This window comes from Pelomonas sp. Root405, assembly GCF_001425165.1.
GTDB lineage: Bacteria > Pseudomonadota > Gammaproteobacteria > Burkholderiales > Burkholderiaceae_C > Pelomonas.
This window is the reverse complement of record NZ_LMDU01000011.1, coordinates 1-111853: the sequence shown is the minus strand read 5'-3', so window position 1 is coordinate 111853 and position 111853 is coordinate 1. Positions and strand designations below refer to the sequence as shown.

Genomic DNA, 111853 nt, shown 5'->3' with positions numbered 1-111853 from the left:
TGCGGCCGCCCAGCACCTTTTCCTGCACGTAGTCCTCGAAGACGGTCATCTCGACCGCCTCGTTGGCGATGTCATCGGCGATATGCGCCGGGATGACGATGACACCCTCGGCATCGCCGACGACGATGTCGCCGGGGAACACCGGGGCGTCGCCGCAGCCGATGGGCTCGTTGATCGCGATGGCCTGGTGCAGCGTCAGGTTGGTCGGTGCACTCGGGCGCGAGTGGTAGGCGGGGAAGGGGTATTTGGCGATGTCCGGGCTGTCGCGGAAGCCGCCGTCGGTGACGACGCCCGCCGCGCCGCGCACCATCAGCCTCGCCACCAGGATGCCGCCGGCCGAAGCGGCGCGCGCGTCCTTGCGGCTGTCGATGACGAGCACGGCGCCTGCGGGAATCTCCTCGACGGCCTTGCGCTGCGGGTGCTCGCGGTTCTTGAAAACCTCGATGCCGTTCAGGTCCTCGCGCGCCGGCATGTAGCGCAGCGTGTAGGCCGGACCCACCATGTTGGGCAGGCCGGCATTCAGCGGCCTGACGTCCTGAATGAACTGTCCGCGCAGGCCACGCTTGAACAGGGCGGTGCACAGTGTGGCGGTGCTGACGCCCATCAGCTTCTTGCGGGTATCGGGGCTCATGGCTAGTAGATGACGGGTTCGGGCACAGGCGCGCCGAACTGGGTTTCGAGGAAGTCGAAGTCGCAGCCCTCGTGGGCCTGCAGGATGTGGCGGCCGAACATCCAGCCATAGCCGCGCTCGTAGCGGGCGGGCGGCGGCGTCCAGGCTTTGCTTCGAGCGGCGAGTTCCTCGTCGCTGACTTCGAGGCGGATGCTGCGGGCCGGCACGTCGACGGTGATCCGGTCGCCCGTTTTCACCAGCGCCAGCGGCCCGCCGACATAAGCCTCGGGGCTGCAGTGCAGCAGGCAACCGCCGTAGCTGGTGCCGCTCATGCGCGCGTCTGACAGGCGCAGCATGTCGGTCACGCCGGCCTTCAGCAGCTTGGTCGGGATGGGCAGCATGCCCCACTCGGGCATGCCCGCGCCTTTGGGGCCGGCGTTGCGCAGCACCAGGATGTCGTCGCCCGTCACGTCCAGGTCGGGGTCGTCGACGGCGGCCTTCAGGCTCGGGTAGTCGTCGAAGACGAGCGCGCGGCCGGTGTGCTGCAGCAGGTGCGGCGCCACGGCGCTGGGCTTGATGACGACGCCGTCGGGTGCGAGGTTGCCGCGCAGCACGGCCAGCGCGCCCTCGGCGTAGATCGGGTTGTCGAGCGGGCGGATGACGTCGGCGTTGAAGACCTCGGCGCCGGCGATGTTCTCGCCCACGCTGCGGCCGTTGACGGTCAGCGCGCTCAGGTCGAGCTTCGCCGCCATGACCTTCATCAACGCGGGCAGGCCACCGGCGTAGAAAAAGTCCTCCATCAGGTAGGCATCACCGCTGGGCCGGATGTTGGCGATGACGCCGACATGGCGGCTGGCCGCGTCGAAGTCGTCCAGCGTGACGGGCAGCCCGGCGCGGCGGCTGATGGCGACGAGGTGGATGATGGCGTTGGTGCTGCAGCCCATGGCCATCGCCACCGCGATGCCGTTGGCGAAGCTGCCGGCGCTGAGCATCTTGGCGGGTGTCCGGTCGTCCCACACCATCTGCACGATGCGGCGCCCGCATTCGGCCGACATGCGCGTGTGGTTAGCATCTGGCGCCGGGATGCTGCTGGCGCCGGGCAGCGTGAAGCCGATCGCTTCGGCAATGCCCATCATCGTGGCCGCCGTGCCCATCGTCATGCAGGTGCCATGGCTGCGCGCGATGCCGGCTTCCATCTCGGCCCAGGCCTGGTCACTCAGGCGCCCGGCGCGGCGCTCGTCCCAGTACTTGAAGGCGTCCGACCCCGAACCCAGCACCTGGCCGCGCCAGTTGCCGCGCAGCATCGGGCCGGCGGGCAGGTAGATGCAGGGCAGGCCCATGCTGAGCGCGCCCATCAGCAGGCCGGGTGTCGTCTTGTCGCAGCCGCCCATCAGGACGGCGCCGTCGACCGGGTGGCTGCGCAGCAGCTCCTCGGTCTCCATCGCCAGGAAGTTGCGATAGAGCATGGAGGTCGGCTTGACCATGCTTTCGCTTAACGAGATGGCCGGCAGTTCCAGCGGCCAGCCGCCGGCCTGCAAGATGCCGCGCTTGACGTCCTCCACCCGCTGCTTGAAGTGGGTGTGGCACTGGTTGGCATCGCTCCAGGTGTTGACGATGGCAATAACGGGCTTGTTGATGAAGTCCTCGGGCCCGTAGCCCATCTGCAGCACGCGGCTGCGGTGGCCAAAGCTGCGGAAATCGTCCTTGGCGAACCAGCGCGCACTGCGCAGGTCTTCAACCCTCTTCATCGCCGCTCCCGCTCGTGAACTCCAGCCGCATCATGCGGCTAAGCGGCTCGCCCGGGCGCACGATGCAGCCCTGCTCGCGCCATGCCGGGTGATTCGGCGCGTCGGGGAAGAACTGCGGCTCCAACGCAATGCCGGCATGGCGGGCGAAGGGCAGCCCGTCGCGGCCGCGCGAGTTCTGCACGTAGTTGCCGCTGCAGATCTGCAGGCCGGGGTAGTCGGTGAATAGGCGCATGGCCAGGCGGCCGTCGGTCGACGTCAACTCGGCGGCGGGCTGCTCGCCGCGCGCGGCCGCGTCGTCCAGGACCAGGCAATGGTCGTAGCCGCTGCCCAGGCGCTGCTGTTCGCCCTGGCCCAGACCGTCGCCGATGCGGCGGGCCTGGCGCAGGTCGAACGGCGTGCCGTCCACGGGCAGCACATCGCCGGTCGGGATCATGTCGGGCCGCACCGGCAGCATGTGGCTGGCGGTGACCTGCAGGCGATGGTCGACGACGGGCTGCGTGCCGCCGTCGAGATTGAAGTACGGATGGCTGGTCAGGCTGACGGGGCAGGGCGCCGAACTGCGCGCTCCGAAATGCAACGTGACCGTGGCCCGCACGGGGTCAACGCGGTACTCGACCTCGACGCCCACCTCACCTGGGTAGCCCTGGTCGCCATCCGGCGAATGCAGGGCCAGGCGCAGGTGCAGCGGGCCGTGGTCGACGACGGTCCAGCTGCGGCGGTCGAAGCCGTCGGGCCCGCCGTGCAGCTGATTGACGCCCTCGTTGGCAATCAGCCGATGCTCGCGCCCATCCAGCGTGAAGGCGGCGCCGCCGATGCGGTTGGCGAAACGCCCGACGATGGCGCCGAAGAAGCCCGGTTCGAGCTGGTGATCGGCTGGCGTCGCGTGGCCGAGCACCACTTCGCGCCGGCTACCGTCGGGCATCGGCACCCGACAGGACAGCCAGCGGGCACCGAAGTCGCTGACCTGGATCTGCAGCCCCTCGGCCGCGCCCAGCGTGAAGACCTGTGGTGTCATCGCGGCGTGTAGTCGAAGTGGTCGAAGTCGGCCGTGCGCGCCGCGCCGCTGGTGTCGAAGGCCAGCATGCCGATGAAGGCGCCCGTGAAGGAGCCATGCTCGCCGCGACCGCCCTCGTCGGAGATGACGCTGGCGTCCAGCACCGGACCGACCCGCTGCCAGCCCTGGCCGCAGTCGGCAAGGAACTGCAGCGCTGCACCGTCGACATCGGCGGCGAGCTGCACCGGGCCGTCTGCAGGCAGCGCGATGGGCTCCGTCAGCGGGAACTGCAGCCGGTTGTCCGGCCAGTCGCCCGGGCAGGACAGCAGGCTCAACACGCGACCCACGCCGTCCTGCCAGGTGACGACCAGGGCGTGGAACTTGTGGCGGTTGTAGTAGTGCGTCAGGCCGGCGGCCTGCTGGTAGCTGTCGGGCGAGAAGTGCGTGATCGCCGTCTCGGCCCGGAAGCTCGCGTCCTCCTGCCGCCGCGCCACCAGGCTCTGCTCGAACCAGCTGCCGACCGACTCACGGCCGGTCAGCCGAAGCGCGCTGCCGGTCAGCGTGAACAGGCGGTCAGGCTGGGGTGTGCGCAGCCACTGGAACTCCGGCGGCAGGGCCGGGCAGTCGATGAAGCTGCGCTGGACAGCCCCGCGCGCCTTGAGTTCTGTGCCAGCGAACGGCGCCTGCACATCCAGCGCCGGCACCATGCCGCCGTGCGCAAGGTAGGGCCAGTCGTCGTCGCCCCAGACGCAGCGCTGGATGGCGGTCTCGCGACCGCGCGGTGAGCGGCGCGTGCCGGGCAGGGGCCGGCCGCAGAGGTGGGCCAGGTAGGTGCTGCCATTCGCCAGTTCGATCAGCTGGCCATGGCCGGCTCGCTGCAGCGGCGCGTCGGGCGCGTCCTTGCTGCTGACGACATGTTGCTGGGGATGCGTCTCATACGGCCCGAGCAGCGCGCGCGAGCGCGCCAGCGTCACGGCATGGCTGTAGCCGGTGCCGCCCTCGGCCGTCATCAAGTAGTACCAGCCGTTGCGCTTGAACAGGTGCGGGCCTTCGACCAAGCCCAGCGCGGTGCCGCGGTAGATGTTGGTCACCGGTCCGACGAGCTGGCGGCGCTCCGCATCCCACTCCTGCAGCAGGATGCCGTCGAAGGCCGGCGCCTTCGGCTGGCCGCCGATGGAACCGGTGCGGTGGTTCCAAAGCATGTTGAGGAACCACTTGCGGCCGTCGTCATCATGGAAAAGCGAGGGGTCGAAGCCGGACGAGTTGACGTAGACCGGGTCGCTCCATGGCCCTTCGATGGACGGCGCCGTCACGATGTAGTTGTGTGCGTCCTTGAAGTTGCCTTCGAAGCGCTTGACGTCGGTGTAGACCAGCCAGAACAGGCCGTCGGCATGCGACAGGCAGGGCGCCCAGACACCGCAGGAGTCGGGGTTGCCGCGCAGGTCGAGCTGGCTGGCGCGGCTGAGCGGCCGCGTCACCAGCGTCCAGTTGACGAGGTCGCGCGAGTGGTGGATCTGCACGCCCGGGTACCACTCAAAGGTCGAGGTCGCGATGTAGAAATCGTCGCCAACGCGGCAGAACGAGGGGTCCGGGTTGAAGCCGGGCAGCACGGGGTTGCGGATCATGGACGCGGCGCTGAGGAGCGGGTCAACCCCTGCAGCCAGACAAAAAGATTGCGCTACCATAAAGCAAAACAAGACGTTTCGCACTCAGGGCAAACCTTCCTGATTGCGTAACCATTCAATCGACAAGAAGGCGCCGTCGGCGCCGGACCGGAGACATTCGGACATGAACTTCCGATGCATGGCTTGGCTGGCCGCGGTGCTGTTTGCGGCGCTCGGCGCCATGCCGGCGGCCGCTTGCGAAGCGCCCGTTTCAACCTGCGCTCGCGATCCGGGCCGGGGGCTGGCACTGGTGAAGGCCGGCCAACCGGCGGCGGTGTTCATCGACGCCGGCGCCGACGCGGCGCTCAAGCACGCCAGTCGCAATTTCGCCGCCGACCTGGAACGCGTGTCCGGTCGTCCGGCTGTGCTGTTGAGCCGCATCGGCGACGCCAGGGCCGATGTCGTCGTGATTGGCGTGGCAGGCCAGAGCGCCGTCATCGACGACCTGGTCGCCCGGCGCAAGCTCAAACTGGACGACCTCAAGGGCCAGTGGGAGGCGTACGCCCAGGTCGTCATCGACCAGCCCTGGCCGGGCGTCGCCCGCGCCCTGGTCATCGCAGGCTCGGACCGGCGCGGCGCGGTCTTCGGCACCTACGACCTGTCGGCCCGCATGGGCGTGAGCCCCTGGGTGTGGTGGGCCGATGTGCCGGTCGACAGGCAGCACGATGTCTACCTGACGGCTGGCGCTCGCCGCGACCAGCCCCACGTCAAGTACCGCGGCATCTTCATCAACGACGAAGCCCCTGCGCTGAGCACCTGGGCGGAGAAGAAGTTCGGCGGTGCGAATTCGAAGATGTACGCGCATGTCTTCGAGCTGCTGCTGCGCCTGAAGGGCAACTACCTTTGGCCGGCGATGTGGCCGCCGCGCGCCTTCAACGCGGACGACCCACGGAACATGGTGTTGGCCGACGAGATGGGCATCGTCATGGGCACGTCCCACCACGAGCCGATGACGCGGGCGCACGACGAGTGGCAGCGCTTCAAGGGCGGCCACTGGGACTACGCCAAGAACGCGTCGCAGCTGCGCCAGTTCTGGCGCGGCGGCATCGAGCGGATGATGGGCCGGCCCGACGGCAAGCCCTTCGACACGCTCGTGACGGTGGGCATGCGCGGCGACGGCGACGAGCCGATGAGCGAGGAGACGGCGACGACGCTGCTGGAAACCGTCGTCAAGGACCAGCGCAAGATCATTGCCGACGTGACGAAGCAGCCTGCCGAGAAGACGCCGCAGATGTGGGCGCTCTATAAGGAGGTGCAGGACTACTACGACGCCGGGCTCAAGGTGCCCGACGACGTGCTGCTGCTGTTTGCCGATGACAACTGGGGGCAGATCCGCCGGTTGCCCGAGCCAGGCGCAAAGCGTGTGGGCGGCTACGGCGTGTACTACCACTTCGACTACGTCGGCGGGCCGCGCAACTACAAGTGGCTCAACACCAACCAGATCGAGAAGACCTGGCAGCAGATGGACCTGGCACGCGAGCACGGCGCCGACGCGTTGTGGATCGTCAACGTGGGCGACATCAAGCCGGTCGAGTTCCCCATCCACTTCTTCCTCAACATGGCCTGGGCGCCCCAGCGCATGACGGCGGACGCGCTGAAGGCCTACCCGAAGGACTGGGCGGCAGCCACTTTCGGCGCTGCGCATGCCGCCGAGATCGGCGAGTTGGTGACGCGCTACAGCCAGTACGCGGCGCGCCGCAAGCCAGAGCTGGTCGATGCGAACAGCTTCCGCCTCGGCATCGTCGGGCCCGACGCGCTGGATGGCGGCGACTTCGGCCGCCGCATCGCCGAGTGGGATGCGCTGGAGGCGCGCGTCGCCAAGGTCAAGGCCGCGTTGCGGCCCGACCAGCTGGATGCGTACTTCCAGCTCGTCGAGCATCCGGTGCAGGCGCTGGCCAACCTCTACCGCCTTTATTACGCGGTGGCCTGGAACCGCACGCTGGCCGCGAAGAACGACCCGCGCGCCAACGTCTTCGCCGACCAGGCGGAGGCCGCCTTCGCGCGTGACCAGGCCATCAGCGACCAGTACCACGCCATCGCGGGCGGCAAGTGGGCCGGCATGATGCTGCAGGTCCACATCGGCTACTCGAACTGGCAGCAGCCGGAGAAGAACATCATGCCGGCGGTCAAGCGCGTGGCCGGCACGGCGGACGCCGCTGCCGTGCTGCAGCAGCTGAAGCCGTCCGCGCAAACCGGGCCGTTCGAGTCGCTCGTCATCGAGGCGACGCAGTTCTCCCATTCCCACAGCGCCAAGGGCCTGGCGTGGACCGCCATTCCCAACCTCGGCCAGCACCAGGGTGCCGTCATGGCGCTGCCGCAGGGCCGCGCGGCCACCACGCTGGCCGACGATGTGCGGCTGGAATACGACGTGGACATGCCCCAGCGCGGCAATTGGGCATTGCTGCTGCACATGGCGCCCACCATCGACGTGCGCAAGGCCGGCGGCATCCGTATCGCCGTGGCCATCAATGACGCCAAGCCGCAGACCCTGACGCTGAACCTCATCCCCACCGCAGGCGCGGCCGACACGCAGCCTCAAAAGGACTGGTCCCGCGCCGTCATCAACAACAATTTCGTGCTCCGCACCGAAGCTGTCTCGCTGCCGGCCGGCAAGCACACCATCCGCGTCTGGCGCCTGGACGACAACGCCGTGCTGCAGCGCCTGGAACTGGAGCCCGTCGTCCTGGCGACGACGCCGTTGGTGAAGGGTTCGGCCCAAAGCGGCAAGTACCGCAACCTGCTGCGCGAGCTGCGGCCCGACATCACCGAGGCCGACATCACCGCCAAGCTGGACACGTACTGGCAATCGCTTTTCGAGGGCAGCCCCGAGCAGCGCATCGTCTTTCCCGCCGCCGCCACGCCGGACGGACCGGCGTCCTATGTGCTGGACGTGGGCAACGCCGACGTGCGCAGCGAGGGCATGTCTTACGGGATGATGATTGCCGTGCAGATGGGCCGCAAGGCCGAGTTCGACGCCATGTGGAACTGGACCTGGACGCACATGCGCTACCGCTCGGGCCCACGCCAGAGTTATTTCCGCTGGCAGTGCCAGCCGAAAGGATGCGACAAGGACGCCGTGCCCGCCTCCGACGGCGAGGAGTACATGGCCACCGCGCTGCTGATGGCGGCCGCGCGCTGGGGCAACGGCCAGGGCATTTACGACTACAACGCCCAGGCGCAGGAAATCCTGACCGCCATGCTGCACAAGGAGACGATGAACGGCGGCGTCAAGGACGGTGCGCGTTCCATGTTCTCGCCCCAGCACGGCCAAGTGGTCTTCGTGCCGGTGGGCGACGCGGCCGACTTCAGCGACCCGTCCTATCACCTGCCGGCCTTCTACGAGATCTGGGCCCGCCGCGCCGCCAAGCCCGAGGACCGCAAACGCTGGAGCGAGATCGCCGACATCAGCCGCGCCTACTTCAGCAAGGCCGCCCACCCGAAGACCGGCCTGACGCCCGATTACGCCCATTTCGACGGCCGCCCCAAGGTGCTGGAAGGGCACGAGGACTTTCGCTACGACGCCTTCCGCACGGCGGTGAACTGGAGCGTCGACCAGGCCTGGTGGGGCAAGAACCCGGCAGCCACCGGCCTCAGCCACAAGCTGCTGAACTTCTTCTCGTCGCAGAAGCAGCCTTACACCCACCTCTACACCGTCGACGGCAAGCCACTGAACGACGAACCGTCCAAGGGACTGATCTCCTGCAATGCCGTGGCTGCGCTGCTGGTGGATGAGGCGCAGGCCGCGCCCTTCGTCAACGCGTTCTGGGCGCTGGACCCGCCCAGCGGCAAATGGCGCTACTACGACGGCCTGCTGCAGTTCATGAACATGCTGCACATCACCGGGCGCTTCAAGGCCTGGTGAACTTGTCGGTGAGCTTTACATCCTTGCCGCGGCTGCCTCGCAAGTGCTTGCTTGCAAAGGGTGGCGTAGGTATTGCTTTATGACGCGAGTCATTCCACAGGAGGATTCCGATGACTCATGCTCGCCGTCTTGCCACTGCCTTGACCGTGGTCGCAGCCACAGCCGCTTCGCTGCTGCCCCTCGCCGCGGAAGCCGGTCCGGTGACGCGCCAGTTCGAGTTCAGCTCGACGGCCGGTGCCTTGCAGTTCGGGCCGCAGATCGGTTCATTTACCTATGACGACGCCGTGGCGCCAGTCGGCGGCGGCTATGTCAGCGCACTGGGCTTGTTCGCGAACCTGGATGTCTCCTTCGGCGGCTTCAGCTTCGACGAAACCACGGCGAACAGCGGATGGCTCAGGTTTGATCCCGCTGGCGTCCTGCTGGATGCGCATTTCGGCAACAACTGCAATGCCGGCAGCTGCACCATCAGCGGCGGTGCGTCCCAATGGTGGATTCGAGTCGGCCAAGTGGGCAATTCGGTCAACGACTTTTCGTACTCGGGCTTCAACGGCGAGGCGGGCTTCCGCAGCACCAACCTCAATGCATTGCTGCCGAATGCCACCGTGCCTGAGCCGGCCTCCATCGCGCTGGCCGCACTGGCCCTTGTCGCAGCAGGCGCCACGCGGCGCCGCCAACGCTGACCTGCGCGCTGGCGCCAGCACGCGCGTCGTGCGCGGCGTGGCGCTGGCACGCGAACAGCAGGTAAGCAGCGCCTAGTCCTACAGCGCTGCAAAACCGTCCGTCGCATGGTTGAGGCTTTCCAACTTGTGGAGACCACCATGCCACGAGGTGACAAGTCGTCGTACACCGACAAGCAGAAGCGCCAGGCGGCGCACATCGAAGCCGGCTATGAAGAGCGCGGCGTGCCCGAGAAAGAAGCCGAAGCCCGCGCCTGGGCCACCGTCAACAAGGAGACCGGCGGCGGCAAGAAGTCAGGCGCGGGGCGCGGCAAGGCCGAGAACCATGAGCCGTCGCGCAAGGGCGGCCACCTCGGCGGCAAGGCCGCGGCCAGCCGCACGGCGGCAGAGCGTTCGGCATCGGCGAAGAAGGGCGCCGAGACGCGCAAGCGCAACGCGGCCGCCCGCGCTCGCACGCATCACTGAATGGCCGGCGTTGACGCCCGTGACGCGCGGCGCCGCGCCAATGCACCCAGCAGCGCCAGGCCAGCGCCGCTGAGCGCCCAGGTCGAGGGTTCGGGCACCACGGCGATGAGGCTGAAGTTGTCGAAGCCGTTGATCTCGACGATGTCGTTGTTGGACTCCAGCGTCACCGTCAGCGACGTCACGCCGGCCAGCGCGCCCGCGAGATTGCCGTTCCAGTCGGCAGCATCCAGCGGCGCCTCAAAGTGCGTCCAGCCCGCGCCGGGCGCCGGCTGGCCCGTGCCAGCGCCAGTCAAGACCCGCGACGCGCTGCCGCCAGCGCCGCTGATGGTGACGGTGCCGAACACCGGCCCGGAGATCAGGTCGGCCGCAACGCCGTTGAGGTTGATCGCATCGAACGACACCGTGCCACCGAGGTAGGCGGACAGGTCGCCAAGGTAGCCTGCCGGGGCCGTGACGCTCATCCACGTGGCCTGGGTGTCCTGCTGCCTCAGGTAGCCGCCGGCGATGTGCGTGACCGTACCGCCCTGGCCTGTCCAACCCTCAAGGCCGGCGGCGAAGCTGCTGCTGATGTCGGCGTGCGCCGAGACGCAAACTGCCACCGTGCTGAGCAGCGCCGCTGCACGGATGCTGGGAATGGAACGCATGGCGGTCTCCTGGTGTGGGTGCTGGGTCAAACTGGCGTGCACGCTAGGAGAGGGCGCGGACCGAGTCCATCCCCAGGTGGCCGTCGTCCACCGATCTGCGGGGGGGTTGATGCCTACGGTCGTGGCGTTGACCGCCCCCTAGTTCGGATACCGCTTGCCGGCCGTCTCCATTGGCCAGTCGTCGCTGCGCAGCGGTGCGGCGGGCAGGCCGTCGTTCCCGACGAGGTTGGACTCGCTCGGGTTGTCGACCCATGCATAGCGGGCCGCCTGCGGTGCCTTGACCGCCGGGCTGCTCAGCACGACGGCATCGCCTTCGATGCGCGCCGTGGCCGGCACGAAGCGGCGGTCGGCGCCAGCGAGCGCAAAGCCGCGCAGCGCCTCGGCGGCTTTGGTCGTGCGCAGACCACCGGCCGTGTGCTTGAAGCGCAGCCACATCTGGTCGCCGCGCACCTCGGCCTTCAGCAACTGCGGGCCGGTGGCCGGCTGGGCGCGCAGGCCCAGGTCGTGCAGCGCCAGTTGCGACAGCCGATCACCCAGCGCGCGCTTGTTGCGCGGGTGGATGTCAGCGGCGTCGCCCACGTCGATGGCCACCGCCATGCCGGTGTGCGGCAGCTTCAGCGCCTGGCCCTGAGCGTCGCGCAGTTCTGCCCAGCCGCCGTGGCCCGGGCGGTTTTGCTGCAGCGGCAGGTAAGACGCCAGCTGCACGAAGAAGAAGGGCAGCTTGGGCTGGCCGAACTGGGCGCGCCAATCGGTGATCAGCTTCTGGAAGTCGCCTGCATAGGCGGCCGCGCGGCCCGTGTTGCTCTCGCCCTGGTACCAAAGCACGCCGCGCAAGCGCAGCCCGTTCAGCGGTGCGATCAGGCCGTTGTGTGCCAGCGTGGGAGCGTCATTGGCCGTGGGGCTGTTGGCCACGCGGGCCTGCTCGACGCGGGCGCGCCAGGGGCCGGCGAGGCTGACCGTGCCGGCCGAGGTGTCCAGCCGCATCGCGGCCGCATCGCCGTGGAAGCCGCCACCGCCGCCGGTGTCGGTCACGCGCACGGCGATCCAGTTGGCGCCAGCGCGCAGCAGGTTGGCGGGCACGTCATAACGGCGCGGTTGATCGTAGGCGCATTGGCCGCCGAGCTTCTGGCCGTTGAGCCAGACCTCGTCGCAATCGTCGACCTTCGCCAGGTGCAGCTGGGCGCCTCCGGCAGCCTGGGCCGCGCTCAGTTCGACCTTGCGGCGCAGCCAGACGACGCCGTCCACGTCCGCCAGGCCCTGGCCTTCCCAGGTGCCGGGCGTCGTCAGCGTGGGCCAGTCGGAGTCGATGTCGGCTGCGGCGCTCCAGCCACGCGTGTCCACCCCCTCCCAGGCCAGGCCGGGCTGCCAGGCCTTGACGCGGCCTTCGACCAGCTCGCGGCGCTGGCGCACGAAGTCCTCGGCGCTGGCGGGCAGCGCCTTCAGCGCGGCGGCCAGGGCGGGGTCGCGCTCGGCCAGCTCGCGGCGCATCCAGGTCTCCAGGTGCGAGCCGCCCCAGGCGGTGTTGACCAGGCCGATCGGCACGCCCTGCACGGCCTGCATCTGGCGCGCGAAGTGATAGCCGATGGCGCTGAAGTCGGCCACGGTGCCGGCCTCGGCGACGACCCAGGGCGCGGGCGCGATGTCGACCTCGGGCTGGAAGCTCGCGCGCAGCGGCACGCGCAGATGACGCAGTTGCGCGTTTTGCGGCGACGCGACCTCCTGCGCGCCGGTGTCGGTCTGCGACAGCGGCCATTCCATGTTGGACTGCCCGCCAAGCAGCCAGACGTCGCCAATCAGCACGTCCTTCAGCGCGATGCGCTGGTCCCCGTCGACCGTCAGCTCATGCGGGCCGCCGGCCTTCAGCGCCGGCAGCGTCACAGCCCAGCGGCCGTCGGCGCCGACCTTGGCCTTGGCCTTCTGGCCGGCAAGTTGCACGGCCAGCGTCTGGCCCGGGGTGGCGCTGCCCCACAGGCGGATGGGTTGCTCGCGCTGCAGCACCATGTGCTCGCCAAACACGGTCGCCAGACGCACCTCGGCCTGGGCGGTAGCGGCCAGCAGGCCCAACAACAAGGGGAGCAGGGTCTTCATGCTTGGGAGGCGTGGATGAGCTGTTCGAGTGTCTCGGTGTCGGCGATGAATTGCGCGATGCCCTCGGCGAGCTTGTCGCGCGCCATCGCGTCGGCGGCCAGCGCGGCCTCGAAGGCCGCCTGCGTCAGCGGCGGTGGTGGCGGCGTCACCTCGCCAGCGGGCGGCGTCAGCCGGCAGGTAACCGGCGTGGTCGCCTGGGCCAGCTCGCCGAGAAGCGCCGGGCTGATGGTCATCAGGTCGCAGCCGGCCAGGGCCACGATCTGGCCGCTGTTGCGGAAGCTGGCGGCCATCACCTCGGTGCGGATGCCGTGGCGCTTGTAGTGGCGGTAGATTTCCTCCACCGAGCGCACGCCGGGGTCGTTGGGCCCGGCCATCGCGGCTTCGTCCCAGCTGCCGCCGGCGGTCTTCTTGAACCAGTCGTAGATGCGGCCGACAAAAGGCGAGATCAGCTGCACGCCCGCGTCGGCGCAGGCGCGTGCCTGGGCCAGGCAGAACAGCAGCGTCAGGTTGGTGTGGATGCCCTGCGCCTCCAGTTCGCGCGCGGCCTGGATGCCCTGCCAGGTGGACGCCAGCTTGATCAGCACGCGCGCCCGCGGCACGCCGGCGGCGGCATACAGCGCGATGAGGCGCCGGGCGGTGGCAACCGACACGGCCGTGTCATGCGACAGGCGCGGATCGATCTCGGTCGACACCCGGCCGGGCACGAGCTTGAGGATCTCCACGCCAAAGGCCACGAGCAGGTGCTCGGCCACGGTCGATGCGGGCGCGCCCCGGTGGGCCGCGACGGCCTGCTCCAGCAGCGGCCGGTAGCGCGGCTGCTGCACGGCCTTCAGCACGAGGGATGGGTTGGTCGTCGCGTCCTGCGGGCTGAAGCGCGCGAGCTGGTCGAAGTCGCCGGTGTCGGCAACGACGGTGCTGTGTTGGCGGAGCTGGTCGAGGCTGTTCATGGGGTCGGGCTGAACTCGCTGCGCAGGGCCGTGTACAGGCGCTGGAAGCGGGCGTGGCGGGGTTGCAGTTCGGCGGCGAGCTGGGCGTCGGGTTCAGCGACCCGGGCGGTCTCCGGCGTGCGGCAGACCTCGTCGACGTTGCCGCCGCAGGCCAGCCAGGCCAGGCGCGCCGCGCCGAGCGCGCCGCCGGCCTCGGCGCCGACGCCGACGAGCAGGCGGGTGTTCAGCAGCGAGGCGAGCAGGCGCGCCCACCATGCGCTGCGCGCGCCGCCGCCGACGAGCCACAGCGACTCGGCCGTGCCGCCACCCGCTTGCAGGGCCTGCCAGCCGTCCAACAGGCCGAAGCCGACGCCTTCGAGCACGGCATAGCCGAGCGCCGCGGCGTCGTGCTCATGCGTGAGGCCGAAGAACACGCCCTGGGCATTGGCGTCGTTGTGCGGCGTGCGTTCACCGCTGAGGTAGGGCAGGAAGATCGGCGCCCGGTCGCGCTGGGCCGGTGTCAGTGCGGCGACCTTCTCGATGAGGGCCGCCTCGCTGGGCTCGCCCAGCAGCTGCGTGACCCAGCGCAGCGCGCTCGCCGCGCTGAGCATGACGCTCATCTGGTGCCAGGTGCCCGGCAGTGCATGGCAGAAGGCGTGCACGGCGCGGGCGGGGTTGGGGCTGAACGCGGGGTTGCACAGGAAGATCACGCCCGAGGTGCCGAGCGACAGGAAGCCTTGGCCGGGCAGCACGACGCCCATGCCGACGGCGCTGGCCGCGTTGTCACCGCCACCGCCTGCGATGGGGATGCCGGCTTGCAGGCCCCAGCGCGCGGCAAGCTCTTGCTTGAGACCGGCACTCGGTTCGCTGCCTTCGACCAGGCGCGGCATGTGGCTCTCGTTCAGCCCCGTCAGCGCCAGCGCCTCGGGCGACCAGCGGCGCCGGGCCACGTCCAGCCACAGCGTGCCGGCGGCGTCGCTCATCTCGCTGACGTGCTCGCCGCTGAGCTGCAGACGCAGCCAGTCCTTGGGCAGCAGCACCTTGGCCACGCGGCCGAACAGCTCGGGCTCGTGCTGGCGCATCCACGCCAGCTTGGGCGCCGTGAAGCCCGGCATTGCCAGGTTGCCGGTGATGGCCGGCAACTCGGGGCAGGCGGCCATCATCTCCGCGCACTGCGCGGCGCTGCGGCCGTCGTTCCACAGGATGGCCGGCCGCAAGACGCGGTCGGCGGCATCCAGCGTGACGGCGCCATGCATCTGGCCGGACAGGCCGATGCCGCGCACCTGCGCAAGTGCGGCGCCGTGCTCGGCTTTCAGCTTGGCCATGCCGGTATCGAGCGCGGCCCACCAGGCGGCGGGATCTTGCTCGCTCCACAGCGGCTGCGGGCGCTGCACGGTGAGCGCAACACCGGTGGTGGCGACGATGTGGTGCTGCTCGTCGAGGAGCAACAGCTTCAGCTCGGACGTGCCGAGGTCGATGCCGAGGAACATGTCAGTGGCCCAAAACGAATGCAGAAATGCAACCACAGAGGCACAGAGACACAGAGGCAGGTGCTCTGTGTTTCCTCTGTGCCTCTGTGGCTCTGTGGTTGCCTTTGAGTTTCAGACGAACGCGTTGACGACGTTTTCCAGGCGCTCCTGGCGACCGGAACGCGGCTGCGGCGAGATGCCTTGCGCGTGCACGAGCGTGGCCAGGTCGTCCAGGCTGGCGCCGCCGTGGATCTTCTGGCCCAGCTCACCGTTCCAGCCGGCATAACGCTCGCTGACGGCCTTCTCCAGCTGGCCGCTCTCGAACAGTGCCGCCGCGCTGAGGAAGGCGCGGGCCATCGTGTCCATGCCGCCGATGTGGCCTTCCAGCTGGTCGGTCGGGTCGATGGATTGGCGGCGCACCTTGGCGTCGAAGTTGGTGCCGCCGGTCGTGAAGCCGCCGGCGCGGATGATCTCCAGCATGGCCGGCACCAGGGCTGCGTGGTTGTTGGGGAACTGGTCGGTGTCCCAGCCCAGCTGCTCGTCGCCGCGGTTGGCGTCGATGGAGCCGAAGATGCCCAGGGCGCAGGCGGTAGCGACTTCATGCTCGAAGCTGTGGCCGGCCAGCGTGGCGTGGTTGACCTCGAGGTTGACCTTGACCTCGTTCTCCAGGCCATAGGTCTTCAGGAAGCCGTGGACCGTGGCGCTGTCGTAGTCGTACTGGTGCTTGGTGGGTTCCTGCGGCTTGGGCTCGATGAGGATGGTGCCCTTGAAGCCGATCTTGTGCTTGTGCTCGACGACGGCGGAGAGGAAGCGGCCGTACTGGGCCAGCTCGCGCTTGAGGTCGGTGTTCAGCAGCGTCTCGTAGCCTTCACGGCCGCCCCACAGCACGTAGTTCTGGCCGTCCAGGCGGTTCGTCCACTCCAGCGCGTGCTTGACCTGCGCGGCGGCGTAGGCGAAGACCTCGGGGTCGGGGTTGGTGGCCGCACCGCTCATGAAACGCGGGTTGGAGAACAGGTTGGCCGTGCCCCACAGCAGGCCGATCTTCTGGTCCTGCATCTTCTTGGCGGCGGCTTCGAGCAGGCCGTCGAGGATGCGGTTGGACTCGGCGAGGTTGGCGCCTTCAGGGGCCACATCGCGGTCGTGGAAGCACCAGTACGGCAGGCCGAGCTTGCCGAAGAAGTCGAACGCGGCGTCGAGCTTGCCGTAGGCGCCCTTGACCGGGTCGGTCTCGGAGAACCAGCTGCGTGCGTGGGCGGTGGCGCCGAGGCCGAAGACGTCCTCGCCCTTCCAGCAGAAGTTGTGCCAGTAGCAGACGGCCGGGCGCAGGTGTTCGGCCAGCGTCTTGCCCATCACGACGCGCTTGGCGTCGTACCAGCGGTAGGCCAGCGGGTTGGTGGAGGTGGGGCCTTCGTAGGCCACGTTGGGGAGGTCGGAATAGGCGGTGCTCATGGCGGGGTCCTTACAGCGGTATCAGTTGGGTGTGGATGGGAGTCAGGCGGTGGCAGGCACCGCGGTGGCGGCGCCGGCGTCGTCATCGGGGTTGACGCCGGCCTTGCGGCGGCGCTCGGCAAGCTCGTCGGCCATCTGCAGCGTGGTCTGCTTGTTCAGCTTGTTGAAGAGCATGCAGACGGCGCAGGCGGCGAACAGCGCGCCGACGAAGATGCTGGACATGAAGCGGTAGCCCTCGATGGCATTGGGCGCCGAGGGCGCCTGCGTGTCGTAGCCGAACAGGCCGGCCAGGATCCACAGCAGGGCCGCAGAGCCGATGGCCAGACCCGTCTTCAGCGAGAAGCCGATGGTGGCGAACACCATGCCGGTGAAGCGGCGGCCGGTCTGCCATTCGGAGTAGTCGGCGGCGTCGGCATACATGGCCCACATGACGGCGCAGGTCGGCGCGTAGACGATGGCGCCGAGGATCTGCAGGCCCAGCATGGCCCACACGGCGGAAGGCGGCAGCAGATAGAGGGCGCAGGCGGTCAGCGTGGACAGCGCAAAGCAGGTGATGGCCACCGTGCGCTTGCCGAACCGCGCCGACAGGCCCATGGACAGCATGATCACGATGATGGTCGTCAGCGTGCCGGCCATGTTGATGATGCTGTTGAACACATCGGCCACGTTGGAACTGGCCAGCTGCTCGCGCGTGCCGTGCACGATGTAGCCGAGGCTGTCGGCCAGGCTGCCGGTGCTTTGCAGGTCGGGCGTCGTCAGGCCGACCGCGGCCAGGAAGTCGAACATCGCGGCCTTGTCGGCGTAGTGGTGGTAGTAGTTGTAGTGGGCGCCGCCGCGAAGGGCCAGCATCGCGAAGTGGAAGAGGGTGTAGGCCACCAGCGCGATCCACGGGCCGTTCTTCAGCAGGTCACTGAAGTCCTGCTTGGGCGAGCTGTGGGTCTCGGCAATGGGCTTGATGCGCTCCTTGGTGGAGAAGAAAGTGACCAGGAACAGCACCAGGCAAGCCACGGCCCAGATCGTCATCGTGACCTGCCAGCCGTGCGCACGATCGGCGCCTTGCGCGAACTTGGCCACCAGCGGCAGCGTCAGGCCGCCGACCGCGAACTGCGCGACGTTGACCGACACGAAACGGTAGGAGTTGAGCTTGGTGCGCTCGTTGAGGTCCGCCGTCATGACCCCACCCAGCGCGGAGTACGGCATGTTGTTCATCGAGTACAGCGTCATCAGCAGCGTGTTGGTGATGCCGGCGTAGGCCACCACCATGCCGGTGCTCCAGCCCCAGCTCGGGTCCGGCGACGTGTAGGCCAGCACCATGACGACGGCCCAGGGCACCGACGTCCACAACACCCACGGCCGGAACTTGCCCCAGCGGGTGTTGGTGCGGTCGGCCAGCACGCCCATGACGGGGTCGAACACGGCATCCCACAGCCGCGGCCACAGCAGGATCGCCGCGGCCGTGCTGGCGGACAGGCCGAACACGTCCGTGTAGAAGTTCAGCTGGAACAGGATCATGGACATGAAGACCAGGTTCGCAGCCGCGTCGCCGCAGCTGTAACCGGCCTTCTCCGTGAACGACAAAGGTTGGTGAGGGGTGGCCATGCTTGTCTCGTTAGCTTCTTGTGATTGCGGTCTGGCGCCGCTCAGGGTTTCGCTGTGTAGCTGAAGTGATCGAAGTCCGCCACGAGCCGCTGACCCGACAGATCCTGGCAGGCGATGCCGATGAAGTTGCCGGTGAAGCCGAAGCTGCGCGCGAAGCCGTTGACGAATTGCGTCGCGAACTCGTCGCTGAGCATGGCCGCATCCAGCGCCGGGCCGAACGCGGTCCAGGCCTTGCCATCTTGCGCGTAGTGGAACTGGTAGGTGGCGTGGCTGAACTCGACGGCCAGGTCCACCGGGCCGTCGGCCAGCTCGACGGCGGCGGCCGGCTCGCTCAGCGCTGCGTCGCGATTGACGGTCAGGCGCAGCACGCGCTGGCCTGAGTCGATATGACGGCTGACGTGCAGGTAGGCGTGGTTGCTGGTGTTGTAGTAAGCAACGAGGCCGGCCATCTGCTGGAACAGCTCGGGCGCGAACTCCAGGCGCGTCTCGACGCGGCAGTTGAAGTGCTGCTGGCGGCGTGCGACCAGGCTCTGGTCGAACAGGCTCATCAGCGACTCGCGGCCCTTCAGGCGCAGGAAGCCGGGGCGCTCGGTCAGCGAGATCCAGCGCTCGTCGAAAGGTACGCGCAGCGAATTCAGGTGGGGGTTGAGCGTCGTGCCGTCGAAGTCGTCGCGCGCGGCTTCGGCCGGGAACACATGCTCTGGCAGGCCCGGCTCGGCCACCTGCAGCCGCGGCGCATTGCCGCCGCCTTCGATCTCGGGCCAGTCGTCGTCACGCCAGTGGATGCGCTGGATGCCGGTCTCGCGGCCCAGCGGGCAGTGCAGGTTCTCGTAGACGCCGTTCTGCTTGTCGGCATTCGGGCCGCTCCACTCCAGCGGCCGGCCACACAGGTGGGCCAGGTACCAATCGCCGTGCTGCGTCTGCACCAGGCTGGCATGGCCGCTGCGCTGCAGGCCGTCGGTGGGTTGCTGCCAGGCGGTCAGCAGCGGGTTGCCGGGCAGGGTCTCGTACGGTCCGTCGATGCTGCGAGAGCGGGCCAGTGTCACGGCGTGTTCGTAGAAAGTGCCGCCCTCGGCCGTCAGCAGGTAGTACCAGCCGTTGCGGCGGTAGAGGTGCGGGCCCTCGACGACGCCGAGCTGGGTGCCGGCATAGATGTTCTTCACCGGGCCGACCAGGCGCCTGGCTTCGTGGTCGTATTCCTGCAGCAGGATGCCGTTGAAGTGGTTCTTGCCTGGCACATGCGTCCACTGCTGGTTGAGCAGCCAGTGACGGACGCTGCCGTTCTCATCCGTGTCGTGGAACAGGCTGGGGTCGAAGCCCGAGCTGTTCAGGTAGATGGGTTCGCTCCACGGCCCGTCGATGCTGGGCGCGGTGATCAGGTAGTTGTGCGTGTCCTTGAAGGCGCCGATGGTCGAGCGCACATCGGTGTAGATCAGCCAGAACTGGCCACCCGAGTAGCTCAGGCAGGGTGCCCAGACGCCGGCCGAGTCGGGGTGACCGGTCAGGTCGAGCTGGCTCTTGCGCGTGCAGGCGTAGCTGTGGTGGCGCCAGTGCTTCAGATCGCGCGAATGGTGGATGCGCACGCCCGGCCACCACTCGAAGGTGGAGGTGGCGATGTAGTAGTCGTCGCCAACGCGGCAGATCGAAGGGTCGGCGTGGAAGCCCGGCAGGATGGGATTGGTGATCATGGATGGCGGGTCAGGAATCAGGCAGCCGCGGCCAGGCGGCTGGCGGCGATCAAGGGGCGGGTGAGTCGGTAGCGCGCCAGCGCGGCGGCACCCACGGCCACCGCATCAGTGCCGAAGCGCGACAGGGTGACCAGTGGCGGCGCCAGGCCCGCGGCGGCGGCGTTGCTTTCCAGCGTGCGGAAGGCGTGTTCGAGAAAGGGGGCGCCGATTTCGACCGCAGCGCCGCCGAGCACGATGCGCGCGGGGTCGTAGGCGGCGCACAGGTTGCCGAGCAGCATGCCGAGATGCCGGCCCGCGCTGGCGACGGCCTCGACGCTGTCGGCCTGCTTGGCGCGGAGCCGGCGCTGCACCTCGGCCAGGCCGCCAGCTTCATCGGCGGTGCCCAGCATGGCCCGAAAGCCGATCATGGCTTCGGCACAGCCGCGGCGGCCGCAGCTGCAGCGCGGGCCGTCGATCTCCAGCGTCATGTGGCCGACCTCGCCGGCCAGGCCACGGGCGCCGGTCAGCAGCCGGTCCTCGACAACGAGGCCGGCGCCGACACCCAGGCCGAGGCTGAGGTAGATCAGCGGGTCGGACCGGCTGTCGGTGCCGAACTCCAGCTCGCCCAGCGCTGCCGCGTCGGCATCGTTCTGCACGAACAGCGGCAGGCCTTGCAGCGGCGTGCCGCGCAGATGCTCGGCCAGCAGCTGGCCGACCGGCAGGTCACGCCAGCCGAGGTTGTGGGCGAAGTGCAGATGGCCGCTTTGCTCATCCACGCCGCCGGGCAGGCCGATGCCGATGCCGATGACCTGCTGGGCCGGCGTGTCCAGGCGCGCATGCATCTGCTGCAGCAGCTTGGCTGCGCGCACCAGGGCCAGGTGGGGGTCGCGGCTGGCGTCCAGCGGCGAGCGCGCGCGCGCCAGCACATCGCCGGTCAACGAGGTGGCAACGACCTGCACGCCGTCCACGCCCAGCTCGGCGCCCAGCAGCGCCAGCCGCCCCGGGTGCACGAACAGCGGCGTGGGCCGGCGGCCCAGCTCGCCGGTGGCGACCACCTCGCGCTCCAGCAGCCAACCTTCGTGAATCAGCTCCTTCACGAGCGCGCTGACGGTGGATTTCGTCAACTGCAGCGACTCGGCCAGCGCCGCGCGCGACTGCCCGGGCGCGGCACTCAGCTGCCGCACGATGGCCATGCGGTTGAGGTCCTTGAGCAGATGCTGGTCGGCGGTGAACTGCATGGTCAAGCCGCCTGTCGTACGGCGTCGGCGCGGGGTCGGCCGGCGTGCAGCAGGGCCAGGCCGATCAAGCCCACGCCGATGGCGGCCGTCAGCGCTTGCGCCGCGCCCGAGAACTTGGCCGCGGCGACGCAGGCTTCCCAGTTGGCCGCGATGACCCAGGCCAGAAGCGCGCCTGCCGTCGTCAGCAGGCCGCCGGCGATCAGCAGCGGCCGATGGGCCAGGCGCATGTCCATGCCGGCATCCACGTCCACGCGCTCGAAGCGGCCACGGAACCACAGCCAGAACAGGCCCAGGCTGGTCAGGTGCATCAGCCCGGCGAACACGAACACCCATTGCTGCGTGCCCGTCCACTGCACGGCCAGCGCGGCCAGCAGCGCGATGAACATGCCGCCGATGCCGCCCGCCGTGGCGCCCAGGCCGATGACGGCGCCGGAGACCTTGGTCGGGAACAGGTCGGTGGCGGATGTCAGCAAGTTGGCCGACCAGGCCTGGTGGCAGGCGGTGGCCAGCGTGATCAGGCCGACGCAGAGCGCAAAGCTGTCGCTGTAGTAGGCCAGGATGGCGCCCGGCATGCAGGCCGCAGCCAGCCCCATGGCCGTCATGCGCGCGCGGCCGACCGGCCAGCCGCGCTTGAGCAGCGTGCTGGACAGCCAGCCGCCGAAGATGGAGCCGACGCTGGAGCCCAGGTAGATCAGCGCGACCAGGCCGGCGCTCTTGAGCGGGTTCTGGCCGCGCTCGCGCTCCAGGTAGGACGGCAGCCAGAACAGGAAGAACCACCAGACCGGGTCGGTCAGCAGCTTGCCAATGAGGAAAGGCCAGATCGCGCGGAAGCGCAGCAGGGCCGTCCAAGGGAGCTTGATGGCTTGCTCCTGCGGCGCCTGGCCCGTCTGGATGTGGGCCAGCTCAGCGCCGGACACGTGCGGGTGGCGTTCGGGGGCGTGGTAGCCGCGCTGCCAGAAGATCAGCCACACCAGGCCGGCGGCGCCGATGGCGACGAAGGCGAACTGCCAGCCGAAGCTCAGCGCCAGCCACACGGTGATGGGCGAGGCAATGATGCCCAGCGCCGTGCCGGAATTGAAGATGCCTGTGGCCAGCGCGCGCTCCTGCTGCGGGAACCACGTCGCCACGGCCTTGATGGCCGCCGGGAAGTGGGCGGCTTCGGCCATGCCGAGCAGGAAGCGCACGACGATCAGGCCCAGCACCGAGGCCACCAGCCCGTGCGCCGCCGCCGCCGCTGACCACATCAACAAGGCCACGGCCAGGCTGCGCTTGACGCCGAAGCGGTCGATGGCGATGCCGATCAGCGGCGGGAAGGCGGCATACGCGGCCGTGAAGGCGAAGGTGATCCAGCCGTAGTCGGCATCGGTCAGCGCCAGGCCGCCCGCTTCGAGGGGCAGCTGCAGGCTGGTCTTCAGGACCGACAGCGCATTGCGGTCGATGTAGTTGATGGTCGTCGCGACGAAGAGCAGGGCGCAGATGACCCAGCGCTGCCGGCCCACCGGCATGGCGATGGAAGTCGGCATCACGCCACCCTGAGCGAAGCCGCCATGAGCGCAATGGCGCGGGCGGTTGTCGCGGGAGCCGGGGCGGCGTGGTCAGCGTTCAATGTGCGGTCTCCGGGACGTGGCGCTCGGCGGCGCCTCTTGGGAAAGGCTTGGGAAAAGCTTGCTATGGGCTCAAATGTAGCGCTACCATTTTGCTTTGCGCAAGCGAGAAATCTCTAACATTCCCGCGAGTCCGGGGTGGCGACACCCCGTGGGACCCATCTCAGGAGACCGAATGAAGACATGGGCCCAAGCCCTCGCCGGCGCGCTGCTGGCCGCGGTGCTGCACCCCGCCTGGAGCGCGACGGTGGAAGACGGCTACGAACTCTGGCTGCGCTACCGGACGCTGCCCGCCGCCAGCCAGGCCGCGCTGCCCCGCAGCGTCGTGCATGCGCAGCCGGCGTCGCCGACGCTGCAGGTCGCCGTTGCCGAACTCAAGCGCGGCGTGGCTGGCTTGGGCGGCCGCCCGCTGCCATCGGCAAGCAAGCCCGCGAACGGCGCCTTGGTGTTGGCGACACCGGCCAACGCACCGGCCGGCCTGACCCTGCCCTGGGTCGAGCTGGGCCGTGAGGGCTATCTGCTGCGCAGCGTCAAGCTGCAGGGCCGGCCGGTGACGCTGATCGCGGCGAACACCGACCTCGGCCTGCTTTATGGCAGCCATGCCTGGCTGCGGGCAGCGCAGACTGGTGCCAACCTCGCCAAGCTGGATGTGCGCGCCGCGCCCCGCTTGAGCCTGCGCCTGCTCAACCACTGGGACAACCTGGATCGCACGGTGGAGCGCGGCTACGCGGGTGCGTCGATCTGGGACTGGTGGAAGCTGCCCGACATCCGCGATGCGCGCTATGTCGACTACGCCCGCGCGAACGCGTCGCTGGGCATCAATGGCACGGTGCTGAACAACGTCAACGCCAAGGCCGACTCGCTGACCGCGCCCTTCCTGGCCAAGGCGGCCGCGCTGGCTGACGTGTTCAGGCCGCATGGCATCCGCGTCTATCTGTCGGCGCGCTTTTCGTCGCCGGCGGAACTGGGCGGCCTGAAGACCTCCGACCCGCTGGACCCGGCCGTGCGCGCCTGGTGGAAGGCCAAGGCGGCCGAGATCTACAAGGCGATTCCCGACTTCGGCGGCTTTCTCGTCAAGGCCAACTCCGAAGGCCAGCCGGGCCCGCAGGACTACGGCCGCAACCACGCGGACGGCGCCAACATGCTGGCCGAGGCCTTGGCGCCGCACGGCGGCGTGGTGCTGTGGCGCGCCTTTGTCTACTCGCCCGACGCGAGCGACCGCGCGGCCCAGGGCTATGCCGAGTTCAAACCGCTGGACGGCAAGTTCGCGCCCAACGTCATCGTGCAGGTCAAGAACGGCGCCATCGACTTCCAGCCGCGCGAGCCTTTCCATCCGTTGTTCGGCGCCATGCCCGCCACGCCGCTGGCGCTGGAACTGCAGATCACCAAGGAATACCTCGGCTTCTCGACGCACCTCGTCTACATGGGGCCACTGTTCGAGGAGGTGCTGAAGGCCGACACCCGCGTCAAGCCACAGGGCGCGACGGTGGCCGCCCAGGTGACCGCGATGGCCGGCGTGGCCAACATCGGCACGGACCGCAACTGGAGCGGCTCGCACTTCGACCAGGCGAATTGGTATGCCTTCGGGCGCCTGGCCTGGGACCAGGATCTCGCCGCGGGCGCCGTGGCGCGCGAGTGGGTGCAGCAGACCTTCACGACGAGGCCGCACGCCGTCGACGCCATCGTGGCCATGATGCTGGCCTCGCGCGAGGCGGTGGTCGACTACATGACGCCGCTCGGCCTGCACCACCTGATGGGCACCGGCCACCACCACGGCCCCGCGCCCTGGGTGGACAACCTGGAGCGCGCCGACTGGAACCCGGTCTATTTCCACCGCGCTGCGCGTGACGGCATCGGCTTCGACCGCTCGCCGCGCGGCAGCAATGCGGTGGCCCAGTACGCGCCCGAGCTGGCGCAGCGCTTTGCCAACCCGGCGACGACGCCCGAGAACCTTCTGCTGTGGTTCCACCGTCTGCCCTGGGAACACCGCATGGCTTCGGGCCGCACGCTGTGGGCCGAGCTGGTGTCGCGGTACGACCGCGGCGTGACAACGGTGGGTGACCTGCGCCAGCGCTGGGCTGCGCTGCAGGCCGACATCGACCCGAAGCGGCATGCCGAAGTCGCCGCCTACCTGGCCGTGCAGGAGGCCGAAGCGCGTTGGTGGCGCGATGCCTGCATCGCCTACTTCCAGTCGGTCTCGGGTCTGCCATTGCCGGCCGGCACGCGGCCGCCGGAGCGCTCGCTCGAGGAGTACAAAGCGCTGCAATTCAACTTTGCGCCCGGCCGCGGCGGCTGAGACTGCAGAGCCCAAATATGATTGCGCAAACAACCCCACCCTCGTTCGAAGGACCCCTTTGAAGCCAACCGCTCGCTCCGGGCGCAGTCCCAAGGTCGCCACCATCGCCGATGTCGCCCAGCTCGCAGGGGTGTCGCCGATGACGGTGTCGCGGGTCATCAATGGCGAGCAGAACGTGCGCCCCGGCACGCGCGAGAAGGTGCAGGCCGCCGTCGCCGAGCTGAACTACCTGCCCAACCAGGCAGCGCGTCATCTGGCCGGGTCGGAGCCCATCCGCATCGGCATGCTCTACATCGACCCGACGGCCGGCTACCTCAACGAGTTCCTCATCGGCCTGCTCAACAAGGCCACGCTGCGCCATGTGCAGCTGGTCGTGCAGCGCTGCGAAGCGGCGCGTGACGGCGAGGAAAAGCCAGTCTCCGAGATGATCGCCAACGGCATCGACGGCCTGATCCTGCCGCCGCCCTTCTGCGACTCTCAGCCGCTGCTGAAGCTGGTGGCCGAGACCGACACGCCGGCCGTCGTCGTCTCCGCGGGCCAGCCGCCCGCCGATGTCTGCGCCGTCGGCATCGACGACTACCAGGCCGCCTACGAGATGACGCGGCACCTGCTGAACCTGGGCCACCACCGGCTGGGCTTCATCATCGGCGACCCTTACCAGAGCAGCAGCTCGCGCCGGCTGGCGGGCTTTCATGCCGCGATGACCGACGCGGGGTTGAACATCGCCGAGGAAGAGGTCGTCGCCCAGGGCATGTTCACCTACCGCTCGGGCCTGGATGCGGCCGAGTTCCTGCTGTCGCAGGAGCAGCGGCCGACGGCCATCTTCGCCAGCAACGACGACATGGCCGCGGCCACCGTTGCCATCGCCCACCGCATGGGCCTGGACGTGCCCAGTGACCTGACCGTCGTCGGTTTCGACGATGCGCCACTGGCCACCACCATCTGGCCCGAGCTGACCACGGTGCGCCAGCCCATCATGGAAATGGCCGGCGCCGCCGTCGACCTGCTGGTGCGCCACATCCGCGCGCGCCGCAGCGGCGAGCCGCTGCCCTGCGAGCATGAGCTGATGGCCTTCGAGCTGGTGCGCCGCCAGTCCGACGCCGCACCGCGCCTGCGTCCCCCTCTGCGCAAGGCATGACGCCCGACTCCGGGCCCCGTGCGGGCCGCTTTTGCATGACCCCACTCTCCGCCCCGCGCTTCAAGCGCCTGCTGCTGACCGGCGCCGCCGGCAACCTGGGCCGCGTGCTGCGGCCGCGCATGAAGCACTACTGCGACGTGCTGCGTCTGTCAGACCTCGCGGCCATGGACCCCGCCGGCGAGGGCGAGGAGGTCGTGCAGGCGCCGCTCGAAGACCTGGCCGCCATGCAGTCGCTGTTGAAGAACGTGGACGCCGTGCTGCACTTCGGCGGCGTGTCCATCGAGAAGCCCTTCGACGTCGTGCTGCCGGCCAACATCGTGGGCGCCTACAACGTCTACGAGGCAGCGCGCCAGCGCGCCGTCAAGCGCATCGTCTTCGCCAGCTCCAACCACGTGACCGGCTTCTACAGCCAGGGCGAGACGATCACACCGCAGGCGGCGCCGCGCCCGGACAGCTACTACGGCCTGTCCAAGGCCTTTGGCGAGAACCTGGCGCAGTTCTACTTCGACCGCTACGGCCTGGAGACGGTCTCCCTGCGCATCGGCTCCAGCTGGCCGGTGCCGACCGACCGCCGCATGCTGTCAAGCTGGCTGAGCTTCGATGACCTGGAGCGCCTCATCGTCGCTGCGCTCAGCGCGCCGGTCGTCGGCCACAGCGTCCTCTACGGCATGAGCGACAACCGATCGACCTGGTGGGACAACAGCAAGTCCAACCACATCGGCTTCAAGCCCGAGGACAGCTCCGAACCCTGGCGCGCCGAGGTCGAGGCGGCCCAGCCCCATGTGGACCCCAGCCGCCCCGAGGTGCGCTGCCAGGGCGGCGGCTTCGTCATCCTCGGCCCGTTCGAGAAGGCGCCCCAGGAATGAAGATCGCTTTCGCCCCCAACCCGCGCCGGCCCGACCCGGCCATCGAGGTGCTGGACGAGGCCTTTCTGCCGCTGCGCCTCTTTCCTGCCGGTGTCGAGCAGCTTGCCACCGGCCTGGCCTGGGCCGAGGGGCCGGTGTGGTTCGGCGACGGCCGCTACCTGCTGATTTCCGACATCCCGAACAACCGCATCCTGCGCTGGGACGAAACGACCGGCGCCGTCAGCGAGTTCCGCAACCCGAGCAACAACGCCAACGGTCATGTGCGCGACCGGCAAGGCCGCCTGGTCAGCTGCGAGCACCTGACGCGCCGCATCACGCGCACCGAGTACGACGGCCGCGTCACCGTGCTGGCGGACCGTTATGCGGGCAAGCGGCTGAACTCGCCCAACGACATCACCTGCCATGCCGATGGCAGCCTCTGGTTCACGGACCCGCTGTTCGGGATCCTGAGCGACTTCGAGGGCGAGAAGGCCGAGCCCGAGCTGGCCCAGGGCGTCTACCGCATCGACGGCGCGACGGGCGAACTGCGCCTGCAGCTCGACGACCTGAACGGCCCCAATGGCCTGGCCTTCAGCCCCGATGGCAAGACCCTCTACGTCATCGAGAGCCGCGCCAAGCCGCATCGCTGCATCTGGGCCTATGACGTGGACGGCGCGTCGCTGGGCAACAAGCGCCTCTTCATCGACGCCGGCGGCCCGGGCGCCTTCGACGGCATGGCCATCGACGTGCAGGGCAACCTCTGGTGCGGTTTCGGCAGTGACGGCAGCATGCAGGCCGATGCCGCGCGGCTCGATGGCGTGAAGGTCTACGACGCCACGGGCAAGGCGCTGGCGCACATCCACCTGCCCGAGCGCTGCGCCAACCTGTGCTTTGGCGGCGCCAAGGGCAACCGGCTTTTCATGGCGAGCACGCATTCGCTGTATGCGCTGTACGTGAACACGCGCGGCGCGGTCGCCTGACGCGCCATCACAGGCCCACCCGCCGAAGCCACGCCTCCGATTCCACGGGCTCGATGGCGCCTGCCGCCTTGAGCTGCTGCAGCACGCGGTAGCGGCTTTCTATGCCCACCAGCATCAGCACGCGCTTGCCCGGGTGGGCGCGCACCGCCTCGCGCAGCCGCTGTGCGTGGTGCTCGTCCCACTGCTGCTGCACGCGCGTGACGTTCTCGCCGACCAGGCCTTCCTCGATCTCGCGCAGCGCGGCCACGAGGCGGTCGGTCTTCTCGCTGTTCACGTCCGCCGCTGACGTCCACTGCGTGGCGAGGGCCTGGTAAATGGACTGCTTCAGGGTCTCCAGCGCCTTGGCGCCCGCCGGGTTTCGTTCGTTGAAGTCCTTGTAGGTCTGGCCCACCGACCCGGTGAGCTGCTTGAACAGTGCCTCGTCCGGCTCGGATGCGTAGGCGAGGATGCCGGTGGCGTCGAGGTAGGGAAAGATGACGTCGATGTACTCCACCTTGCCGGGCCAGACCTTGCGGGTGCGCAGCTCGGTCGGCGTCACATCCAGCACGAGTACATCGGGCTTGACGCCGTCGATCACGCGCCGCAACGCGGCAAGGTCATAGGCCGGGACGTGCTTGTGCCGGGCGTACAGCGTCGAGATGACGAAGACCTCGTTGCGGGCCGCTGCCAGCGCCGGCGGCGGTACTGCCGCGGCGAGAGCCAGCATGCCGAGCATGAACCGTCGCGACCTGTCGCCATGCATCTTGTTCATGAGCATTCCACGTGCGTTGAAAGCCGTGAAATCTAGGAGTTATGGCGGCCAGCGTCAGTGGCGTGCGACGAAACCTGCCCGGTGGCGACGAGCGCGTTCGGGCGCTCGACGAGATCGGCTGGCTAATGGTTGTGACGGGGTGGCGTGTCCACGAGACCGCGATACGGCACGGCGAGTTCCAGGCAGGCGCCGGTGGACAACTGGCCGACCGTCGAGCGGTAGATGGCCTGCCACGGTGTCTGGCTGGCCGGCACGGCGGGCGGTGACTCGGCGCGGCGGCCGGCCAGCGCCTCGTCGCTGAGCAGCACATCGCAGCGCCCGGCGCCAAGGTCGATGCGGATGACATCGCCCGTGCGCAGCCAGGCCAGGCCGCCGCCCACCGCGCTTTCGGGCGAGGCGTGCACGATGGACGGGCTGTCCGACGTGCCCGACTGGCGGCCGTCGCCCAGCGTCGGCAGGCTCATGACGCCGCGGCGGATCAGCGCGTCGGGTGGCTGCATGTTGACCACCTCGGCCGAGCCGGGCCAGCCCACCGGGCCGGCGCCGCGCATGACGAGGATGCAGCCTTCGTCGATGTTGAGGGCCGGGTCGTTGATGCGGGCGTGATAGTCGTCCGCGCCGTCGAAGACGATGGCGCGCGCCTCGAAGGCGCCGTCCTTCAAGTAGCGCTCGCGAAAGGCCGGCGAGATGACGCTGGCCTTCAGGATGGCGAAGTCGAACAGGTTGCCGCTCAGCACGACAAAGCCGGCCTCGGGCTTCAGCGGCGCATCGACGGTGAAGACGATTTCTCGGTCCTGCGTCTGGCGACCCTGGAGGTTGTCGGTCATGGTCCGCCCCGTCACCGTCGGCCGCGCGGTGCGCAGCAGGCCGGCGCGCTGCAGCTCCCACATGACGGCCGGCACGCCGCCGGCGCGGTGGAAACGCTCGCCGAGGAATTGCCCGGCCGGCTGCATGTTCAGCAGCAGCGGCACGCGCTGGCCGACCTCGGCCCAGTCCGCCGCCGTCAGCGCCACGCCGGCATGCCGGGCCATCGCCATCAGGTGCGGCTGGGCATTGGTCGAGCCGCCGATGGCCGCGTTGACGACGATGGCGTCGAGGAAGGCCTCGCGGCTCAGGATGTGCGATGGCCGCAGGTCCTCGCGCGCCATGTCGACGATGCGTTTGCCGGTCTCGTAAGCCATCTGCCCGCGCTCGCGGTAGGGCGCGGGGATGGCGGAGCAGCCGGTCAGCGACAGGCCGAGCGCCTCGGCCAGCGCATTCATCGTCGAGGCCGTGCCCATGGTGTTGCAGTGACCGGCGGACGGCGCCGATGCGGCGGCGATGTCGATGAAGGTCTGCTCGTCGATCTCGCCGGCCGCCAGGCGCCGCCGGCCGGCCCAGATGGCGGCGCCCGAGCCGACGAGCTGGCCCTCGAACCAGCCGTCCAGCATCGGCCCGCCGGACAGCACGATGGCCGGGATGTCGACGGTGGATGCCGCCATCACCTGGGCCGGCGTCGTCTTGTCGCAGCCGGTCGTCAGCACCACGGCATCGAGCGGGTAGCCGTGCAGGATCTCGACAAGGCCCAGGTAGGCCAGGTTGCGGTCCAGCGCCGCAGTCGGGCGGCGGCAGTTCTCGAAGATGGGATGCAGCGGGAACTCCATCGCGATGCCACCGGCGTCGCGGATGCCGTCGCGCACACGCCGGGCCAGCTCAAGATGGATGCGGTTGCAGGGGCTCAGGTCGCTGCCGCTCTGCGCGATGCCGATGATGGGCCGGCCCGAGCGCAGCTCCTGCGCGGTGAGGCCATAGTTCATGAAGCGCTCCAGATAGAGCGCCGTCATGTCGACATGGTCCGGGTTGTCGAACCAGTCCTGTGAACGCAGGCGCTTCATCGCGCGCGGCTCCGCAGGTGCTTCATCAACGCGCCGACGCCATAGGTCCACGGTGGTATCGCGTCGCTGCGCTGCACGGTGTTGACGAGGGTGCCGAGGGACGGGCTGGCAATGGTCACGCGGTCGCCAAGCCGGTGTGTGAAGCCGGCGCCCGCCGCACCGCGGTCCTGGATGGGCGAGAACATCGTGCCGAGGAAGAGCATGAAGCCGTCCGGGTATTGGTGATGCGGGCCGCAGGCATGGCCCACCAGTTCGAGCGGGTCGCGGCTGATCTCCTGCATGCGGCTGACGCCCTCCAGCAGGAAGCCGTCGTCAGCGCCTTCGATGCACAGGCTGACCTCGGCGACGCGCACGGTGTCGAGCGTGAAGTGTTCGTCGAACAGGCGGATGAAGGGACCGATGGCGCAGGCGCCGTTGTTGTCCTTGGCCTTGCCGAGCAGCAGGGCGCTGCGGCCCTCGATGTCGCGCAGGTTGACGTCGTTGCCCAGCGTCGCGCCGACCACCTCGGCGCGGCCGTTGACGGCCAGCACGACCTCGGGCTCCGGGTTGTTCCATTGCGAGTCCGGGTGCAGCCCGACCGCCGCGCCAAAGCCGACCGAGGACATCGGCTGGGCCTTGGTGAAGACTTCGGCATCCGGGCCGAGGCCGACTTCCAGATAGGGCGACCAGGCGCCGCGTGCGACAAAGTCTTCTTTCAGGCGCTGCGCCGCCGCCGAACCGGGCCGGATGCTGGACAGGTCGCCGCCCAGCGTCTCATTCAGCTGCGCGCGCAGCGCGCGGGCGCGCGCCGCGTCGCCGCCGGCCTGGGCCTCGATGACGCGCTCCAGCAGGCTGACCGCAAAGGTCACGCCGCAGGCCTTGACCGCCTGCAGATCGCAGGGGGCCAGCAGCCGGGGCAGCGCGGGGTCGGGCCGCGCCCGCAGCTCGTTGGCCAGCACCGCTTGGACAGGGCCCAGCGTCACGCCCGGCGCGAGGCGGGCGAGCTGCCGCAGTTCACGGTGGTCGAGCAGCTCGGCCATGGTGGGCGCATGGGCGGAAAGGTCCACCAGCGCACCGTCGCGCACGGTCACCAGGGCGGGGCCGCCCATATCGTGGCGCCACACGCGGCCAAGCAAAAGGGCGCGGTCGGCGTCCGCGGGGAGCAGGGTGTCGAGGGTCGGGGTCATGGCGGGTCGGCAGGTGCGAGCCCAAATTGTGAGCGCTACCTGCGGTGCCGCCAAGCCAAAGCCCGCTGTGTCCGGGCGCCGGCTCAGGAAATGATCAGGTACTCGGGATAGCGCTGCTGGATCTCGTCGACCGAGGCCAGGGTGCCTGACAGGTGGTCTCGCACCGCATGCTGCGCGGCCTCGATGTCACGCGCCTCGATGGCGTCAAGGATGGCCTGGTGCGCACCCATGATCGACTCGGTCTTGCCCACCGTGGGGATGTGCAGCAGGCGCAGGCGGTCGACATGGCCCGACATGCGCACGACCACCGACCAGAGCCGCGGCAGCCCGGCTGCCACATACATCAGCCGGTGGAATTCCTTGTCCGCCGCGATGAAGCCGAGGAAATCCTTCTTCGCAGCCAGCTCCTCCTGGCGTGACAGCTGGCCGCGCAGCTCGTCGATCACCACGCGGTCATGCGACAGGGCGAGCAGGCGGGCGATCTCGATCTCGATGGAGCGGCGCAGGAAATGCGCTTCGCGGGCGGCCGGCACGTCGATCCGGGTGACCTGCGTCGTGTACTGCGCCCGGATCAGGACCAGCCCTTCCTCGGCAAGCCGGATCAGGGCGTCACGCACGGGCGTCTGGCTGACCCCGAACCGCTGCGCCAGCTCAGCACGGTCGAGCGAGCTGCCGGGCGCCAACTCCAGCGAAATGATGGCGGCACGCAGCGCTTCGACAACCTGCGGCGCCGCATGGCGGGTGGGATCTAGCGTGAAGTTCATCTCGGGTCGAAGGTCGTAGCCGCGGCATTGTCATCTTGGCCGCAACGCCCCCGGCACGGGCATGGGTGTCAACGCCGGCAAGTGATGTCTGAGAGCGCTATCGAAACAGCGGGCAACTGGCAATACCCAGCTCACTTTGATTTCGATCAGCCACTAATACATTAGTACACACCCTCGTTGACGAGGGGTTGCTCCGGCCGTAAATTCAAAATGTGCGCGCTACCATTTTTGTGGGAGTGCACTGCTTTGCCTACCGGTTCAACGCCGGATCACAGAACCATACGGAGACCCCATGAGCAAATCCTTCATGCGACCGACGCGCCGCGCCTCTCAGCGCCTGGCCGTCGGCACGACCCTGTTGGCGGGCCTGATCGCCCAGGCCTATGCGCAGACCGCGGCGCCCACGGCGCCCACGGCGGACCAACAGAAGCTCGATACCGTCGTCGTGACCGGCATCCGCGCCTCGCTGGAAAGCTCGGTCAATGCCAAGAAGAACGCCATCGGCTTCACCGACTCGATCAGCGCCGAGGACATGGGCAAGTTCCCCGACAGCAACATCGCCGAATCCATCTCGCGCATCCCCGGCGTGACGATGACGCGCGAGATCACCGGTGAAGGCCTGCAGATCCAGATCCGCGGCCTGGGCACCAATTTCACCCGCATCCTGCTCAACGGCGCGCCCGTCGCTTCCGCCTCCACGGGCCGCACCGACACCGGCAGCGCCAACCGTGAAGTCGACATGGACTTCCTGCCCGGCGAACTGTTCAGCCGCGTCAGCGTCATCAAGAGCCCGACGGCCTCGCTGCTGGAAGGCGGCGCGGCCGGCATCGTCGACATGCGCAGCGCCCGCCCGTTCGACCGCAAGGGCTTCCGCACGGCCTTCACGCTGACCGGTACCAAGAACGAGCAAGCCGACAAGTACGGCAACCGCGGCTCACTGCTGGTCAGCAACACCTGGGACAACACCTTCGGCGTGCTGGCCGGCGTGGCCTGGTCGACCAACAAGGTCAAGACCACCGGCTTCGAGTCCATCGGCTGGACCAATGCCAACCTGTCGGCCACCCAGGGCGCCAGCCTCGGTTCGGCACGCAACAGCACCGGCGGCGGCAACTGGACCATCCCCGGCACCGTGCCGGCCAACGCCGGCAACGGGCTGACCGCCGGTGCCACCATCGACGAGGCCTACCTGCTGGCCCGTAACCCCGGCCTGACGACGCAGCAGCTCGACAACGCCATCATTCCTCGGCTGGGCCGGGCCATGGTCTCCGAGGGCAGCCGTGACCGCCAGAACGCCATCCTGTCGCTGGAGGCACGGCCGAACAGCTCGGTGAAGATGTTCGTCGACACCATCTACGGCAAGAAGAAGAACCAGTTCGAGCGCGTGGACATCAACTGGGTGGGCCGCAACGGCTCGGCCATCCCCGTCAACATGACCGTGGACCGCAGCGACTGCGCCAATGGCTGCGTCGTCACCAAGGGTACGTTCGCCAACGCGCAGTACTTCCTGGAGTACCGGCCCTACACGGAAGAGACCACCTTCCACAGCGTCAACCCCGGCATCAACCTGAAAATCACCGATGCGATCAGCGTGGACGTGCAGGCCAACAAGACCCGCAGCGACTTCCAGCGCCAGTCGCCCACGGTGCTGCTCCAGACGGTCCTCGGCTCGGGACTGACGACCGAGTACGACAACACCAGGGGCGTGCCCAAGCTCACGGCCATCAGCCCTGACGGCAACGCCAACCTGCTCAACACGCCCAGCGCCTTCGGCTGGAACGGTGGCCGCCTGAACCAGCAGGACGAACTCCGCGCCATCCGCACGTCCGGCCTGCGCGGCAGCATCGACATCGATGCCGACCTCTTCGAAGTCAAGTTCGGCGGTGCGCACGACACCGTCTCGCGCCGCATCAACACGCTCGACAACAGCGGCTATTGGGAGAACATCGCCTGCCGCCGCAACGTCAACGTGTTCCTGCCTGGTCCCAACACCGTCAATCCGGGGCCCTGCAACGGCGCTGGCGCGGCGGGCCCCGCGGCCGGCACCTACCCCGGCTATGGCACGGGCTTCACGGCGGGCGCATCGCCTGCGTCGCTGCAGTTCCTGGGCTCGACGATTCCCAACTCGGCCATTCCGGGCTACCTGAAGCCGACATCGAACGGCTTCGTCACGCTGGACTGGGCGCGCTTCGCGAAGGACTCCGGCTATCAGACCGCCCGCGACGCGGCCACCTTCGGCACCGCCAATTCCAACAACAACGTCGCGCCCGGCTTCTTCCAGGAGAAGGTGTCTTCGATCTTCACCGAGGTCAATGGCGAAGCGACCGTGCTCGGCAACACGCTGCGCTACAACGCCGGCGCACGCTACGCGACGACCGAGCAGACCTTCGCCTCGCTCACCCAGCCGGCTGATCCGCGCAACGCCGCGCAGAACCTGGCCGACGGCGGCCGATTCCCTGCACGCGTCGTGGAGAGCCTGACGACAACGACCTACAGCAACTTCCTGCCGTCGGGCAGCCTGGTCTACAGCCTCCGCCCGAACGTGCTGGCCCGCGCATCGTTGTCCAAGACCATCACGCGTGCCGACCCCACGCAGCTGCGCGCGCTGGCGCTCAGCTTCACCGACCCGGCGGCGCAGAACGGCCAGCTCACCAACCCCGACCTCCAGCCGTACGAGTCCAAGAATACGGACCTCGGCATCGAGTGGTACACCGGTCGCGAGGGCTATGTCGCGCTGGCCTGGTTCAAGAAGGGCATTCAGGGCTTCACGGCCAACCGCACCCTGAACGTGTCCTTCGCCGACCTCAACACCTACGGCGTCAACTGGACCCAGGGCGGACTGACGGACACGCAGAAGGCCGGTCTCTACACGCGCGCCGGCCTGCCGGTGCCCGCCGACCTGGCGGCAGTGCCGGGCGCTGCCCAGCTGGCCGCGATCAACGCGCTGGGCGTCACGCTGACGCAGACGCAGAACACGGCCGATGAGCTTCAGATCAAGGGCCTGGAGCTGACCGTGCAGCAGCCGCTGGACTTGCTGACGTCCTATCTGAAGGGCTTCGGCGTCAGCGCCAACTACACCAAGGTCAAGCAGTCCGGTGCCAATGTGGCCACCGGCGTGCCGCCCTACACCTACAACCTCGCCGCCTACTACGAGGGCCGGTTCGGCGGCTTCCGCGTGACCAAGACCTTCACCAAGGGATCGCAGTCGAGCGGCGCCGGCCAGAACGGCATCACGGCTGCCGCGTTCTTCGGGCAGGACTACGACCAGGTGGACTTCACGTCACGCCTGAACCTCGGCGAACTGCTCGGACCGGTCTTCGGCGCCAAGCGGGATCTGCAAGCGACCTTTGACGTCTTCAACGTCACCCGCAGCTCGCAGCGCACCAACTTCCAGTTCGCCAACGCGCCGTACGCGATCTACGAGCCGGGCCGCACCTACCAGATCGGCCTGCGCGCCAGCTTCTGACCCCGTGTGTCTCCGCCGGCGGTCCGGGTGTGGCCCGCGGGTGGTTCGATGAGGGCTTCGTCGCCGAGACGAAGACCCTCATCTTTTTAGTTGCGCGGCAACGGTCTACTTGACCGGCGCGGCGACGACCGGGCAGACGGTCTCGTTGGGATCCGGGCACTTGGGCGGCTTCTTCGGGCCGATCTGCTGGCCGCTGGTGCCCTTGTTGCTGCCGACACCGCCGCCGCTGCCGCCGGCCTTCGGCACGGCGCCCGTGCCGGCGCTGCCCGTGTTCGTGGCGCTCGCGGCGGGGGGCGCCTTGATGACCTTGTTCCCACCCGTGCCGGCGGATTGTGGGGTGGTGTCTGCGGCCAGGGCGGCCGTGCCGACGCAGAGCAGCAAGCTCAGCGGAAACGCGGTGAATCGGCGCATGGGAGTCCTTTCAATAGCGCAGCAGCGCAGGAAGAGCCGCCCGGGGCGGGCGCGCAGAAGAAGCCAGCGAACGCAGTTCGGCGCGGACCTGCGCCGCATCCGCGCGAGTGTCCAGCGCCTGCCCGTAGCGCGCCAGCGCGGCCTGGGCTCGGGGCTTGGACGCCGGGTCGGCCACCCACGCGGCCACGGCGGCCAGGGCCTGTGTCCGCACACCATCCGGGTGACCGGGCGGCAGCCCCTGGTCCGCCGCCACTTCGGCCTCCGCCAAGGCCTTCAGGCCGAGGTCTGCCGCGCCCAGGTCGAGATGCGCGATGCCCAGCAGGGCCAATCCCAGCCAGCGGTCTGCCGGGCCGGCGGCACCGCTGGCCTGGGCCGCGCCGAGCCAGGCCAGTGCCGGCTGCGGCCGGCCGCGGCGCAGTTCGACCTCGCCCAGGAACACCTGCGCGCGCCAGGCCAGCGTCGAGCCTTCTGACGGCGAGAAATGCGCCCAAGCGTCGCGCAGGCGGGGTTCGGCCTGCGCGAGCCGGCCCGAACGAAGCTCCAGCCGCGCCAGCGTCAGGCCGAGCAGCGGGCGCATGTCCGCATCGACCGCCTCGTGCGCGTCCGCCAGGGCCCGCCGGGCTTGGGCCAATGCGGCCTCGGGCTGGCCATGGTCGAACAAGGCGGTGGCCCACCAGGCGCGGGCGTAGAGGGTCTGCGTGTGACCGGGGCCGAGAACGCGTGCCAGTTCGCCCACCGCTTCGCTCAGCAGTGGCACGGCCTGGGCATAGCAGCCCAGCTCCACTTCCAGCGTCGCCATCGACAGCCGGGCCAGCGCCGCGTCGACGGGGCGCGCCGACCCGGTGGCTGCAGCGACCGCCGCAAACCACTGGCGGGCCTCGTCCCACCGGCCTTCGGCACGCGCCACGGCGGCCAACAGGTCGGCGGACTTGATGTAGCTGCGGTGCTGCGCGGAATGGCGCGCCAGCGCGGCATTGGCGGCCTGCATGAGCTGCGTGCGGGCCTCCGCAAGCTGGCCCGCTTCCAGCGCCATCTCGCCCAGGCCGGCCCGTGCGAACAGCGCGACCTCGTCGATCTGCGATGCCACCAGGCCACGCAGCAAGGCCTGGGCTTGCGCTGCATTGCCCTGCCGTTGCAGCACGGTGGCCAGCTCGAAGGCCACCTCCCGCTGCTCCGGTGTGTCATTGCGGCCTTGCCGCAAGGCTTGCGCGCGGCTGATCTGCAGCGCCTCGCCGGCCTGCGCCACGTCGCCGTTCTGCACCAGCAGCAACCCCAGCGGGCGCGCCACTTCCGCCAGCAGCGCCGGGTCATCGCCCAGCCGCCGCTTGGCCTCTGCCCAGCTGCGCCGAAGCAACTCGATCATCGGCACGGTCGCGCTGCCCGATGCATCCGGGCTGAGCCCGCCGAGCAGCTCCGTCAACACGCTTTGCACACGGCGCGTGCGCTCGGCCTCGCGCGCGGCCTCGCGCCATTGCCAGGCGGTGGCCGCCATGCCCGCGAGCAGGCTGGCCAGCACCAGGCCGAGGGCCGCAAGCTGCAGCCGGTAGCGCCGCGCGAACTTGGCGCCGCGGTAGGCCAGCGAGTCGGGCCTGGCACTGATGGGCTGATGGGCCAGATAGCGGCGCACGTCGTCGGCCAGCGCACTGGCCCCGGCATAGCGCTCATCGGGCCTGTCCTTCAGCGCCCGGGCGACGATCAGCCCCAGCTCGCCCCGCAAGGCTGGGCCAAGCTCGCGCTGGCCGGTCAACAGCAGGCAGAGCAGGCGGCCCAGCGCAAACACGTCGGTGGCCGTGCTGACCGGCTCGCCGCGCAGCTGCTCGGGCGCGGCGTACTCGGGCGTCAGGCCGGCCGCAGCCTGCATCGTCAATTCCGGCCCCGTGTCGTCGGCCAGCAGCTTGGCCACGCCGAAGTCCAGCAGCTTCACCTGACCGGTGCCCGTCACGAGGATGTTGCCGGGCTTGAGGTCTCGGTGTACGACCAGCTTGGCATGCGCATGCGCCACGGCGTCGCAGACCTGCAGGAAGAGGGCCAGCCGCGCGGCCGCCACCAGATGACGCGTGCTGCACCAGCTGTCGATGCGCTCGCCCTCCACCAGCTCCAGCACGAGGTAGCGCGTGCGCGCGGCGCCGATCAGCGCCTCGCCGATGTCCAGCAGCTGCGCGATGTTGGGGTGGCTCAGCCGCGCCAGCAGCTCGCCCTCGCGGCGAAAGCGTGCCTGTGCCGACTCGCCGCGCCAGGGGCTGTGCAGCAGCTTGATGGCCGCCTCGCCCTGGTGGGCGCCGTCGCTGCGACGGGCGCGCCAGACCTCGCCCATGCCGCCGCTGCCCAGCGGTGCGATCAGCGTCCAGGCGCCCAGGACCTGACCAGCCAACTCGGGGATGTCCGGCAGCTGGGCGGGCGCGTCCATGAAGCCGCCGGCTTCCGCCGCGCGGTCGGCTTCGATGAGGGCCTCCAGCCGCTCGCGCTGCGCCGGCGGCAGCTCGGCCAGCAAGGCCTCGCGTTCGGCGGGCGTGGCGTCCTGCCAGTCATCGAAGGCGGCCAGGGCGCCGGCCCGGTCGGCGGTATTCATTTCGGGCCGAGCGCCGGGCCGCTCCCAAGCCGGCCCGTCGGGCGATGTGCTCGCGGCTCGACGCCGCGAGCATCGCCGTCCCCCTGGGGGCTGAGGCCGGACACGGCAAGTCCTGTGGACTTGTCGTGCCTGCCGAAGAGCAGCCGCTCCGTCGGCTGCGCGGTCTGCAAGACCGGCTGGGCTTGCCCGCGTTCGGCAGGGCGAGACCGGACGAGGGGCCTCATGTCAACGCGTCGAACAAGAACGCGCGCGCCTTGCGCCAGTCACGCTTGATCGTCGGCACCGACACGCCCAGCACTTCAGCGATCTCCTCCAGCTCCAGCCCGCCGAAGAAGCGCATCTCCACCACCTGGTGGGCGCGGGCCGTCGGCGCGCGCCAGCGTCTGCAACACGTCGTCGAGCTTGAGCACATCGGGCGGCGCCAACTGCTCCAGCGCGGTGGTGGACAAGGTCACCTGCGCGCCGCCGCCGCGCTTGTCGGCGTGGCGCTCGCGCACATGGTCGACGATGACGCTGCGCATCACCTTGCTCGCGTGGGCGAAGAACTGCGCGCGGTGCAGCGCGGCTTCACGCCCGTTGCTCTTCAACCAGACCTCATGGATCAGCGCCGCCGGCTCCAGCGTCATCGGCGCGTGGCCGGCCAGGTGGCTGCGCGCCAGGCGCTTGAGCTCGGGGTAGAGCAGCCTGTAGAGGCGGTCGCGGGCCTCGGCGTCGCCGCCGGCCAGGGCCGTCAGCAGCTGGGTGATCTCGGTCATGGGTGCATGCTGGCGCCAAGCGCGTCACGGCGGAACCCCCAGCTTCCCTGACAATGCCGGCCCCGGTTCACCGCCCTCGATCATCATGTCCGAAGCTACCCGCCCCGAACTGCCCGACCACCTCAGCGTCGACCCGCGCAGCCCCCACCATGTCGCCGCCGTCTTCGAGCACGACATCGGCATCCGCTTCAACGGCAAGGACCGCCACGACGTCGAGGAATACTGCATCAGCGAAGGCTGGGTCAAGGTGCCCGCCGGCAAGACGCTGGACCGCAAGGGCCGGCCGTTGTGCATCAAGCTCAAGGGCACGGTCGAGGCCTTCTACCGCTGACCTCGCACAGCGGCCCTGCCGCCTCAGCGGGATGACATCAGCACGAACGCTGCTGCCAGGAGCAGCGCGACCCAGCCGAGGTGGCGCCCGCGATTGCTCCACAGCACCAGGCCGGCGCCTGCTGCGAGCGCGGCGGCCAGGATCGCCTCGATCAGCCCGGCTGATGCCGCTCGATTGACGGGCTGTGCAAGCCACATCAGCAACGCTGCCTGCGCCCAGCCCCCGATCGTCACAAGGTGCCAACTCGCCCAAACGATGCGCGTCTGGTAGTCGCGCAGCGCCGGTTCGCCGCAGGTCGGCACGATGCCACCCCGGCGGAGGTGCCGAAAGATCCTCACCTCGCCCATCCAGGAATGCACAAGGCCGGTGAGAAAAACCAGGGCTGCGGCGGCGACGAGCCAGGCGTTCATGCGGACCTCCGCGTCAGCTTGAGTTTCAAGCCACCGTCAGGCCGCAGCGTGACGGCCATGCGCGGTTTGGGCGCCGCGTTGACGGTCGGCGCCAGCTCGAAGCGCTGCAGCAGCAGCGCCGCGATCAGCGTCATCTCCAGCACGGCGAAATGCTGGCCCAGGCACACGCGCGGGCCAAGGCCGAAGGGGATGTAGGCGCCGCGCGGGATGGCATGCGCGGCGTCGCCCATGAAGCGCGCGGGCTTGAAGGCCAGCGGCTCATCGGGCCACCAGCGCGGGTCGCGGTGCAGCAGCCAGGGCGTCACGCGCACGAGAGTGCGCGCCGGCAGGCGCACGCCGCCCACCGTGATCTCGCGCGTCAGCCGCCGCGTCATGACGGCGGCCACCGGTGGATACAGCCGCATCGCCTCCTTCAGCGTGGCGGAGAGAAATGGCAGGGCGCTGGCGTCGTCGGCCGTCGGCACGCGGCCGGCCAGCACCGCGCCGACCTCGGCGCGCGCCTGCGTCTGTGCGTGCGGGTGGGCGGCCAGCAGCCAGCTCCACCACAGCAGGGCGGTTGCGCTGGTCTCGTGGCCGGCCTGGAAGCTGACCATGCATTGGTCATAAACCTCGTCCGGCGACAGCGCCTCGCCGGTGGCTTCATCGCGCAGGGCGATCAGCATGCCGAGCAGGTCGGGCTGGGTGTCGCCGGATGCCCGGCGCGCGTCGACATGCCCGCGCAGCAGGCCGTGCATCAGCCGTGATGCGCGGCGCTTGGCGGCCTTGCCGGGCAGGGGCAGCCAGTCGGGCAGGGTGACGGGCCAGAACATCTCGGCCAGAGCGGCCTCGCTGAGCACCTGCACGGCGTCGGCCGCCGCGGCCGTGTCAGCGCCGATGGGCGTGCTGAACAGCGTGCGCGAGATGACGTCCATCGTCAGGTGGCTGAACAGCGTGTCCATCGCCACCTCGCCGTCCCGCACTTCGGCCAGCGCGGCCGTCGCCGCCTCGGTCATCAGCGCCGCGTAGCCCGCCACGCGCCTGGGCGTGAAGGCCTGCATCAGCATGCGGCGCTGGCGTTGCCAGGTGGCGCCCTCGGTCACCAGCACCGACTGGCCCATCAGCTGCGCAAACACCTCGGGCCCGCGCTGCCAGCGGATCAGCGCGTCGGCGTGGTCCACCATGGCGGCACGCAGCAGTTCGGGGTCGAAGACATCGACGCTGCGCTCGCCGAGGATCTGCTGGCGCACCAGGTCGCCCAGCGGCCGCTGCGCCGAAATGACAGCCAGATAGTCGCGCCGCATCGCGGCCAGCACGGGCAGTCCCCACCATCGCGTGGGGTGGCCGGGGAGGTCGTTCCAGGTCAGTGTCGTCATGTCCGACATGCTGCGCTCGAGTGGCCGGATGGGTCTTGAACGAATGCGACACTGGCTTGCATGATCGATGAGCGCACCCGCCTCTGGCTGCCGCCGCTGGTGCTTGCAGGCTGCGTGCGTGCCGTGATGATGCGCGACACGCGGGGCCGCCAGCTCGACGAGATGCAGCGCGAGAACTACTTCCCGGCCACCCCGCTGGTCATGCTGTTCTGGTGGGCCGAGGGCCACAGCGAATGGCTGGCCACGCCCGGCTTTTCGACACCGCCGCCCGAGCGCCGCCATGCGCCGGTGCTGTTCGGCGGGCCCTTCACGCTGCCGACGCACACGCGCAACCCCGGCGAGATGTGGGCCTTCAAGCTGCTGCTGCTGCCTGACGCCTTCACTGCACTGACCGGTGTTGCACTGGACCGGCTCGTCAACCAGGTCGTGGACGCGCGCGACGTGCTGCCGGCCGACTGGCTGGGCTGGGCGGCGGCAATGTCGGCCGCTGTCGACGACGCGACGCGGCTGCAACTGCTGGAAGACTTCCTGGTGCCGCGCTGGCAGGCGCTGGGCACCCAGCGGCCGGGCCACCGCTACGCCGTCTGGACCGAGGCGCTTGCCGTGCGCGCCGCCACCAGCGCGGCGGGCCGCAGCCTGCGCCAGCTGGAGCGCCGCATCAAGGCCTGGGCGGGCCTGCCGATGCGCGAGCTGCGCGCGGTATCCCGCGCTGAGAACGCCTTCTACGCGGTGGCCGCGGCGGACGCGGGCACCGGCGTCAACTGGGCCGACATCGCTGCCGAGACCGACTACGCCGACCAGAGCCACCTTTGCCGCGAGACGCGCCGGCTGACCGGCTTCAGCCCGGAGGAGCTGCGCCGTCGCATGCTGGTCGAGGAGGCGTTCTGGGCCTATCGCTTGTGGCGTTGAGCGCTGATCAATGACGGCTGGCCCCTAAACTTCGCCGATGTGGCGCGGGCTGGGATCAGGACTGTTGTTGGCGGGCGCTTGCGCCATCGCCGCCGCCGACCCGGCCTGCCCCGAGCCGCTGCGCATCGGCTTCAACGACGGCGCCACGCCGCCGGGCCTGATGGGACATGGTCAGCGCTTTGCGGACCCGCCCGGCTGGGAGGTCGACGCCGTGCGCGACGCCCTCAAGCGCCTGGGCTGCAAGGGCGAGTTGCTGCGCCTGCCCAGCCGCCGCCTCAGTGCCTCGCTGTCGCAGGGCGGCATTGATTTCGCGCTGCTCTACGGCGTCACGCCTGCCCGGTTGAAGGTGCTGAGCTTCCCGCTCGACGCGCAGGCCCGGCCTGACGTCGCCTGGGCGCCTGTGTTCGGGCACCTGGCCTTGTATGGCCGCCCCGGCACGCGGGTGGACCCCGGCTGGGACGGGCGGCGCCTGGACGAGCGCTGGCGCGTCGGCGCCATCGGCGGATCGGTGCAGGATGCGCTGGCCCGCGAGCGCGGCTGGCGTGTCGAGGCGGTGGGGGCGCGCGATGGCGAGGTCGCCATGCTGCTGGCCGAGCGCTTCGACCTGCTGCTGACCACGCGCGAATCGCTGACGCCTGGGCAGCGGGCCGGTCTGCAGGAATGGTCGCCCCCGGTGGCGCGCATGGCTTATTTCATGCCGGCCGCGCCCGCATTCGCCCAGCGCCACCCGGCGTGGACACGCAGCTTCTGGAACGAGTTCTGCCGTGCGGTGCGACGCCTGGAGCCGGATGTCCGCCCGGTCGACTGCGGCATCGTGCCGCCCTCGACACTGCGTTGAGCCCTCGCGCCACAATTCCGGTTTCGTCTACCAACGGAGTCCTGACATGTCCGATGCAATCGTCATCGTTTCCGCCGCCCGCACCCCCATCGGCGGCCTGCTGGGTGATTTCGCCGGCCTGGCCGGCTGGGAGCTGGGCGCCGTCGCCATCAAGGCCGCCGTCGAGCGCGCCGGCATCCCCGGAGACGCCGTTGATGAAGTGCTGATGGGCAACTGCCTGATGGCCGGGCAGGGCCAGGCGCCCGCCCGCCAGGCGATGCGCAAGGCCGGCCTGCCCGACTCGGCCGGCGCCGTGACGCTCAGCAAGATGTGCGGCTCCGGCATGCGCGCCATGATGTTCGGCCACGACATGCTGGCGGCCGGTTCGGCCGAGGTCGTCGTGGCGGGCGGCATGGAGAGCATGACCAACGCGCCGCATCTGATGTTCGCGCGCAAGGGCATCAAGTACGGCGCCTCCGCCGTCTACGACCACATGGCCATCGACGGCCTGGAAGACGCCTACGAGCGCGGCAAGGCCATGGGCGTGTTCGCCGAGCAGTGCGTGTCCAAGTACAGCTTCAGCCGCGAGGCCATGGACCAGTACGCCATCACGTCCACCCAGCGCGCCAAGGCCGCCAACGAGAGCGGCGCCTTCGACTGGGAGATGGCGCCGGTGACGATCAGCTCCCCCAAGGGCGACACGGTGGTCAAGTACGACGAGCAGCCCTTCAAGGCCAAGCTCGACAAGATCCCGTCGCTCAAGCCTGCCTTCAAGAAGGACGGCGCCATCACGGCGGCCACGTCGTCCAGCATCTCTGACGGCGCCGCGGCCCTGGTGCTGATGCGCGAGAGCACGGCCAAGGCGCGCGGCCTCACGCCGGTGGCGCGCATCGTCAGCCACTCGGTGCATGCGCAGGCGCCCGACTGGTTCACGACCGCCCCGGTCGGCGCCATCCAGAAGGCGCTGGCCAAGGCCGGCTGGCAGGCGGCGGATGTGGACCTGTGGGAAGTCAACGAAGCCTTTGCCGCCGTCACGATGGCCGCCATGGCCGAGTTCAAGCTGCCGCACGACATCGTCAACGTGAATGGCGGCGCGGTTGCGCTGGGCCACCCCATCGGCGCCAGCGGCGCGCGCATCGTCGTCACGCTGCTGGGCGCGCTGAAGACGCGTGGCCTGAAGAAGGGCATGGCGGCGCTGTGCATCGGCGGTGGTGAAGCGACGGCGCTGGCCGTTGAAATGCTCTAAGCCGTGCTTGGAACCCACGATCTGGCTCTGTTTGCCGCCACCGTCTTGGTGCTCAACGCGACGCCCGGCGTCGACATGGCCTATGCGGTGGCCAGCACGCTGCGCGGCGGCTGGCGCCAGGGCGTGGCGGCGGCAGTGGGCATCATGGCCGGCTGCGTCCTGCACACTTTTGCCGCCGCTTTCGGCCTGGCGGCGCTGCTGGCGACGTCGGCCGGGGCCTTCACGGTCGTCAAGCTCGTGGGCGCCGTCTACCTGATCTACGTCGCCTGGGGCATGGCGCGGGCCGGGCTGCGGCCTGCGTCGTCGCCGGCCGAGGTGACGGCGCCGTCTTCGCTCTGGCGCACCGCGCGCCAGGGCTTCTTCACGAATGCGCTCAACCCCAAGGTGGCGCTGTTCTTCCTGGCGCTGCTGCCGCAGTTCATCGATCCCGCCGCGCCCGACAAGACGCTGGCTTTTCTGTTCCTGGGCGGCTGGTTCATCGTGCAGGGTTTGCTGTTCATGCTGGTGCTGATTGCCCTCGTCGCGCCGCTGCGCCGTGCCAGGCCGCGGCCCTGGGTGGGACGCAGCCTCAACCTCGGTGGGGCCGGGCTCTTCACGCTGCTGGCCGCCAAACTCGCCCTGTCCAAGCCATGAATGTCCTGATCATCGGTGCCTCGCGCGGCCTGGGTTTCGAATTCGTCCGCCAGTACCGCGCGGCCGGTGCCTGCATTACCGCCACCGCCCGCGACGATGCGGCGCTGGACCGCCTGCGCGAACACGGCGCCCGCGTGCTGAAGCTCGACGTGGCCGACGCCGCCAGCGTGTCTGGCCTGGCCTGGCAGATCGACGGCGAACGCTTTGACGTCGTCGTCATCAACGCCGGCGTCTACGGCCCCGGCACCAGCGGGCTGGAGACGCCCACGCAGACCGACTTCGATGCCGTCATGCACACCAATGTGCTCGGCCCCATGCGCCTGCTGCCGCAGCTCGTCGACGCGCTGGCGCCGGGCGCGCGGCTGGCCATCATCTCGTCCAAGATGGGCTCCATCGGCATGCGTGCCGGCACGGCGGGCTGGCTGTACCGCGCCTCCAAGGCGGCGGTCAACTCGGTCATGAAGGACACGGCCTTGACCCTGGCCGGCAAGGCGACGGTCATCAGCTTCCACCCCGGCTGGGTGCGCACCGACATGGGCGGTTCGGGCGCCGACATCGACGCCGCAACCAGCATCGCCGGCATGCGCACCGTCCTGGCCAGCGTCAAGCCGGCTGACACAGGTAGTTTCTTTAACTACGACGGACAGCGCCTGAATTGGTGACACGAAGGGTCATGCAGCTGCGCTAACGTCACAGTCCTGGCATTCGCCTTGCTTGTTTTCTGAGCGCATGCTCGAGCGCCGTCGTGCGCAAGGATCGACCCATGGACACCTCAGTTGCCGAAGCCCCGACGACCACCGCGCTGATCCGCGTGGGGGACAGCTGCGAGCGCGTCGTCCGCTTCACGCGCGAAGACATCGCCACCTTTGCCCGGCTGACGGGCGACACCAACCCGCTGCACCACGATGTGCAAGCCGCCCAGCGCGCCCGCCACGGCGAGATCATCGCCAGCGGCCAGCAGACCACGGCACAGATGATCGGCCTGGTGGCCAGCCACTTCTCGCGCAGCGACGACGGCCTGGAGCGCGAGCTGCTCTGCCTGAACTTCAACTTCGCCTTCAAGGCGCCGGTGTTCGCCGAGCAGGAGCTGGTGCTGCACTGGCGCGTCGCGAGCGTGGAGTGGAACAACTCGCTCGGCGGCTGGCTGGCCCATTTGGATGGCCGCGCGACGGTGCGCAACGCCCATCCTTGCGTCGTCGGGCGCGGCACGCTGCTGGTGAAGTCAACCGACGCCTGAGCGCCGCCCCGAGAGGCCGGTGATCGGGCGCCGGCAGGGACAATGGCTCACCCCCAAACCAGAGGTCGAGCTGATCATGCTGCTACCCGAAGACCACCTCGCCGTGCAAGACGCCATCCGCGCCTTCGTGCAGGCCGAGATCGCCCCCCATGCCGCGGCCTGGGACAAGACGCATCAATTCCCCGCCGAGCAGCTGAAGGGCTTGGCGGCGCTGGGCTGCTATGGCGTCGCCGTGCCGACCGAATGGGACGGCGCCGGCCTGGACTACCTGGCCCTGGCCGTCATCCTCGAAGAGATCGCGGCCGGCGATGGCGGCACCAGCACGGTGGTCAGCGTCAACAACTGCCCCGTCTGCTCCATCCTGATGGCCTTCGCCAACGACGAGCAAAAGGAGCGCTTCCTGAAACCGCTGGCGCGCGGCGACATGCTGGGCGCCTTCTGCCTGACCGAGCCCCACGTCGGCTCCGAGGCCGGCGGCCTGCGCACCACGGCCGTCCGGGACGGCGACGACTACGTGCTCAACGGCGTCAAGCAGTTCATCACCAGCGGCAAGCACGGCGACATCGCCATCGTCATGGCTGTGACCGACAAGGCGGCAGGCAAGAAGGGCATCAGCGCCTTCGTCGTGCCGACCCACACGCCCGGCTACACGGTGGCGCGCATCGAAGAAAAGATGGGCCAGCACAGCAGCGACACGGCCCAGATCCTGTTCGAGAACTGCCGCATCCCTGCGGCCAACCGCCTGGGCGAAGAAGGCCAGGGCTTGAAGATCGCGCTGTCGGGCCTGGAGGGCGGGCGCATCGGCATCGCGTCGCAGTCGGTCGGCATGGCCCGCGCGGCCTTCGAGGCGGCGCTGCGCTACAGCCGCGACCGCGTCACCTTCGGCCAGCCCATCTTCAACCACCAGGCGGTGCAGTTCAAGCTGGCCGACATGGCCACCCAGATCGAGGCCGCGCGCCAGCTGATCTGGCATGCCGCCAGCCTGAAGGATGCCGGCCGGCCCTGCCTGAAGGAGGCGGCCATGGCCAAGCTGTTCGCCAGCGAGATGGCCGAGAAGGTCTGCTCCGAGGCCATCCAGATTCACGGCGGCTATGGCTACCTCAGCGACTTCCCCGTCGAGCGCATCTACCGCGACGTGCGCGTGACGCAGATCTACGAAGGCACGAGCGAGGTGCAGAAGATCCTGATCGGGCGCGCGCTGGCGGCGGGCTGAGGCGGCGCTTCGCGGGCCTCCCCCACGTTCGTGGAGGTCCCCGCTGTCCGGGCTTGGCTGTGGCTTGCGTTGGTTGGAGTGAGTCGAGCGTGTCGAGTGCACGCCGTCCATCCCAACCACGCCAAGGAGCATCCCCGTGAACCTTCCGCAACTTGCTGCCCGCATTGCGACCGCCGCCGCCGCCCTTGCCCTCGGCAGCGCCCAGGCCGCCTCCATCCTGGACACCTTCAGCGACGGCACCGGCCTGATCCAGACCGATGCTGCGCCGTTTGTCGAAACCTATCTGCCCTCGGCGCAGGCGCCCGGCGGCGGGCGCTATCTGGCCAACAGCATCGAGCCCGGCGTGGCGCAGGCCGGCAAGTTCACGTTCGCGGCCATCCAGGCCGGCGCCTACTTCACGCTGGCCGATGCGGCCGTGCCGCTGGTCACCAACCTGACCTACGGCGTGGCCAACCAGCTGGGGCAGGACTTGTCCATCGACCTGCTCAGCGAGGCCGCCTTCCGGCTCGACTTCCGCTACGTCTCGGCGCCCATGTCGCTGACAGTCTCCGTCATCACCGCTCACGGCCCCGGCACATTCAGCAGCGTGGCCGACTTCGCCACCGCGCTGGGCGCCTCGCAGGCGCAGTCCGTGCTGATCCCCTTCAGCGCCTTCGTCAACGACGCCGGCAACAGCAGCCCAGTGGACTGGGCCGACATCGACGCCATCAGCATCTTGGTCTCCGGCCCTGGCGGTTCGGGCTTCGCGCTGGACACGTTCAGCACCACACCCGTGCCCGAGCCGGCCAGCCTGGGCCTGCTGATGGCGGGTCTCGGCATGGTGTTGGGCGCTGCGCGCCTCAAGGCTGGTAGCCGTCGTCCGTGACCGCGCGGGCGGCTGACTTCGGCGCGCCCGCCATGTCGAACAACAGCGGCCGGTTGCCGCGCACGGTCGGAAAGCTCGACAACCAGGTGCTGTTGTCGGCAATGCCCCAGGTCGTGACGCTCTGCAGGCTGGGATGCTGCTTGAAGACGTTGAACAGCGTGCGGTACTGCAGGGCCTGCGCCTTGAGCGCAGCGGCCAGCAGCGTGGGGTCGCCGGTGATGTCCGCCGCGCAGCCGGTGCGGCTGGAGAAGCAGGCGCCGGGGTCGTTGTAGAGCGACACGTCCAGCTCGGTGACGTGGTTGACGAGCCCCTTGGCCGCCACGCTGCGCAGCGCGTTGTCGACGTTCGCGGCCGTCGGCGAGGCGGTGCTGACGTGCAGCTGGTGGCCCACGCCGTCGAGCGGTGCGCCGCGGGCCTGCACGTCGGCCACGATGGTCATCAGGCGTGACAGCTTGGCCGGGTCCTCGGTGCTGTAGTCGTTGATGAAGAGCTTCACGTCGAGGTCGGCGGCGCGGGCGGCGCGCAGCGCGACCTCGATATAGCCCGGCCCGAGGATCTGCAGCCAGCGGGAGTTGCGGTACGCCGAGCCGTCGTCGTCGCTGGTGCATTCGTTGACGACATCCCAGCAGGCCACCTTGCCCTTGAAGTGGGTCACCACGTCATGGATGTAGGTTTCGAGCCGGGCGCGCACCTCCGCCGCCGTGCCGTTGAAGAACCAGTCGGGCGTCTGCGAATGCCAGCACAGCGTGTGGCCACGCACGACCATGCCGTTGGCGGCGGCGAACGCCACCAGCTCATCCGCCACGGCCCAGTTGTAGACGCCGGGCGACGCGCCAAGGTTGGCGGGCTTGAAGCAGTTCTCCGCGGTGATCGAGTTGGCGTGCCTGAGGATCACGGGGTTGGCGACGGCGTTCTTGTAGCCGTTCGGGTCGGCGGCCATGCCGAACTTGAAGTGGCCGGCGAAGTGCGTCTTGAGCGCCGGGATGTCTGCCGGCGCCGGCGGCGGCGCGGGTGCAGGAGCCGGTGCGGGGCTGGGCGCAGCGATGGCGCTGCCCCCGCCGCCGCAAGCGGTCAGCACGGGAAGGGCGAGCCCGCTCAGAAGCAGGCGGCGGCGGTCGGGATGATTGACAGGCATCGGTGGCTCCTCAACCGGCAAGCGAGGTGAAGGCCTGCGCCAGCACCAGGCCGGATGCGGCCAGCGCCGCGCGCTCGGCGGTGTCCATGGCCGGCTCCATCACCTGCACCGCGCCGCCGGCACCCACCAGCGTGGGCAGCGACAGCGCCACGCCGCGCAGGCCGAACGCGCCGTGCTGCACGCGGCTGACCGGCAGCAGCCGGCGCTCGTCGTTGACGATGGCGCCGATCAGGTCGGCCGTCACCAGGCCGATGGCGTGGTTGGTGGCGCCCTTGCGCTGAATGACGTCGTAGGCGGCGCGGCGCACATGCTGGGCCAGCGTCGGCTCCTCGTCGGCCGGCCAGCCGGGCCAGTCGCGCAGCGCGACGCCGCCCACGCGGGCACCCGACCACAGCATCACCGACGAGTCACCATGCTCGCCCACGACCTGCGCGTGCACCGAGGTTGGCGACACATTCAGGTGCATGGCCAGCCGCTCGCGCAGCCGCGCGGTGTCCAGCATCGTGCCGGTGCCGATGACGCGCTCCGGCGCCAGGCCGGCGGCAGCGGCCACCACGCGGGTCAGCACGTCCACCGGGTTGGTCACGACGATGACGATGCCGCCAAAGCCCGCCAGCGCGCGGCCCATGCCGGCGGCGATGCGAGCGTTGTCGCGCAGCAGGTCCAGCCGGCTTTCATCCGGCCGGCCGTTGCGCCCCGCGGCCAGCACGACGATGTCGGCCTCGCGCATCTGCGTCAGCGGCACGGCGCTGACCTTGCAGCGCGGGTAGAAGGCCGCGCCGTCGGACAGATCCATGGCCTCGCCCTCGGCGACGGCGCCGCGCTGGTCGTACAGCCACAGCTCGCGCGCATGCCCGGCCAGCAGGGTGGAGAACGCGACGCTGGTGCCGACCCAGCCGGTGCCGATGATGCCGATGCTTGCCTTCATGGCCGCCAGTATGGCGTCAGTGATGCCATGGCCGGCGGCCCGGACACCCCGCCGAGGCCCGTGGGCGGCGCATCAAGGTCAGGGCTGCCTGACCGCGCGCTCCGTGCCTCTTGTCGCTCGGCTGGCCAGCAGCGGCTCGACGAGCGAGTGCGTCCGCCTGATCCGGCGCAGCACGTCGCGCGCGGCGAGGTAGGCCAGGATCTGCTTTTCGCTCAGCGCGGTCCACCGGGCGGCCGCGGTGCGGGGTCGTGACGACATGATCTGCTCCTTCTCCAGGTCTCACGGATTGGCACGGATGCGCCGAAATTAAACCGGCTGGCCGCAGGTTTCAAGCCCGTCGTGCCGCGGCCGGCCCGCGCCGCTGGCCGTTCACCCCCGCCGCTGGCGATCCGTCGCAATCCACCCCTGGCCGCCAGCCAGCGCTGCCAGCATGCCGCCACTTTGACCCCTGGAGGTGGCATGAAAGAGGACGTGTTGGTGGCCCGAGGCCTGCGCAAGGCCTATGGCGACAGGGTGGCCGTGCACGAGGTCAGCCTCGCGCTGCGGCCCGGCGAGGTGCTGGGCCTGCTCGGGCCCAACGGCGCCGGCAAGTCGACGACGGTGGGGATGATCTGCGGCCTGACCGTGCTCGACGCCGGTGCCGTCACGCTGGCCGGCGGCCTCAGCCTGGCGACGGACGAGGCGGGCTACAAGCGCCGCATCGGCCTGGTGCCGCAGGACATCGCCTTGTATGAAGAGCTGCCGGCGCGCATGAACGTCGAACTGTGCGGCGCCCTCTACGGCATGGCACCCGACGTGCTGAAGCGCCGCGCGGACGAGGTGCTGGCCATGGTCGGCCTGTCGGAGCGCGCCCGGGACAAGCCGGCCACCTTCTCGGGTGGCATGAAGCGGCGGCTGAACATCGCCTGCGCGCTGGTGCACGACCCCGCGGTGCTGTTGCTGGACGAGCCCACCGCCGGCGTCGACCCGCAAAGCCGCAACGCCATCTTCGGCAACCTGGAGATGCTCAAACGCGCCGGCAAGGCGCTGATCTACACGACGCACTACATGGAAGAGGCGGAGCGCCTGGCCGACCGCATCGTCGTCATCGACCATGGCCGGGTGGTGGCCAGCGGCACCCAGGCCGAGCTGTTCGCGCTGCTGCCGGCGGCGCAGGCGCTGCAGCTCGAAATCGACGGCGCGCCGGACGATGCGGCACTGCAAGGCCTGCCCGTCGTGAAGCGCACGGGCCAGCGACTGGAGATCGGCGTAGTCGACATCGCACGAGACGCCGGCGCCGTGCTCACGGCGCTGGCCGAGCGCGGCGTGAAAGTGCGCAGCCTCGCCACGTCGCGCGCGACGCTCGAAGACGTCTTCCTGCAACTCACCGGCCGCGCCCTGCGCGATTGAGGACCCTCCCCATGCAAGCCTTGCTCGCCCTCGTCCGCGCAGAACTCAAGCTGCACTTCTCCAACCGTCGCGCCGTGCTGCTCAGCATCGTCGCGCCCATCCTCATCGCCGCCTTCTTCGGCAGCCTGTTCGGCCCCGACGCCAAGATGGCCGGCATCGCCGTCGGCGTGGTCGACCTGGACGGCAGCCCGCTGTCGCAGCGCGTGGTCGCCGCCCTGCAGTCCGACGCCGCGCTGAAGACCACGGTCACCGCCGAAGCGGATGCACTGGCCCAGGTCCGCGCTGGCAAGCTGCGCGCCGTGGCCGTGCTGCCCAAGGGGCTGGGCGAGCAGGCGGGCGGCGCGATGTTTGGCGGCGCCAGCAAGCCGGAGATCGTGCTGCACTACGACCCGTCGCAGGCCAGCGCACTGGCGGTGGTACGCGGCCTGCTGACGCAAACGCTGATGCAGGAAGTCAGCCGCACGACGCTGAGCCCCGAAGGCTTGGCCGGCATGCAGCGCCAGCTCACCGGCGCCCCGGCCATGCCGGAAGGCCAGCGTGCCGACCTGGCGCGGATGTTCCAGGCCATCGCCACCGTGCAGCGGCATGAGGACGCTGCGTCCTCCGCGGCGCAGCCGGGCGGTCTGTCCCTGCCCTACACGACCCGCGAGGTCGAGGCCGTGCAGTCCGCCGCCAATGCCGCGCCGGTGGCCTACAACAGCTATGCCCATTCGTTTGCCGGCATGGGCGTGCAGTTCATCCTGATGGCCGGCGTCGACATGGCCGTGGGCCTGCTGCTGATGCGCCGCCTCGGCCTGTGGAAGCGGCTGCGCGCCGCGCCGCTGTCGCGCGCCCAGCTGCTGGGCAGCCGCATCCTGGCCAGCACGCTGATCTCGCTGATCGTCTTCGCCGTCATCTACGCCGTCGCCATCGCCGCCTTCGGCGTGCGTGTGCTCGGCAGCGTGGCGGGCTTCTGCCTGGTGCTGGTCTGCTTCTCGGTGCTGACGGCCAGCTTCGGCCTGCTCGTGGCAGCCTTGGGCCGCACGCCGGAAGCCACCCGCGGCCTGGCCATCCTGGCTACGCTGTTGATGGTCATGTTGGGCGGCGCCTGGGTGCCGGCCTTCATCTTTCCGGAGTGGCTGCAGACGGTGTCGTTCGCAGTGCCGACGCGCTGGGCCATCGATGCGCTGGACGCCATGACCTGGCGCGGCCTGGGGTTTGGTGAGGCTCTGCTGCCAAGCGCGGTGATGCTGGGCTTCAGCGCGGTGTTTGCGCTGGTCGCGGTATGGCGGTTCAGGTGGGAGGAGTGAGGCGGCTCGCTACGCGTAGGTTCCGGCCTACGCGCGCATGCGGCGTTGGAGCGATGCGCGCTGGGGGCGCAATGAGTAAATTCAAACTGTAGCGAGCCACAACAGACACCTGAGAAGGACACTGAACCGGCAACCGACTGAAGGCCCGAAGCGAATGCGTCGGGCCTTCTCTATTGGGATGTCGCCGTCCCGCAGTTTCAGCGGATCGCCGATACCCAGCGCTCGAACCGCGGCGCCATGCGCCAGCCATCCTCGCCCAGCCAATCCGCTGCGATCAGCACGCGGTGGGCGCGGCCGATCAGCTTCTCTCGTGGCACCGGGCCGATGACCCGCGAGTCCTCGCTGTTGTCGCGGTTGTCTCCGAGCATGAAGTAGTGCCCGGGCGGCACGACGGTCTCGGCGATGTCGCGCCGCGTGCGCAGTGTTGGCAGGAATTGAACTGCGTGTGCGCGGCCGTCGAGGTGTTCGGTGGCGCGCACCGCGTCGACCACCCAACCCGGCGCGACGGCCTCACCGCGTGTCTGTATGCCACCGTAGCCGACCGGCCGGCCGTTCAACACCAGCACGTCGCCCTGCATCACGATGCGGTCGCCCGGGAGACCGACGATGCGCTTGATCAGCCGCGTGCCGCCGGCCGGCGAGCTGAAGGTGACGACGTCGCCGCGCTTCGGCTCTCCCAAGGGGAGCAGCACGACATCGGTCAGCGGCAGCTTGAGGTCATAGGCCAGGCGGTTGACGAGGACGACGTCGCCCTCCAGCAGCGTCGGCCGCATCGAGGCCGACGGGATGGGGTTCCAGTCGGCCACCGCCGTGCGGAACAGCGCGAAGCTGAGCAGGAAAAGGATGAAGCCGCGGTTGTCGCGCAGGGTGTGTCGGAGGTTCATGGCGCCCATGCTGGCGCCGACCCGTCGAGCGCGGCGCGGAAACCGGGCGAACTGCAGCTTGGGATTCGTGAATGGCGGCCACGCGCCTTGAATGGTGGCGCGATACAAAGCCGGCGTGTCCCGGCGCTCCGCCGCCGACCGCATGGCAGGACGAACCTGAGCGCGGCGGGTTCTAGCCCATGCTGCGGCCCATAAGCCGGCGTGCCGAGCGGCGCTGAGGGGTGCGGGCTGCGGCGGTGCGTCGCAAGACGCGCCAGCCGCCGTCAGGCGAGGCCAGCCCTGGCGCTCGCCCGGCTTTTCAGGCCGGTGGGTCCTTGGCCCGCGTGCGGGACACCGCCATCATGATGCCGATGCCGGCCACGATGAGGCAGGCGATGGCGACGTAGGTCACGGCCAGGCCGGCGGTGATCAGGGCCCAGGCGAGGCCGCCCAGCAGCACCGCCAGTCCGAGGATGTAGAGCGCGAATGACATGGCATCTCCAGCGTCGATGGAGCGCAGCGCCCCATCTCGTCGACGCACTCTAGGAGCGTGGCAGGTCGCGGCCGGTCGGACACCGTTCAGACCGGCAGTAGGCAGCCTCCTACCCGCCGGTCGGGCGTGCACCGGCTTGCCCACTGTGGCCGGCGGTCTATCGTTCAGGCGTCAAGATGTGATCCCGCTTGTCAGGAGTCTGTGCATGCAGCTGTCCCATCGCTCCACGCCCGCCCAGGCCGTCGGCCTGCTGGCCTGGCTGGCCATCGTGTTCGTCGCGGCCGGCCTGGGCGCCGCGGCCTCCAGCGATGCGCCGTCCTTCTATGCCCAGCTCGCCAAGCCGGACTGGGCGCCACCGGCCTCGGTCTTCGGCCCGGTCTGGTCCCTGCTGTACGGGTTGATGGCGGTCGCCGCGTGGCTGGTGTGGCGGGAGCAGGGCGCGGCGGGCCGGACCCGGGCGCTGGGCCTCTTCCTCGTGCAGCTGGTGGCGAATGCGCTCTGGTCCTGGCTGTTCTTCGGCTGGCGCCTGGGCGCCCTGGCCTTTGCCGACGTGCTGTTGCTGCTGGCCCTGGTCGTCGCGACCGCCGTCGCGTTCTGGCGCCTCCGCCGTCTGGCGGGCCTGTTGCTGCTGCCCTATGTCGCCTGGGTGGCGTTCGCGTCGGCACTGACCTGGGCCGTCTGGCAGGGCAACCCGACGCTGCTTTGACGGCGCAGGTACGTGGGGTGATCGACTCCCTATAGCGCTGGGCCGCCCAAGGCGACGCCGCGCCTCCCCTAAACTGCCCGGATGCCCTCTCTCCTGGCCCTTGACAGCTCCACCGACACGATGGCCCTGGCCCTCGTGACGCCTGGGCAGACCAGGGTCTTCGAGGCTGCCGGCGGCGCCCAGGCCTCGGCGCGCATGCTGCCGGAGATCAAGGCCCTGCTGGCCGGTGCCGGCCTGGCAATGGACGACCTGGACGCGATTGCCTTCGGCCAAGGCCCTGGCGCCTTCACCGGCCTGCGCACCGCCTGCGCGGTCGCACAAGGCCTGGCCTTCGGGCTGAGCAAGCCAGTGCTGGCCATCGACAGCCTGATGCTGGTCGCTGAGGACTCCCGTGCCCAGGGCGCCGGGGACGACGTCTGGGTGGCGATGGATGCGCGCATCGGCGAGATCTATGCGGCGCATTACCGCTGGGTGGACGGCGCCTGGGCCGTTGTCGAGGCGCCGGCGCTCTATCGCCCGGAGGTGCTGGCTGCGCACTGGGGCACACCCGCTGCCGCGGCCGGCACTGCGTTGACCGAATATGCCCAGGCGCTCGGTACGCTGGAGCACGCCTGGCCGCAAGCCCGCTCGCGCGCTGCCGCTTTGGGTGCGCTGGCCCTCGCCGCCTGGCAGCGCGGCGAGATGCTCGATGCCGCAGAAGCTGTACCCGTTTACGTGCGCGACAAGGTGGCGCTGACCACCGCCGAGCGCGAGAAGAAATGAAGCCCCTCGTCCAAAGCGTACTTTGGCCGGTCCCCCGCGGGGACGGCGACGCTTGCCGGCTCGACCGGCAAGCACGTCGCCATGGCGGGCCGGCTTGGGAGCGGCCCGGCGCTCGGCCCGCGTTGACGGAGCCACTGACATGAGCGCCTTGCTGGAACGCAACCTGCCGCCCTTCGAGGCCGCGGCGATGCGGGTGCCCGACCTGACCGAGATCATCGCGGTCGAGCGCCAGGCCTACCCGGTGCCGTGGACGCATGGCAATTTCGTCGACTCGCTGGCAGCCGGCTATCCGGCCGAGGTGCTGCGCGGGTCGCGTGCCGAGCTGCTGGGCTACTGGGTGGCGATGCCCGGGCTGGACGAGATGCACCTGCTCAACATCACCGTCGTGCCGGCCTGGCAGGGCCGCGGTCTGGCCGTCGCCATGCTGGACCGCCTGGTGGCCGATTGCCGCCGCCGCGGGCTGACCCAGCTGTGGCTGGAAGTGCGCGTCGGCAACGAGCGGGCGCGCGAGATCTACGGCCGCTATGGCTTTGTCGAGGTCGGCCGACGCCGGGCCTACTACCCCGTGCCACACGGCCCGCGCGAGGACGCCTTGTTGATGAGTCTGGTGGTGGCTTCATGAGCTGGGATGAGCGCCAACGGGCCATGCTGGCCGAGATGGGATTCCGCGTGCCGGCCGTGTCGTTGGCCGGCGCAGAGGCCGTCATTGAAGACGAGCCCGAGGCCATCAACATCGCCCCGCCTGCGCCGCCAAGCGTCATGCGGGTGGCCGTGTCCGCCGCGCAGCCCAGCGCGCCGTCGAGCTTCGGCGGCCTGGACCTGGCCGCCTTGCGTGATGCCGTGTCCGCCTGCCGGGCCTGCGGCCTGGGCGATCAACGGCGCCATGCCGTCTTCGGTGGCGGCGCCCTTCGCCAGGCGCAGTGGCTGGTGGTCACCGACCCCGCGGACGAGGCCGATGACATGGCCGGCGAGGCCTTCGTCGGCGATGCCGGCCGGCTGCTGGACCGCATGCTGCTTGCTGCCGGCCAACGCCGCACGGGCCGCACTGCCGATGAATTGGCCACCGCTTTCGTGACGCCCATCGTCAAGTGCCGCCCGCCGCGCGGCCGCCCGGCACAGCCGGCGGAGCTGGACGCCTGCGAGGCCGTACTGGCGCGCCAGGTCGAGCTGCTGCAGCCCCGCCTCGTGCTGGCCATGGGCCTGCAGGCCGCGCGCCGGCTGACCGGCCTGGCCGAGCCGCTGGGCCGGCTGCGCGGCCGCGTGCACAACTGGCGCGGGCTGCCGCTGGTGGTGACCTATGCGCCGGCCTATCTGCTGCGCTCGCCGGCCGACAAGGCCGGCGCCTGGGACGACCTCTGCCTGGCTCGCAAGGCCGCTACATGAACGCCGCCACCGACATCGCGGCGCGTGCCACCGAGGCGGCGCGCTTCAAGCTGCTGGCCGACTACCTGCCGGCCTGGATCGCGCTGTACGACGCCAAGACCCAGATCTGCCTGTTCGCCAACCGCGGCTATGCCGAGGCCTTCGGGCTGACCGAGGCAGACATCCTCGGCAAGACCTTCGCCGAGATCATCGGCCCCGAGGCTGCGGCGCTGATCCAGCCGTCGGTGGAGCGCGTGCTGTCCGAGCGCGTCGCCGTCAGCTACGAGCGCGAACTGCCCGCGGCCGACGGCACGCCGCGCTGGATCGAGGTCCACCTCATTCCGCAGCTTGGCGCGGACGGCGAGCCCGTCGCGAGCTGCGTGCTCATCAACGACATCACCAAGCACCGCTTGGCCGAGCGCCAGGTGCGCGAGTCCGAGGCGCGGCTCGACAAGTTCATGCTGGCCACCGTCGAGGGCATTCTCTTCCACCGGGAGGGCATCACGACCGACGTGAACCCACCCTGCTGCGAGCTGGTCGGCTACACGCTCAACGAGATGGTCGGCCGCCACGTGTTGTCCTTCATCGCACCCGACGAGCTGGCCAAGGTCAAGGAAGTGATGCGAGCCGGCCGCGAGCTGCGCTACGAGACCGCCGTCATGCACAAGGACGGCACGCGCATCCCGGTCGAGTTCATCGTGCGGACGCTGGAGCGCGACGGCGAGAAGCTGCGCATGACCATCGTGCGGGACATCCGCGACCGCCTGGCCAGCGAGGCGCGCATCCAGCACCTGGCCCACCATGACGGCCTGACCGGCCTGCTCAATCGCGCGGCCTTCATGGACCGCATGGCTGAGCTGATGCGGCGCGCCGAGCGCAAGGGCGAGATGCTGGCCCTGCTCTTCATCGACCTGGACAACTTCAAGCGCGTCAACGATTCGCTGGGTCATCTGGAAGGCGACCAGGTGCTGACGACGGTCTCCGAGCGGCTGCTGGGCGCGCTGCGCGGCAGCGACCTGGTCGGCCGCTTTGGTGGCGATGAATTCGTCGTGCTGCTGAGTGACCTGGAGAGCCGCGCCGACATCGTCGTCGTGCTGGAGGCGCTGCTGTCCGTCGTCGAGGTGCCCGTCAAGGCCGATGGCCGCGCGCTATCGGTCACGCCGTCCATCGGCGTGGCTGTCTATCCCGACGACGGCAAGCAGGCGGACGAGCTCATCCAGCATGCCGACACGGCCATGTACCGCGCCAAGGCGCGCGGCCGTGCGACCTACCAGTTCTTCGAGCCGGCGCTGGCCGAGACGGCGCTGCGCGACCTGGTGCTGGAGGCCGAACTGGCCCAGGCGCTGACACGCAACGAGTTCGAGCTTTTCTTCCAGCCTCAGGTGGAGGCGACGACCGGCCAGCTTTCCGGCGCCGAGGCACTGCTGCGCTGGCGCCACCCCGAGCGCGGGCTGCTGGCGCCCGACAGCTTCATCTTCGTGGCCGAGCGCCACCGCCTGATGCTGGCGTTAGGGGAGTGGGTCATGCGCGAGGCTGCCGCCACGGCGCGGCGCTGGCGCGAGCAGGGCATCACGCACAGCCATGGGCCGATGCGCATCGCCGTCAACCTGTCGCGCATGCAGTTCCACCTCGACGGTTTTGCCGAGACCGTCAAGCGCGTGCTCGTCGATACCGGCGCCAGCGGCCAGTGGCTGGAGCTGGAGCTGACCGAGCGCATGCTGATCGAAGACATCGCGCATGCGCCGGCCACGCTGGCCCAGCTGCGCGCGCAGGGGCTGACCGTCTCGGTCGACGACTTCGGCACCGGCTACACGTCGCTGGCCCACCTGACCGAGCTGCCGCTGGACAAGCTCAAGATCGACCAGAGCTTTGTCGCCCGCCTGCCCGACGACGTCGGCGCGCAGGCCATCACGCGGGCCATCGTGCAGATGGCCGTGGGCCTGGGTCTCACTGTCACTGCCGAAGGCGTGCGCACCGCAGCGCAATGGCAGCTGCTGGCCAGCTGGGGCTGCCAGCAGTTCCAGGGCGAGCTGGTCGGCGCGCCGATGCCGGCGAGCGAGTTCGAGGCCTGGGTGAAGGCACGATGAAGATCCAAAGGCAACCACAGAGGCACAGAGGCAGGGAGGAAAACCTGTTCATGGAGGTCTCTGTGTCTCTGTGCCTCTGTGGTTGCGTTTCTGTATTTCCCGATGCGCCTCGCTGAACGCATCCACGCCGAGATCGCCGCCGCCGGCGGCTGGCTGCCCTTCGACCGGTTCATGGCGATGGCGCTGTACGAGCCCGGCCTGGGGTACTACGCCGGCGGTCGTCGCAAGTTCGGCCGCATGCCCAGCGAAGGCTCCGACTTCGTCACGGCGCCCGAGATGTCGCCACTGTTCGGCCGCGCGCTGGCGCGCCAGTTGAAGCAGGCCATGGATGCCAGCGGCTGCCGCGACGTCATCGAGTTCGGCGCCGGCTCCGGTGCGCTCGCGGCCCAGCTGATCGCCGAGCTGGACGCGCTCGGCGCGGGCCTGGCGCGCTACGCCATCGTCGAGCTGTCGGCCGAACTGCGCGAACGCCAGCGCGAGCGGCTGGCCCATTGGGCTGACCGTGTCGAGTGGCTGGATGCGCTGCCCGACGACATCGAGGCGGTCGTCATCGGCAATGAGGTGTTGGACGCGATGCCGGTGCAGCTGGTCGCGTTCGATGGGCAGGTGTGGCGGGAACGCGGCGTCGTCTCTGCGGGCGACGGCTTTGCCTTCGAGGACCGCGACAGCCGCCTGCGGCCCCCGCTCGAGACCGGCTTCGTGCCCGGCACGGTCACAGAAATTCACCCGCAGGCCGAGGCCTTCGTCGCCACGCTTGCCCGCCGCCTCAAGCGCGGCGCCGCTTTTTTCATCGACTACGGTTTTCCCGAGGGCGAGTACTACCACCCGCAGCGCCATGGCGGCACGCTGATGTGCCACCAGGCCCACCTGGCGGATGCCGATCCGCTGGTCGCGGTGGGCGACAAGGACATCACCGCCCACGTCAACTTCACCGGCATCGCACTCGCGGGCCAGGACGCCGGCCTGGTCGTGCTGGGTTACACCAGCCAAGCCAATTTCCTGCTCAACTGCGGCATCGCCGATCTGTTGCACGGGGCTTCGCTGGGTGAGCGCGCGATGGCTCACCGCCTGCTGGCTGAGCATGAGATGGGCGAGCTGTTCAAAGTGATCGGCTTCGCGCCGCTGAATGCGCCTTTCGATGCGCTGGGGTTCGAGCGCGGGGACCGGTCACACAAACTCTGAACCACATCATGAATGCAACCACAGAGGCACGGAGACACAGAGGAACTTCTGTCTTTTCTCTGTGCCTCTGTGCCTCTGTGGTTGCATTTGGTTCTCCTGCCCTTGCGCAGGACATGACGAAGGCGCGCAGCCTGGCAGCCACCTGTGCGAACTGCCACGGCACCAACGGCCGGGCGCGCGGCGCCGTGATGGCGCCGCTGGCCGGCATGAAGGCCGAGGTCATGCTGGAAACGCTGGCCGACTACCGCAGCGGCAAACGGCCCGGCACCGTCATGCCGCAAATCGTCAAGGGCTACACGCCGGAGCAGCTGCGTCTGGTCGCTGCCTACTTCGCGGCACTGCCTGCAACCGAGGCCAGGCCATGATCGCGCGGCGCCCCTTGCTGGCCCTGGGTGGCCTGGCGCTCGCCGGCTGCGCCACGACCGCGGCACCGCTTGGACGGGTCGTTATCGTCGGCGGCGGTTTTGGGGGCGCGACGGCGGCGCGCTATCTCAAGCTCTGGGGTGGCGCGGCGGTCGATGTCACGCTGGTTGAGCGGCACGAGCGCTTCATCTCCTGCCCGATGTCCAACCTCGTCATCGCCGGCGAACGCGATCTGACCAGCATCAGCCATGGCTATGCCGGCCTGGAGGCTCAGGGCATCAAGCGCCTGCGCGGCGAGGTCGTCGGCGTCGACCCTGCCGGCAAGACCGTGCGCCTGGCCGATGGCCGCAGCCTGGGCTGGGACCGGCTGATCCTGTCGCCCGGCATCGGCTTCATGCTCGACGGCATTCCCGGTCTGGCTGCGGCGCTGGACAGCGGCCGCGCCGTGCATGCCTGGACGGCCGGTGCGCAGACGCTGGCGCTGCGCCGCCAGCTGGAGGCGCTGCCGGAAGGCGGCGTCGTGCTGATGAGCATTCCGAAGGCGCCCTACCGCTGCCCGCCCGGGCCGTATGAGCGCGCCTGCCTGATCGCGTCCTACCTGCGTCGCGCCAAGCCGCGCGCCAAGCTGCTGGTGCTGGACGCCAATCCGGAGGTGCAAAGCAAGAAGGCGCTGTTCGAGCGCGCCTTCGCACAGCATCACGCCGGCGTGCTGGAGTACCGGCCGAATGCCGAGCTGAAGGAAGTGACGGCCGACGGCACGGCGCGTTTCGAGTTCGAGGAAGTGAAGGCCGACGTGCTCAACCTGATCCCACCGCAGCGCGCCGGCGACCTGGCGCGCGACTTCGCCAACATCAACCGCCGCTGGGTCGGCGTCGACTGGCTCAGCATGCAGGCCCAGGCGGCCCCCGGCGTGCATGTCGTCGGTGACGCCATCTTTTCGGCGCCTGGCATGCCCAAGTCGGGCCATCTGGCCAACCAGCAGGGCAAGCTGGCCGCCGCGGCGGTGCTGCAGCTGCTCAAGGGCGAGGCGGTGAACGCGGCGCCCGTCGTCATGAACACCTGCTACAGCTTCGTCACGCCGGGCGAGGCCATGCACGTGGCCTCGGTGCACCAGTACGACGCGGCTGACAGGACCATGAAGGCCGTGCCGGGCTCGGGCGGCGTGTCGCCGGCGGCCACCAGCGCCGAGGGCGCCATTGCCAGCGCCTGGGCCGACAACATCTGGGCCGACAGCCTGGCCCTCTGACTACCAGGCGCCGGTGTTGGGCATCGATGCCCACGGCTCGGCCGGGGCCAGCGCCGCGCCGGCCTGCAGCAGCTCGATGGAGATGCCATCGGGCGAGCGGACGAAGGCCATGCGGCCGTCACGCGGCGGGCGGTTGATGGTCACGCCATGGTCCATCAGCCGCTGGCAGGCGGCATAGATGTCGTCCACCGCATAGGCCAGGTGGCCGAAGTTGCGGCCGCCGGTGTAGGTTTCCGCCTTGCCGTCGGCATCGGGCCAGTTGTAGGTCAGCTCGACCTGCGCGTCTTCATCGCCCGGCGCGGCCAGGTAGATCAGCGTGAAGCGGCCGGCGCTGCTTTCCATGCGCTTGACCTCTTGCAGGCCGAGGGCGTCCCGGTAGAACTTCATCGAGGCGTCGACGTTCTCGACGCGGACCATGGTGTGGAGGTATTTCATGGCCGCGGATTCTCGGCCTTCCAGCGGATCAGCGTGGCGGCCAGGGTTGTTCGCCGGCGCGGCCTGGCCAGCGCATCTTTCTTGAGCGCGCCTCCGGCACCCAGGCCGGGCAGCGCCCGTCACCAGCGCCGTGGATGCCGCCCGTCGGTGCGCAGATGAGGCGTCCCTCGGCGTCGTAGAGCGGGTTGAAGTGATCGCAGCAGGGCGCGGTGAAGAGATAGACCGGCCGGCCGTCGGGGCCATCGAATGACAGCAGGTCGGCGGGTCCGCCAGCGCCGGTTTCGAAGGCACGGATGCGTTCCCGGATCGCCGGGTCGGGCTTGGCGAACGACAGCGGGGTCAGTGCAACCGGCCCGTTGGCATGGATGACCATCGCACCCAGCGTCAGCACCACCAACAGTGCTGACGCGATGCCGGCGGACCACAGGACTGGCGCGCTGAGCTTGAGGCGGGGCATGGCGCTGCAGTATGGCGGCGGCTCAGTAATCCAGCCATTCCATGGGCGCGACGAGGGCACTTCCGCGGATGCGCTCCAAGGTGCCCGTGAGCACGTCGATGTTGTTGTCAAAGCTGCCGTGGCTGGCGTCGATCTGGTCGCCGGTCTTGGTGGTGCGAACCTTGGGCGTGGCGACGAGATTGAGCAGGTCGCCGGCGGGCCAGAGCTTGAGCCAGGCGGCGATGTCGGGGTTGGGTACGCCGGCCCATTGGTCGTCCATCCAGGCCGGGTCTTCGGCGCACAGTGCGCGCTCCATGCCCAGCAGCGGCTGCTTGCGCACGTCGTCAAGCGCGCGCGACACGAGGTAGAGCAGCGACTTGCCGTAGATGTCGCGTTCGGAATTCGGCAGCCCGTCGGCGCGCTCGTTGGCGTCGGTCAGCACATGCAGGCGCAGCCGGTCCAGCGACAGCACGCCGGCTTGGTGGGCTGCGCCGTAGTGCTGCACGGCAAAGCCGCTGGAGCAGGCGGCGGCATAGAGCTCGCAGCTGGCGGCCGGCACGACGCTGGCGCCGCCCGTGCCGTCAGTGGCACCCAGACGGCCGAGCAGGTGGCCCAGCAGGATGGAGCCGGCGGAGTGGCCGACGAGGTGGATCTCGAGCGTCTTGCCGCTCTTGGCCAGCGCATCGCGCAGTTCGTGCAGCATGCGGGCGGCCAGATCGAGCACATGGTCGGCCGTCGCGCCGCCGGCGGCGTTCTCGCGCATCTCGCTCCACACGCCGCGGGCGAACTGGCGGCCCACGGCCTCGATGGCGCGGTCCTTGGCTTCGGCAGCCACCGAGCGCAGGCGGTCCAGCCAGCCCTCGCTGCGGTCGGCCGAGTCGGTGATGCGGTGCTTCAGGTCCTCCAGCATGTACTTGATGGTCTCGCCCGGGCCGGTCTTCCAGGTGAAGAACAGCGGGTAGATGCCGTTGGCGAGGAAGTAGGGCGCCAGCACGCGGATGCGTTGCACGGCGCCGATCTCGGAGTTGAGTCCGCCGTGCGCATAGATGGCGAGCTTGACGGTCTTGCCCTTGCCCTCTTTGAACCAGGCCAGCGGTCGCTCGACGACCAGCTCGCGCGCCAGGCCTTCGCGGTCATGCCGTGCGCGCGTGAAGTCGGTCGACATCAGCTGACCATCGTTGCCGGAGACCAGGGTGTGGGTGTAGGCCTCGTCGGTGCGCAGCGGCTGGTAGGGCTTGTGGTCGAAGACATGGTTGAAGGGCCAGGGGTCGTCGCGCGGGTTGTCCAGCACCCGCAGCGTGCCGCCGACATCGCCCAGCCCGCGCCCGGCCATGACGCGAAAGCCGCCGGCGGCGCGCGCCGCCTTGGCGGCAGCCTTGCCGTTGCCGGCGGGGGGCCGCGCCTTCATGTCCGACAGGTCCTGCGGCACACCCAGCGCCACGGCCCAGACATCGGTGCCGTTGGTCACCCAGTCTTCATAGCTGAGGACGGCGAAGCCGCCGGCGCCCCAGCCGGTGCCCCAGCTGTTCTGCACGACGAAGCCGCGCTCGTTGTAGCCCACCAGCGCAAAGGCATGGCCGCCGATCTTGCGGTCCATGCGCTCGATGCGCGGCAATTGGTGATGGCCGGTCGGTGCGGCCGTGGCGCCCATCGTCCAGCCGTCGTGCACGTCGGCCGATACATAGATGGCGCCGATCTCGTGGATGGCGGCCTGCATGTCGACGACGCTCTTCTTGTCGACGCGGTAGTAGACGCCGACGGTGCGCGTCGTGGCGTCCTCGTCCCAGCCCGCTGCGGGTCGCTCGAAGACGCCGCGGCCGTGCCGGTCGAGCGGGTAGGGCCACAGCGTGGACGAGCACACGCCATGCTTGTGCCAGCCCTTGAGGGCGCCGCGGCAGGACGAGCCTTCGTAGTCCTGGCCCGGCCATTCGTCGTAGAGCCGGGCCAGTTCGTAGAGCATGCGCGGGCTGACCATCTCGGGCAAGGCGCGGGCGCGCGGCGTGTCGAGGTGGCGCAGCCAATAGAGGTAGTTGGTGACGCAGGCCAGGCCGAAGCCGGTGCAGGCGCCCTCGTTGCCCTGGTTGAGCACGCGGCCGGCCTTCACATAGGCGGGCAGCAGACGCTTGAGGTCGGCGTCCAGCGGCCAGCGGCCGGGCAGCGAGCGCAGCGGCGCGCGATAGACCAGGTCGCGCAAGTCCAGGCGGTCGGGTCGGGCGTCCAGCTTGGGGGCGGCCACCACCTTGGCGGCGGCGGGCTTCTTGGTCTTGGTGGCCATCGTGGTCTCCTCGTAGCGACGGCGGATGATGGCGGCCCACCCGGGTGCCGACAAGCGCGCATGCGAGACTGATCCCCATGTTTAAGGTCTGCATCGTCGGCCTCGGGGCCATCGGCGGCTGGATGGCCGCCAATCTGCAACGCGTCGAGGGCCTGAGCGTTTGTGCGCTGGCTCGTGGCGACACGCTCGCGGCCGTGCGCGAGAACGGTTTGCGGCTGGACAGCGGCGAGGACAGCTGGCGGGCGCCCCTGCGCGTGAGCGCCGATCCGGCCGAACTGGGTCAGCAGGACCTCGTCATCCTCGCCGTCAAGGGGCCGGCGATTGCCGGTGTTGCCGCGCAGGTCGCGCAGCTGTGCGGCCCCGACACACGCGTGCTGACGGCGCTGAACGGCCTGCCCTGGTGGTTCACCGCCGGCCTGGCCGTGCCAAGCCTCGCGCTGACCTGCGTGGACCCGGAGGGCCGCATCGCCGCGCTGATCCCGCCCGAGCGCGTCATCGGCTGCGTCGTCCACGCCAGCTGCGCGCTGCGCGGGCCGGGCTGGGTCAACCATGTGATGGGCAACGGCCTGCTGATCGGCGAGGCCAGGGGCGGCACCAGCCCCGCGGTCGATGCGCTGGCCACGCTGCTCGTCGGTGCGGGCTTCGAGGCCAAGGCCGTGGAGAGCATCCAGCGCGACGCCTGGTACAAGCTGTGGGGCAATATGACGACCAACCCGGTCTCGGCACTGACCGGCGCGACGACCGACCGCATCCTGGCCGACGACCTGGTGCGCGAGTTCACGACGGCCATCATGCTGGAGGCGGCCGAGGTCGGCGAGCGCATGGGCTGCCCGATCTCGCAGACGCCGCAGGACCGGCACGCGATCACGCGGACGCTGGGCGCATTCAAGACCTCGATGCTGCAGGACATCGAGGCGGGCCGGCCCATCGAGACCGACGCGCTGCTGAGCGCGCCGCGGGAGCTGGCGCAGCAGCTCGGTGTGAAGACGCCGATGCTGGATGCGCTGCTGGGGCTGACGCGGTTGATGGACAGCTGCCGCGGCGCTTGATCACCTGCCCAGCGGCGCAATGCCAAACCAGGCCGCATGCGCCCAGAAGGCGAAGAAGGCCCACAGCGCGATGCCGACGACGACAGTGGCCGCCGTGCCGCCCGCCGTGGGCGCCGCCAGCGCGGGGGCGGGCCGGCGGCGCGCCGCGCGGAAGACCAGGACGGACCAGACCAGGAAGCTGCCGAACAGCATCATGTCGGCCAGCGTGTTGTTGGCGAGCAGGTGGGCCAGCGCCCAGACCTTGACCGACAGCGTCATCGGGTGCTTCAGCCTGGCCTTGATGTGGTTGCGCGGCACATAGGCGGCGGCCATGAAGATCATGGCGATCAGGACCAGCAGCGCGGCGAGGTGGTTCATGCCGCGGATGGGCGCCCACAGCACGACGGGGTCGAGCCGCGCCTGCGAATAGCCCCAGACGATCAGCCCGAAGCCGGCCAGGGACAGCAGGGTGTGCAGGCCTTTCCAGCCTTTTTCGCCGAGGCGGGCGATCTGCGCATCCCGCCACCGCGGCGCGAGCGCCCGGGTCAGGTGGATGCCGAGGAAGAGGGCGAGGCCGAGGGCAAGCCAGATCATGGGGTCATCCTTGTTTTTGAGGCGGGGCGAATCATGCCTGTTGTGCGCCCACTGCCCAATGGGACACCCCCACGGCTACCTGCCCGGCACGGCGCAAGCGGTGGCGCCGCAACCGGCCGCCTCACCTACTTCGCCGGTCGGGGGCGGCCGGTCATCAACGGCAGCTGCCGAGGGTGGCTCGCCCAGCAGCCGCCCGATGAGCGCGCCCAGCGCCAGGTCGTCCGCCGCGCCAAAGTGATGCAGCCGCAGCCGCCCGGCACGGTCCAGCACGAGCAGGCTGGGCGTGCCGCGCAGGCCGAGGGCGCGCATCGTCTGTGGCAGCGGCCCTGGCTGGCCCGGCCGGTCGACAGCGATGGGGAAGCTCAGCCTGTATTCGTGCACAAAGGCCCGCAGCGCAGCGGATGTCATCGCGTCGTGGTGCTCGAAGACGCTGTGCAGGCCGATCAGCGCAACGTCCTCGGGCGAGAAGACCTGCTGCAGCCGCTGCATCTGCGGCAGCCCGTGCGACACGCAGGCCGGGCACAGCATCTGGAAAGCGTGGACGACGACGACGCGGCCGCGCAGGTCCGCCAGCCGCAGCGGCTCGCGCGTGTTGAGCCATTCGCTGGCCTGCAGCTCAGGCAGTGTCATGGCAGCGGTCCTTCGTCATCGGCCTTTCGGGCCGAGCGCCGGGCCGCCCCAAGCCGGCCCGATGGGCGATGTGCTTGCCGGTCGCGCCGGCAAGCATCGCCGTCCCTCCGGGGGACCGGCCAGAGGCGCCCGCGTTCAGCGGGGCGAGGCTGGGCGAGGGGCAGCATCGCTTCAGAACTGACCAGGGCGGACATAGGGCTCGCTCCACAGGATGGTTTGCAGCAGCACGGCCTTGACCCAGGCGGCGTGCATCTTCTCGACCTCGGCAGCCGGCGCGCCGGTCTTGGCGAGGAAGGGCTTGAGGGTCGTCGTGATGGGAATGGTCAGCGCCGACAGGTAGCGAAAGTTCACCTCGGGCACGCTGTCGGTGCCGTCGGTGCGGTTCTTCTTTGTGCGGTGGTGGCGCAGCGCGATCTCGTACTGCCAGGCCAGCCAGGCCTGGTCGAAGCGTGCGTCAGCGGTGTCCAGGATCCAGCGCTCGAAGCGCTGGCGCACGGCGGCGAGGTAGGCGGCGTCGGGCGCGCCGGTCTTGTTGTTCTTGAAGAAGTAGACAAGCTCGGGTGTGCTGGCGACGAAGCCGTACCAGACATCCAGGATGGCGCCGGTCTGGCCTGCCAGGATGGCGCGGCTCTGGCGCAGGGCGCGCTCGTCATCCTCGGTGAAGAGCAGCGTCTTCTTCAGGCCGGCGAGGTCGGCCAGCGTGTACGGTGCGCGCGCCAGGCTGGCCTGGCCGGCGGTGTAGCCGGGCGGCGTGGCTGCGGGCTGGGGCGCAGTCTGCGCTGGCGCCGGCGTGGCAGCGAGCAGGCCGATGGCCAGCGCTGCGGCCAGGCTGACGAGAGGGGAACGGATCATGGCGGGCTCCAACGGTGGATGAGCCGCCAGTGTGGGTGCCTTGCCAGGATGAAAGGTATCGAATGGTCCGGAACATGAACCCATTCGTCCCGGCCCGTGTGCGCGCTCAAGTCTGCCGGTCCACCCGCAGCGCCAGCACCACCGAGCTGTGGGTGCGCAGCACGCCGTCGATCTCGCCAATCTCGTCGAGCAGCGTGTCCAGGCGGGCCGTGGTGTCGGCGCGCAGCAGGGCCATGTAGTCGAACTCACCGCTGACGGACGCGAGCTGGCGCAGTTCCGGCAGTTCCGACAGGCGCTTGACGACCTCGCGGCCGGCCTTGGGGCTGACGGTGATGCCGACAAAGGCCTGCACGCTGCGGCCGGCCTCGTCACCGCCCAGGCGCGCCGTGTAGCCGACGATGCGGCCGCTGGTCTGCAGCCGCGCCAGCCGCGCGACGACGGTGGTGCGGGCCACGCCGAGCTTGCGCGCCAGGGTCGCCGTGCTCTCGCGTGCATTGGCCTGCAGCAGCAGGATCAGCCGGCGATCCAGGTCGTCGGATGGCTGGCTGGGGTTTACCCGTTTTTCATCCATAGCGGCGAATCATCGCGACGAATCGGCGAAACATCAATCGCTTTCGTCGGAGTAGCCCTTTCTTTCGTCACCGACCCTGCCTAGAGTGCGCCCCAGTTCAATCCCTCGACACGGAGCACCCCATGAAAATCGCCCTGCTCGGCGCCGGCCACATCGGCCAGACCATCGCCCGCCTGCTGCACGCCACCGGCGACTACCAAGTCACGGTGCTCGACAAGAACGCCGGCTATCTGAAGACGCTGGCCGCCGAGGGCATTGCCACCGCCGAGGTCGACAGCGACAACCGCGTCGCCCTGGCCGCCCAGCTGCGCGGCAAGGACGCCGTCGTCAACGCGCTGCCCTACCACCTGGCCATCACCGCCGCCGAGCTGGCGCTGGAATGTGGCTGCCACTACTTCGACCTGACCGAGGACGTGGCCGCCACCAAGGCCATCAAGGACATGGCCAAGGGCGCCAAGACCGCCTTCATGCCGCAATGCGGCCTGGCGCCGGGCTTCATCGGCATCGTGGCCCACCACCTGGCCAGCGGTTTCGACTCGGTGCGCGACGTGCAGATGCGGGTGGGCGCGCTGCCGGCCTTCCCGACCAATGCGCTCAAGTACAACCTGACCTGGTCGGTCGACGGCCTCATCAACGAGTACTGCCACCCCTGCGAAGCCATCCACGAGGGCGAGACGATTGCCGCGTTGCCGCTGGAGGGCCTGGAGCATTTCAGCCTGGACGGCACCGAGTACGAGGCCTTCAACACCTCCGGCGGCCTGGGCACGCTGTGCGAAACCTGGGCCGGCAAGGTGCGCAACCTCGACTACAAGACCGTGCGCTATCCCGGCCACCGCGACCTGATGCAGTTCCTGCTGGGCGACCTGGGCCTGAAGAGCGACCAGGGCAACCTCAAGAACATCATGCGCAAGAGCATGCCCGCCACGATGCAGGATGTGGTGCTGGTGTTCGTGACCGTGTCCGGCCAGAAGAACGGCGTGCTGCTGCAGGAAGTCTTCGCCCGCAAGATCTTCGCCACGCGTGACGGCGCCCAGCCGCTGTCGGCCATCCAGATCACGACCGCCGCCGGCATCTGCGCCGCCGTCGACCTGTTCCGCGAGGGCAAGCTGCCGCAGAGCGGCTTCGTGCGCCAGGAAGAGGTCAAGCTGCCTGACTTCCTGGCCAACCGCTTTGGCTCTGCATATCAGCAGTCGCGCCAGGTGGAATCCATCTCCTGAGCAGAATGCCGACCATGAAGCAACAAACCCACTCCGTTCTGGACGCCCTGGGCGTCCATCTGCCTGGCTCGGGCGACCTGACCGTGCGCTCGCCCATCGACGGCAGCGTGCTCACGCAACTGCCCACTGCCAGCGCGGCCGACATGCAGGCGGCCGTCGGTCGCGCCCACCAGGCCTTCAAAGCCTGGCGCGTCGTGCCCGCCCCGAAGCGTGGCGAGCTGGTGCGTCTGTTCGGCGAAGAGCTGCGCGCCCACAAGACGCAACTGGCGCAGCTGGTCTCGATCGAAGCCGGCAAGGTGACGAGCGAAGGCCTGGGCGAAGTCCAGGAAATGATCGACATCTGCGAGTTTGCTGTCGGCCTGTCGCGCCAGCTGCACGGCCTGACCATCGCCAGCGAGCGCCCGGGCCATCGCATGATGGAGCAGTGGCTGCCGCTGGGCGTCGTCGGCATCATCTCGGCCTTCAACTTCCCCGTGGCCGTGTGGGCCTGGAACAGCGCGCTGGCCCTGGTCTGCGGCGACGCCTGCGTGTGGAAACCCAGCGAGAAGACGCCGCTGACGGCGCTGGCCACGCAAGCCCTGTTCGAACGTGCGCTCAAGGCCTACCGCGCCGCGGGCCACAGCGCGCCTGACGGCCTATCCGAGCTGATCATCGGCCGCGCCGATGTGGGCGAGGCGATGGTCGACGACGCCCGCGTCGCGCTCGTCAGCGCCACCGGCTCGACCCGCATGGGCCGCGCCGTCGGCCCGCGCGTGGCGGCGCGCTTTGGCCGCTCGCTGCTGGAGCTGGGTGGCAACAACGCCATCATCGTGACGCCCAGCGCCGACCTGGACCTGACCGTGCGCGGCATCCTGTTCGGCGCCTATGGCACGGCCGGCCAGCGCTGCACGACGACGCGCCGCGTCATCATTCACGAGAGCATCCATGACGCGCTGGTCGAGCGCCTGGACCGGGCGCGTGCCCAGTTGCCCATCGGCTCGCCGGTGGAGCAGGGAACGCTGATCGGTCCGCTGATCGACGCCCAGGCTTTCGATGCGATGCAATTCGCGCTGAGCGCCGCACGCGAGCAGGGTGGCCTTGTGTCAGGCGGCGAGCGTGCATTGGCCGAGCGCTTCCCCGAGGCCTATTACGCCGTGCCGGCCCTGGTGCGCATGCCGGCGCAGACGGAGGTCGTCTGCCATGAGACCTTTGCGCCCATCCTCTACACGTTGAAATACAAGACGCTGGAAGAAGCCATTGCGCTGCAGAACGGCGTGCCGCAGGGCCTGTCGAGCGCGATCTTCACGACCGACCTGCGCGAGGCCGAGGCCTTCATGAGCGCGGCCGGCAGCGACTGCGGCATTGCCAACGTCAATATCGGCACCTCCGGCGCCGAGATCGGCGGCGCCTTCGGTGGCGAGAAGGAAACCGGCGGCGGCCGCGAGAGCGGTTCGGACGCGTGGAAGGCCTACATGCGCCGCACGACCAACACGGTGAACTACTCCAGCGAGCTGCCTCTTGCGCAGGGCGTGAAGTTCGACATCTGAGTCGAGTTCGCAAGAGCGGGGCTGAGAACTGGGCTATAGTCCGGCCTCCCTGAAAGCCCAGGTGGCGGAATTGGTAGACGCACTAGTTTCAGGTACTAGCGGGTAACTCCGTGGAGGTTCGAGTCCTCTCCTGGGCACCAAACAAAGAAAAGGCCAGCGCTTGCGCTGGCCTTTTGCTTTGGTGCCCAGGAGAGGACTCGAAGGGTTTGTCGCCGGGACCGAGGGCAAGCCCTGCGGCTTGCCCGACGCCAGGCGAAGGTTCTGCGCATGCAGGCGCAGAACCGGCAAACCGGGGTCGCGGGACGTGACCGAGTCCCCGCTGATGCGCCCTCGATGGGCGCTTCAGCGAGTGGTGGCGGCAACCGAGCCCGCAGCGGTTGCGCCAAACCACCTTTCCTCAAACTCGACAGCGGCAACACCCTTCCCAAACCACCACCCCTGCCCCCAATCGCAGCCCATCTCGCGCAGGGCCAGCATCTGCGCCTCGGTCTCGATGCCTTCGGCGACCACCGCCATGCCGAGTTCATGCGCCATCGTCACGATGGCCCGGCACAGCGCCAGTGCTTTGCCGCCGCCTTCGAGCCCCGCGACGAAGCTGCGGTCGATCTTCACCGTGTCGATGTCGTGATGCTGCAGATAGCTCAGCGACGAATAGCCCGTCCCGAAGTCGTCCAGCGAAACCGCCAGCCCCGCCTCACGCAGCGCGCGCAACCGCTCGGCGACGGTCTCGTCGCGCTCCAGCAGCAGGCCTTCGGTGATTTCGACAGCCAGCGCATCGCCCGGCAACCCCAAGCCGCGCAGATGCATGATCCAGTCGGGCTGGGTGCGGTGGCTGCGTTCGCTGAGGAACTGCACGGGTGACTTGTTGATGCTGATCTGAAAGCCGTGCTGGCCAGCGGCCCGCCATGCTTGCACCTGCGCGGCCGCCTCGCGGAAAACCCAGTCGCCAATCTCGACGATGAGGCCGCTGGTCTCGGCCAGAGGGATGAATTGCGCCGGGCCGACAGCGCCGAGCGTCGGATGCGTCCAGCGCAGCAGGGCCTCGGCCTTGCGGGGTGGTGCATCCGGCGAGCGCAGCGACAGGATGGGTTGGTAGACCAGGCTGAACTGCCCCGCCGGCAAGGCTTCGCGCAACTCGCTGGCCAGCCGCGCGCGTCGTTGTGCGGCCTCTTGCAGGGCCGGCGTGAACAGGCTCATGCGGTTGCGGCCGGCGCCCTTGGCCTCGTAGAGCGCCTGGTCGGCGTGCTTGAACAAGGCCTCGATTTCGACGCTGTCGCGCGGCGCCAGACTGACGCCGATGCTGGCGGACACATAGACCCGCTCGCCACTGACGTCGAAGGCGGTGGAGAGGGTCTCCAGCAAGTCGTGGCCGACGCGCTCGGCCGCAGCGGCCGCGTCGGGTGAGGCCAGCAGCACGGTGAACTCGTCGCCGCCCATGCGCGCCACCACGCCGCCCGAGGGCATGCAGTCCTGCAGCCGCCCGGCCACCTGCACCAGCAGCGCATCGCCGACGTCATGCCCCAGCGAGTCGTTGACTTCCTTGAAATGGTCCAGGTCGACAAACATGACGGCCAGTTCTTCGCCGCGCAGGGCCCGCAGGGTCAGCGCGCGTTCGATGCGTTCACGCAGTGACCGCCGGTTGGGCAGGCCGGTCAGCGTGTCGACCCGGGCCTGCTGCCAGACCACGGCCTCCTGGCGCTTGCGGTCGGTGATGTCGGTGTGCGTGCCCACCATGCGCAAAGGCTTGCCCTGTGCGTCACGCGAGATCACCATGCCGCGGCTGAGGATCCATTTCCAGGTGCCATCCCGGGCCAGCACGCGGTGCTCATTGCGATACACCGGCGTGCGACCGGCGAAGTGCTCCTCGCGGTCGTGGTCCATCTGCGCGAGGTCGTCGGGATGCGTGCGCGCGTCAAAGGCCTCGGGCGTCGCGTCGACATCGCCCGGCTCGAAGCCGTAGAGCCGCAAGTAGCGGTCGGAGAAGTATTCGATGCCCGCCTGCACATGCCAGTCCCAGACGCCGTCGCCGCTGGACTCCAGCGCGAGCTTCCAGACCTCGTCGGCCTCGCGCAGGCGGGCCTCGGCTTCGCGGCGTGCCCCGATGTCGGTGTGTGTGCCCAGCCATAGCGGGGAGTCCGGCAGACGCTGCGCTTGGGCCAACACCCAGCCGGCGCCGAGGCGGTACTCCATCTCGAAGCGGCCGCCGGCCTGGGCGGCGGCCCAGCGCTGCGCAAAGGCGGCGCGGTCGTCCTCATGCAGGCAACCGACGATGGCCGTCGGCAGCGCGGGGCGGTTCAGCGCTTCGGCCAGCCGCGCATTCATCCACAGCAGGCGACCTTGTGCGTCGGCCTTCCACACCTGTTGCGGCAGGGCGTCGAGCAGCGAGGCAAAGTGGACAGGCGCGGGCATTCTTCGATGGATACGGGACTCTACCGAGACTGTATGCCCGCCTCAGGCCGCGCGCAGGCGGCGCCTTGGGCCACAATCCCGCCCGCCCGAGCCGTTCGGGCGCGTTTCTGGACGAGAACTCCCGCATGAACAAGACCGATCTGATCGAACACCTGGCTGCCAAGCACGAGCTGAGCAAGGCCGAAGCCGGCCGCATCCTCGAGACCCTGCTGGACGCCGTCGTCACCACCGTCAAAAAGGGTGGTGCCTTGTCGATCCCGGGCTTCGGCTCCTTCAAGCAGCACGCACGTGCAGCCCGCAATGGCGTGAACCCCAGCACTGGCGCGAAGATCAAGATCGCCGCCGCCAAGCTGCCCAAGTTCACCGCCGGCGCTGGCTTCAAGGCCGCCGTGGATCCCAAGGCTGCTGCCAAGAAGGCGGCTGCCAAGCCTGCTGCAAAGACCGCCGCCAAGCCGGCTGCCAAGGCCAAGAAGAAGTAATTCTTCAACCGTGAGCGCACGCGGCGGCAGCCCCACCATCGTCGACGTCGCCCGCGAAGCGGGTGTGTCGATCAAGACCGTCTCGCGTGTGCTCAACCATGAGCCCGGTGTGCATGAAAGCACCCGGGACCAGGTGCTCAAGGTGGTGGAGGCGCTGCGTTACCGGCCCAAGCAGTCGGCCCGCAGCCTCGCAGGCGGACGATCATTCCTGATCGGCCTGCTCTATTACGACCCCAGCGCCGCCTTTGTCGGCAGCGTGCAGCAAGGCGCCACGGTGCGATGCCGCGAGCTGGGCTATCACCTCGTCGTCGAATCCCTTCACAACGATGCCCCCGACCTGCGTCAGCAGATCGACCGCATGGTGATGGCGCTGCGGCCGGACGGCATGATCCTGACGCCGCCCTTGTGCGACAACCCCGAGGTGCTGAGCGCGCTGCGCGAGAGTGGCACGCCTTGCGTGTTGATGTCGCCCGAGCGCGACCTGCGCGGCGTGCCCTCGGTGCGCATGGACGACGTGCATGCGGCGGAGGAGATCACCAATCTGCTGCTCAGCCTGGGCCATCAGCGCATCGCCTTCATCAAGGGGCCGGCCGACCAGTCGGCCAGCGGCATGCGCTACCAGGGCTTTGTCAATGCGCTGCATGCACATGGGTTCAAGCCCGACCCCGAGTTGTTGCAGCAGGGCGCCTTCACGTTCGAAAGCGGCCGGGACGCTGCCCACCAGTTGCTGAGCCGGCGCCAGCGCCCCACGGCGGTGTTCGCCAGCAATGACGACATGGCGCTTGGCGTGCTTGCCGCGGCTCAGCGCCTGGGCCTGCCGGTGCCGGGCGAGCTGTCCGTGGCGGGCTTTGACGATTCACCGACGGCCGCCCTCGTCTGGCCGCCGTTGACGACGGTGCGCCAGCCGGTCGCCGAGATGGCGCGCGCGGCCGTCGAGATGCTGGTGTCGGTGCAGCGGCCCGACATGGCGACGCTCGAAGAGCACGAGCTGCACAAGGTGCTGCCGCACGAGCTCGTCGTGCGCGACTCCACGCGCGCCCGCTGATCCACGCTTTATCGGCTTGCGGCGCCGCCGCAGGTATCGCTCCCAAGCCATATTGACAACGTTGTCAGGGATGCGGCAAGATGACTGGATCGAGTTTGGCTAAGCCCTGTGCGGCTGCCTGTCTTCAAGCCGTTGAGGGCTCGATCCCGAACCCGGTTTGGACCGCCGGGCTTTCCCCTGCACCCGCTCGCGGCCGCCCGGCCGCCAAGTTTCATGACGCTCCTCGATTCAGCCCACGTCGACCTCGGCACCCTTGCGCAATCGTTTCCTGCCGACTTCCTATGGGGCGTTGCCACCAGCGCCGCGCAGATCGAGGGAGCCGCCTTCGAGGACGGCAAGGGGGCATCCATCTGGGACCACTTCTGCCGCCAGCCCGGTCGCATCAAGGACGCCTCCAACATCGACGTCGCCTGCGACCACTACCACCGCTACCGCGACGACGTCGCGCTGATGAAGCGCCTGGGCCTGGACTGCTATCGCTTCAGCTTTGCCTGGCCGCGCGTCCAGCCACTCGGGCAGGGCGCCTGGAACGAGGCCGGCTTTGCGTTCTATGACCGCCTGATCGACAGCCTGCTCGAAGCCGGCCTGCAGCCGCACGCCACCCTCTACCACTGGGACCTGCCGCAGGCGCTGGACGAGAGCGTCGGCGGCTGGCTGTCTCGCGAGGTCGTCGGCCGGTTTGCCGACTACGGCGCCGAGATCGCGCGCCGCTTCGGTGACCGCCTGGCCAGCATCGCCACGCACAACGAGCCCTGGTGCACCGCCACCCTGGGCTACGAAACGGCTCAGTTCGCTCCTGGCCACACCAGCCGCGCCGAGAGCCTGCAGGTGGCTCACCACCTGCTGCTGTCCCACGGCGATGCGATCACCGCGATGCGCGCGGTGACGAAAACCAAGCTCGGCATCGTCCTCAACCACACGCCGTCCTTCCCCGCCACGCCGACCGAAGCCGACCGCCGCGCCGCCCGCATCGACGACGGCCTGAACGTGCGCTGGTACATGGACCCGATCTTCCGCGGTACCTACCCGGCCGATGCGCTGGATCACGTCGGTGCCGACGGGCCGCACATCGAAACCGGCGACCTCGACCGCATCCACCAGCCGCTCGATTTCCTCGGCATCAACTTCTACACCCGCAGCCTGTTCGGTGCCGACGGCAAGACCGTCCAGGGGCCGGGCAAGCGCGGCTTCACCGACATGGGCTGGGAAATCGTGCCGGAGGTGTTCGCCCAGCATCTGGTGCGTCTGGCCCGGGAATACAACCCGCCGCCGATGTACATCACCGAGAACGGCATGGCCAACGCCGACCGCATCGTCGATGGCCCCGAGCCTCATGTGCCGGACAAGGAGCGCATCGCCTATCTCGCGGCCCACCTGCAGGCGCTGGCAACGGCCATGAGCCTGGGCGCCGATGTGCGCGGCTATTTCTATTGGAGCCTGCTCGACAACTTCGAATGGAACTCCGGCTACGACAAGCGCTTCGGCCTCGTCCATGTCGACTACGCGACCCAGCAGCGTCTGCCCAAGGACAGCGCCCACTGGTACCGCGACTTCATCGCTCGTCACCACGCGCGACGCTGAAGGTCGCGGCCGCCCCGCTGGCTCGCGCAAGGGCGGCGGCCTATGCATTCCTCCGCGTTTGCCCCGACAAAGCGGCGGAAATTCGGTCACGTTCAGGCGCTAAGCTCCGACTTGCGCCGGCACAAGGGATTTTTCCCGGGTTGCGTCGGACGCAATCGGCCGATTTGACGTATAGCAGGAGGCTGGCTCAGGGACTACGGCAGGGTTGCCGAAGCTTGGGTGATGTCGAGGGGGGGCCCGCCGGACGGGTTCTGAGTGAATGCAGGATAGAACAAGCGATCCTCTGATTGATGTCAGCCAGTTGACTGTCGGGATGTTCATTCATCTGGACCTCGGCTGGATGTCGCATCCGTTTCCGTTGTCGAGCTTCAAGATCGCGTCTAGCGATCAGCTCCTCATCCTGCGCCGCCTCGGCCTGACCCAGGTGCGCTGGAGCCCTGCCAAGAGCGACCTGACCCTGCAATCCCCGAGCGGTGGCGACGCCGATGCCGCGACCGCCGAAGCGGCGACAGAAACCGGCACTGCCGCTTCTACGGAGCCCACGCCGGAAGAGATAGCCCGCGAAGCGCATCGCCGTGCCTTGGCGGCCCAGCGCGAGGCCATGCGCGTTTGCGAGCAGCAATACGGCGAGGCCGCCGACGGATTCCGCAGCGTCATGGACCTGGTCCAGGCCGACCCTCACCAGGCCCGCACCCAGGCCGAGTCGCTGACCGCGGCACTGCTCGACAAGATGCTGGTCGAGGGTGATCTCAATATGCGGCTGCTCAACGAGGCCGCCGGTGACCGCAGCACGGCCCACGCGCTGAACGTCTGCATCATTGCGCTGCTGCTTGGCCGCGCTTTTGGACTGGGCCGCGACGAGATGATGGATCTCGGCGTGGGCTCGCTGCTGCACGACATCGGCAAGCTCGAAGTCGCCGCCCGCCTGCGTCACCGCGACGAAAGCTTCACGGCTGCCGAGACCCAGGCCTACCAGCAGCATGTCGTCAAGGGCGTCGCGATTGCCCAGACCATGGGCCTGGCACCGGGGCCACTGCTCATCGTGGCCCAGCATCACGAGCATGCCGATGGCAGCGGCTTCCCGCAGCGCATCAACATGGACCGCATGAGCACGGGCGCACGCATCGTCGCCCTCGTCAACCGCTTCGACGGCCTTTGCAATCCGCTGATCACCTCCAAGGCCATGACACCGCACGAGGCCTTGTCGCTGATGTTCGCCCAGGGGCGCAACCGCTTCGACGCCACCATGCTGAACGCCTTCATCCGCATGATGGGCGTCTACCCGCCGGGCTCGACGGTGCAACTGACCGACGACCGCTATGCCCTCGTCGTGTCCGTCAATTCGGCAAGGCCGCTCAAGCCCCGCGTCATGGTCCACGACGTCAAGGTCGCCAAGGAAGAGGCGCTCATCCTCAACCTCGAAGAGATGCCGGACCTCGGCATCCGCCGCAGCTTGAAGCCGCAGTTCCTGCCGCGGGCCTCGCTCGACTATCTCAGCCCGCGGGCTCGCATCGCCTACTTCTTTGATGCGGCGAGCACAGGGCCAGGGGAGCTGGCCGCGTGAACGCCAGCCGCGAGGCTCACCCGGCCTTGCCGCACGTTTTCGAGGCGCCGTCCGTGATCGGCGCATTGCTGGAGGGCTTGCCCGAACCGGCCTGGTTGGTGGATGGCGAGAGCCTGACGGTCAGCGTCGTCAACCGTGCGGCGCTGCGTCTGCTCGGCCTCAAGCCCGAGCGCGCCCTGGGCCAGGCGCCGGGCGCCTTGTGCGGCTCGCTGGAGGATGAAGCCTTCTGGCAGGGGGCTGCGCGAGATCCTTTTGCACGGATCCGCTCCGACACCGTGCTGACTCACAGCGACGGTCAGCCGCGCTGGGTCAGCCGCGCCATCAGCCCCATCCACACGCCGGACGGCGGACGCTACTGGCTGGTGCTGCTGCACGACCAGACCCGCCGCCGCCGTGCCGAGGCCGAGCGCGAGACGTTGCTGGCCGAGCTGCGCGCGACGCTGGAGTCCACCGCTGATGGCATCCTCGTCGTCGACCTGGCCGGTCGCGTGCGCAGCTTCAACCGCCGTTTCGCCAAGCTCTGGGGCCTGCCGGGCGGCCTGCTGCACGAGCCCGGCGACGCCGGCCTGTGGCTGAGCCTGCAGCGCGTCATGCGCGACGGCGAGCAGTACCGGCTGCGCATTGAGGCACTGCTGGATGCGCCGCTGATGCGTTCCAGTGACGTGCTGAGACTGGCCGACGGGCGGGTGCTGGAACAGGTGTCGCTGCCGCAGATGAGCCGCGGCGAGCCGATCGGGCGAGTCTTTTCATTTCGCGATCTCAGCGAAAAGCTCGCCGCCCACCAGCGCATCGAGGAGCTCGGCCGTTCCGACGTGCTGACCGGTGCGCCCAACCGCCGGGCGCTGGCTGATCGCATCGTCCAGCAGATGGCTGCCGTCGCGACTGGCGACCCGGCACCTGCTTTCGCGCTGCTGCACCTGGACCTGGACCGCTTCAAGCAGATCAACGACACCCTGGGCCACAGCTATGGCGACCGCGTGCTGCGCGATATCGTCGAGCGCCTGCGTGGCGCCGTCGGCGCCAATGACACGCTGGCCCGCCTGGGCGGCGACGAGTTCGCGCTGCTCATCGACGGCGCGCAGATGTTCGAGGCCGAAGCCGCCGCCCGCCGCGTGCAGCAATTGCTGGCCCAACCCTTCAGTTTCGACACGCTCAGCTTCACGGTCACGGCCAGCTGCGGCATTGCGCTCTACCCGGGCGACGGCAACTCACCCGACGAACTGATGGCCAGCGCCGAGCGCGCGATGCACTGGGTCAAGGAAAGCGGCCGGGCTGGTTTCCGCTTCCACGTGCCGCGGAAAGAGGTCGACCTGCTGTCGCGCATGCGCCTGGACCACGACATGCGCCAGGCCCTTGCCGAAGGTCGCTTCCGCCTGCATTACCAGCCCCAAGTGGAACTGGGCAGCGACCGCGTCATCGGCGCCGAGGCGCTGATCCGCTGGCGCGACCCGCAACGTGGCGACATCTCGCCGGCCGAGTTCATCCCGCTGGCAGAGGAAAGCGGCTTTGTCATCGCCATCGGCGAATGGGTGCTGCGCGAAGCCGTCTCGCAGGCCGCCCACTGGCTCAGCCGTGGCTTGCGCATGCCGGTGGCCGTCAACGTGTCGGCGCTGCAGTTCCAGCAGGCCCATTTCGTCGAGACCGTCGCCGAGGCCCTGCGCGAGGCCATGCTGCCGGCCAGCATGCTGGAGCTGGAGCTGACCGAGGGCGTGCTGATCGGGGATGCCGAGGAAGGCCTCAGGCGCATGCGCGCGCTGGCGGCACTCGGCGTCACGCTGTCCATCGACGACTTCGGCACCGGCTATTCGTCGCTCGCCTATCTGAAGCGCTTCCCCATCCAGCGCCTCAAGATCGACCGCAGCTTCGTTCAAGGCCTGCCGGGCGATCCCAGCGATGTCGGCATCACCAATGCCATCGTGCAGATGGGCCGCGCGCTCGGCCTGCAGGTTATTGCCGAAGGCGTGGAGACGGAGGCGCAGCGCGACTTCCTGGCCCAGGCGGGTTGTCATGAGTTCCAGGGCTATCTCTTCGCCAAGCCGCTGCGGCCCGACGAGTTCGAGCAGCGCGTGCGCCCGCGGCGCTACGTGGTTGACACGCCGGTATCGGGCTGGCTGGGGCTGGCCAACGGTTGAGTCCGGATGGCCGCGCGCACAATGCGGCCATGCTCTACCGCTTCAAATCCAAGGCAGGCGCCGACGTCATCATGATGGCCGACTCGGCCGATGCCGTGCTGCGCCTGATGGGGCGTGAACCCGCGCCCCAAGGCATCCTCGAAGCTGCGGCCCTGCCGGGGCTTGTGCTGGCACTCGAAGCAGGCGTCGCGGAAGACGATGCGCAGTTCCAGCGGGCGGTCGACGCGGCGAAGGCGGCCGGTGAACCGGTGCCGCGCCGCCAAGGTGTTTCCCTGCGCCAGCGCGCCTGGCCGCTGCGCGAGCTGATGCAGCGCAGCCACCGCGAAGGCGCCGATGTCGTCTGGGGTGTCTAGTGCTGGAGCAGGTCACCCGGCTCATCGTCATCCGCCACGGTGAGACCGCCTGGAATCGCGCCACGCGCATCCAGGGGCATACCGACATCCCGCTGAGCGCCCTCGGCCTGGCGCAGGCCGAGCGCTTGGCCGAGGCGCTGGCTGACGAGCCGCTGGCGGCCATCTATTCCAGCGATCTCAGCCGCGCGCGCCAGACCGCCGAGGCAGTTGCTCGCACACAAGGTGTGTCGATCACGTTCGACAGCGGCCTGCGTGAACGCGCCTTTGGCCGCTTCGAAGGCCTGAGCTGGCAGGAGATCGATCAGGGTTACCCTGAGGATGCGGCGCGCTGGCGCCGCCGCGAGCCGGACTTTCCCGTCGGCGGTGGCGAGAGCCTGAATGTTTTCAGCGCCCGCTGCCTTACGGCTGCCATGCGCGCCACCGCTGGCCATCCCGGTCAGAGCATCGCCCTCGTGGCGCATGGTGGTGTGCTGGACTGCCTTTACCGCGCTGCGACCCGGGTGGCGCTCGATGCGCCGCGCAGCTGGCAGCTCGGCAACGCCACCATCAACCGCCTGCTCGCGACCCCCGACGGTTTCACGCTGGTGGGGTGGAACGACGGCCACCACCTGGCGGGGTTGAGCGCCGACGACGTCGCGGCTTGAGGCGCCACGGCCATTTCAAGTCCCTAAGCCTACTGTTGCATCCACGCGTCGCTCTGGTCAGATGCGGTAAAACCCGCTCCTATACTCGCCGCCACTTGTCCTTCTAGGCACGGGCTCCAGCCCTCGCCCAACCTCTCTGTAAAGGCAAAACGATGAAGAAGATTGCACTTGTCGCCGCTCTGGCCGCTATCACCGCCGCCCCGGCTTTCGCACAAAGCTCGGTCACCCTCTGGGGCCGTATCAACACCAGCGTCGAAAGCCAGAAGGTCGGCTCGCAAGACCGCAAGGTCGTGGTGCAAAACAATTCGTCGCGCCTTGGCTTCAAGGGCACCGAAGAACTCGGCGGCGGCCTGAAGGCTTCGTTCTCGCTTGAGCACGGCTTGAACAGCGACAACGGCGCCGCCAGCGGCGGTACCACTTTCTGGAACCGCGCTTCGTGGGTTCAGCTCGAAGGCGCCTTCGGTGGCGTGCGTCTGGGCAAGTGGTTCCCGGGCTCGTACTTCGCGACGGCCGACTACGTGAGCATGCACAACCATGACACGGGCACGTCCGCTGACAACCTGTACGGCACCCGCTTCACGACCAACAACAAGGTTTCCTACTTCACGCCCAGCTCGCCGACCGGCTTCTCGGCAGAAGTGGGCGTTGCGGCCGGTGAAGGCGCCGGCCCGCGCGCGTTCGATGTGGCCGTCAATTACGACATGGGTCCTCTGCACGCCGGCTTCGGCTACGAGAAGGTCGGCAACTACAAGCAGTACGCCGTGCGCGGTCTGTACGAACTGGGTGCTTTCACCTTTGGCGGTTACTTCCAGCGTGAAGATATCGGCGGTTTCAAGACTCGTGATGTGGGCCGCCTGGCCGCCATGTACGCAATCGGCCAGTCCGAGTTCCATTTGAACGTCGGCGGCAGCCGCGCCGGTGGTGATGGCAGCTTCCGCACCGGCGGCGCCAAGCAGTTCACTGCTGGCTACAACTACAACCTGAGCAAGCGCACGAAGGCCTACGGCTTCTTCACCAAGACCGACTACAACGGTGTTGGCGTGCCCGATTTCAGCTCGCTGGCTGTTGGCGTTCGCCACAACTTCTGATCCTTCGGGATCGGAAACAGGAAAGCGCCCCGCGGGGCGCTTTTTTCATAGGCGCTCAGCTTGCGGGCGTCTATTCCGAGAACAGGTCGGGCTTGCTCGGTGGCGCCAGGCCAAGATGGCGCCAGGCCGCCAGCGTGGCGACGCGGCCGCGGGGCGTGCGTTGCAGGAAGCCCTGCTGGATCAGATAGGGCTCAATGACGTCCTCGATGGTGCCGGCTTCCTCGCCAATGGCCGCGGCGACGTTCTCCAATCCCACCGGCCCGCCGTCGAAGCGGTGCACGATGGCTTCCAGCAGCTTGCGGTCCATCAGGTCGAAGCCTTGCGGGTCGACGTCCAGCATGACCAGCGCCTTGTCGGCAATGCCGGCGACGATGCGGCCGTCGGCCTTCACCTCGGCATAGTCGCGCACGCGGCGCAGCAGCCGGTTGGCGATGCGCGGCGTGCCGCGCGAACGGCGGGCGATCTCCAGCGCGCCGTCGGCGTCGATGGGCGCGCCGAGCAATCCGGCCGAGCGCGTCACGATGCGCTGCAGTTCAGCTGGCGTGTAGAACTCCAGCCGCGCGACGATGCCGAAGCGGTCGCGCAGCGGATTGGTCAGCATGCCGGCTCGCGTCGTCGCACCCACCAGCGTGAATGGCTGCAGGTCCAGCTTGATGGAGCGTGCGGCCGGGCCCTCGCCGATCATGATGTCGATCTGGTAATCCTCCAGCGCCGGGTACAGGATTTCCTCGACGACGGGGCTGAGGCGGTGGATTTCGTCGATGAAAAGAACGTCGTTCTTCTCAAGATTGGTCAGGATGGCAGCGAGGTCCTTGGGTTTTTCAAGCACGGGGCCCGAGGTCTGCCGCAGGTTGACGCCCAGTTCGGCCGCGATGATGTGGGACAGCGTCGTCTTGCCCAGACCCGGCGGGCCGAACAGCAGCACGTGGTCCAGGGCCTCGCGGCGCTTCTTGGCCGCGCCGATGAAAATCTCCAACTGCTCGCGGGCCTTGACCTGGCCGACGTAGTCGTCCAGCAGCTTGGGACGCAGCGCGCGTTCCATCGCCTCTTCGCGGGCGGACTCGGGCGCCGCGTTGACCAGTCGCGGTGGCGCGGCGAAGTCGTCTGTCTGGATGCTCATGAAAAGCCTCTCGCCGCCGCGCATGCGGCGGCATGCGCCCGCCGAGGGCGTCGTGATGGAACAGAACGAAAAGAGGGTTTCACGACAGTTTCTTGAGAGCCAGCTTGATGCCGTCGCTGACACCGACATCAAGCGGCAAGGCCTTGAGAGCGGCTGCAGCGTCCTTCTCGCTATAGCCCAGCGCGACCAGTGCCTGCAGGATGTCCGCCTGTGCATCGTTGGCGACCGTGGCCGGCAGCGCCAGGTCAGCACCCAGCTTGCCCTTGAGCTCCAGCAACAGGCGTTCGGCTGTCTTCTTGCCGATGCCGGGCACCTTGGTCAGTCGGCCGGCTTCCTGGCGGGTCACGGCCTGCGCCAGTTCGGCGACCGACAGGCCCGACAGCAACCCGAGCGCCATCCTCGGTCCGACGCCGCTGATCTTGATCAGCTGGCGGAAGGTGGCTCTTTCCTCGTGGGTGAGGAAGCCGAACAGCTGATGCGCGTCCTCGCGCACGGTCAGGTGGGTCAGCAGCACGGCGCGTTCGCCCAGGCCACCCAGGTTGAAGAAGGTGCTCATCGGCACATCCACTTCATAGCCGACGCCCGCCACGTCGATGACGACCTGCGGCGGCGATTTCTCGGCGATGACGCCGCTGAGTCTTCCAATCATGGCCCGATTATCCGGGCCGGTTCAGGCTCAGTTGCGACCGAACAAACCCAGGCGCTGCGCTTCCAGCGCGGCCTCTGCGCGCGAGCTCACGTTGAGCTTGCGGTAGATCTGCTTCACATAGTCGGCAATGGTGTGGCGGGAAAGGCCCAGCTGCACACCGATTTCCGGCAGCGTGTAGCCCTTGGCCACCCGAAGCAGCACTTCGGTTTCACGGTCCGTCAGGGAGACTTCGTGCAGCAAGGTCGAGGTCGGCTTCTTCACCTGTGCCGCGAAGTAGGCAATGACCTTGCGCGCGATGGACGGCGACAGCGGCGGCTCGCCGCCACTCATGCGCTGTAGCTGTTCGACGAGCAGCTCGCGGGACTGTTCCTTGAGCAGATAGCCGAAAGCGCCTGCCTGCAATGCGGGGAACAGGTGCTCGTCGTCGTCGTGGATGGTGACGATGACCGACTGCACCTCGGGTTGCTTCTCGCGCAGCGCGGCGATGACTTCGACGCCCGAGCCGTCGGGCAAGCCGAGGTCGAGCAACGCCAGCGTGAAGCGCTGGCCGTTGACCAGGGCCAGTGCGTCCTGCACGCGCGAGCATTCGGTGATCTGAGCGTTGGCGAACACCTGCTTGACCAGCGCCTTGAGCCAGGCACGAATCTCCGGGATGTCTTCGAGCAACAGGATGTGGTTCATGGCGGGCCTCAAAAGCTAGAGCGGAATCGTCAGACGGATGACAGTACCCCAGCCCGGGCCGGATTCAACCAGGCATTGGCCATGCATTTGCTTGGCGCGTGATTTCATGCTCGCCATGCCGTGGCCTCTGTCCAACCTGCCGTCCAGTTCGGTCGGTATGCCCTGTCCGTTGTCCTGAATCGTCAAGATGAAATCACCCTCCTGCACCGCGCTGGAAATGGTCGCGTGCGTTGCGCCGCTGTGCTTGATGATGTTGGAGACCGACTCACGCAGGATGCGCGTCGTCTGCACGTAGGAGCGCGCCTGGAACGTGTGCTCGATGTCTTCTGCGGGCGACTTCCACTCCGCCAGGATGTTGGCTTGGCCGAGGCGCGACACGACTTCAGCACGCCAGTCGCCTAATGCATCGATCAGGTGGACCGGCTTGCCGGTCAGCCCACGCACCGACAAACGCATCTCTTCCAGCGCTTCGCGCGCCAGCGTCGAAATGCGGTCGGACTCGCTGGTGTGCACGATGGTCAGCAGCTTGGCGCCGAGGTCGTCGTGCAGGTCGGCCGCAATGCGCTTGCGCTCGCGTTCGGTGACCTGTTCGAGCTTCTGCTCGGCGAGCTGGGCATGGCTGCGCTCGACGTCGGCGATGCGCTCTGACATGCGCTGCTCGATGGCCGCAATGCGCTTCTCGGCATCCAGCCGGGCATGGGCGACGCTGTTCACCAGTTGCAGCCCCAGCGCCAGCATCAGCACCGGCAGCGCCAGGCTCAACCAGGGTGAGGCCGACAGCCATAGCGGCTCGCTCAGCGCGGCAAGTGCCATCTCGGCGAGAAGGGCCAGCATGGTCGGCAGCAGCAGCACGGCCATCAGGCGGAACTCGCGAGCCTGCATCTCGTCGGGCGCTGCCTCCAGGCGCAACCGGCGCAACCACAGCGCCCAGCCCATCGCGGCAATCAGTTCCAGGCTCAACACCACCTGCCACAGCGTCGCAAGGATGCTGACCTGGCCACCTGTGAGCAGCAGGCTGGCCGGCACGACCAGGCACTGGATCAGCAGCGCATGGTCAATCCAGCTGCGCTTCCAGTTCATCTGGCGCAGCAGGTATTGCACGCCGCACAGCACCAGCAGCGTCATCAGCAGAGGCCGCAGCCCGGCGGCGCCCGAAGCGCCGGCCGCGCGCAACACCACCCAGCTCAACATCATGCCGACCAGGAAGTTCGCAGGCTTCTCGCGGTGGTGCAGGCCGGCGACCAGGCCGACGATGGTGGCCATCAGTGCCAGCATCGCGGCCACCCAGCCACGGAACACGGCGGCCCATTCAGGACCGGCCAGCGTCTGGGCATGGGCGACGGCAGGCCAGACCAGCGCCGCGGAAACCAGCAGAAAAAGAGGAAGGCGTCGGGCCATTGCGGCTTGCGGCGCGGTCGGGGGAGTCATGGGGCGGCATTGTGCGGGAGGGGCAGGCTCGCGTGCGGGCGGGAATGCACCAGCGACAATTCCCGCTCTCACTCTTCAGAACCCATCGTGATCCTGCGCTTCACCCTCGATCCGGCCGACAACACCCGTCTGGCGCGCGTCTGCGGCAGCCTCGACGCCCACCTGCGCGAGATCGAGGCCAGTCTCGGCGTGAAGCTCAGCCGGCGCGATGCCGAGTTCCGTGTCGACGGCCCCAAGGCCGCCGCCGAACGCGCCAAGGCTTTGCTGGAAAGCCTCTACGAACGCGCGCGCCGCCCGCTGCCGGCCGAGACCTTGCAGCTTGCCCTCATCGAAGCCAGGGCGCCCGAGCCGGACGCGGCCGCGCCGGGCGACGAAGACCCGCTGGTGCTGCGCACGCGCCGCACCGACTTGTCGGCGCGCACGCCGCGCCAGCATCAATACCTGCAGCAGATCCTGTCGCACGACATCACCATCGGCCTGGGCCCCGCGGGCACCGGCAAGACCTTTCTGGCCGTGGCCTGCGCGGTCGATGCGCTGGAGCGTTCGACCGTGCAGCGCATCATCCTCACGCGCCCGGCCGTCGAGGCCGGCGAGCGCCTGGGTTTTCTGCCGGGCGACCTGACGCAGAAGGTCGACCCCTATCTGCGACCGCTCTACGACGCCCTCTACGACCTGCTCGGCTTCGACCGCGTGACCAAGGCCTTCGAGAAGGGCCAGCTGGAAGTCGCGCCGTTGGCCTTCATGCGCGGCCGCACGCTCAACCACGCCTTCGTCATCCTTGACGAGGCGCAGAACACCACCCCCGAGCAGATGAAGATGTTCCTGACGCGCCTGGGCTTCGGCAGCCGCTGCGTCGTCACCGGCGACACCAGCCAGATCGACCTGCCGCGCGGCGTGCAGTCCGGCCTCATCGACGCCGAGCATGTGCTGGCCAAGGTCAAGGGCATCGCGATGACGCGCTTCACCAGCGCCGACGTCGTGCGCCATCCGCTGGTGGCCCGCATCGTCGAGGCCTATGAAGCCCGGGCCAAGCGCGAGGCGCGTGAAGCATGAAGCCGGCGCTCAGCCTGTCGTTGCAGTTCGCCGACCCCCGCCACCGCGCACTGCTGCCGCGCCACAAGGTGCAGCGCTTCATCCGCGCGGCGCTGGAACTGCCCGGCGAGATCGCCGTGCGCATCGTCGACGCGGAAGAGGGGCGCGCGCTGAACCGCGAGTACCGCGGCAAGGACTACGCGACCAATGTGCTGACCTTCGACTACGCCCACGAACCGGTGGTCGGCGCCGACCTCGTCATCTGCGCCGAAGTCGTCGAGCGCGAAGCGGCCGAGATGGGCGTCGCGCTGCTCGACCATTACGCCCACATGCTGGTGCACGGCGCCCTGCACGCGCAAGGCTATGACCACGAAGCCGACGACGAGGCAACGGCCATGGAAGCGCGTGAAAGCGAAATCCTCGCTGCCCTCGGCATCGCTGACCCCTACCGGCGCAGCTAGCGTTTCGTGCCGAGGTAGCGCTTGCGGCGGAACAGCAGCCCGAGGCCGCAGGCCAGCAGCAGGATCAGCGCGATGGCTTCCCAGAAACCCGCCGGGTTCTTGACCAGCGGCATGACGTCGAAGTTCATGCCGAAGATGCCGGTGATCAGGTTCAGCGGCAGGAAGATGGCGGTCAGCACGGTCAGCGTGCGCATGATGCTGTTGGTGCGGTGGCCGAGGGCGCTGAAGTGCATCTGCACGGCCGATTCGGCGGACGACTCCAGCCGCCGCACATGGGTCAGCACGCGTTCGACATGTTCGAGGACGTCGCGCGAGCGCACCCGCAGCAGTTCGCGCTCGCGCGTGACCTGTGGGTCGCCGTCGGCCGGCCACTCGTCCAGCGCGTCTATCCACTCCTGGATGGCGGCGCGCTGGTCCTCGCAGGTGTCCTCCAGGCGGTGCAGCGCGTCGCGGCTTTCAAGCAGCAGCGGCCAATCGTTGAACTCGCTGTTCTGATCCAGCAGCACCCGCTGCAAGGTGGCGAGCTGGCGCGTCAGCAGGCGGCGCAGCTCCAGGTAGCTGTCGACCATGTGGTTGACCATGCGCAGCATCAGGTCGGCCGGGCTGGCGGGCAGGCGGGCGCCGCTGCGTGGGTCGCGTTTGTCGCGGCCTTCGGTCAGCCGGTCGAGCTTCTGCGCAAAGAACTCGCGCACCTGGCAATCGGTCGGGTGCACGGTGATCAGCACGCGGTCGAAGACGGCGAAGCCGACGGGGCTGGTGTCGATGGCGCGCAGCGCGCGCTGGGCCGAGGCCAGCGTGCCGTGCTCGTCGTCGACGAAGAGGTCGTGGCTGCCGGGCGCCGCGGCCAGGCGGCGGAACACCAGCATGTCGTACCAGGACGTGTAGTCGAAGTGCGAGGGCAACTGGTTGTTGATCAGGTCCGCCACATGCAGGTCGACGATATTGCCGCAGCCCCAGCGCGCCAGCGCCTGCTGTGCGGCCGCTTCGCCCACCTCGAACTCGCGCCGCCCGTAGCCCAGCCACAGGAAGCCGCGCGTGGGCAAGGTCTCGGGCAGCGCCGCCAGCTCCGTGAAGCTGTCGAGTTCGATGTGGAAGACCCGCACGGGCTCAAGCCCCCTTCAGCAGCCGCGCGGCGTCGAGCGCGAAATAACTCAGCACGCCGTCGGCGCCCGCGCGCTTGAAGGCCAGCAGCGACTCCATCATGACGGCGTCGTGGTCGAGCCAGCCATTGGCCGCGGCGGCCTTGACCATCGCGTACTCGCCGCTGACCTGATAGGCAAAGGTCGGCACGCGGAATTCGTCCTTCACGCGCCGCACGATGTCGAGGTAGGGCATGCCAGGTTTGACCATCACCATGTCTGCGCCCTCGGCCAGATCCAGAGCCACCTCGCGCAGCGCCTCGTCGCTGTTGCCGGGGTCCATCTGGTAGGTCTTCTTGTCAGCCTTGCCGAGGTTGGCGGCCGAGCCGACCGCGTCACGGAAGGGGCCGTAGAAGCTGCTCGCGTACTTGGCGCTGTAGGCCATGATGCGCGTGTGGATGTGCCCGGCCGCTTCGAGTGCCTGGCGGATCGCACCGATGCGGCCATCCATCATGTCGCTGGGAGCGACGATATCGACACCCGAGTCGGCCTGCACGATGGCTTGCCTGGCGAGGATCTCGACGGTCGGGTCGTTCAGGATGTAGCCGCTGTCATCGATGACGCCGTCCTGGCCGTGGCTGGTGAAGGGGTCCAGTGCCACGTCGGTCAGCACGCCCAGTTGGGGGAAATGCTTCTTCAGCGCCCGCACCGCGCGCGGTACCAGGCCGTCGGGGTTCAGCGCCTCGGCGCCGTCGGGCGTCTTCAGCGCGGCATCGATGACGGGAAAAAGGGCGATGACCGGCACGCCCAGTTCGACGCACTGCTCCGCCGTGCGCAGCAGGTGGTCCAGGCTCTGGCGCGACACGCCCGGCATCGATGCCACGGGGTCCAGGCGGTCCTCGCCTTCATGGATGAAGACCGGCAGGATCAGGTCGCTGGCCTGCAAGGAATGTTCGCGCACGAGGGCGCGCGTGAAGGCGTCGCGGCGCAGCCGGCGGGGGCGTGCCAAAGGGTAGGCGGAGGGAGTGAAAACTGAGCGCGGCACGTCGAGTCCTCGGGCGAGCAGACAGGTCAAAAGGGCTGCGGCCCGGCGCGTGATGGACGACACATCCAGACGTCATTTATTCGTGACGTCACCGCTCAAGCGCGCTAAACTTGCCCGCGAATGATAGCCGCAAGGTGGTCGTTCCCTGCTTTTCCTCCCTGAGCAGGAGCCTTGACGTGATGACAGCGAAAAGGCTTTCTCGCCCCGGTCTTGAACCGGGGCTTTTTTTTGGCGGCCGCCGGTCCGTTGTGTCGCGGAGCGACCCAACCCGCACTGCCATGCGGCGTGCCTCCGGCCCGTGCCCGTCTCTCCCCCAAGCCCGCCCGCTTCGCAATCGGGCTTGAAGCCGGTCGGGCTGGCGATGGCGCTGCCCATAATGCCGCCATGCTCTGGGTCAAAGCCTTTCACATCGTCTTCGTCGCAGCGTGGTTCGCCGGCCTGTTCTACCTGCCGCGCATCTTCGTCAACCTGGCCATGGTGCAGGCCGACAGCCATGCCGAACGGGAGCGGCTGCTGCTGATGGCGCACAAGCTGCATCGCTTCAGCAGCATCTTGATGGGCGTGGCGCTGCTGCTCGGTGTGTGGGTCTGGCTCGGCTTCGGCGCCGGGCGCTTTACGGGCAGCTACTGGTTGCACGCCAAGTTGTTGCTCGTGGTCGGTGCCGTCGGCCTGCATCACATGAACCGCCGGTTGCTGCGCAGCTTCGAGGAGTTGTCCAACCGCCGCAGCCACCGCTGGTTCCGTGTCTACAACGAGTCGGCCGTGCTGCTGTTTGCCGCCATCGTCGTGCTGGCAACGGTCAAGCCGTTCTGAAGCAAGTTCCTGCCGTGCGTCGCCGCCAAAGCTCTGCCACCTGGCTGCTGCTGGCCCATGTCGGCCTCGTCATCTACGCCAGTCTCTACCCGTTCTGGCCCTGGCGATGGCCGCCCGGCATGGGGCTGCCTTGGCTGTTCGGTCTGCCTTGGCCGCCACGCTTCTGGGCCTTCGATGTCGAGGCCAATCTGCTCGGCTACATCCCCTTGGGGCTGCTGGGCTTTGCGGCGGCAATGCGCTCGGGCTGGGGCCTGAGTGGCGGTCTGTTGGTCGGCTTTCTGCCCGGGCCGCTGCTGTCCTTCGGCATGGAGACGCTGCAGTTCTTCGTGCCGGGCCGGGTGCCGTCGTTGTCCGACTGGGCGCTCAATGCCGCCGGCAGCACCTTGGGTTTGCTGCTCGGCCTGGTGCTCAGTGGGCTGGGGGGGCTGCAGCGCTGGGAGGATGTGCGCGACCACTGGTTTGGCGCCAGCAGCGCGCCGGCGCTTGCACTGTTGGCGCTGTGGCCCGTGGCCTTGCTGTATCCCACGCCGCTGCCCTTCGGCCTTGGCCAGTGGCTGCCCTGGTGGCGCGAGACCTTGCTGGATGCGCTGGCCGGTACGCCCTGGGCGCTGAACTGGGGCGATGCCGTCACGGTCGAGCACGAGCTGCCGCCAGGCCTGGAGGCGCTGGCGATTGCGCTCGGCTTGGTGGCACCGGTGTTGCTGATGATCACCGTGGCCCGCCCCGGGCTGCGCCGCTTGGTGCTCGCCAGCGGCGCCGTGCTGCTTGGCCTACTTGGGACCGCCACCGCCACGGCAATGGCCTTCGGTCCCGACCATGCGTGGGCATGGCTCGGCGAGGCGACGCGGCCCGGCGTCGGCTTGGGGCTGGCCTTGTCGCTGCTGGCTTGTCTGCTGCCGTCGCGCGTGGCGGCGGCCTTGGGGCTTTTCGTGCTCTGCGCATTGATCGGCCTCATCAGCGTGGCGCCCAGCGACCCTTATCTGGCACTGAACATGCAGGCTTGGGAGCATGGGCGCTTCGTCAACCTTTATGGCCTGACGCGGTGGGTGGCCTGGACCTGGCCCTTCATCGCCCTGGCCTGGCTGGCGGCGCGGCTGGTGCAAAAACCCCAGTGAGACAATCCAGCGCGATGAGTTACTACCAGCGCCACCTCTTCGTTTGCCTGAATCAGCGCGCCAACGGTGAGGCCAGTTGCGCCGACCACGACGCGCAGGCCGGCTTTGACCACTGCAAGTCGCGCGTCAAGCAACTCGGCCTGGCCGGTAAGGGCGGCGTGCGTGTCAACAAGGCCGGTTGCCTGGACCGCTGCGCGGGCGGGCCGGTGGCCGTTGTCTACCCCGAGGCTGTCTGGTATTCCTGGGTCGACAAGAGCGACCTGGACGAGATCGTCGAAAGCCATCTGCGCGACGGCAAGGTCGTCGAACGCCTGGTGCTGCCGGATTCAGTCGGCCGATGAACTCGCAGACCGAAAAGCGCCTGATGCCCGGCCCGGCCGGGCAGATCGAGGTGGCGATCGACCTCCCCGCCGACGGCGCCGCGCCGGTGGGCACCGCCCTGATCTGCCACCCCAACCCCACCCAGGGCGGCACGATGGACAACAAGGTCGTGCAGACGCTGGCGCGCGCTTTCATCCAGCTGGGCTGGCGCGCCGTGCGCTTCAATTTCCGCGGCATCGGCAAGTCCGAAGGCGGCTGGGACGAAGGCCGCGGCGAGGTCGATGACGCGCTGGCCGTGCTCGACGCCCTCCGTGCACCCGGCGAGGCCTTGATCCTGTCGGGCTTCTCTTTCGGCGGCTATGTCGCCTCACGCGCCGCTCAGCGCTTGGCCGAGCCAGCGCAGCGTCTCGTCCTCGTCGGACCGGCAACCAGCCGCTTCGACACCGCCCCCGTGCCGGCCGACACCGTGGTCATCCACGGCGAGGTCGACGACGTCGTGCCCCTCTCCGCCGTGCTCGACTGGGCGCGGCCGCAGAGCCTGCCGGTCACCGTCGTCCCCGGCGTGGGCCATTTCTTCCATGGGCAGCTGCCGCTGCTCAAGTCTCTTGTGGTGCGCGCTTTCGATCCGGCAAAGATCTAGTGCCGCGCCCGAACCGATCCCGATGAAACGACTGCTAGCTTCCTTCCTGACCGCCCTGTCTCTCGCCGCGCATGCGCAGGCCCCTCAGCCACCCGAGGTCGCCGCGCGCAACTATGTGCTGATCGACCTCACGACGAACAAGACCCTGGCCGAGCGCGATGCTGACGCGCCGCAGGATCCGGCGTCTTTGACCAAACTGATGACGGCCTATGTCGTCTTCGGCGCCTTGCGCGACAAGAAGCTGACCCTGGAGCAGACCCTGCCCGTGTCCAAGCGCGCGTGGGATGAGCGCAAAGGCGACCCGTCGCTGATGTTCATCGACACGACGATGACGCCCAAGGTCGACGAGCTGCTGCGGGGCCTCATCATCCAAAGCGGCAACGACGCCGCCGTGGCGCTGGCCGAGGGCGTGGGCGGCACGGTCGAGGGCTTTGTCCAGCTGATGAATCGCCAGGTCCAGGCCTGGGGCCTGAAAAACACCGAGTTCAGGAATGTGACCGGCATGTCCGAGCCCGGCCACAGGGCCAGCGCGCGCGACATTGCCTCCGTTGCCGCCCACATCATCAAGGACTACCCCGAGTACTACGCCTACTACTCGCAGCGCGACTACACCTTCAACAAGATCCGCCAGGACAACCGCAACCTGTTGCTGCGCCGCGACCCGACGGTGGACGGCATGAAGACCGGCTACACCGAAGCCGCCGGCTACTGCCTGGTGTCCAGCGCCAACCGCGACTTCCCCAACGGCAAGCGCCGCCTGCTGTCCGTCGTCATGGGCACGTCCTCCAAGGAAGCCCGCGCCAGCGAAAGCCAGAAGCTGCTGAACTGGGGCTACACGGCCTTTGACGCAGTCAAGGTCTTCGATGCCGGCAAGGCCATCGCCACAGTGCCGGTCTGGAAGGGCGAGGCCAAGGAGGCCAAGCTCGGCGCCGCCGATGCGATCTACGTGGCCGTGCCGCGCGGCGACGGGGCCAAGCTGCAGACTCAGGTCGAGCGCACCGACCCGCTGGTCGCGCCGCTGAACAAGGGCCAGCGTGTCGGCACGCTGCGCGTCACGACGACGGCCGGCGCGCCGGTCGCCGAGGTGCCGCTGATCGTGCAGGAGGCCGTGCCGCAGGCCGGCTTGTTCGGCCGCGCTTTCGACTCCCTGCGCCTGTGGATCAAGTGAGGCCCCGGCATGGCTGAAGAAAAATCGCTGATCGAGTACCCGTCGCAGTTCCCCATCAAGGTCATGGGGGCGCAGGTCGACGGTTTCGTCGAGGCCATCGCCCATGTCGCGCGGCAGTTCGATCCCGGCTTCGACGCATCGACCATCGAGCAGCGCCCCAGCAAGGGCGGCAACTATCTCGGCCTGACCATCACCATCACGGCGACGAGCCGCGAGCAGCTCGACGAGCTCTACCGCACGCTGACCACGCACCCGATGGTCAAGGTCGTGCTCTGATCAAGTCGACGCGTCGGCATCCTGCATCGCCTTGAGCTTGGCCTTGGCCGCGACGTCGCCATTCCTCGCCGCCACGTCGTACCAGTAGCGCGCAAGGCGCTCGTCGGCCTCGACGCCCAGGCCGCTTTCGAACATGGATGCCACCAGGTATTGCGCGCCGACATCGCCCGCTTTGGCAGCCTCCAGATACCAGCGATGGGCTTGACGCATGTCCTGCGTCCGGCCTCTGCCAAGGTAGTAGCAGGTGGCGACTGCCAGCGCGCCGTCGCCGTTGCCATGCTCGCCGGCACGCTCGAACCAGCCGCAGGCGGCCGCCGGGTCGGGCTTGCCGCGGCGACCCTGCTCGATCATTTCGCCTAGCGCGTTCTCGGCCACCGCCAGGTTTTGCGCCGCGGCCCGCTGCAGCAGCTGCCAGGCCTTGGCGTCGCTGGCCCCGGGCAGTTCCTTGCGCAGATTCATCATCGCGAGGTTGAACTGGCCCAGCGCTTCGCCGCGCTTGGCGGATTCAGCAAAGCCTCGGGCAGCGCCCTTCAGGTCGCCGCCGTCATAGGCGGTCAGCGCGTCGGACAGGTTGGCAGCTTGTGCCATCGAGGTAGCGAGCAGCAGGGCGGCAATCAGTGGCGTCTTCATTGGGTCGAGTCGGCTCAGCAGAGCCAAGGCTTACAGCGGCTGCCTATGATGCCCGCATGATCGTCAAGACCCTGGGGCGGGTCGATTACCTGACCACGCTGGAGGCCATGCGCGCCTTCACGGCGACGCGCGACGCGGCGACGCCGGACGAGCTGTGGCTCTGCGAGCACCCGCCCACCTTCACCCAAGGCATTGCCGGCAAGCCGGAGCATCTGCTGTTGCCGGGCGACATTCCGGTCGTGCCGACGGAACGCGGCGGCCAGGTGACGTATCACGGTCCGGGGCAGATCACCGCCTATCCGCTGGTTGACCTGCGCCGGCTGGGCGTCTTCGTCAAGGAATACGTCTTCCGCCTGGAGACGGCCATCATCCAGACGCTCGACAGCTATGGCGTGACCGGCCTGCGCGTGGCCGGCGCGCCGGGCATCTATGTGCGCCCGGCGGACCCCGGCAGCCACGCGGCGCTGGCCGGCCCAGTCGACCCGGCGAACGCTTTCAAGGATCTGGCCAAGGTCGCCGCCCTGGGCATCAAGGTCAGCCGCCACTGCACTTATCACGGCCTTGCGCTCAATGTCGCGATGGACCTGGAGCCCTTTCAGCGCATCAACCCCTGCGGCTACGAAGGGCTGGCAACCACATCCCTCGATAAACTCGGGGTTTTCACCGACTGGCCGACCGCGGCCGGGCGGCTCGCCGAGCGGCTCTCGGCACAGCTCTCGCCATGACCATGTCCGACACCACCTACGACCCGACGATCAAGCAAAAGGCCGAGGCCAAGACCTCCCGCATCCCGATCAAGATCGTGCCGGCCGAGGTGCTGAAGAAGCCCGACTGGATCCGGGTCAAGGCCGGTTCGCCGACCACGCGCTTCTACGAGATCAAGCAGATCCTGCGCGAGCACAAGCTGCATACCGTCTGCGAAGAAGCTTCGTGCCCCAACATCGGCGAGTGCTTCGGCAAGGGCACGGCGACGTTCATGATCATGGGCGACAAGTGCACGCGCCGCTGCCCGTTTTGCGATGTCGGCCACGGCAGGCCGGACCCGCTGGACGCGGACGAACCGCTGAACCTGGCCAAGACGATTGCGGCGCTCAAGCTCAAGTACGTCGTCATCACCAGCGTCGACCGTGACGACCTGAAGGACGGCGGCGCCGGTCATTTCGCCGAGTGCATCACCAAGACGCGCGAGCTGTCGCCGTCAACGCAGATCGAGGTGCTGGTGCCCGACTTCCGCGGCCGCGCCGACCGCGCGCTGAATATCCTGAAGGCCGCGCCGCCGGACGTGATGAACCACAACCTGGAAACCGCGCCGCGCCTGTACAAGGAAGCGCGTCCGGGTTCGGACTACCAGTTCAGCCTGGACCTGCTGAAGCGCTTCAAGGAAGAAGTGCCCGGCGTGCCGACCAAGAGCGGCATCATGGTCGGTCTGGGCGAGACCGACGACGAGATCCGCCAAGTCATGCGCGACATGCGCGCGCACCACATCGACATGATCACCATCGGCCAGTACCTGGCGCCCTCGGGACACCATCTGCCGGTGCGCCGCTACGTGACGCCGGACATGTTCAAGCAGTTCGAGAAGGAAGCCTACGAGCTGGGCTTCACGCACGCGGCCGTGGGTGCGATGGTGCGTTCGAGCTACCACGCGGACGAGCAGGCGCATGCCGCGCTGAACCCGACGGCGGCCTGATCAGAACGGCCGTGTCGGCCTCGGCTGGGGCGCCATCGGCGGCACCTGTGGCGACTCGTTCAACCGCAGGAATTTGAAGCCGGCCAGCTCCGCCTTGTTCTGCCCGGCCTGGCGCGCATCGCGCTCGGCCAGGCGGGCGATGAAGGCCTGCAGCGTTTCTTCGCGCACCTGGGGCTCGGCCGAATGCAGCAAGCGGCGGGAGCCGTCCGCGCCGGTGACGATCAGCCCGACATGCGAGGCGTAGTAGTTGCCGTTGCGACCCGAGATCACGTTCACGAAATCGCCGTCCTGCAACTGCGCCTCGATGGCGGCCACGTCTTGCTTGGCGACGTAGACGTCGTCGAAGGGCTGCACCGGGATGTCGCGCTGGATCTTGAATTGCTTGAGCAGGAAGGCCTGGCGGTCGATGCGCTGGTGGTAGGGCCGCGTCGGCACGCCGAGCGTGGCGGTGACGTCCTGCACCAGCCAGCCATTGGCGACGTTCCAGTCTGCCTCGGTGTAGTGGTTGCGCGTGGCCGTGCCGATGACACCATCGCGGTAGCGGATGCGCTGCAGCATCCAGAAGAACTCCTCCCACGATGCGCTCAGCGCCATCGCGTAGGTGTGCTCGGCGAACACCACGCAATCGCTCTTGGCCAGGCTGAACAGCGGCTGCGTGTCGTAGGTCTCGTAGGGAAACTCGCCGAGCAGGAACAGCTCGTAGGGTTGGCCGATGTTCTTGCGCGCCAGCGCGGCGATGCGCTGGCGCAGGTTCGGCTGGTCCAGCTGCTGCCAGGCCAGGAAGCGTCCCAGCTCGGCGGGCTGCATCTGGTAGAGCGGCTTGTTCAGCAGGCTGCCGAGCTGGGCGGCATCCAGGCCGACGCGCTGTGCCGCGTCGAGTTGCGCCAGCGTGGGCTCGATACGCGGCGGTATGGGCTGATGGGCGCAGGCGGCCAGCAGCAAGGCGGTGGCCAGGGCACAGAGGGTCTTTCGCATCACGCCAGTGTCAGCGCACCGGGACTGCGGCGTCCATGAGAGCTTGTGCGGCTCCCATAACGCGACGAATGGTCGTGTTCAGGCCTCGGCCAGCAGCTTCTCGATCAGGCCGTGCAGCGCCGCGAAGTCGGGTTCGCCCACATAGCGCTTGACGATCTCGCCGCGCTTGTTGATGAGGAAGGTGGTCGGGGTCATCTGCACCGGGCCGAAGGCGTTGGCCACGCTGCCGGTGTTGTCGATGGCCACACCGAAGGGCAGCTTGCGGGTCTCGGCGAACTTCGACACGAAGGCCGGCGGGTCATAGCTCATTGCCACGGCCAGCGTGTCTAGCCCACGAGCCTTGAACTTCTCGTGCGTGGCGACGATCTGCGGCATTTCCTTCACGCAGGTCGCGCAGCTGGTGGCCCAGAAGTTGACGAGCATGACCTTGCCGGCCCACTGCTGGGAGCTGGCCTTCTGACCGTCCAGTAGCACGTAGTTGACGGCCGGCGCCTGTTCGCGGGCGCAGCCCGAAAGCACGGCGGCGCAGGCAAGCAGGGCGGCAGAGATCAGTCGGCGGGACAGCATGGGGCGAAGTTTAGGCGCCGGCCCGATCTCCCCGCCGCGGTCAAGGCCGCTTGGCCAGTTCGAACATCAGCAGCGACGGCAGCGCGTCGGGCAGGTGGCGGCGCGAGATGCGCGCCACACCGTCGTTCGTGGCGGTGGATAACTGCGTGCGGTGCTCGCCGTCGAACATCTCGACAAAGGTGAAGTCGGGCGCATCGCGGTTGACGCCGGCGATCAGCTGCAACATCGGCTCGCTCATCAGCGCGGCGTCGAAGAGCAGGGCGTGGGGCAGGCCTTCACGGCAGAACTGTTCGGCCTCGGCCACGCTGCCGACGGCGTCGATCAGCATGCCCATGTGGCGCACGGCGGCGTGGGCTTCTGCCCGCAGTTCGCGGTGGGGCGACACGATCAGCAACTGGCAACCTGCCAGTGGGCGCGAATTGCCGCCCAGGCGTTCGGCCTCGGCTTCGAGGCGGCTCAGCGTGCTGTCGGGCGCTGGCGGCGCTTCGTCGGGCACGAGCTGGTTGAACTCCAGAGTCAGCAGCGTGATGCCAGCCTCCTGCTCGCGCAGCGGCAGCACGCCCAACGTGATGGCCGTCTGTTCCAGCAGCCGCCATGCCAGGGAATCGAGCCCAGGCGCGGCCGGGTGCTCCTCGCCATCGTCGCTGAGGAGTTCCAGCGATCGGTGGGCGAAGCGGCAGCTCAGGCGGGCCTTGACCGGCCAGGGCGTCAGGTCCAGGCGCAGGTCGACGGAGGAATGCGTGTTGGCCAATGCCCAGTCCATCAGCGCGTTCAGCAGCGCGAAGAGCAGGGCGCCGTCGGCCCAGATCTCGACGGGTTTGAGCGACTGGCGCACCTGCACGCCGCGTGCCTGTGTTTCGCGGCTGCGCTGGGCGAGCACGCTGCGCAGCATCTGGGTGAGGTGCTGGCGCTCTCGGCTCAGGCGCAGTCGGCCGGACGCCAGGCGCGCAAGCTGCTGGCCCAGCATGCCGGCGGTGCGCGCGTCGTCGACGCTGCGGCGCAGCAGTCGCAGGCCGCGTCGGTCGATCTGGCCGGTGGTCGCGAGGTTCTGGATCTGCTCCAGTGCCGCGCTCAGCGGACCGGCGATCTCGGCGCCGAGCTGCTGGACGATGTCCGCCCACTGGACCGGCGTCGGCTCAGGCGTGACATCGTTGGCGGCACTTGCTGGCGCGGAAGAAGGCGGTGTAGACATGACCCGGTGGCTGCGGACCCGAGGCGGATGGTTCTAGGTGGTTGGCCCACCTCGGTGCGTAGACGCATGCTGAGGACTGGTCGGCCAAGCCTCCATCCCCCAGCCAGGGGGAAACCCTGGGTTGAGGGGTGGGTTTGCTCTCACGCGATCACGCCGGCGGCCCGCCAAGTCGTGATTTCTTCCGCACTACAGCCGGCTTCACGCAGCAACTCGTCGCTGTGCTGCCCCAACAGCGGCGGCGCGTGGCGATAGGTGATCGGCGTTGCTGACAGCTTCATCGGGCTGGCAATGAGGCGGAGATCGGGCGTCAGCGGATGGGGCATGGCAACCACGGCGCCGCGAGCTTGCGCCTGCGGGTCGGCCAGCGCCTCACCAATAGAGTTGATCGAGCCACACGGCACCTTGGCGGCCTCCAACGCGGCCAGCCACTGCGCGCGGGGGCGTTGGCGCATCGCCTCTTCCAGCAGTGGCACGAGCACGGCGCGGTGGCGCACGCGTTCCGAGTTGGTCGCAAAGCGTGGGTCGCTGGCCCAGGCCGGCTGGTCGGCAATCTCGCAAAACTTGACGAACTGGCGGTCGTTGCCGACGGCCAGGATCAGGTAGCCGTCGCTGGCCTCGAAGACCTGGTACGGCACGATGTTCTGGTGGGCATTGCCCATCCGGCTGGGCGCCTTGCCGCTGCAAAGGTAGTTGCTGCCCAGGTTGGCAAGCATGGCCAGCTGGGTGTCCAGCAGCGCCATGTCGATGACCTGGCCCTGGCCGGTGGCGTCGCGATGGCGCAGCGCAGCGAGGATGGCGACCGTGGCATACATGCCGGTGAACAGGTCGGCCACGGCGACCCCGACCTTTTGCGGCCCGCCGCCGGGCAGGTCGTCACGTTCGCCGGTCACGCTCATCAGCCCCCCCATGCCCTGCACGGCGTAGTCATAGCCAGCGCGCTCAGCGTAGGGGCCGGTCTGGCCGAAACCGGTGATGGAGCAGATGACGAGGCCCGGGTGCTCGGCCAGCAGGCGTCGGGCATCCAGTCCGTAGCGAGCCAGGTCGCCGACCTTGAAGTTTTCGACCAGCACGTCGACCTGGCCAGCCAGCTTGCGGACGATGGCCTGGCCCTCCTGCTTGGCCAGATCAACGGCCAAAGAGCGCTTGTTGCGGTTGGCGCCGAGGAAATAGGCGGCCTCGGTGGTGTCCTGGCCCTCGGCGTCTTTCAGATAGGGCGGGCCCCAGGCGCGGGTGTCGTCGCCGCTGCCGGGACGTTCGATCTTGATGACATCGGCGCCCAGGTCGGCCAGGGTCTGCGTGCACCAGGGGCCTGCCAGCACGCGGGAGAGGTCCAGCACGCGCACGCCGGCCAAGGCTTGAGGAAGGGGCTTGTCTTGCATGGCGGAATTGTCGGGGCCGGCTGTCGATAATTCGGCCATGCGCATGAGGACGACCGCCGGATTTGCCCTAATGCTGAGCCTGGCGGCCGGCTGCCAACCTGCGTTGAACTGGCGCGAGGTCCGGCCCACCGGGTCGGGCGCCGTGGCCCTATTCCCTTGCAAGCCGAACGTCGAACAGCGCCCGGCGCGGGCCGGACAGGGTGGCGCCATGGGCCTGGCCCAGTGCGAGGCAGCAGGGCATCGCTTTGCGCTGTCGTGGGCCGACATGCCGGACACGGCCCAGGTCGGCGCTGCCTTGAAGGCCATGCCGCAGGCGGTGGCGAGCAAGTTGGGTCAACCGCTGGCGCCGGCGTCGGCTCTGCAGGTGCCAGGCATGACGCCTATGCCTGAAGCTGGGCAGTACCGCTTGCTCGGCAGCGACGCCGTCGCGCGTGTGGCGGTGTTTGCGCATGGTGGCCGCGTCTACCAGGCATTGGCCACCGGCAAGCAGGACGATTCTGCGGCGTGGGAGACCTTTGTTGCCGGGCTGGGCATAGACGCCGGCCGCTAACATCCCGTCCTATGCCGAACTTGCTTGTGATCGCCCACGCGCCGCTCGCCTCCGCGCTGCGGCAGGTGGCCGAACACACCTTCCCGGACTGTGCGCCGACGCTGACCGTGCTGGATGTTCACGCCGGCATGTCGGTCGAAGATGTCGAGGCGAGTGCCCGCCGTCTGATGGCCGAATCCGGCCACCCGGAGTGGTTGGTCCTGACCGACGTATTCGGCGCGACGCCCAGCAATGGCGCCCAGCGCCTGGCGGGCGATCAGGTGCAGATTGTCAGCGGCGTCAGCGTGCCCATGCTGTGGCGCACGCTTTGCTATGCCGCGCAAAAGCCTTTGACCGACCTCGCCCGCCGCGCCACCCAAGGTGCCGTCGCGGGCATCGTCGCCACGCCCCCTTTGCCTCCCGACGAATGATCAAGTCCACCCTCACCATCAGCAACAAGCTGGGTCTCCACGCGCGCGCATCTGCCAAGCTGACCAAGCTGGCGGGCAGCTTCAAGTGTGAGATCTATATGAGCCGCAACGGCCGGCGCGTGAATGCCAAGAGCATCATGGGCGTCATGATGCTGGCCGCCGGCATCGGCGCGAGCGTCGAGCTGGAGACGGACGGCGAGGATGAGCAGGCGGCGCAGGAGGCGATCACCGCCCTCGTCAACGACAAGTTCGGCGAAGGCCAGTAGTCGGCCGCTGGATCAGCTGCCCATGCGACGGAAGCGCGCTGGCAGGTCGGCCATGCGGACCAGCAGCGGCAGGTCGGCGGTGTTGAAGTCTGGGTCCCAGGCGGGCTCGCCCATCAGCTTGGCGCCGCAGCGCAGATAACCACGTATCAGGGCTGGCGGCTCGACGACCAAGTCCTGGCGCAGATGCGCGATGGGCAGCGGCAGGCGCGGCCGCACCTGGCAGTCAATCGGGGCGAGGTGATTGGCGGCGATCTGCTTCCACAGGCTGGCTGCGAAATGCCCGCCGTCGCGCATGCTGATGCTGGCGCAGCCGATGACGGTGTCCAGGCCATTGCGGGTCATGAATTCAGCCATGGCGCCCCAGAGCGCAATGATCGCGCCGCCGCTGCGGTGGTCAGGATGAACGCAGGAGCGACCGATCTCGGCGAGCCGTGAGCGCATGCCGCGCAGCCGGGTCAGGTCGAACTCGGTATCGCTGTAGAAACCGCCGGCCCGCTTGGACGCGGCCGGCGTCAGCACGCGGTACGTGCCCACCACGGGGCCAGGTTCGCCGTCCTCGCCTTCGGCACGCACGAGCACGTGCTCGCAGTGGGCATCGAAGAGGTCGACGTCAAGGCCGATGGGTGCACCGTTGTGCTGTGCCAGTCGAGCGCCCATCTCGACCGCAAAGACCTGGTAGCGCAGCGCTTGCGCTTCGCGCACCTCGGCTTCACTGCTGGCCCAGCCGACGCTGAGCCGGGTGGACGCCGCACGCGCGGGGCGCTGAAGGACATTGAGTGCGTGCGACGGTGCGTGGGTGACGATATGGCTGCGATTCATGGCCGGCATGCTCGGCGTCCGGTTTGACGCTGCGGTGAAGCCCTGGTGAAAAAACGATGACGCAAGGCGCCGACGCGACGCGCTACATTGGCCCCTCGATCTGCGGGGGGTGCTGATGAGTTTTCAGGTGTTCGGCATTGCGGTATCCCGCGGCGTGGCGATAGGCCGTGCCGTGCTGGTCGCGTCCAGCCGCGTTGATGTGGCCCACTATTTCGTCTCTCCCGGCGAAACGCAGGCCGAAATCGAACGCCTGCTGCGCGCGCGCGATGCCGTCGTGCACGAGCTGGCAACGTTGAAAGATGAATTGCCCAACGACGCGCCACACGAACTGGCGGCGCTGCTCGATGTGCATCTGATGCTGCTGCACGACGAAGCTTTCACTGGCGGTGCGATCCATTGGATCGTTGATCGCCACTACAACGCCGAATGGGCGCTGTCGGCCCACCTTGAGGTGCTGGCCCGGCAGTTCGACGAAATGGAAGACGCCTACCTGCGCGAGCGCAAGGCTGACCTGGAGCAGGTGGTGGAGCGGGTGTTGCGGGCGCTGGCCGCCGCGCAGGGTGATGCACCCACGCCTGTCACGCCGCGCGACTTTGGAGGGGAAGACCCGCTGCTGCTCGTCGCTGCGGACATCGCGCCAGCCGACATGATGCAGTTCAAGCGCAGCGTCTTCCGAGGCTTCATCACCGACATCGGCGGCAAGACGTCGCACACGGCCATCGTGGCGCGGAGCATGGACATCCCCGCGGTGGTTGGCACGCGCGAGGCGTCGCGCCTCATCATGCAGGACGACTGGGTCATCATCGATGGCGATGCCGGCACGGTCATCGTCAATCCGTCGCCCATCGTGCTGGAGGAGTACCGCTTCCGTCAGCGCCAGAGCGAGTTGGAGCGCGCGCGTCTTGGCCGGCTGCGCCACACACCGGCGGTGACCTTGGATGGCGAACATATCGAGCTGCACGCCAATATCGAGCTGCCGGCGGATGCGGAGGCGGCCGTGGAAGCAGGTGCAACCGGCGTGGGCCTGTTCCGAAGCGAGTTCTTGTTCATGAACCGTGATGGCGAACTGCCAAGCGAGGAAGAGCAACTTGCCGCCTACAAGGCGGCCGTTGTCGCGATGAAGGGCATGCCGGTCACGATCCGGACCGTGGACGTCGGTGCGGACAAGCCGCTAGATCGACTGACCGTCAACGAACTGCGCCATGAGCATGTGCTCAATCCTGCGATGGGCTTGCGAGCAATCCGCTGGAGCTTGGCCGAGCCCAGCATGTTCCGTCAGCAGCTGCGTGCCATCTATAGAGCGAGCGCCTTCGGGAAGGTGAGGCTGTTGATCCCGATGGTGGCGCACCTGTCGGAGGTTCGGCAGATCATGGAGGCAGCGCGCAAGGTGCAGCAGCAACTCACCGATGCCGGTCACGCTTACACGCGCGTCGAACTGGGCGTCATGATCGAGATTCCCGCGGCTGCCGTCATGCTGCCGCTGCTCTTGCGCTATGTGGATTTCGTTTCCATCGGCACCAACGATCTGATCCAGTACACGCTCGCCATCGATCGTGCGGATGAGGCGGTGGCCCACTTGTACGACCCTTGGCATCCCGCCGTGCTGCATCTGATCAGCCAAGCCATCGCCCAAGCGCGCGCCGCAGGTAAAGGGGTCAGCGTGTGCGGGGAAATGGCGGGAGATCCTGTCTTTACAGAATTGCTCCTCGCGATGGGGTTGCGCAGCTTCTCCATGCATCCCTCCCAAATTCCCGCTGTCAAGCAACGGGTGCTCCGAGTCGATACGCAGCGCTTAGCCGCAGCGCTGCCGCGCATTCTGGACAGCGAGGACCCGCACGCCGTTGCAGACAGAGAATTGGCTGCGGCCAGAGGTGGCGCTGCGGCAGTTCATTGAAGAGCGTCGCAACCGAAGCGATACGCCGCGAACCAATGAGCCCGCATGCCCCGCTTAGCGCAATCAATAGCAAACGCTGATACCGTGTGCGGCCTGCCGATTTCCTATGCTACAGTCGTGGGCTTCGCTGATCACAAGGCGCCGGTTCTGGACACGGGACGAGCAAGGGGTGAGAGGTGGGGCGGAGCTGAAAAGCTCTGCGGCGAGTGCTACAGTCGTGGGCTTCGCTGATCACAAGGCGCCGGTTCTGGACACGGGACGAGCAAGGGGTGAGAGGTGGGGCGGAGCTGAAAAGCTCTGCGGCGAGCTGGAGAGTTCGTTGGGTGCCAAGAGGGTTCTGAAAAGAATTTTCGCAAGGTACTTGACGATGCTGCGAAAGCAGATCAAAATCTCGCCTCTTTGCTGCTGACGACAACTGCGAAAGCAAGTAGTTTGAGGTGGTAGAGAAAGCAAGTTGGCGAGTATGGCGAAAAGAAATTTTCAAACTTACTTGACGACGAAGCGAAAAGCAGATTAGAATCTCGCTTCTTTGCTGCTGACGAATCAAACGAAACGTCAGCGACGCGGTTAACGAAGAATGCAAATTCTGAGTTTGATTGCGCTGCTCTTTAATAATTCACAGCCGATAAGCGTGGGCGTTTGAAGTGAAGTGATGTTGTCAGGTGACTGACGACGGTCCTTCGGACTTTAAACGCTCACGGAAATTAGATTTGAACTATGCAAATGGTTTAAGTCGATTCCGTTGAGTAAATCAAGATCGAACTGTAGAGTTTGATCCTGGCTCAGATTGAACGCTGGCGGCATGCCTTACACATGCAAGTCGAACGGTAACAGGTTAAGCTGACGAGTGGCGAACGGGTGAGTAATATATCGGAACGTGCCCAGTCGTGGGGGATAACTGCTCGAAAGAGCAGCTAATACCGCATACGACCTGAGGGTGAAAGCGGGGGATCGCAAGACCTCGCGCGATTGGAGCGGCCGATATCAGATTAGGTAGTTGGTGGGGTAAGAGCCCACCAAGCCAACGATCTGTAGCTGGTCTGAGAGGACGACCAGCCACACTGGGACTGAGACACGGCCCAGACTCCTACGGGAGGCAGCAGTGGGGAATTTTGGACAATGGACGCAAGTCTGATCCAGCCATGCCGCGTGCGGGAAGAAGGCCTTCGGGTTGTAAACCGCTTTTGTCAGGGAAGAAAAGGTTCTGGTTAATACCTGGGACTCATGACGGTACCTGAAGAATAAGCACCGGCTAACTACGTGCCAGCAGCCGCGGTAATACGTAGGGTGCAAGCGTTAATCGGAATTACTGGGCGTAAAGCGTGCGCAGGCGGTTATGCAAGACAGATGTGAAATCCCCGGGCTCAACCTGGGAACTGCATTTGTGACTGCATAGCTAGAGTACGGTAGAGGGGGATGGAATTCCGCGTGTAGCAGTGAAATGCGTAGATATGCGGAGGAACACCGATGGCGAAGGCAATCCCCTGGACCTGTACTGACGCTCATGCACGAAAGCGTGGGGAGCAAACAGGATTAGATACCCTGGTAGTCCACGCCCTAAACGATGTCAACTGGTTGTTGGGAGGGTTTCTTCTCAGTAACGTAGCTAACGCGTGAAGTTGACCGCCTGGGGAGTACGGCCGCAAGGTTGAAACTCAAAGGAATTGACGGGGACCCGCACAAGCGGTGGATGATGTGGTTTAATTCGATGCAACGCGAAAAACCTTACCTACCCTTGACATGTCTGGAATTCCGAAGAGATTTGGAAGTGCTCGAAAGAGAGCCAGAACACAGGTGCTGCATGGCCGTCGTCAGCTCGTGTCGTGAGATGTTGGGTTAAGTCCCGCAACGAGCGCAACCCTTGTCATTAGTTGCTACGAAAGGGCACTCTAATGAGACTGCCGGTGACAAACCGGAGGAAGGTGGGGATGACGTCAGGTCATCATGGCCCTTATGGGTAGGGCTACACACGTCATACAATGGCCGGGACAGAGGGCTGCCAACCCGCGAGGGGGAGCTAATCCCAGAAACCCGGTCGTAGTCCGGATCGTAGTCTGCAACTCGACTGCGTGAAGTCGGAATCGCTAGTAATCGCGGATCAGCTTGCCGCGGTGAATACGTTCCCGGGTCTTGTACACACCGCCCGTCACACCATGGGAGCGGGTTCTGCCAGAAGTAGTTAGCCTAACCGCAAGGAGGGCGATTACCACGGCAGGGTTCGTGACTGGGGTGAAGTCGTAACAAGGTAGCCGTATCGGAAGGTGCGGCTGGATCACCTCCTTTCTAGATAGATCGCGCCTCGTCATTACTTCGGTATTGGCAGAGCAAGATCACACTAAAGAGCGAAAGCTCAAGCACTTTGCTTTAAGCGCCCACACTTATCGGCTGTCATACAACAGTGAGTGAACTCGCGTGCCTGTGGAGCTGGCCTCGACAGCCTGGCGATGATGCAGAGCGACGCAAACAAGTTTCGCGTGGGTCTGTAGCTCAGTCGGTTAGAGCACCGTCTTGATAAGGCGGGGGTCGCTGGTTCGAATCCAGCCAGACCCACCACGGAAAAACACCCGGGGGATTAGCTCAGCTGGGAGAGCACCTGCTTTGCAAGCAGGGGGTCGTCGGTTCGATCCCGTCATCCTCCACCAGTTTCACTCATTCAGTTGGTAAACCTTAGCGAATAGGAATGTTCGCTGAGGTTTACCAGCTCTGGTCTGCAAAGATCGGCTGTTGTTCTTTAACAATTTGTAGAGTCGAATCAGCGCTGCTGGCGGAAAGCGACGAATCGTAAAGGGTTCGAAGCACCGTGCCGCTGGCAGCATTTTGATTGCGTCAAACATAGACTTCAACTAAGCAAGAAATTGATTAGGTATGAAGAACGGCGTAACGCGTGAATACTCAATAACAATCCGATGAAACAAGATCGGATTGAGTCCTTGACGACAGTGCAGTCAGCGCTGTCAAAGTTATAGGGTCAAGTGACTAAGTGCATGTGGTGGATGCCTTGGCGATTACAGGCGACGAAGGACGTGATAGCCTGCGATAAGCTTCGGGGAGCTGGCAAATTAGCTTTGATCCGGAGATTTCCGAATGGGGAAACCCACTCCGCAAGGAGTAACTCTGACTGAATACATAGGTCATTGTGGCGAACCGGGTGAACTGAAACATCTCAGTAGCTCGAGGAAAAGACATCAACCGAGATTCCGAAAGTAGTGGCGAGCGAAATCGGAGTAGCCCTCGCGTTTTAGCAGTTTGTATATCAGAACGGAATGGAAAGTCCGGCCACAGCGGGTGATAGCCCCGTATGAGAAATGCAGATTGTGGAACTAGGCGCGAATAGAGTAGGGCGGGACACGTGAAATCCTGTCTGAATATGGGGGGACCATCCTCCAAGGCTAAATACTCGTAATCGACCGATAGTGAACAAGTACCGTGAGGGAAAGGCGAAAAGAACCCCGGGAGGGGAGTGAAATAGATCCTGAAACCGCATGCATACAAAAAGTAGGAGCCCGCAAGGGTGACTGCGTACCTTTTGTATAATGGGTCAGCGACTTACATTCAGTGGCGAGGTTAACCGAATAGGGAAGCCGTAGAGAAATCGAGTCCGAATAGGGCGAATAGTCGCTGGGTGTAGACCCGAAACCAAGTGATCTATCCATGGCCAGGATGAAGGTACCGTAACAGGTGCTGGAGGTCCGAACCGACTAGTGTTGCAAAACTAGCGGATGAGCTGTGGATAGGGGTGAAAGGCTAAACAAACTTGGAAATAGCTGGTTCTCTCCGAAAACTATTTAGGTAGTGCCTCAAGTATTACCATCGGGGGTAGAGCACTGTTTAGGCTAGGGGGTCATGGCGACTTACCAAACCTATGCAAACTCCGAATACCGATGAGTACAGCTTGGGAGACAGAGCACCGGGTGCTAACGTCCGGACTCAAGAGGGAAACAACCCAGACCGCCAGCTAAGGTCCCCAAAATTGGCTAAGTGGGAAACGAAGTGGGAAGGCTAAAACAGTCAGGATGTTGGCTTAGAAGCAGCCATCATTTAAAGAAAGCGTAATAGCTCACTGATCGAGTCGTCCTGCGCGGAAGATGTAACGGGGCTAAGCCAGTTACCGAAGCTGCGGATGTGCAATTTATTGCACGTGGTAGGAGAGCGTTCTGTAAGCCTGTGAAGGTGGGTTGTGAAGCCTGCTGGAGGTATCAGAAGTGCGAATGCTGACATGAGTAGCGTTAAAGGGGGTGAAAAGCCCCCTCGCCGAAAGCGCAAGGTTTCCTACGCAACGTTCATCGGCGTAGGGTGAGTCGGCCCCTAAGGCGAGGCAGAGATGCGTAGCTGATGGGAAACAGGTCAATATTCCTGTACCGATCAATAGTGCGATGTGGGGACGGAGAAGGTTAGCTCAGCCAACTGTTGGATATGTTGGTTCAAGCGTGTAGTCGTGCCCCTTAGGCAAATCCGGGGGGATTAGATGAGGCGTGATAACGAGTCTGCTTGCAGACGAAGTGAGTGATACCCTGCTTCCAAGAAAAGCCACTAAGCTTCAGCTATTGACGACCGTACCGCAAACCGACACTGGTGCGCGAGATGAGTATTCTAAGGCGCTTGAGAGAACTCTGGAGAAGGAACTCGGCAAATTGACACCGTAACTTCGGAAGAAGGTGTGCCTTTAGTAGGTGAGCCATTTACTTGGTGAGCCGAATGAGGCCGCAGAGAATCGGTGGCTGCAACTGTTTATTAAAAACACAGCACTCTGCAAAGACGAAAGTCGACGTATAGGGTGTGACTCCTGCCCGGTGCTGGAAGATTAAATGATGGGGTGCAAGCTCTTGACTGAAGTCCCAGTAAACGGCGGCCGTAACTATAACGGTCCTAAGGTAGCGAAATTCCTTGTCGGGTAAGTTCCGACCTGCACGAATGGAGTAATGATGGCCACACTGTCTCCTCCAGAGACTCAGCGAAGTTGAAATGTTTGTGATGATGCAATCTCCCCGCGGAAAGACGGAAAGACCCCATGAACCTTTACTGTAGCTTTACATTGGACTTTGAACAGATCTGTGTAGGATAGGTGGGAGGCTTTGAAGTCAGGTCGCTAGATCTGATGGAGCCAACGTTGAAATACCACCCTGGTGTGTTTGAGGTTCTAACCTTGTCCCGTTATCCGGGATGGGGACAGTGTATGGTGGGCAGTTTGACTGGGGCGGTCTCCTCCCAAAGTGTAACGGAGGAGTTCGAAGGTACGCTAGTTACGGTCGGAAATCGTGACGATAGTGCATTGGCATAAGCGTGCTTGACTGCGAGACTGACAAGTCGAGCAGGTACGAAAGTAGGACAAAGTGATCCGGTGGTTCTGTATGGAAGGGCCATCGCTCAACGGATAAAAGGTACTCTGGGGATAACAGGCTGATACCGCCCAAGAGTTCATATCGACGGCGGTGTTTGGCACCTCGATGTCGGCTCATCTCATCCTGGGGCTGTAGCCGGTCCCAAGGGTATGGCTGTTCGCCATTTAAAGAGGTACGTGAGCTGGGTTTAAAACGTCGTGAGACAGTTTGGTCCCTATCTTCCGTGGGCGCTGCAAGATTGAGAGAGCCTGCTCCTAGTACGAGAGGACCGGAGTGGACGCACCTCTGGTGTATCGGTTGTCACGCCAGTGGCATTGCCGAGTAGCTAAGTGCGGAAGAGATAACCGCTGAAAGCATCTAAGCGGGAAACTCGTCTCAAGATGAGTCTTGCCGGGGCCTTGAGCCCCCTGAAGGGTCGTTCGAGACCAGGACGTTGATAGGCTGGGTGTGGAAGCGCAGTAATGCGTTAAGCTAACCAGTACTAATTGCCCGTGAGGCTTGACCCTATAACTTTGAGAGTCTGTGCAAGGCACGTCTCAAGGTGAGTGTTCAAGTTATGTCGTTCTTCGAAGCTACGAAGACGCAATCAAATACTGATTCCGCTGCATGTTCAATACATGCGGTGTGCAGATAAATCTGCTGACTCTACGAATTGGGTTTGTTGACCTCGTCAACAGACCAACCAGTCAAGCCTGACGACCATAGCGACTTGGTCCCACTCCTTCCCATCCCGAACAGGACAGTGAAACGAGTCAGCGCCGATGATAGTGCGGATTCCCGTGTGAAAGTAGGTCATCGTCAGGCTATTTACCCAAGCCAACGCCCAGTCTCGATAAGAGATTGGGCGTTTTGCTTTGCGCGGCGRATTTGCTGTTCGATACCGCAAATTAGAGAGAATGCGAGTATCCAAGACAGGTGCAA

The 111853-nt window shown here is 67.8% G+C and carries 100 protein-coding genes, 3 tRNA genes and 3 rRNA genes (1 of these 106 cut by a window edge); 58 read left to right on the top strand and 48 right to left on the bottom strand.

Features of this window, described 5'->3' with window-relative positions; translation table 11 throughout:
- The 4 genes in view from ASC81_RS10055 to ASC81_RS10040 are tightly spaced (at most 2 nt apart) and all read right to left on the bottom strand, a layout consistent with a single transcriptional unit that may run on beyond the window.
- Positions 1-631 carry the 5' portion of a ribonuclease activity regulator RraA gene (locus ASC81_RS10055; RefSeq protein WP_056266029.1) on the bottom strand. 80 nt of this gene lie to the left of the window's left edge, so the window shows 631 of its 711 coding nt (coding positions 1-631); it begins with the start codon at positions 629-631; its stop codon lies off the left edge, out of view.
- 2 nt (positions 632-633) lie between these two features.
- Positions 634-2358 (bottom strand): L-arabinonate dehydratase, encoded by a 1725-nt coding sequence (araD, locus tag ASC81_RS10050; RefSeq protein WP_056266026.1) that lies wholly within the window; start codon positions 2356-2358, stop codon positions 634-636.
- Positions 2345-3373, bottom strand: a complete 1029-nt coding sequence (locus tag ASC81_RS10045; RefSeq protein WP_056266024.1) for an aldose epimerase family protein — start codon at positions 3371-3373, stop codon at positions 2345-2347. Before ASC81_RS10045 ends, araD begins: the two co-directional genes overlap by 14 nt.
- Positions 3370-4977, bottom strand: a complete 1608-nt coding sequence (locus ASC81_RS10040; RefSeq protein WP_056266021.1) for a glycoside hydrolase family 43 protein — start codon at positions 4975-4977, stop codon at positions 3370-3372. Before ASC81_RS10040 ends, ASC81_RS10045 begins: the two co-directional genes overlap by 4 nt.
- 163 nt (positions 4978-5140) lie before the next feature.
- On the opposite strand from ASC81_RS10040, the gene ASC81_RS10035 reads away from it, so the two are divergent.
- From ASC81_RS10035 to ASC81_RS10025, 3 genes are all read left to right on the top strand, one after another.
- Positions 5141-8878 (top strand): glycosyl hydrolase family 8, encoded by a 3738-nt coding sequence (locus tag ASC81_RS10035; protein ID WP_082536423.1) that lies wholly within the window; start codon positions 5141-5143, stop codon positions 8876-8878.
- A gap of 110 nt (positions 8879-8988) precedes the next feature.
- Positions 8989-9558 carry a PEP-CTERM sorting domain-containing protein gene (locus ASC81_RS10030; RefSeq protein WP_082536422.1) on the top strand — a complete coding sequence of 190 codons (570 nt, stop codon included), beginning with the start codon at positions 8989-8991 and terminating at the stop codon, positions 9556-9558.
- A 138-nt stretch (positions 9559-9696) separates the two neighbouring features.
- Positions 9697-10020, top strand: coding sequence for a hypothetical protein (locus tag ASC81_RS10025; protein ID WP_056267461.1), 324 nt, complete (start codon positions 9697-9699; stop codon positions 10018-10020).
- Here the strand turns inward: ASC81_RS10025 and ASC81_RS10020 are convergent.
- From ASC81_RS10020 to ASC81_RS09980, 9 genes are all read right to left on the bottom strand, one after another.
- Complete coding sequence (locus tag ASC81_RS10020; protein ID WP_056266017.1) at positions 10014-10664, bottom strand: PEP-CTERM sorting domain-containing protein; 651 nt, start codon at positions 10662-10664, stop codon at positions 10014-10016. The two genes, ASC81_RS10025 and ASC81_RS10020, sit on opposite strands and share 7 nt — an antisense overlap.
- A gap of 138 nt (positions 10665-10802) precedes the next feature.
- Entirely contained in the window at positions 10803-12752 is a 1950-nt protein-coding gene (locus tag ASC81_RS10015) for a sialate O-acetylesterase (protein WP_056266014.1), read from the bottom strand.
- Positions 12749-13699, bottom strand: a complete 951-nt coding sequence (gene tal / locus ASC81_RS10010) for a transaldolase (RefSeq protein ID WP_056266011.1) — start codon at positions 13697-13699, stop codon at positions 12749-12751. The genes ASC81_RS10015 and tal overlap by 4 nt, the downstream gene beginning before the upstream one ends.
- Positions 13696-15168 carry a xylulokinase gene (gene xylB, locus ASC81_RS10005; protein WP_056266009.1) on the bottom strand — a complete coding sequence of 491 codons (1473 nt, stop codon included), beginning with the start codon at positions 15166-15168 and terminating at the stop codon, positions 13696-13698. The genes tal and xylB overlap by 4 nt, the downstream gene beginning before the upstream one ends.
- Positions 15169-15279: 111 nt before the next feature.
- On the bottom strand, positions 15280-16596 hold the full coding sequence (xylA, locus tag ASC81_RS10000) for a xylose isomerase (protein ID WP_056266006.1): 1317 nt from the start codon (positions 16594-16596) through the stop codon (positions 15280-15282).
- A 42-nt stretch (positions 16597-16638) separates the two neighbouring features.
- The gene (locus tag ASC81_RS09995; RefSeq protein ID WP_056266005.1) at positions 16639-18195 is read right to left on the bottom strand and encodes an MFS transporter; all 1557 of its coding nucleotides are present in this window, start codon (positions 18193-18195) and stop codon (positions 16639-16641) included.
- Between the two features lie 41 nt (positions 18196-18236).
- On the bottom strand, positions 18237-19883 hold the full coding sequence (locus tag ASC81_RS09990) for a glycoside hydrolase family 43 protein (RefSeq protein ID WP_056266002.1): 1647 nt from the start codon (positions 19881-19883) through the stop codon (positions 18237-18239).
- Between the two features lie 17 nt (positions 19884-19900).
- Positions 19901-21100, bottom strand: coding sequence for an ROK family transcriptional regulator (locus ASC81_RS09985; protein ID WP_056266000.1), 1200 nt, complete (start codon positions 21098-21100; stop codon positions 19901-19903).
- Positions 21101-21102: 2 nt separating this feature from the next.
- Positions 21103-22623, bottom strand: coding sequence for an MFS transporter (locus tag ASC81_RS09980; RefSeq protein WP_056265997.1), 1521 nt, complete (start codon positions 22621-22623; stop codon positions 21103-21105).
- Positions 22624-22879: 256 nt separating this feature from the next.
- Here ASC81_RS09980 and ASC81_RS09975 point away from each other — a divergent pair, with 256 nt between their 5' ends.
- Genes ASC81_RS09975 through ASC81_RS09960 form a run of 4 tightly spaced genes read left to right on the top strand, consistent with a single transcriptional unit; the run spans position 22880 to position 27963 of the window.
- On the top strand, positions 22880-25000 hold the full coding sequence (locus tag ASC81_RS09975) for an alpha-glucuronidase family glycosyl hydrolase (RefSeq protein ID WP_056265994.1): 2121 nt from the start codon (positions 22880-22882) through the stop codon (positions 24998-25000).
- 58 nt (positions 25001-25058) lie between these two features.
- Positions 25059-26138 carry a LacI family DNA-binding transcriptional regulator gene (locus ASC81_RS09970; RefSeq protein ID WP_056265992.1) on the top strand — a complete coding sequence of 360 codons (1080 nt, stop codon included), beginning with the start codon at positions 25059-25061 and terminating at the stop codon, positions 26136-26138.
- 35 nt (positions 26139-26173) lie between these two features.
- A complete protein-coding gene (locus ASC81_RS09965) occupies positions 26174-27004 on the top strand; it encodes an NAD(P)-dependent oxidoreductase (RefSeq protein ID WP_056265989.1) in 831 nt (276 codons plus the stop codon).
- A complete protein-coding gene (locus ASC81_RS09960; protein WP_056265986.1) occupies positions 27001-27963 on the top strand; it encodes an SMP-30/gluconolactonase/LRE family protein in 963 nt (320 codons plus the stop codon). Before ASC81_RS09965 ends, ASC81_RS09960 begins: the two co-directional genes overlap by 4 nt.
- Before the next feature lie 7 nt (positions 27964-27970).
- Here the strand turns inward: ASC81_RS09960 and ASC81_RS09955 are convergent, their stop codons facing one another.
- From ASC81_RS09955 to ASC81_RS09940, 4 genes are all read right to left on the bottom strand, one after another.
- Positions 27971-28714: a hypothetical protein gene (locus ASC81_RS09955; RefSeq protein ID WP_156391976.1), complete on the bottom strand. Its 744-nt coding sequence runs from the start codon at positions 28712-28714 to the stop codon at positions 27971-27973.
- 122 nt (positions 28715-28836) lie between these two features.
- On the bottom strand, positions 28837-30588 hold the full coding sequence (locus tag ASC81_RS09950) for an IlvD/Edd family dehydratase (RefSeq protein ID WP_056265981.1): 1752 nt from the start codon (positions 30586-30588) through the stop codon (positions 28837-28839).
- A complete protein-coding gene (locus tag ASC81_RS09945) occupies positions 30585-31754 on the bottom strand; it encodes a fumarylacetoacetate hydrolase family protein (protein WP_056265977.1) in 1170 nt (389 codons plus the stop codon). Before ASC81_RS09945 ends, ASC81_RS09950 begins: the two co-directional genes overlap by 4 nt.
- A gap of 83 nt (positions 31755-31837) precedes the next feature.
- Positions 31838-32518 carry a GntR family transcriptional regulator gene (locus ASC81_RS09940; RefSeq protein ID WP_056265974.1) on the bottom strand — a complete coding sequence of 227 codons (681 nt, stop codon included), beginning with the start codon at positions 32516-32518 and terminating at the stop codon, positions 31838-31840.
- A gap of 292 nt (positions 32519-32810) precedes the next feature.
- Here ASC81_RS09940 and ASC81_RS09935 point away from each other — a divergent pair, with 292 nt between their 5' ends.
- Positions 32811-35981 (top strand): TonB-dependent receptor, encoded by a 3171-nt coding sequence (locus ASC81_RS09935; protein WP_056265971.1) that lies wholly within the window; start codon positions 32811-32813, stop codon positions 35979-35981.
- 105 nt (positions 35982-36086) lie between these two features.
- On the opposite strand, the gene ASC81_RS09930 is transcribed toward ASC81_RS09935, so the two are convergent.
- The 4 genes from ASC81_RS09930 to ASC81_RS09920 all read right to left on the bottom strand — a co-directional run bounded on the left by ASC81_RS09930 (position 36087) and on the right by ASC81_RS09920 (position 39716).
- Positions 36087-36392: a hypothetical protein gene (locus tag ASC81_RS09930; RefSeq protein WP_056265969.1), complete on the bottom strand. Its 306-nt coding sequence runs from the start codon at positions 36390-36392 to the stop codon at positions 36087-36089.
- Between the two features lie 10 nt (positions 36393-36402).
- Positions 36403-38961, bottom strand: coding sequence for a serine/threonine-protein kinase (locus ASC81_RS09925; RefSeq protein ID WP_056265967.1), 2559 nt, complete (start codon positions 38959-38961; stop codon positions 36403-36405).
- Between the two features lie 220 nt (positions 38962-39181).
- The gene (locus ASC81_RS28080; RefSeq protein ID WP_200946775.1) at positions 39182-39301 is read right to left on the bottom strand and encodes an ECF-type sigma factor; all 120 of its coding nucleotides are present in this window, start codon (positions 39299-39301) and stop codon (positions 39182-39184) included.
- Positions 39261-39716 (bottom strand): ECF-type sigma factor, encoded by a 456-nt coding sequence (locus tag ASC81_RS09920; protein WP_056265965.1) that lies wholly within the window; start codon positions 39714-39716, stop codon positions 39261-39263. The genes ASC81_RS28080 and ASC81_RS09920 overlap by 41 nt, the downstream gene beginning before the upstream one ends.
- An 85-nt stretch (positions 39717-39801) precedes the next feature.
- Here ASC81_RS09920 and ASC81_RS09915 point away from each other — a divergent pair, with 85 nt between their 5' ends.
- Positions 39802-40047, top strand: a complete 246-nt coding sequence (locus tag ASC81_RS09915; RefSeq protein WP_056265963.1) for a DUF3297 family protein — start codon at positions 39802-39804, stop codon at positions 40045-40047.
- 23 nt (positions 40048-40070) lie between these two features.
- Here ASC81_RS09915 and ASC81_RS09910 read toward each other — a convergent pair whose 3' ends face one another.
- Positions 40071-40457, bottom strand: coding sequence for a hypothetical protein (locus ASC81_RS09910; RefSeq protein ID WP_056265961.1), 387 nt, complete (start codon positions 40455-40457; stop codon positions 40071-40073).
- Entirely contained in the window at positions 40454-41809 is a 1356-nt protein-coding gene (locus tag ASC81_RS09905) for a cytochrome P450 (protein WP_235533619.1), read from the bottom strand. Before ASC81_RS09905 ends, ASC81_RS09910 begins: the two co-directional genes overlap by 4 nt.
- Before the next feature lie 60 nt (positions 41810-41869).
- On the opposite strand from ASC81_RS09905, the gene ASC81_RS09900 reads away from it, so the two are divergent.
- The 8 genes from ASC81_RS09900 (at position 41870) to ASC81_RS27505 (ending at position 48729) form a co-directional block, all read left to right on the top strand.
- Entirely contained in the window at positions 41870-42718 is an 849-nt protein-coding gene (locus ASC81_RS09900; protein WP_056265958.1) for a helix-turn-helix domain-containing protein, read from the top strand.
- Positions 42719-42785: 67 nt separating this feature from the next.
- Entirely contained in the window at positions 42786-43556 is a 771-nt protein-coding gene (locus ASC81_RS09895; protein ID WP_156391973.1) for a hypothetical protein, read from the top strand.
- 46 nt (positions 43557-43602) lie between these two features.
- On the top strand, positions 43603-44781 hold the full coding sequence (locus tag ASC81_RS09890; RefSeq protein ID WP_056265952.1) for an acetyl-CoA C-acyltransferase: 1179 nt from the start codon (positions 43603-43605) through the stop codon (positions 44779-44781).
- Positions 44782-44784: 3 nt separating this feature from the next.
- On the top strand, positions 44785-45414 hold the full coding sequence (locus ASC81_RS09885) for a LysE family translocator (RefSeq protein ID WP_056265950.1): 630 nt from the start codon (positions 44785-44787) through the stop codon (positions 45412-45414).
- Positions 45411-46076, top strand: a complete 666-nt coding sequence (locus ASC81_RS09880; protein WP_056265947.1) for an SDR family oxidoreductase — start codon at positions 45411-45413, stop codon at positions 46074-46076. The genes ASC81_RS09885 and ASC81_RS09880 overlap by 4 nt, the downstream gene beginning before the upstream one ends.
- A 101-nt stretch (positions 46077-46177) precedes the next feature.
- The gene (locus ASC81_RS09875; protein WP_056265946.1) at positions 46178-46651 is read left to right on the top strand and encodes a MaoC family dehydratase; all 474 of its coding nucleotides are present in this window, start codon (positions 46178-46180) and stop codon (positions 46649-46651) included.
- Positions 46652-46727: 76 nt separating this feature from the next.
- A complete protein-coding gene (locus ASC81_RS09870; protein WP_056265943.1) occupies positions 46728-47864 on the top strand; it encodes an acyl-CoA dehydrogenase family protein in 1137 nt (378 codons plus the stop codon).
- A gap of 136 nt (positions 47865-48000) precedes the next feature.
- On the top strand, positions 48001-48729 hold the full coding sequence (locus ASC81_RS27505) for a PEP-CTERM sorting domain-containing protein (protein WP_056265940.1): 729 nt from the start codon (positions 48001-48003) through the stop codon (positions 48727-48729).
- Here ASC81_RS27505 and ASC81_RS09860 read toward each other — a convergent pair.
- The 3 genes from ASC81_RS09860 to ASC81_RS09850 form a co-directional block, all read right to left on the bottom strand.
- The gene (locus ASC81_RS09860; protein WP_082536418.1) at positions 48704-49864 is read right to left on the bottom strand and encodes an endo-1,4-beta-xylanase; all 1161 of its coding nucleotides are present in this window, start codon (positions 49862-49864) and stop codon (positions 48704-48706) included. The genes ASC81_RS27505 and ASC81_RS09860 overlap by 26 nt on opposite strands.
- A 10-nt stretch (positions 49865-49874) precedes the next feature.
- Complete coding sequence (locus tag ASC81_RS09855) at positions 49875-50792, bottom strand: L-lactate dehydrogenase (protein WP_056265937.1); 918 nt, start codon at positions 50790-50792, stop codon at positions 49875-49877.
- Between the two features lie 78 nt (positions 50793-50870).
- Positions 50871-51050: a hypothetical protein gene (locus ASC81_RS09850; RefSeq protein WP_056265935.1), complete on the bottom strand. Its 180-nt coding sequence runs from the start codon at positions 51048-51050 to the stop codon at positions 50871-50873.
- A 201-nt stretch (positions 51051-51251) separates the two neighbouring features.
- Here ASC81_RS09850 and ASC81_RS09845 point away from each other — a divergent pair, with 201 nt between their 5' ends.
- Both ASC81_RS09845 and ASC81_RS09840 read left to right on the top strand, forming a co-directional pair.
- Positions 51252-52181, top strand: a complete 930-nt coding sequence (locus ASC81_RS09845) for an ABC transporter ATP-binding protein (RefSeq protein ID WP_056265933.1) — start codon at positions 51252-51254, stop codon at positions 52179-52181.
- Between the two features lie 11 nt (positions 52182-52192).
- On the top strand, positions 52193-53470 hold the full coding sequence (locus tag ASC81_RS09840; RefSeq protein ID WP_056265930.1) for an ABC transporter permease: 1278 nt from the start codon (positions 52193-52195) through the stop codon (positions 53468-53470).
- 197 nt (positions 53471-53667) lie between these two features.
- Here the strand turns inward: ASC81_RS09840 and lepB are convergent, their stop codons facing one another.
- Positions 53668-54354 (bottom strand): signal peptidase I, encoded by a 687-nt coding sequence (gene lepB / locus ASC81_RS09835; protein ID WP_156391971.1) that lies wholly within the window; start codon positions 54352-54354, stop codon positions 53668-53670.
- Positions 54355-54652: 298 nt separating this feature from the next.
- A complete protein-coding gene (locus ASC81_RS27500; protein WP_056265927.1) occupies positions 54653-54826 on the bottom strand; it encodes a hypothetical protein in 174 nt (57 codons plus the stop codon).
- A gap of 205 nt (positions 54827-55031) precedes the next feature.
- On the opposite strand from ASC81_RS27500, the gene ASC81_RS09825 reads away from it, so the two are divergent.
- The 8 genes from ASC81_RS09825 (at position 55032) to ASC81_RS09790 (ending at position 62534) form a co-directional block, all read left to right on the top strand.
- Complete coding sequence (locus ASC81_RS09825; RefSeq protein WP_056265925.1) at positions 55032-55532, top strand: TspO/MBR family protein; 501 nt, start codon at positions 55032-55034, stop codon at positions 55530-55532.
- 81 nt (positions 55533-55613) lie between these two features.
- The gene (tsaB, locus tag ASC81_RS09820) at positions 55614-56294 is read left to right on the top strand and encodes a tRNA (adenosine(37)-N6)-threonylcarbamoyltransferase complex dimerization subunit type 1 TsaB (RefSeq protein WP_056265923.1); all 681 of its coding nucleotides are present in this window, start codon (positions 55614-55616) and stop codon (positions 56292-56294) included.
- Positions 56295-56433: 139 nt separating this feature from the next.
- Positions 56434-56916, top strand: a complete 483-nt coding sequence (gene rimI / locus ASC81_RS09815) for a ribosomal protein S18-alanine N-acetyltransferase (RefSeq protein ID WP_056265921.1) — start codon at positions 56434-56436, stop codon at positions 56914-56916.
- A complete protein-coding gene (locus ASC81_RS09810) occupies positions 56913-57677 on the top strand; it encodes a uracil-DNA glycosylase (RefSeq protein ID WP_056265918.1) in 765 nt (254 codons plus the stop codon). The genes rimI and ASC81_RS09810 overlap by 4 nt, the downstream gene beginning before the upstream one ends.
- Positions 57674-59743: a bifunctional diguanylate cyclase/phosphodiesterase gene (locus ASC81_RS09805; protein ID WP_056265915.1), complete on the top strand. Its 2070-nt coding sequence runs from the start codon at positions 57674-57676 to the stop codon at positions 59741-59743. The genes ASC81_RS09810 and ASC81_RS09805 overlap by 4 nt, the downstream gene beginning before the upstream one ends.
- A gap of 102 nt (positions 59744-59845) precedes the next feature.
- A complete protein-coding gene (locus ASC81_RS09800; RefSeq protein WP_056265914.1) occupies positions 59846-60925 on the top strand; it encodes a class I SAM-dependent methyltransferase in 1080 nt (359 codons plus the stop codon).
- Between the two features lie 113 nt (positions 60926-61038).
- Positions 61039-61290 carry a c-type cytochrome gene (locus ASC81_RS09795; RefSeq protein ID WP_156391969.1) on the top strand — a complete coding sequence of 84 codons (252 nt, stop codon included), beginning with the start codon at positions 61039-61041 and terminating at the stop codon, positions 61288-61290.
- Positions 61287-62534, top strand: coding sequence for an NAD(P)/FAD-dependent oxidoreductase (locus tag ASC81_RS09790; protein WP_056265911.1), 1248 nt, complete (start codon positions 61287-61289; stop codon positions 62532-62534). The genes ASC81_RS09795 and ASC81_RS09790 overlap by 4 nt, the downstream gene beginning before the upstream one ends.
- On the opposite strand, the gene ASC81_RS09785 is transcribed toward ASC81_RS09790, so the two are convergent.
- The 3 genes from ASC81_RS09785 to ASC81_RS09775 are packed head-to-tail and all read right to left on the bottom strand — an operon-like array spanning position 62535 to position 65680.
- Positions 62535-62969, bottom strand: a complete 435-nt coding sequence (locus ASC81_RS09785) for a VOC family protein (protein WP_056265909.1) — start codon at positions 62967-62969, stop codon at positions 62535-62537.
- A gap of 28 nt (positions 62970-62997) precedes the next feature.
- Entirely contained in the window at positions 62998-63426 is a 429-nt protein-coding gene (locus ASC81_RS09780) for a hypothetical protein (protein ID WP_056265906.1), read from the bottom strand.
- Positions 63427-63448: 22 nt separating this feature from the next.
- Entirely contained in the window at positions 63449-65680 is a 2232-nt protein-coding gene (locus ASC81_RS09775; RefSeq protein WP_156391967.1) for a C1 family peptidase, read from the bottom strand.
- Between the two features lie 77 nt (positions 65681-65757).
- Between ASC81_RS09775 and ASC81_RS09770 the strand changes: the two genes are divergently transcribed.
- Positions 65758-66729 (top strand): 2-dehydropantoate 2-reductase, encoded by a 972-nt coding sequence (locus ASC81_RS09770; protein ID WP_056265900.1) that lies wholly within the window; start codon positions 65758-65760, stop codon positions 66727-66729.
- Here ASC81_RS09770 and ASC81_RS09765 read toward each other — a convergent pair whose 3' ends face one another.
- The 4 genes from ASC81_RS09765 to ASC81_RS09750 all read right to left on the bottom strand — a co-directional run bounded on the left by ASC81_RS09765 (position 66730) and on the right by ASC81_RS09750 (position 69355).
- Entirely contained in the window at positions 66730-67302 is a 573-nt protein-coding gene (locus tag ASC81_RS09765) for an NnrU family protein (protein WP_056265896.1), read from the bottom strand.
- A gap of 75 nt (positions 67303-67377) precedes the next feature.
- Entirely contained in the window at positions 67378-67932 is a 555-nt protein-coding gene (locus ASC81_RS09760) for a redoxin domain-containing protein (protein ID WP_082536417.1), read from the bottom strand.
- 171 nt (positions 67933-68103) lie between these two features.
- Positions 68104-68784, bottom strand: coding sequence for a protoglobin domain-containing protein (locus ASC81_RS09755; protein ID WP_082536416.1), 681 nt, complete (start codon positions 68782-68784; stop codon positions 68104-68106).
- A 106-nt stretch (positions 68785-68890) separates the two neighbouring features.
- A complete protein-coding gene (locus ASC81_RS09750) occupies positions 68891-69355 on the bottom strand; it encodes an Lrp/AsnC family transcriptional regulator (protein WP_056265894.1) in 465 nt (154 codons plus the stop codon).
- 122 nt (positions 69356-69477) lie between these two features.
- On the opposite strand from ASC81_RS09750, the gene ASC81_RS09745 reads away from it, so the two are divergent.
- The 3 genes from ASC81_RS09745 (at position 69478) to ASC81_RS09735 (ending at position 72238) form a co-directional block, all read left to right on the top strand.
- Positions 69478-70572, top strand: a complete 1095-nt coding sequence (locus ASC81_RS09745) for a saccharopine dehydrogenase family protein (protein ID WP_056265891.1) — start codon at positions 69478-69480, stop codon at positions 70570-70572.
- Between the two features lie 14 nt (positions 70573-70586).
- A complete protein-coding gene (locus ASC81_RS09740) occupies positions 70587-72098 on the top strand; it encodes an aldehyde dehydrogenase family protein (protein WP_056267447.1) in 1512 nt (503 codons plus the stop codon).
- 55 nt (positions 72099-72153) lie between these two features.
- Positions 72154-72238: transfer RNA gene (locus ASC81_RS09735), tRNA-Leu, on the top strand.
- A gap of 202 nt (positions 72239-72440) precedes the next feature.
- Here the strand turns inward: ASC81_RS09735 and ASC81_RS09730 are convergent.
- Positions 72441-74507 carry a bifunctional diguanylate cyclase/phosphodiesterase gene (locus ASC81_RS09730; protein ID WP_056265888.1) on the bottom strand — a complete coding sequence of 689 codons (2067 nt, stop codon included), beginning with the start codon at positions 74505-74507 and terminating at the stop codon, positions 72441-72443.
- Between the two features lie 125 nt (positions 74508-74632).
- On the opposite strand from ASC81_RS09730, the gene ASC81_RS09725 reads away from it, so the two are divergent.
- From ASC81_RS09725 to ASC81_RS09690, 8 genes are all read left to right on the top strand, one after another.
- The gene (locus tag ASC81_RS09725; RefSeq protein ID WP_056265887.1) at positions 74633-74986 is read left to right on the top strand and encodes an HU family DNA-binding protein; all 354 of its coding nucleotides are present in this window, start codon (positions 74633-74635) and stop codon (positions 74984-74986) included.
- A gap of 10 nt (positions 74987-74996) precedes the next feature.
- Positions 74997-76031 (top strand): LacI family DNA-binding transcriptional regulator, encoded by a 1035-nt coding sequence (locus ASC81_RS09720; protein WP_056265883.1) that lies wholly within the window; start codon positions 74997-74999, stop codon positions 76029-76031.
- A 213-nt stretch (positions 76032-76244) separates the two neighbouring features.
- Positions 76245-77612 carry a GH1 family beta-glucosidase gene (locus ASC81_RS09715; protein WP_056265879.1) on the top strand — a complete coding sequence of 456 codons (1368 nt, stop codon included), beginning with the start codon at positions 76245-76247 and terminating at the stop codon, positions 77610-77612.
- Between the two features lie 259 nt (positions 77613-77871).
- Positions 77872-79176 (top strand): HD-GYP domain-containing protein, encoded by a 1305-nt coding sequence (locus ASC81_RS09710; RefSeq protein ID WP_056265876.1) that lies wholly within the window; start codon positions 77872-77874, stop codon positions 79174-79176.
- Entirely contained in the window at positions 79173-81308 is a 2136-nt protein-coding gene (locus ASC81_RS09705) for a bifunctional diguanylate cyclase/phosphodiesterase (protein ID WP_056265871.1), read from the top strand. The genes ASC81_RS09710 and ASC81_RS09705 overlap by 4 nt, the downstream gene beginning before the upstream one ends.
- Before the next feature lie 29 nt (positions 81309-81337).
- A complete protein-coding gene (locus ASC81_RS09700; RefSeq protein ID WP_056265867.1) occupies positions 81338-81661 on the top strand; it encodes a DUF1840 domain-containing protein in 324 nt (107 codons plus the stop codon).
- Between the two features lie 2 nt (positions 81662-81663).
- Positions 81664-82305 carry a histidine phosphatase family protein gene (locus ASC81_RS09695; protein ID WP_056267444.1) on the top strand — a complete coding sequence of 214 codons (642 nt, stop codon included), beginning with the start codon at positions 81664-81666 and terminating at the stop codon, positions 82303-82305.
- Positions 82306-82457: 152 nt separating this feature from the next.
- The gene (locus ASC81_RS09690; RefSeq protein ID WP_056265864.1) at positions 82458-83393 is read left to right on the top strand and encodes a porin; all 936 of its coding nucleotides are present in this window, start codon (positions 82458-82460) and stop codon (positions 83391-83393) included.
- Between the two features lie 70 nt (positions 83394-83463).
- Here the strand turns inward: ASC81_RS09690 and ruvB are convergent, their stop codons facing one another.
- From ruvB to ASC81_RS09670, 4 genes are all read right to left on the bottom strand, one after another.
- A complete protein-coding gene (gene ruvB, locus ASC81_RS09685) occupies positions 83464-84513 on the bottom strand; it encodes a Holliday junction branch migration DNA helicase RuvB (RefSeq protein WP_056267441.1) in 1050 nt (349 codons plus the stop codon).
- 79 nt (positions 84514-84592) lie between these two features.
- Positions 84593-85162, bottom strand: coding sequence for a Holliday junction branch migration protein RuvA (gene ruvA / locus ASC81_RS09680; protein WP_056265862.1), 570 nt, complete (start codon positions 85160-85162; stop codon positions 84593-84595).
- Positions 85163-85189: 27 nt separating this feature from the next.
- A complete protein-coding gene (locus ASC81_RS09675) occupies positions 85190-85843 on the bottom strand; it encodes a response regulator transcription factor (RefSeq protein ID WP_056265858.1) in 654 nt (217 codons plus the stop codon).
- A 15-nt stretch (positions 85844-85858) separates the two neighbouring features.
- The gene (locus ASC81_RS09670; protein WP_082536414.1) at positions 85859-87271 is read right to left on the bottom strand and encodes an ATP-binding protein; all 1413 of its coding nucleotides are present in this window, start codon (positions 87269-87271) and stop codon (positions 85859-85861) included.
- An 87-nt stretch (positions 87272-87358) separates the two neighbouring features.
- Here ASC81_RS09670 and ASC81_RS09665 point away from each other — a divergent pair, with 87 nt between their 5' ends.
- Both ASC81_RS09665 and ybeY read left to right on the top strand, forming a co-directional pair.
- Complete coding sequence (locus tag ASC81_RS09665; RefSeq protein ID WP_056265852.1) at positions 87359-88324, top strand: PhoH family protein; 966 nt, start codon at positions 87359-87361, stop codon at positions 88322-88324.
- The gene (gene ybeY, locus ASC81_RS09660) at positions 88321-88764 is read left to right on the top strand and encodes an rRNA maturation RNase YbeY (RefSeq protein ID WP_056265851.1); all 444 of its coding nucleotides are present in this window, start codon (positions 88321-88323) and stop codon (positions 88762-88764) included. The genes ASC81_RS09665 and ybeY overlap by 4 nt, the downstream gene beginning before the upstream one ends.
- Here the strand turns inward: ybeY and ASC81_RS09655 are convergent.
- Together ASC81_RS09655 and hemB are read right to left on the bottom strand one after the other, a co-directional pair.
- Positions 88761-89867: a magnesium transporter CorA family protein gene (locus ASC81_RS09655; RefSeq protein ID WP_056265848.1), complete on the bottom strand. Its 1107-nt coding sequence runs from the start codon at positions 89865-89867 to the stop codon at positions 88761-88763. The two genes, ybeY and ASC81_RS09655, sit on opposite strands and share 4 nt — an antisense overlap.
- Positions 89868-89871: 4 nt before the next feature.
- On the bottom strand, positions 89872-90852 hold the full coding sequence (gene hemB / locus ASC81_RS09650; protein WP_235533617.1) for a porphobilinogen synthase: 981 nt from the start codon (positions 90850-90852) through the stop codon (positions 89872-89874).
- A gap of 420 nt (positions 90853-91272) precedes the next feature.
- On the opposite strand from hemB, the gene ASC81_RS09645 reads away from it, so the two are divergent.
- Genes ASC81_RS09645 through ASC81_RS09620 form a run of 6 tightly spaced genes read left to right on the top strand, consistent with a single transcriptional unit; the run spans position 91273 to position 95221 of the window.
- The gene (locus ASC81_RS09645) at positions 91273-91701 is read left to right on the top strand and encodes a CopD family protein (RefSeq protein WP_056265846.1); all 429 of its coding nucleotides are present in this window, start codon (positions 91273-91275) and stop codon (positions 91699-91701) included.
- Between the two features lie 14 nt (positions 91702-91715).
- Positions 91716-92816, top strand: a complete 1101-nt coding sequence (locus tag ASC81_RS09640; RefSeq protein WP_056265843.1) for a VanZ family protein — start codon at positions 91716-91718, stop codon at positions 92814-92816.
- A 14-nt stretch (positions 92817-92830) separates the two neighbouring features.
- On the top strand, positions 92831-93157 hold the full coding sequence (locus ASC81_RS09635; RefSeq protein WP_056265840.1) for a ferredoxin: 327 nt from the start codon (positions 92831-92833) through the stop codon (positions 93155-93157).
- The gene (locus ASC81_RS09630) at positions 93154-93777 is read left to right on the top strand and encodes an alpha/beta hydrolase (protein ID WP_056265837.1); all 624 of its coding nucleotides are present in this window, start codon (positions 93154-93156) and stop codon (positions 93775-93777) included. Before ASC81_RS09635 ends, ASC81_RS09630 begins: the two co-directional genes overlap by 4 nt.
- 22 nt (positions 93778-93799) lie before the next feature.
- Positions 93800-94945 carry a D-alanyl-D-alanine carboxypeptidase family protein gene (locus ASC81_RS09625; protein WP_056265834.1) on the top strand — a complete coding sequence of 382 codons (1146 nt, stop codon included), beginning with the start codon at positions 93800-93802 and terminating at the stop codon, positions 94943-94945.
- A gap of 9 nt (positions 94946-94954) precedes the next feature.
- On the top strand, positions 94955-95221 hold the full coding sequence (locus ASC81_RS09620) for a DUF493 family protein (RefSeq protein WP_056265831.1): 267 nt from the start codon (positions 94955-94957) through the stop codon (positions 95219-95221).
- Here the strand turns inward: ASC81_RS09620 and ASC81_RS09615 are convergent, their stop codons facing one another.
- Positions 95222-95851, bottom strand: coding sequence for a tetratricopeptide repeat protein (locus ASC81_RS09615; RefSeq protein ID WP_056265828.1), 630 nt, complete (start codon positions 95849-95851; stop codon positions 95222-95224).
- 56 nt (positions 95852-95907) lie between these two features.
- Here ASC81_RS09615 and lipB point away from each other — a divergent pair, with 56 nt between their 5' ends.
- Together lipB and lipA are read left to right on the top strand one after the other, a co-directional pair.
- Positions 95908-96576: a lipoyl(octanoyl) transferase LipB gene (lipB, locus tag ASC81_RS09610; protein WP_056265825.1), complete on the top strand. Its 669-nt coding sequence runs from the start codon at positions 95908-95910 to the stop codon at positions 96574-96576.
- The gene (gene lipA / locus ASC81_RS09605; protein ID WP_056265822.1) at positions 96573-97541 is read left to right on the top strand and encodes a lipoyl synthase; all 969 of its coding nucleotides are present in this window, start codon (positions 96573-96575) and stop codon (positions 97539-97541) included. Before lipB ends, lipA begins: the two co-directional genes overlap by 4 nt.
- On the opposite strand, the gene ASC81_RS09600 is transcribed toward lipA, so the two are convergent.
- The 4 genes from ASC81_RS09600 to ASC81_RS09585 all read right to left on the bottom strand — a co-directional run bounded on the left by ASC81_RS09600 (position 97542) and on the right by ASC81_RS09585 (position 101654).
- Positions 97542-98516 carry an N-acetylmuramoyl-L-alanine amidase-like domain-containing protein gene (locus ASC81_RS09600; protein ID WP_082536412.1) on the bottom strand — a complete coding sequence of 325 codons (975 nt, stop codon included), beginning with the start codon at positions 98514-98516 and terminating at the stop codon, positions 97542-97544.
- A 78-nt stretch (positions 98517-98594) separates the two neighbouring features.
- Positions 98595-99083, bottom strand: coding sequence for a TlpA disulfide reductase family protein (locus tag ASC81_RS09595; protein WP_056265819.1), 489 nt, complete (start codon positions 99081-99083; stop codon positions 98595-98597).
- Positions 99084-99123: 40 nt separating this feature from the next.
- On the bottom strand, positions 99124-100275 hold the full coding sequence (locus ASC81_RS09590; RefSeq protein WP_056265816.1) for a hypothetical protein: 1152 nt from the start codon (positions 100273-100275) through the stop codon (positions 99124-99126).
- A gap of 140 nt (positions 100276-100415) precedes the next feature.
- Positions 100416-101654: a CaiB/BaiF CoA-transferase family protein gene (locus tag ASC81_RS09585; RefSeq protein ID WP_056267431.1), complete on the bottom strand. Its 1239-nt coding sequence runs from the start codon at positions 101652-101654 to the stop codon at positions 100416-100418.
- A gap of 43 nt (positions 101655-101697) precedes the next feature.
- Here ASC81_RS09585 and ASC81_RS09580 point away from each other — a divergent pair, with 43 nt between their 5' ends.
- Genes ASC81_RS09580 through ASC81_RS09570 form a run of 3 tightly spaced genes read left to right on the top strand, consistent with a single transcriptional unit; the run spans position 101698 to position 102880 of the window.
- The gene (locus tag ASC81_RS09580; protein WP_156391965.1) at positions 101698-102204 is read left to right on the top strand and encodes a hypothetical protein; all 507 of its coding nucleotides are present in this window, start codon (positions 101698-101700) and stop codon (positions 102202-102204) included.
- Positions 102205-102215: 11 nt separating this feature from the next.
- Positions 102216-102614, top strand: a complete 399-nt coding sequence (locus ASC81_RS09575) for a PTS sugar transporter subunit IIA (protein WP_056265810.1) — start codon at positions 102216-102218, stop codon at positions 102612-102614.
- Positions 102611-102880, top strand: coding sequence for an HPr family phosphocarrier protein (locus ASC81_RS09570; protein WP_056265808.1), 270 nt, complete (start codon positions 102611-102613; stop codon positions 102878-102880). The genes ASC81_RS09575 and ASC81_RS09570 overlap by 4 nt, the downstream gene beginning before the upstream one ends.
- Before the next feature lie 12 nt (positions 102881-102892).
- On the opposite strand, the gene ASC81_RS09565 is transcribed toward ASC81_RS09570, so the two are convergent.
- Positions 102893-103699 carry a GNAT family N-acetyltransferase gene (locus ASC81_RS09565; protein WP_369820849.1) on the bottom strand — a complete coding sequence of 269 codons (807 nt, stop codon included), beginning with the start codon at positions 103697-103699 and terminating at the stop codon, positions 102893-102895.
- Positions 103700-103814: 115 nt separating this feature from the next.
- Between ASC81_RS09565 and ptsP the strand changes: the two genes are divergently transcribed.
- The 6 genes from ptsP (at position 103815) to rrf (ending at position 111736) form a co-directional block, all read left to right on the top strand.
- Positions 103815-105593, top strand: a complete 1779-nt coding sequence (gene ptsP, locus ASC81_RS09560) for a phosphoenolpyruvate--protein phosphotransferase (protein WP_056265801.1) — start codon at positions 103815-103817, stop codon at positions 105591-105593.
- A gap of 759 nt (positions 105594-106352) precedes the next feature.
- Positions 106353-107876: ribosomal RNA gene (locus ASC81_RS09555) — 16S ribosomal RNA — on the top strand.
- A gap of 193 nt (positions 107877-108069) precedes the next feature.
- Positions 108070-108146, top strand: a tRNA-Ile gene (locus ASC81_RS09550).
- A 13-nt stretch (positions 108147-108159) separates the two neighbouring features.
- Positions 108160-108235: transfer RNA gene (locus ASC81_RS09545), tRNA-Ala, on the top strand.
- 324 nt (positions 108236-108559) lie between these two features.
- Positions 108560-111438, top strand: a 23S ribosomal RNA gene (locus tag ASC81_RS09540).
- A gap of 185 nt (positions 111439-111623) precedes the next feature.
- Positions 111624-111736, top strand: a 5S ribosomal RNA gene (gene rrf, locus ASC81_RS09535).
- Together the 16S, 23S and 5S rRNA genes with 2 tRNA genes alongside form the textbook arrangement of a ribosomal RNA operon.
- Positions 111737-111853: the final 117 nt, after the last annotated feature.

Excerpts from the sequence above, each read along its gene's own strand:
- ASC81_RS09715 (WP_056265879.1), top strand. The coding sequence starts at position 76,245 with ATGACGCTCCTCGATTCAGCCCACGTCGACCTCGGCACCCTTGCGCAA.
- ASC81_RS09860 (WP_082536418.1), bottom strand. The coding sequence starts at position 49,864 with ATGCCTGTCAATCATCCCGACCGCCGCCGCCTGCTTCTGAGCGGGCTC.
- xylB (WP_056266009.1), bottom strand. The coding sequence starts at position 15,168 with ATGTTCCTCGGCATCGACCTCGGCACGTCCGAGCTGAAGCTGTTGCTC.
- ASC81_RS09845 (WP_056265933.1), top strand. The coding sequence starts at position 51,252 with ATGAAAGAGGACGTGTTGGTGGCCCGAGGCCTGCGCAAGGCCTATGGC.
- ASC81_RS09935 (WP_056265971.1), top strand. The coding sequence starts at position 32,811 with ATGAGCAAATCCTTCATGCGACCGACGCGCCGCGCCTCTCAGCGCCTG.
- ASC81_RS28080 (WP_200946775.1), bottom strand. The coding sequence starts at position 39,301 with ATGCGCTTCTTCGGCGGGCTGGAGCTGGAGGAGATCGCTGAAGTGCTG.
- ASC81_RS09740 (WP_056267447.1), top strand. The coding sequence starts at position 70,587 with ATGAAGCAACAAACCCACTCCGTTCTGGACGCCCTGGGCGTCCATCTG.
- ASC81_RS09645 (WP_056265846.1), top strand. The coding sequence starts at position 91,273 with ATGCTCTGGGTCAAAGCCTTTCACATCGTCTTCGTCGCAGCGTGGTTC.
- ASC81_RS10030 (WP_082536422.1), top strand. The coding sequence starts at position 8,989 with ATGACTCATGCTCGCCGTCTTGCCACTGCCTTGACCGTGGTCGCAGCC.
- rimI (WP_056265921.1), top strand. The coding sequence starts at position 56,434 with ATGAGCGCCTTGCTGGAACGCAACCTGCCGCCCTTCGAGGCCGCGGCG.
- ASC81_RS09925 (WP_056265967.1), bottom strand. The coding sequence starts at position 38,961 with ATGAATACCGCCGACCGGGCCGGCGCCCTGGCCGCCTTCGATGACTGG.
- araD (WP_056266026.1), bottom strand. The coding sequence starts at position 2,358 with ATGAAGAGGGTTGAAGACCTGCGCAGTGCGCGCTGGTTCGCCAAGGAC.
- ybeY (WP_056265851.1), top strand. The coding sequence starts at position 88,321 with ATGAAGCCGGCGCTCAGCCTGTCGTTGCAGTTCGCCGACCCCCGCCAC.
- ASC81_RS10015 (WP_056266014.1), bottom strand. The coding sequence starts at position 12,752 with ATGAAGACCCTGCTCCCCTTGTTGTTGGGCCTGCTGGCCGCTACCGCC.
- ASC81_RS09580 (WP_156391965.1), top strand. The coding sequence starts at position 101,698 with ATGAGGACGACCGCCGGATTTGCCCTAATGCTGAGCCTGGCGGCCGGC.
- ruvB (WP_056267441.1), bottom strand. The coding sequence starts at position 84,513 with ATGAGCATCCAGACAGACGACTTCGCCGCGCCACCGCGACTGGTCAAC.
- ASC81_RS09600 (WP_082536412.1), bottom strand. The coding sequence starts at position 98,516 with ATGCGAAAGACCCTCTGTGCCCTGGCCACCGCCTTGCTGCTGGCCGCC.
- ASC81_RS09920 (WP_056265965.1), bottom strand. The coding sequence starts at position 39,716 with ATGACCGAGATCACCCAGCTGCTGACGGCCCTGGCCGGCGGCGACGCC.
- ASC81_RS09985 (WP_056266000.1), bottom strand. The coding sequence starts at position 21,100 with ATGCAGTTCACCGCCGACCAGCATCTGCTCAAGGACCTCAACCGCATG.
- ASC81_RS09700 (WP_056265867.1), top strand. The coding sequence starts at position 81,338 with ATGCTCTACCGCTTCAAATCCAAGGCAGGCGCCGACGTCATCATGATG.
- ASC81_RS10040 (WP_056266021.1), bottom strand. The coding sequence starts at position 4,977 with ATGATCCGCAACCCCGTGCTGCCCGGCTTCAACCCGGACCCCTCGTTC.
- xylA (WP_056266006.1), bottom strand. The coding sequence starts at position 16,596 with ATGAGCACCGCCTATTCCGACCTCCCCAACGTGGCCTACGAAGGCCCC.
- ASC81_RS27500 (WP_056265927.1), bottom strand. The coding sequence starts at position 54,826 with ATGTCATTCGCGCTCTACATCCTCGGACTGGCGGTGCTGCTGGGCGGC.
- ASC81_RS09810 (WP_056265918.1), top strand. The coding sequence starts at position 56,913 with ATGAGCTGGGATGAGCGCCAACGGGCCATGCTGGCCGAGATGGGATTC.
- ASC81_RS09625 (WP_056265834.1), top strand. The coding sequence starts at position 93,800 with ATGAAACGACTGCTAGCTTCCTTCCTGACCGCCCTGTCTCTCGCCGCG.
- ASC81_RS09710 (WP_056265876.1), top strand. The coding sequence starts at position 77,872 with ATGCAGGATAGAACAAGCGATCCTCTGATTGATGTCAGCCAGTTGACT.
- ASC81_RS09770 (WP_056265900.1), top strand. The coding sequence starts at position 65,758 with ATGTTTAAGGTCTGCATCGTCGGCCTCGGGGCCATCGGCGGCTGGATG.
- ASC81_RS09850 (WP_056265935.1), bottom strand. The coding sequence starts at position 51,050 with ATGTCGTCACGACCCCGCACCGCGGCCGCCCGGTGGACCGCGCTGAGC.
- ASC81_RS09805 (WP_056265915.1), top strand. The coding sequence starts at position 57,674 with ATGAACGCCGCCACCGACATCGCGGCGCGTGCCACCGAGGCGGCGCGC.
- ASC81_RS09730 (WP_056265888.1), bottom strand. The coding sequence starts at position 74,507 with ATGCCCGCGCCTGTCCACTTTGCCTCGCTGCTCGACGCCCTGCCGCAA.
- tsaB (WP_056265923.1), top strand. The coding sequence starts at position 55,614 with ATGCCCTCTCTCCTGGCCCTTGACAGCTCCACCGACACGATGGCCCTG.
- ASC81_RS09780 (WP_056265906.1), bottom strand. The coding sequence starts at position 63,426 with ATGCCCCGCCTCAAGCTCAGCGCGCCAGTCCTGTGGTCCGCCGGCATC.
- ASC81_RS09635 (WP_056265840.1), top strand. The coding sequence starts at position 92,831 with ATGAGTTACTACCAGCGCCACCTCTTCGTTTGCCTGAATCAGCGCGCC.
- ASC81_RS09825 (WP_056265925.1), top strand. The coding sequence starts at position 55,032 with ATGCAGCTGTCCCATCGCTCCACGCCCGCCCAGGCCGTCGGCCTGCTG.
- ASC81_RS09950 (WP_056265981.1), bottom strand. The coding sequence starts at position 30,588 with ATGAAGCGCCTGCGTTCACAGGACTGGTTCGACAACCCGGACCATGTC.
- ruvA (WP_056265862.1), bottom strand. The coding sequence starts at position 85,162 with ATGATTGGAAGACTCAGCGGCGTCATCGCCGAGAAATCGCCGCCGCAG.
- ASC81_RS09755 (WP_082536416.1), bottom strand. The coding sequence starts at position 68,784 with ATGATCCGTTCCCCTCTCGTCAGCCTGGCCGCAGCGCTGGCCATCGGC.
- ASC81_RS09675 (WP_056265858.1), bottom strand. The coding sequence starts at position 85,843 with ATGAACCACATCCTGTTGCTCGAAGACATCCCGGAGATTCGTGCCTGG.
- ASC81_RS09975 (WP_056265994.1), top strand. The coding sequence starts at position 22,880 with ATGAAGACATGGGCCCAAGCCCTCGCCGGCGCGCTGCTGGCCGCGGTG.
- ASC81_RS09980 (WP_056265997.1), bottom strand. The coding sequence starts at position 22,623 with ATGCCGACTTCCATCGCCATGCCGGTGGGCCGGCAGCGCTGGGTCATC.
- ASC81_RS09775 (WP_156391967.1), bottom strand. The coding sequence starts at position 65,680 with ATGGCCACCAAGACCAAGAAGCCCGCCGCCGCCAAGGTGGTGGCCGCC.
- ASC81_RS10045 (WP_056266024.1), bottom strand. The coding sequence starts at position 3,373 with ATGACACCACAGGTCTTCACGCTGGGCGCGGCCGAGGGGCTGCAGATC.
- ASC81_RS09615 (WP_056265828.1), bottom strand. The coding sequence starts at position 95,851 with ATGAAGACGCCACTGATTGCCGCCCTGCTGCTCGCTACCTCGATGGCA.
- ASC81_RS09905 (WP_235533619.1), bottom strand. The coding sequence starts at position 41,809 with ATGACGACACTGACCTGGAACGACCTCCCCGGCCACCCCACGCGATGG.
- ASC81_RS09690 (WP_056265864.1), top strand. The coding sequence starts at position 82,458 with ATGAAGAAGATTGCACTTGTCGCCGCTCTGGCCGCTATCACCGCCGCC.
- ASC81_RS09945 (WP_056265977.1), bottom strand. The coding sequence starts at position 31,754 with ATGACCCCGACCCTCGACACCCTGCTCCCCGCGGACGCCGACCGCGCC.
- lipA (WP_056265822.1), top strand. The coding sequence starts at position 96,573 with ATGACCATGTCCGACACCACCTACGACCCGACGATCAAGCAAAAGGCC.
- ASC81_RS09955 (WP_156391976.1), bottom strand. The coding sequence starts at position 28,714 with ATGAACAAGATGCATGGCGACAGGTCGCGACGGTTCATGCTCGGCATG.
- ptsP (WP_056265801.1), top strand. The coding sequence starts at position 103,815 with ATGAGTTTTCAGGTGTTCGGCATTGCGGTATCCCGCGGCGTGGCGATA.
- ASC81_RS09630 (WP_056265837.1), top strand. The coding sequence starts at position 93,154 with ATGAACTCGCAGACCGAAAAGCGCCTGATGCCCGGCCCGGCCGGGCAG.
- ASC81_RS09595 (WP_056265819.1), bottom strand. The coding sequence starts at position 99,083 with ATGCTGTCCCGCCGACTGATCTCTGCCGCCCTGCTTGCCTGCGCCGCC.
- ASC81_RS09670 (WP_082536414.1), bottom strand. The coding sequence starts at position 87,271 with ATGACTCCCCCGACCGCGCCGCAAGCCGCAATGGCCCGACGCCTTCCT.
- ASC81_RS09585 (WP_056267431.1), bottom strand. The coding sequence starts at position 101,654 with ATGCAAGACAAGCCCCTTCCTCAAGCCTTGGCCGGCGTGCGCGTGCTG.
- ASC81_RS09575 (WP_056265810.1), top strand. The coding sequence starts at position 102,216 with ATGCCGAACTTGCTTGTGATCGCCCACGCGCCGCTCGCCTCCGCGCTG.
- ASC81_RS09960 (WP_056265986.1), top strand. The coding sequence starts at position 27,001 with ATGAAGATCGCTTTCGCCCCCAACCCGCGCCGGCCCGACCCGGCCATC.
- ASC81_RS09785 (WP_056265909.1), bottom strand. The coding sequence starts at position 62,969 with ATGAAATACCTCCACACCATGGTCCGCGTCGAGAACGTCGACGCCTCG.
- tal (WP_056266011.1), bottom strand. The coding sequence starts at position 13,699 with ATGAACAGCCTCGACCAGCTCCGCCAACACAGCACCGTCGTTGCCGAC.
- ASC81_RS09840 (WP_056265930.1), top strand. The coding sequence starts at position 52,193 with ATGCAAGCCTTGCTCGCCCTCGTCCGCGCAGAACTCAAGCTGCACTTC.
- ASC81_RS09870 (WP_056265943.1), top strand. The coding sequence starts at position 46,728 with ATGCTGCTACCCGAAGACCACCTCGCCGTGCAAGACGCCATCCGCGCC.
- ASC81_RS09890 (WP_056265952.1), top strand. The coding sequence starts at position 43,603 with ATGTCCGATGCAATCGTCATCGTTTCCGCCGCCCGCACCCCCATCGGC.
- ASC81_RS09995 (WP_056266005.1), bottom strand. The coding sequence starts at position 18,195 with ATGGCCACCCCTCACCAACCTTTGTCGTTCACGGAGAAGGCCGGTTAC.
- ASC81_RS09750 (WP_056265894.1), bottom strand. The coding sequence starts at position 69,355 with ATGGATGAAAAACGGGTAAACCCCAGCCAGCCATCCGACGACCTGGAT.
- ASC81_RS10025 (WP_056267461.1), top strand. The coding sequence starts at position 9,697 with ATGCCACGAGGTGACAAGTCGTCGTACACCGACAAGCAGAAGCGCCAG.
- ASC81_RS09590 (WP_056265816.1), bottom strand. The coding sequence starts at position 100,275 with ATGTCTACACCGCCTTCTTCCGCGCCAGCAAGTGCCGCCAACGATGTC.
- ASC81_RS09990 (WP_056266002.1), bottom strand. The coding sequence starts at position 19,883 with ATGATCACCAATCCCATCCTGCCGGGCTTCCACGCCGACCCTTCGATC.
- ASC81_RS09900 (WP_056265958.1), top strand. The coding sequence starts at position 41,870 with ATGATCGATGAGCGCACCCGCCTCTGGCTGCCGCCGCTGGTGCTTGCA.
- ASC81_RS10035 (WP_082536423.1), top strand. The coding sequence starts at position 5,141 with ATGAACTTCCGATGCATGGCTTGGCTGGCCGCGGTGCTGTTTGCGGCG.
- ASC81_RS09880 (WP_056265947.1), top strand. The coding sequence starts at position 45,411 with ATGAATGTCCTGATCATCGGTGCCTCGCGCGGCCTGGGTTTCGAATTC.
- ASC81_RS09570 (WP_056265808.1), top strand. The coding sequence starts at position 102,611 with ATGATCAAGTCCACCCTCACCATCAGCAACAAGCTGGGTCTCCACGCG.
- ASC81_RS09795 (WP_156391969.1), top strand. The coding sequence starts at position 61,039 with ATGACGAAGGCGCGCAGCCTGGCAGCCACCTGTGCGAACTGCCACGGC.
- ASC81_RS09565 (WP_369820849.1), bottom strand. The coding sequence starts at position 103,699 with ATGAATCGCAGCCATATCGTCACCCACGCACCGTCGCACGCACTCAAT.
- ASC81_RS09790 (WP_056265911.1), top strand. The coding sequence starts at position 61,287 with ATGATCGCGCGGCGCCCCTTGCTGGCCCTGGGTGGCCTGGCGCTCGCC.
- ASC81_RS09725 (WP_056265887.1), top strand. The coding sequence starts at position 74,633 with ATGAACAAGACCGATCTGATCGAACACCTGGCTGCCAAGCACGAGCTG.
- ASC81_RS09620 (WP_056265831.1), top strand. The coding sequence starts at position 94,955 with ATGGCTGAAGAAAAATCGCTGATCGAGTACCCGTCGCAGTTCCCCATC.
- lipB (WP_056265825.1), top strand. The coding sequence starts at position 95,908 with ATGATCGTCAAGACCCTGGGGCGGGTCGATTACCTGACCACGCTGGAG.
- ASC81_RS09940 (WP_056265974.1), bottom strand. The coding sequence starts at position 32,518 with ATGAACTTCACGCTAGATCCCACCCGCCATGCGGCGCCGCAGGTTGTC.
- ASC81_RS09910 (WP_056265961.1), bottom strand. The coding sequence starts at position 40,457 with ATGAACGCCTGGCTCGTCGCCGCCGCAGCCCTGGTTTTTCTCACCGGC.
- ASC81_RS09765 (WP_056265896.1), bottom strand. The coding sequence starts at position 67,302 with ATGATCTGGCTTGCCCTCGGCCTCGCCCTCTTCCTCGGCATCCACCTG.
- ASC81_RS09745 (WP_056265891.1), top strand. The coding sequence starts at position 69,478 with ATGAAAATCGCCCTGCTCGGCGCCGGCCACATCGGCCAGACCATCGCC.
- ASC81_RS09760 (WP_082536417.1), bottom strand. The coding sequence starts at position 67,932 with ATGACACTGCCTGAGCTGCAGGCCAGCGAATGGCTCAACACGCGCGAG.
- lepB (WP_156391971.1), bottom strand. The coding sequence starts at position 54,354 with ATGAACCTCCGACACACCCTGCGCGACAACCGCGGCTTCATCCTTTTC.
- ASC81_RS09930 (WP_056265969.1), bottom strand. The coding sequence starts at position 36,392 with ATGCGCCGATTCACCGCGTTTCCGCTGAGCTTGCTGCTCTGCGTCGGC.
- ASC81_RS09965 (WP_056265989.1), top strand. The coding sequence starts at position 26,174 with ATGACCCCACTCTCCGCCCCGCGCTTCAAGCGCCTGCTGCTGACCGGC.
- ASC81_RS09855 (WP_056265937.1), bottom strand. The coding sequence starts at position 50,792 with ATGAAGGCAAGCATCGGCATCATCGGCACCGGCTGGGTCGGCACCAGC.
- ASC81_RS09915 (WP_056265963.1), top strand. The coding sequence starts at position 39,802 with ATGTCCGAAGCTACCCGCCCCGAACTGCCCGACCACCTCAGCGTCGAC.
- ASC81_RS09800 (WP_056265914.1), top strand. The coding sequence starts at position 59,846 with ATGCGCCTCGCTGAACGCATCCACGCCGAGATCGCCGCCGCCGGCGGC.
- ASC81_RS09875 (WP_056265946.1), top strand. The coding sequence starts at position 46,178 with ATGGACACCTCAGTTGCCGAAGCCCCGACGACCACCGCGCTGATCCGC.
- ASC81_RS10020 (WP_056266017.1), bottom strand. The coding sequence starts at position 10,664 with ATGCGTTCCATTCCCAGCATCCGTGCAGCGGCGCTGCTCAGCACGGTG.